Source organism: Desulfacinum hydrothermale DSM 13146 (assembly GCF_900176285.1).
GTDB classification, from domain to species: domain Bacteria; phylum Desulfobacterota; class Syntrophobacteria; order Syntrophobacterales; family DSM-9756; genus Desulfacinum; species Desulfacinum hydrothermale.
The window spans coordinates 1-115,343 of sequence record NZ_FWXF01000002.1 but is presented as its reverse complement, the minus strand read 5'-3'; the positions used below and the strand labels follow the sequence as shown (position 1 = coordinate 115,343).

Annotated in this window: 95 protein-coding genes and 1 pseudogene (1 of these 96 running past the window's edge); 44 read left to right on the top strand and 52 right to left on the bottom strand. The window is 60.1% G+C overall.

Annotated features, from left to right (window positions below; all coding sequences use genetic code 11):
- The 5 genes from B9A12_RS02965 to B9A12_RS02945 all read right to left on the bottom strand — a co-directional run.
- Window positions 1-242 carry the 5' portion of an acyl-CoA carboxylase subunit beta gene (locus B9A12_RS02965; RefSeq protein WP_084056134.1) on the bottom strand. 1,312 nt of this gene lie to the left of the window's left edge, so the window shows 242 of its 1,554 coding nt (coding positions 1-242); its start codon is at window positions 240-242; its stop codon lies beyond the left edge, outside the window.
- A gap of 154 nt (window positions 243-396) precedes the next feature.
- A complete protein-coding gene (locus B9A12_RS02960; RefSeq protein ID WP_084056132.1) occupies window positions 397-1,863 on the bottom strand; it encodes a sigma-54-dependent transcriptional regulator in 1,467 nt (488 codons plus the stop codon).
- 11 nt (window positions 1,864-1,874) lie between these two features.
- Window positions 1,875-3,389 (bottom strand): two-component system sensor histidine kinase NtrB, encoded by a 1,515-nt coding sequence (locus B9A12_RS02955; RefSeq protein WP_084056130.1) that lies wholly within the window; start codon window positions 3,387-3,389, stop codon window positions 1,875-1,877.
- On the bottom strand, window positions 3,386-4,762 hold the full coding sequence (locus tag B9A12_RS02950) for a replication-associated recombination protein A (RefSeq protein ID WP_139796461.1): 1,377 nt from the start codon (window positions 4,760-4,762) through the stop codon (window positions 3,386-3,388). The genes B9A12_RS02955 and B9A12_RS02950 overlap by 4 nt, the downstream gene beginning before the upstream one ends.
- Entirely contained in the window at window positions 4,759-6,120 is a 1,362-nt protein-coding gene (locus B9A12_RS02945; protein WP_170920298.1) for a flavin monoamine oxidase family protein, read from the bottom strand. Before B9A12_RS02945 ends, B9A12_RS02950 begins: the two co-directional genes overlap by 4 nt.
- A 509-nt stretch (window positions 6,121-6,629) precedes the next feature.
- On the opposite strand from B9A12_RS02945, the gene B9A12_RS02940 reads away from it, so the two are divergent.
- A complete protein-coding gene (locus B9A12_RS02940; RefSeq protein WP_084056126.1) occupies window positions 6,630-7,310 on the top strand; it encodes a phosphoribosylanthranilate isomerase in 681 nt (226 codons plus the stop codon).
- 86 nt (window positions 7,311-7,396) lie between these two features.
- On the opposite strand, the gene B9A12_RS02935 is transcribed toward B9A12_RS02940, so the two are convergent.
- From B9A12_RS02935 to B9A12_RS02910, 6 genes are all read right to left on the bottom strand, one after another.
- Window positions 7,397-8,311: a J domain-containing protein gene (locus B9A12_RS02935; protein ID WP_084056124.1), complete on the bottom strand. Its 915-nt coding sequence runs from the start codon at window positions 8,309-8,311 to the stop codon at window positions 7,397-7,399.
- A 122-nt stretch (window positions 8,312-8,433) separates the two neighbouring features.
- Window positions 8,434-9,135: an ABC transporter ATP-binding protein gene (locus B9A12_RS02930; protein ID WP_084056122.1), complete on the bottom strand. Its 702-nt coding sequence runs from the start codon at window positions 9,133-9,135 to the stop codon at window positions 8,434-8,436.
- A complete protein-coding gene (locus tag B9A12_RS02925; RefSeq protein WP_084056120.1) occupies window positions 9,128-9,901 on the bottom strand; it encodes an ABC transporter ATP-binding protein in 774 nt (257 codons plus the stop codon). The genes B9A12_RS02930 and B9A12_RS02925 overlap by 8 nt, the downstream gene beginning before the upstream one ends.
- A gap of 11 nt (window positions 9,902-9,912) precedes the next feature.
- Window positions 9,913-10,953: a branched-chain amino acid ABC transporter permease gene (locus B9A12_RS02920; protein WP_084056118.1), complete on the bottom strand. Its 1,041-nt coding sequence runs from the start codon at window positions 10,951-10,953 to the stop codon at window positions 9,913-9,915.
- Window positions 10,954-10,973: 20 nt separating this feature from the next.
- On the bottom strand, window positions 10,974-11,867 hold the full coding sequence (locus tag B9A12_RS02915) for a branched-chain amino acid ABC transporter permease (protein ID WP_084056116.1): 894 nt from the start codon (window positions 11,865-11,867) through the stop codon (window positions 10,974-10,976).
- A gap of 224 nt (window positions 11,868-12,091) precedes the next feature.
- Entirely contained in the window at window positions 12,092-13,222 is a 1,131-nt protein-coding gene (locus B9A12_RS02910; protein ID WP_084056114.1) for an ABC transporter substrate-binding protein, read from the bottom strand.
- A 514-nt stretch (window positions 13,223-13,736) separates the two neighbouring features.
- Here B9A12_RS02910 and B9A12_RS02905 point away from each other — a divergent pair.
- Together B9A12_RS02905 and B9A12_RS02900 are read left to right on the top strand one after the other, a co-directional pair.
- Window positions 13,737-15,071, top strand: coding sequence for a CoA transferase (locus tag B9A12_RS02905; RefSeq protein ID WP_084056112.1), 1,335 nt, complete (start codon window positions 13,737-13,739; stop codon window positions 15,069-15,071).
- Between the two features lie 40 nt (window positions 15,072-15,111).
- Window positions 15,112-16,536, top strand: coding sequence for a CoA transferase (locus B9A12_RS02900; protein ID WP_245802331.1), 1,425 nt, complete (start codon window positions 15,112-15,114; stop codon window positions 16,534-16,536).
- A gap of 84 nt (window positions 16,537-16,620) precedes the next feature.
- Here B9A12_RS02900 and B9A12_RS02895 read toward each other — a convergent pair whose 3' ends face one another.
- The 5 genes from B9A12_RS02895 to rplM form a co-directional block, all read right to left on the bottom strand.
- Window positions 16,621-17,817 carry a pyridoxal phosphate-dependent aminotransferase gene (locus B9A12_RS02895; RefSeq protein ID WP_084056111.1) on the bottom strand — a complete coding sequence of 399 codons (1,197 nt, stop codon included), beginning with the start codon at window positions 17,815-17,817 and terminating at the stop codon, window positions 16,621-16,623.
- On the bottom strand, window positions 17,814-18,620 hold the full coding sequence (gene truA, locus B9A12_RS02890; protein ID WP_084056110.1) for a tRNA pseudouridine(38-40) synthase TruA: 807 nt from the start codon (window positions 18,618-18,620) through the stop codon (window positions 17,814-17,816). Before truA ends, B9A12_RS02895 begins: the two co-directional genes overlap by 4 nt.
- 42 nt (window positions 18,621-18,662) lie before the next feature.
- Window positions 18,663-19,700, bottom strand: a complete 1,038-nt coding sequence (argC, locus tag B9A12_RS02885; RefSeq protein WP_084056108.1) for an N-acetyl-gamma-glutamyl-phosphate reductase — start codon at window positions 19,698-19,700, stop codon at window positions 18,663-18,665.
- Window positions 19,701-19,954: 254 nt separating this feature from the next.
- Window positions 19,955-20,347, bottom strand: coding sequence for a 30S ribosomal protein S9 (rpsI, locus tag B9A12_RS02880; RefSeq protein WP_084056106.1), 393 nt, complete (start codon window positions 20,345-20,347; stop codon window positions 19,955-19,957).
- Window positions 20,348-20,374: 27 nt separating this feature from the next.
- Window positions 20,375-20,803 (bottom strand): 50S ribosomal protein L13, encoded by a 429-nt coding sequence (rplM, locus tag B9A12_RS02875; protein WP_084056103.1) that lies wholly within the window; start codon window positions 20,801-20,803, stop codon window positions 20,375-20,377.
- A 465-nt stretch (window positions 20,804-21,268) separates the two neighbouring features.
- Between rplM and aroF the strand changes: the two genes are divergently transcribed.
- Window positions 21,269-22,342: a 3-deoxy-7-phosphoheptulonate synthase gene (gene aroF, locus B9A12_RS02870; protein ID WP_084056100.1), complete on the top strand. Its 1,074-nt coding sequence runs from the start codon at window positions 21,269-21,271 to the stop codon at window positions 22,340-22,342.
- 59 nt (window positions 22,343-22,401) lie between these two features.
- On the top strand, window positions 22,402-24,390 hold the full coding sequence (aroB, locus tag B9A12_RS02865) for a 3-dehydroquinate synthase (RefSeq protein WP_170920297.1): 1,989 nt from the start codon (window positions 22,402-22,404) through the stop codon (window positions 24,388-24,390).
- Window positions 24,391-24,511: 121 nt separating this feature from the next.
- Here the strand turns inward: aroB and fabD are convergent, their stop codons facing one another.
- Complete coding sequence (gene fabD, locus B9A12_RS02860; RefSeq protein ID WP_170920296.1) at window positions 24,512-25,438, bottom strand: ACP S-malonyltransferase; 927 nt, start codon at window positions 25,436-25,438, stop codon at window positions 24,512-24,514.
- A gap of 744 nt (window positions 25,439-26,182) precedes the next feature.
- Here fabD and B9A12_RS02855 point away from each other — a divergent pair.
- The 7 genes and pseudogenes from B9A12_RS02855 (at window position 26,183) to B9A12_RS02825 (ending at window position 31,399) form a co-directional block, all read left to right on the top strand.
- Window positions 26,183-26,971, top strand: a complete 789-nt coding sequence (locus tag B9A12_RS02855; protein WP_084056093.1) for a NifB/NifX family molybdenum-iron cluster-binding protein — start codon at window positions 26,183-26,185, stop codon at window positions 26,969-26,971.
- Complete coding sequence (locus tag B9A12_RS02850) at window positions 26,968-27,525, top strand: permease (protein WP_139796458.1); 558 nt, start codon at window positions 26,968-26,970, stop codon at window positions 27,523-27,525. The genes B9A12_RS02855 and B9A12_RS02850 overlap by 4 nt, the downstream gene beginning before the upstream one ends.
- A gap of 720 nt (window positions 27,526-28,245) precedes the next feature.
- Window positions 28,246-29,118: a damage-control phosphatase ARMT1 family protein gene (locus tag B9A12_RS02840; protein WP_084056080.1), complete on the top strand. Its 873-nt coding sequence runs from the start codon at window positions 28,246-28,248 to the stop codon at window positions 29,116-29,118.
- Between the two features lie 315 nt (window positions 29,119-29,433).
- Window positions 29,434-29,664, top strand: coding sequence for a 4Fe-4S binding protein (locus B9A12_RS17935; protein WP_139796457.1), 231 nt, complete (start codon window positions 29,434-29,436; stop codon window positions 29,662-29,664).
- Window positions 29,665-29,725: 61 nt separating this feature from the next.
- A pseudogene (locus B9A12_RS17855) lies at window positions 29,726-29,902 on the top strand (ferredoxin); the annotation flags it as partial.
- A 401-nt stretch (window positions 29,903-30,303) separates the two neighbouring features.
- Window positions 30,304-31,044, top strand: coding sequence for a transposase (locus tag B9A12_RS02830; protein WP_084056075.1), 741 nt, complete (start codon window positions 30,304-30,306; stop codon window positions 31,042-31,044).
- Between the two features lie 40 nt (window positions 31,045-31,084).
- Window positions 31,085-31,399: a hypothetical protein gene (locus B9A12_RS02825; protein ID WP_084056072.1), complete on the top strand. Its 315-nt coding sequence runs from the start codon at window positions 31,085-31,087 to the stop codon at window positions 31,397-31,399.
- 444 nt (window positions 31,400-31,843) lie between these two features.
- Here B9A12_RS02825 and fdhF read toward each other — a convergent pair whose 3' ends face one another.
- The 6 genes from fdhF to B9A12_RS02795 are packed head-to-tail and all read right to left on the bottom strand — an operon-like array spanning window position 31,844 to window position 41,209.
- Window positions 31,844-33,910: a formate dehydrogenase subunit alpha gene (gene fdhF, locus B9A12_RS17490; protein WP_084056070.1), complete on the bottom strand. Its 2,067-nt coding sequence runs from the start codon at window positions 33,908-33,910 to the stop codon at window positions 31,844-31,846.
- 10 nt (window positions 33,911-33,920) lie between these two features.
- Window positions 33,921-34,724: a 4Fe-4S binding protein gene (locus tag B9A12_RS02815; RefSeq protein WP_084056063.1), complete on the bottom strand. Its 804-nt coding sequence runs from the start codon at window positions 34,722-34,724 to the stop codon at window positions 33,921-33,923.
- Window positions 34,696-35,181, bottom strand: coding sequence for a hydrogenase iron-sulfur subunit (locus tag B9A12_RS02810; protein WP_084056059.1), 486 nt, complete (start codon window positions 35,179-35,181; stop codon window positions 34,696-34,698). The genes B9A12_RS02815 and B9A12_RS02810 overlap by 29 nt, the downstream gene beginning before the upstream one ends.
- A 12-nt stretch (window positions 35,182-35,193) precedes the next feature.
- Complete coding sequence (locus B9A12_RS17485; RefSeq protein WP_084056057.1) at window positions 35,194-39,636, bottom strand: FAD-dependent oxidoreductase; 4,443 nt, start codon at window positions 39,634-39,636, stop codon at window positions 35,194-35,196.
- Between the two features lie 14 nt (window positions 39,637-39,650).
- Entirely contained in the window at window positions 39,651-40,322 is a 672-nt protein-coding gene (locus B9A12_RS02800) for a response regulator (protein WP_084056054.1), read from the bottom strand.
- 44 nt (window positions 40,323-40,366) lie between these two features.
- Window positions 40,367-41,209, bottom strand: a complete 843-nt coding sequence (locus B9A12_RS02795; RefSeq protein WP_212636808.1) for a glycine cleavage system protein H — start codon at window positions 41,207-41,209, stop codon at window positions 40,367-40,369.
- A 500-nt stretch (window positions 41,210-41,709) separates the two neighbouring features.
- Between B9A12_RS02795 and B9A12_RS16875 the strand changes: the two genes are divergently transcribed.
- Complete coding sequence (locus tag B9A12_RS16875) at window positions 41,710-41,880, top strand: hypothetical protein (protein WP_170920294.1); 171 nt, start codon at window positions 41,710-41,712, stop codon at window positions 41,878-41,880.
- Between the two features lie 12 nt (window positions 41,881-41,892).
- On the opposite strand, the gene B9A12_RS02790 is transcribed toward B9A12_RS16875, so the two are convergent.
- Genes B9A12_RS02790 through B9A12_RS02780 form a run of 3 tightly spaced genes read right to left on the bottom strand, consistent with a single transcriptional unit; the run spans window position 41,893 to window position 44,650 of the window.
- Window positions 41,893-42,465, bottom strand: coding sequence for a hypothetical protein (locus B9A12_RS02790; RefSeq protein WP_084056049.1), 573 nt, complete (start codon window positions 42,463-42,465; stop codon window positions 41,893-41,895).
- Window positions 42,462-43,841, bottom strand: coding sequence for a sigma-54-dependent transcriptional regulator (locus B9A12_RS02785; protein WP_084056047.1), 1,380 nt, complete (start codon window positions 43,839-43,841; stop codon window positions 42,462-42,464). The genes B9A12_RS02790 and B9A12_RS02785 overlap by 4 nt, the downstream gene beginning before the upstream one ends.
- Window positions 43,842-43,873: 32 nt before the next feature.
- Complete coding sequence (locus B9A12_RS02780) at window positions 43,874-44,650, bottom strand: sensor histidine kinase (RefSeq protein ID WP_170920293.1); 777 nt, start codon at window positions 44,648-44,650, stop codon at window positions 43,874-43,876.
- A 231-nt stretch (window positions 44,651-44,881) separates the two neighbouring features.
- Between B9A12_RS02780 and B9A12_RS02775 the strand changes: the two genes are divergently transcribed.
- The 11 genes from B9A12_RS02775 to B9A12_RS02725 all read left to right on the top strand — a co-directional run bounded on the left by B9A12_RS02775 (window position 44,882) and on the right by B9A12_RS02725 (window position 60,819).
- Window positions 44,882-46,873 carry a cache domain-containing protein gene (locus B9A12_RS02775; protein ID WP_084056041.1) on the top strand — a complete coding sequence of 664 codons (1,992 nt, stop codon included), beginning with the start codon at window positions 44,882-44,884 and terminating at the stop codon, window positions 46,871-46,873.
- On the top strand, window positions 46,866-47,261 hold the full coding sequence (locus tag B9A12_RS02770) for a response regulator (RefSeq protein ID WP_170920292.1): 396 nt from the start codon (window positions 46,866-46,868) through the stop codon (window positions 47,259-47,261). The genes B9A12_RS02775 and B9A12_RS02770 overlap by 8 nt, the downstream gene beginning before the upstream one ends.
- 775 nt (window positions 47,262-48,036) lie before the next feature.
- The gene (locus B9A12_RS02765; protein WP_170920291.1) at window positions 48,037-50,094 is read left to right on the top strand and encodes an acetate--CoA ligase family protein; all 2,058 of its coding nucleotides are present in this window, start codon (window positions 48,037-48,039) and stop codon (window positions 50,092-50,094) included.
- A 137-nt stretch (window positions 50,095-50,231) separates the two neighbouring features.
- Window positions 50,232-51,071, top strand: a complete 840-nt coding sequence (locus B9A12_RS02760) for a sugar phosphate isomerase/epimerase family protein (RefSeq protein WP_084056036.1) — start codon at window positions 50,232-50,234, stop codon at window positions 51,069-51,071.
- Between the two features lie 54 nt (window positions 51,072-51,125).
- Entirely contained in the window at window positions 51,126-52,121 is a 996-nt protein-coding gene (locus B9A12_RS02755) for a TRAP transporter substrate-binding protein (protein WP_084056035.1), read from the top strand.
- 285 nt (window positions 52,122-52,406) lie between these two features.
- Window positions 52,407-52,877 (top strand): TRAP transporter small permease, encoded by a 471-nt coding sequence (locus B9A12_RS02750; RefSeq protein WP_084056033.1) that lies wholly within the window; start codon window positions 52,407-52,409, stop codon window positions 52,875-52,877.
- 13 nt (window positions 52,878-52,890) lie between these two features.
- A complete protein-coding gene (locus tag B9A12_RS02745; RefSeq protein WP_084056031.1) occupies window positions 52,891-54,171 on the top strand; it encodes a TRAP transporter large permease in 1,281 nt (426 codons plus the stop codon).
- A gap of 133 nt (window positions 54,172-54,304) precedes the next feature.
- On the top strand, window positions 54,305-56,428 hold the full coding sequence (locus B9A12_RS02740; protein ID WP_084056028.1) for a PAS domain-containing sensor histidine kinase: 2,124 nt from the start codon (window positions 54,305-54,307) through the stop codon (window positions 56,426-56,428).
- Window positions 56,425-56,823, top strand: coding sequence for a response regulator (locus B9A12_RS02735; RefSeq protein WP_084056026.1), 399 nt, complete (start codon window positions 56,425-56,427; stop codon window positions 56,821-56,823). Before B9A12_RS02740 ends, B9A12_RS02735 begins: the two co-directional genes overlap by 4 nt.
- A gap of 157 nt (window positions 56,824-56,980) precedes the next feature.
- Window positions 56,981-57,424, top strand: a complete 444-nt coding sequence (locus B9A12_RS17930) for a 2Fe-2S iron-sulfur cluster-binding protein (RefSeq protein WP_084056025.1) — start codon at window positions 56,981-56,983, stop codon at window positions 57,422-57,424.
- Window positions 57,310-60,819, top strand: coding sequence for an FAD-dependent oxidoreductase (locus B9A12_RS02725; RefSeq protein ID WP_084056024.1), 3,510 nt, complete (start codon window positions 57,310-57,312; stop codon window positions 60,817-60,819). The genes B9A12_RS17930 and B9A12_RS02725 overlap by 115 nt, the downstream gene beginning before the upstream one ends.
- A gap of 111 nt (window positions 60,820-60,930) precedes the next feature.
- Here the strand turns inward: B9A12_RS02725 and B9A12_RS02720 are convergent, their stop codons facing one another.
- The 3 genes from B9A12_RS02720 to B9A12_RS02710 all read right to left on the bottom strand — a co-directional run bounded on the left by B9A12_RS02720 (window position 60,931) and on the right by B9A12_RS02710 (window position 63,293).
- Entirely contained in the window at window positions 60,931-61,248 is a 318-nt protein-coding gene (locus B9A12_RS02720; RefSeq protein ID WP_084056023.1) for a hypothetical protein, read from the bottom strand.
- A 69-nt stretch (window positions 61,249-61,317) separates the two neighbouring features.
- Window positions 61,318-62,544 carry a SufB/SufD family protein gene (locus B9A12_RS02715; protein WP_084056022.1) on the bottom strand — a complete coding sequence of 409 codons (1,227 nt, stop codon included), beginning with the start codon at window positions 62,542-62,544 and terminating at the stop codon, window positions 61,318-61,320.
- Window positions 62,523-63,293 carry an ABC transporter ATP-binding protein gene (locus B9A12_RS02710; protein ID WP_084056021.1) on the bottom strand — a complete coding sequence of 257 codons (771 nt, stop codon included), beginning with the start codon at window positions 63,291-63,293 and terminating at the stop codon, window positions 62,523-62,525. The genes B9A12_RS02715 and B9A12_RS02710 overlap by 22 nt, the downstream gene beginning before the upstream one ends.
- A gap of 193 nt (window positions 63,294-63,486) precedes the next feature.
- Here B9A12_RS02710 and B9A12_RS02705 point away from each other — a divergent pair, with 193 nt between their 5' ends.
- The gene (locus tag B9A12_RS02705; protein ID WP_084056020.1) at window positions 63,487-65,184 is read left to right on the top strand and encodes a DUF6178 family protein; all 1,698 of its coding nucleotides are present in this window, start codon (window positions 63,487-63,489) and stop codon (window positions 65,182-65,184) included.
- A gap of 387 nt (window positions 65,185-65,571) precedes the next feature.
- Here the strand turns inward: B9A12_RS02705 and mtaB are convergent, their stop codons facing one another.
- From mtaB to B9A12_RS02690, 3 genes are all read right to left on the bottom strand, one after another.
- On the bottom strand, window positions 65,572-66,903 hold the full coding sequence (gene mtaB / locus B9A12_RS02700) for a tRNA (N(6)-L-threonylcarbamoyladenosine(37)-C(2))-methylthiotransferase MtaB (RefSeq protein ID WP_084056019.1): 1,332 nt from the start codon (window positions 66,901-66,903) through the stop codon (window positions 65,572-65,574).
- A 9-nt stretch (window positions 66,904-66,912) separates the two neighbouring features.
- Window positions 66,913-67,995 (bottom strand): tRNA 2-thiouridine(34) synthase MnmA, encoded by a 1,083-nt coding sequence (gene mnmA, locus B9A12_RS02695; protein ID WP_170920288.1) that lies wholly within the window; start codon window positions 67,993-67,995, stop codon window positions 66,913-66,915.
- A 230-nt stretch (window positions 67,996-68,225) separates the two neighbouring features.
- A complete protein-coding gene (locus B9A12_RS02690) occupies window positions 68,226-68,666 on the bottom strand; it encodes an NIL domain-containing protein (RefSeq protein WP_084056017.1) in 441 nt (146 codons plus the stop codon).
- A 117-nt stretch (window positions 68,667-68,783) separates the two neighbouring features.
- Here B9A12_RS02690 and B9A12_RS02685 point away from each other — a divergent pair, with 117 nt between their 5' ends.
- Both B9A12_RS02685 and B9A12_RS02680 read left to right on the top strand, forming a co-directional pair.
- Window positions 68,784-69,896 carry a M24 family metallopeptidase gene (locus B9A12_RS02685; protein ID WP_084056016.1) on the top strand — a complete coding sequence of 371 codons (1,113 nt, stop codon included), beginning with the start codon at window positions 68,784-68,786 and terminating at the stop codon, window positions 69,894-69,896.
- Window positions 69,897-70,172: 276 nt separating this feature from the next.
- Window positions 70,173-70,925: a choice-of-anchor N protein gene (locus tag B9A12_RS02680; protein WP_170920287.1), complete on the top strand. Its 753-nt coding sequence runs from the start codon at window positions 70,173-70,175 to the stop codon at window positions 70,923-70,925.
- A 52-nt stretch (window positions 70,926-70,977) separates the two neighbouring features.
- Here the strand turns inward: B9A12_RS02680 and B9A12_RS02675 are convergent, their stop codons facing one another.
- The 4 genes from B9A12_RS02675 to B9A12_RS02660 all read right to left on the bottom strand — a co-directional run bounded on the left by B9A12_RS02675 (window position 70,978) and on the right by B9A12_RS02660 (window position 73,956).
- Window positions 70,978-72,003, bottom strand: a complete 1,026-nt coding sequence (locus B9A12_RS02675; protein ID WP_084056014.1) for an NAD-dependent epimerase — start codon at window positions 72,001-72,003, stop codon at window positions 70,978-70,980.
- A gap of 208 nt (window positions 72,004-72,211) precedes the next feature.
- Window positions 72,212-72,688, bottom strand: a complete 477-nt coding sequence (locus B9A12_RS02670; RefSeq protein WP_084056013.1) for a universal stress protein — start codon at window positions 72,686-72,688, stop codon at window positions 72,212-72,214.
- Between the two features lie 342 nt (window positions 72,689-73,030).
- The gene (locus B9A12_RS02665; RefSeq protein WP_084056012.1) at window positions 73,031-73,528 is read right to left on the bottom strand and encodes a universal stress protein; all 498 of its coding nucleotides are present in this window, start codon (window positions 73,526-73,528) and stop codon (window positions 73,031-73,033) included.
- 17 nt (window positions 73,529-73,545) lie between these two features.
- Complete coding sequence (locus tag B9A12_RS02660; RefSeq protein WP_084056011.1) at window positions 73,546-73,956, bottom strand: threonyl-tRNA synthetase editing domain-containing protein; 411 nt, start codon at window positions 73,954-73,956, stop codon at window positions 73,546-73,548.
- 751 nt (window positions 73,957-74,707) lie between these two features.
- Here B9A12_RS02660 and hflK point away from each other — a divergent pair.
- The 4 genes from hflK to B9A12_RS02640 are packed head-to-tail and all read left to right on the top strand — an operon-like array spanning window position 74,708 to window position 78,438.
- A complete protein-coding gene (gene hflK / locus B9A12_RS02655) occupies window positions 74,708-75,790 on the top strand; it encodes an FtsH protease activity modulator HflK (protein ID WP_084056010.1) in 1,083 nt (360 codons plus the stop codon).
- On the top strand, window positions 75,787-76,776 hold the full coding sequence (hflC, locus tag B9A12_RS02650) for a protease modulator HflC (RefSeq protein WP_212636807.1): 990 nt from the start codon (window positions 75,787-75,789) through the stop codon (window positions 76,774-76,776). The genes hflK and hflC overlap by 4 nt, the downstream gene beginning before the upstream one ends.
- Before the next feature lie 45 nt (window positions 76,777-76,821).
- Window positions 76,822-78,045, top strand: coding sequence for a glycosyltransferase family 2 protein (locus tag B9A12_RS02645; RefSeq protein WP_084056009.1), 1,224 nt, complete (start codon window positions 76,822-76,824; stop codon window positions 78,043-78,045).
- Between the two features lie 27 nt (window positions 78,046-78,072).
- A complete protein-coding gene (locus B9A12_RS02640; protein ID WP_084056008.1) occupies window positions 78,073-78,438 on the top strand; it encodes a response regulator in 366 nt (121 codons plus the stop codon).
- 250 nt (window positions 78,439-78,688) lie between these two features.
- Here the strand turns inward: B9A12_RS02640 and lptG are convergent, their stop codons facing one another.
- Together lptG and lptF are read right to left on the bottom strand one after the other, a co-directional pair.
- Window positions 78,689-79,765 (bottom strand): LPS export ABC transporter permease LptG, encoded by a 1,077-nt coding sequence (gene lptG / locus B9A12_RS02635; RefSeq protein WP_084056007.1) that lies wholly within the window; start codon window positions 79,763-79,765, stop codon window positions 78,689-78,691.
- Between the two features lie 12 nt (window positions 79,766-79,777).
- Complete coding sequence (lptF, locus tag B9A12_RS02630) at window positions 79,778-80,983, bottom strand: LPS export ABC transporter permease LptF (RefSeq protein ID WP_170920286.1); 1,206 nt, start codon at window positions 80,981-80,983, stop codon at window positions 79,778-79,780.
- 109 nt (window positions 80,984-81,092) lie between these two features.
- Here lptF and B9A12_RS02625 point away from each other — a divergent pair, with 109 nt between their 5' ends.
- The 5 genes from B9A12_RS02625 to nadC all read left to right on the top strand — a co-directional run bounded on the left by B9A12_RS02625 (window position 81,093) and on the right by nadC (window position 88,153).
- Window positions 81,093-82,169: a deoxyguanosinetriphosphate triphosphohydrolase gene (locus tag B9A12_RS02625; protein ID WP_084056005.1), complete on the top strand. Its 1,077-nt coding sequence runs from the start codon at window positions 81,093-81,095 to the stop codon at window positions 82,167-82,169.
- On the top strand, window positions 82,166-83,014 hold the full coding sequence (locus B9A12_RS02620; protein ID WP_084056004.1) for a deoxyribonuclease IV: 849 nt from the start codon (window positions 82,166-82,168) through the stop codon (window positions 83,012-83,014). Before B9A12_RS02625 ends, B9A12_RS02620 begins: the two co-directional genes overlap by 4 nt.
- Window positions 83,015-83,372: 358 nt before the next feature.
- Complete coding sequence (locus tag B9A12_RS02615; RefSeq protein ID WP_084056003.1) at window positions 83,373-84,557, top strand: hypothetical protein; 1,185 nt, start codon at window positions 83,373-83,375, stop codon at window positions 84,555-84,557.
- A gap of 39 nt (window positions 84,558-84,596) precedes the next feature.
- Entirely contained in the window at window positions 84,597-87,278 is a 2,682-nt protein-coding gene (locus B9A12_RS02610) for a valine--tRNA ligase (RefSeq protein ID WP_084056002.1), read from the top strand.
- Between the two features lie 50 nt (window positions 87,279-87,328).
- A complete protein-coding gene (nadC, locus tag B9A12_RS02605) occupies window positions 87,329-88,153 on the top strand; it encodes a carboxylating nicotinate-nucleotide diphosphorylase (protein WP_084056426.1) in 825 nt (274 codons plus the stop codon).
- A 302-nt stretch (window positions 88,154-88,455) separates the two neighbouring features.
- Here the strand turns inward: nadC and B9A12_RS02600 are convergent, their stop codons facing one another.
- From B9A12_RS02600 to B9A12_RS02590, 3 genes are all read right to left on the bottom strand, one after another.
- A complete protein-coding gene (locus tag B9A12_RS02600; RefSeq protein WP_084056001.1) occupies window positions 88,456-89,799 on the bottom strand; it encodes an amidohydrolase family protein in 1,344 nt (447 codons plus the stop codon).
- 3 nt (window positions 89,800-89,802) lie between these two features.
- Window positions 89,803-91,125, bottom strand: coding sequence for an amidohydrolase (locus tag B9A12_RS02595; protein WP_084056000.1), 1,323 nt, complete (start codon window positions 91,123-91,125; stop codon window positions 89,803-89,805).
- A gap of 98 nt (window positions 91,126-91,223) precedes the next feature.
- The gene (locus B9A12_RS02590; RefSeq protein WP_084055999.1) at window positions 91,224-92,051 is read right to left on the bottom strand and encodes a purine-nucleoside phosphorylase; all 828 of its coding nucleotides are present in this window, start codon (window positions 92,049-92,051) and stop codon (window positions 91,224-91,226) included.
- A gap of 175 nt (window positions 92,052-92,226) precedes the next feature.
- Between B9A12_RS02590 and B9A12_RS17740 the strand changes: the two genes are divergently transcribed.
- The 5 genes from B9A12_RS17740 to B9A12_RS02570 all read left to right on the top strand — a co-directional run bounded on the left by B9A12_RS17740 (window position 92,227) and on the right by B9A12_RS02570 (window position 99,612).
- Complete coding sequence (locus B9A12_RS17740; RefSeq protein WP_281247894.1) at window positions 92,227-92,358, top strand: hypothetical protein; 132 nt, start codon at window positions 92,227-92,229, stop codon at window positions 92,356-92,358.
- A 601-nt stretch (window positions 92,359-92,959) separates the two neighbouring features.
- Window positions 92,960-94,186, top strand: a complete 1,227-nt coding sequence (locus B9A12_RS02585) for an inorganic phosphate transporter (RefSeq protein WP_212636806.1) — start codon at window positions 92,960-92,962, stop codon at window positions 94,184-94,186.
- Between the two features lie 14 nt (window positions 94,187-94,200).
- Window positions 94,201-94,872, top strand: a complete 672-nt coding sequence (locus B9A12_RS02580; protein WP_084055998.1) for a TIGR00153 family protein — start codon at window positions 94,201-94,203, stop codon at window positions 94,870-94,872.
- Between the two features lie 22 nt (window positions 94,873-94,894).
- Window positions 94,895-98,743, top strand: a complete 3,849-nt coding sequence (hrpA, locus tag B9A12_RS02575; protein ID WP_084055997.1) for an ATP-dependent RNA helicase HrpA — start codon at window positions 94,895-94,897, stop codon at window positions 98,741-98,743.
- Entirely contained in the window at window positions 98,713-99,612 is a 900-nt protein-coding gene (locus B9A12_RS02570) for an NUDIX hydrolase (RefSeq protein WP_084055996.1), read from the top strand. The genes hrpA and B9A12_RS02570 overlap by 31 nt, the downstream gene beginning before the upstream one ends.
- 385 nt (window positions 99,613-99,997) lie before the next feature.
- On the opposite strand, the gene B9A12_RS02565 is transcribed toward B9A12_RS02570, so the two are convergent.
- The 6 genes from B9A12_RS02565 to B9A12_RS02540 all read right to left on the bottom strand — a co-directional run bounded on the left by B9A12_RS02565 (window position 99,998) and on the right by B9A12_RS02540 (window position 105,976).
- Window positions 99,998-101,791: a hypothetical protein gene (locus B9A12_RS02565; RefSeq protein ID WP_084055995.1), complete on the bottom strand. Its 1,794-nt coding sequence runs from the start codon at window positions 101,789-101,791 to the stop codon at window positions 99,998-100,000.
- A 7-nt stretch (window positions 101,792-101,798) separates the two neighbouring features.
- A complete protein-coding gene (locus B9A12_RS02560; RefSeq protein WP_084055994.1) occupies window positions 101,799-102,548 on the bottom strand; it encodes a hypothetical protein in 750 nt (249 codons plus the stop codon).
- A 118-nt stretch (window positions 102,549-102,666) separates the two neighbouring features.
- On the bottom strand, window positions 102,667-103,758 hold the full coding sequence (locus B9A12_RS02555) for an OmpA family protein (protein WP_170920285.1): 1,092 nt from the start codon (window positions 103,756-103,758) through the stop codon (window positions 102,667-102,669).
- Between the two features lie 230 nt (window positions 103,759-103,988).
- Window positions 103,989-104,864 carry a DUF3786 domain-containing protein gene (locus B9A12_RS02550; RefSeq protein WP_170920284.1) on the bottom strand — a complete coding sequence of 292 codons (876 nt, stop codon included), beginning with the start codon at window positions 104,862-104,864 and terminating at the stop codon, window positions 103,989-103,991.
- A gap of 75 nt (window positions 104,865-104,939) precedes the next feature.
- A complete protein-coding gene (locus B9A12_RS02545) occupies window positions 104,940-105,503 on the bottom strand; it encodes a (Fe-S)-binding protein (protein WP_084055991.1) in 564 nt (187 codons plus the stop codon).
- Window positions 105,500-105,976 carry a DnaJ domain-containing protein gene (locus B9A12_RS02540; protein WP_084055990.1) on the bottom strand — a complete coding sequence of 159 codons (477 nt, stop codon included), beginning with the start codon at window positions 105,974-105,976 and terminating at the stop codon, window positions 105,500-105,502. Before B9A12_RS02540 ends, B9A12_RS02545 begins: the two co-directional genes overlap by 4 nt.
- Before the next feature lie 138 nt (window positions 105,977-106,114).
- Between B9A12_RS02540 and B9A12_RS02535 the strand changes: the two genes are divergently transcribed.
- Window positions 106,115-107,215: an alanine racemase gene (locus B9A12_RS02535; RefSeq protein WP_084056423.1), complete on the top strand. Its 1,101-nt coding sequence runs from the start codon at window positions 106,115-106,117 to the stop codon at window positions 107,213-107,215.
- A 41-nt stretch (window positions 107,216-107,256) separates the two neighbouring features.
- Here B9A12_RS02535 and B9A12_RS02530 read toward each other — a convergent pair whose 3' ends face one another.
- From B9A12_RS02530 to B9A12_RS02510, 5 genes are all read right to left on the bottom strand, one after another.
- Complete coding sequence (locus B9A12_RS02530; protein WP_084055989.1) at window positions 107,257-108,159, bottom strand: 3-methyl-2-oxobutanoate dehydrogenase subunit beta; 903 nt, start codon at window positions 108,157-108,159, stop codon at window positions 107,257-107,259.
- A 23-nt stretch (window positions 108,160-108,182) separates the two neighbouring features.
- Entirely contained in the window at window positions 108,183-109,352 is a 1,170-nt protein-coding gene (porA, locus tag B9A12_RS02525; protein ID WP_084055988.1) for a pyruvate ferredoxin oxidoreductase, read from the bottom strand.
- Between the two features lie 56 nt (window positions 109,353-109,408).
- Entirely contained in the window at window positions 109,409-111,151 is a 1,743-nt protein-coding gene (locus tag B9A12_RS02520) for an FAD-dependent oxidoreductase (protein ID WP_084055987.1), read from the bottom strand.
- Between the two features lie 157 nt (window positions 111,152-111,308).
- Complete coding sequence (locus B9A12_RS02515; protein ID WP_084055986.1) at window positions 111,309-111,887, bottom strand: 2-oxoacid:acceptor oxidoreductase subunit gamma family protein; 579 nt, start codon at window positions 111,885-111,887, stop codon at window positions 111,309-111,311.
- 31 nt (window positions 111,888-111,918) lie between these two features.
- Complete coding sequence (locus tag B9A12_RS02510; protein ID WP_084055985.1) at window positions 111,919-112,521, bottom strand: helix-turn-helix domain-containing protein; 603 nt, start codon at window positions 112,519-112,521, stop codon at window positions 111,919-111,921.
- Window positions 112,522-113,135: 614 nt separating this feature from the next.
- Here B9A12_RS02510 and B9A12_RS02505 point away from each other — a divergent pair.
- Complete coding sequence (locus B9A12_RS02505; protein ID WP_245802328.1) at window positions 113,136-113,819, top strand: transglutaminase-like domain-containing protein; 684 nt, start codon at window positions 113,136-113,138, stop codon at window positions 113,817-113,819.
- Between the two features lie 715 nt (window positions 113,820-114,534).
- The gene (locus B9A12_RS02500) at window positions 114,535-115,293 is read left to right on the top strand and encodes a hypothetical protein (protein ID WP_084055983.1); all 759 of its coding nucleotides are present in this window, start codon (window positions 114,535-114,537) and stop codon (window positions 115,291-115,293) included.
- Window positions 115,294-115,343: the final 50 nt, after the last annotated feature.

Genomic DNA, 115,343 nt, shown 5'->3' with positions numbered 1-115,343 from the left:
TAGCCGGTGATGACACCGTCGGCCGGGATGTCCATCTTGTCCAAGCCGAACAGGGTCCCCCGGTGTTTGACGAAGATATCCAATTCCCGAAAGGTTCCGGGATCGAAGAAATATTCGATACGCTCGCGAGCCGTCATCTTTCCGCGATCGTGCTGCTTGGCCACGGCCTTCTCGCCGCCCATCTGCTTGATCTTCGCTTCCCGTTCTCGCAGCTCCTTGATCTTGTCCGCCACCGTCTGCATGATCGATTCTCCTATTGATTGGTGTCCGTTGGAGGGGTTCCGGGCCACAGCTTCCAGGGAATCTCCGCGCAATTCTATAGGGTCGCCGGGTGATGTCAAGCGCTTTGCCTTTGAGTTCGGAGGGATATGCGGTGGAGGGCGCCTGCGGTGTGCTTCAGGTGTTTTCGGGCAGTACGTATCGACAGCCCCGCCCTTTACCGACGCGCACCACGACTCCCAGGTCCAGCATCTCTGTCAGTTCCCTCAAGGCCTGGCGCTCCGAGATCTCGTTCAGTTTGGAATAGTCCCGGTTGGTGATAAAACCTTGGACGCGGATCACGTCCAGGGCCCGCAACTGCCGGTCCCGATGGGCACTGGGCGGCAGGAGGTCTTCCAGAAGGGCGCCCCGCCGTTCCCCCTGATTCGAAGGCCGTTGGACTGCCGGGCGTTCTTCCTCTTGTGCTTCCCCGGGGCCGAGACGGACTTCCGGCGGAAGATCCTGGACCCCGATGGCATCGCCCGAACACAAAATCACGGCCCGCTCCACCACGTTTTCCAGTTCCCGCACGTTTCCCGGCCAGGAATAGTCCAGCAGAACCCGGAGGGCATCGGACGACACGGACAGGTTTTCCCGGCCCATCTCCCGGGCGTACTTGGTGAGAAAATGCTTGATGAGCAAGGGAATGTCTTCCTTGCGCTCCCTCAGAGGCGGGAGCAGGATATGGACCACGTTCAGACGGAAATAGAGGTCGGAGCGGAACCGGCCTGCCGCCACTTCTTCTTTAAGGTTGCGGTTGGAGGCGGCCACAACGCGCACATCCACCTGGAGGGTTTCGGACCCACCCACCCGCTCGAAGGCCATCTCCTGGAGAGCTCTAAGGAGTTTGACCTGAAGCGGTGGGGACATTTCACTGATTTCATCCAGAAAGAGGGTACCTCCGTGGGCCATCTCGAAGCGCCCCTTGCGAAGACTCACCGCCCCGCTGAAAGCGCCCCTTTCATGTCCGAACAGCTCGCTTTCCAATAGATTCTCCGGCAAAGCACCACAGTTGACTGAAATGAACGCCGCGTCCTTGCGGGGGCTGTTGTAGTGGATGGCCCTTGCGATCAACTCCTTTCCCGTCCCCGACTCCCCCGTGACCAGAACCGTGGCTTTTGTGGGGGCCACCTTTTCGATCAACTCATAGATGCTCTGCATGGAAGCGCTCTTTCCAATGATATTGTGGAAGTGGTAGCGTTCCTGGAGCTTGGCGCTCAATTCCCGATTTTCCCTGATCAGACGGTAGTGCTCGCAGGCCTTGCCGATGATGATCTTGAGCTCTTCGTTTTCAAAGGGTTTCATGATGTAGTCGAAGGCACCCTTCTTCATGGCCTCCACGGCCTTTTCCACTGTCCCGTAGGCCGTCATCATCACCACGGGAATGTCGGGATTGAGCGCGCGGATTCGCTCCAGCACTTCCATCCCGTCCATGCCGGGCATCTTCATGTCGGTGACCACCACATCCAGATCGTTGCTTCGGAAAAGATCCAGGCCGGCGGTCCCGTCCTGGGCCGTCAAAACGGAGTGCCCTTCTTCCTGGAGAAGGTCTTCCAGGATGAAGAGATAATTCTTTTCGTCATCGATGATGAGCACGTTTCCCATGACGATCTCTTTTACTCCCTTTCTTCCGCCTTGGGTTGATGCAGCGGCAGCCGAACCACCGCCACCGTGCCGCCCCGGCTCCCGGGCTCCAGGGCCACCGAGCCGTGGTGGCTCTGGATAATGGTCTGGACGATGGGAAGCCCCAGCCCCGTGCCCCTTTCGCGGGTGGTGAAGAAGGGATTGAAGATCTTGTGGCGGATCTCCTCGGGAATACCGGCCCCTGAGTCTTCGATGCGGACTTCCAGCCAGGGACCGCTGCGTCCGTCCAGCATGACCAGGGAGGTGCTCACGCGCAGTGTGCCGCCTCCGTTCATGGCCTGGATGGCGTTGGAAAAGAGGTTCAGAAAGGCCCGGTAGAGCAGATTGGGATCCGATTCCAGGGTGTAGTCCCCCGTTCTATAATCGCGTTCCACCTCAATCCCCCGCCGCTGACATTCGGCCTGCAACACTTCCAGGTTTCGATCCAGGAGATCCTCCACGCGGCATTCACTGGGCTGCAGGGTTTTGGGCCGGGCGAAATCCATGAATTCCGTGACGATGTTGTTCAGCCGGGTGGCCTCCTCCACGATGATGGAGGAAAGTTTCTGCTGGCGTTCATCGGCCGCCCTTTTTTCCATCAGTTCGGCCGTGCTGCGGATGATGCCCAGAGGATTCTTGATTTCATGGGAGATGCCGGCGATCATCTCACCCAGGGCCGCCAGTCGTTCCGCCTGATGGAGTTCTTCTTCCAATCTGCGGCGTTCGCGGGCCCGAGCCTCCAGGATCCGTTCGGCCCGGTGCACGATGGTGAGGAGCGCGGCAAAGATCACGCCCACACAGATCATGATGCTGGAGAAGATGATGAGCTGAAATCGGCGGATATTTTCGTAATCCGCCGTCACATCCTGGGTGATCTCGAAGACTCCCAACACCTTGCCCCGTTTCCAGCTCAGGGGCCTTTCCGCCCACATGGGAAAATAGGTTTTGAGCTTTGTGGGTCCCTCGTGCCAGGAGATTCCCAGGATGGACCGATCCCTTCCTTCCATGACCGAAAAGGACTCTCCGCGAAACGCTCGCTCGAAGCGTTCCCCCAACTTCCCCTTGGATCCGATCTGTTCCTGCTCCGTGCTGTAGGTAAGGATCTGCTGGGGATCGTAGATATCCACCCGTTCGATGGCAAACCCATGGATGGTGTTGCGCACCACCTTGTCCAGCAGCTCGTACTGATTCTTACGCCTCAGGCGGATTTTTCCTTCCGCGATGAGGGTGGGGATGGTGAACCAATAAAAGACCTGATGGTTCAGGTTTTCTGCCACCAGAAAGGCGTACTGTTCGCTCTTGGCCAGCAGGATCTTCTTGGCCCGATTGGACAAAAAGCTGGAAAGCAAGGCAGTTGAAACCACGATGACCAACAGGCTGGAGACGGCCACGTGTTTGACCAGACGAAAAGGTTTCGCCCGATCCAGGCGGCGTTTGGCATGCTCTGCCGCCGGTTCCTGGGCCTGGACGTGCATAAGGATGCTGTTTTTCAAACCGTCCTGTCTCAAGAGGATTCCTCGTCATGCCCCGGACGGGCACGCTCTTGTTTCTGCACGGCCTGTCGGCGCTTTTCCAGGTAATCCCGCCACTTGCCTTCCCAGCCTCGTGTGCGCGGCTCATAGAAGACCGTGTGGACCAGCGGGGGTGGAAGGTAAGTCTGCACCACCCAGCCTTCCGGGTAATCGTGAGGATACTTGTAATGGCGTCCGTACCCAAGCTCTTTCAACAGTTGTGTGGGCGCGTTGCGCAGGTGTAGGGGAACGGGCTCCGTCCCCGTGGACTCGGCGACCTTTCGGGCCTTCTTGAGGGCCGTATAGACGCTGTTGCTCTTGGGGGCCAAGGCCACGTAAACGGCCGCCTGGGCGAGCAACAGTTCCCCTTCCGGGCTTCCCAGCACCTGGTAGCCCTGCATGGCGTTGACGGCCTGGACGAGCGCGAAGGGATCGGCAAGTCCCACGTCTTCCGAGGCGGCCACGAGGAGGCGGCGAGCCACGTAAAGCGGATCTTCTCCGGCCGCCAGGATGCGCGCCATCCAGTAAAGGGCCGCGTCCGGATCGCTGCCACGCAGGCTCTTGTGAAACGCTGAGATGAGATTGTAGTGTTCCTCACCGCTCTTATCGTAATGGGCCGGTGGCCGTTCCAGCACGTCCGCCACGGTGGGGGCCGCCACTCGGCGGACTCCATCGGATGCGGGAGGGGTGGTGAGTACGGCCATCTCCAGAAGGTTCAAAAGTACCCGGGCATCCCCGCCGCAAGCCTCCAGGAGGATCTTTTGGGCTTCGGGGGAGAGTTCTGCGCGCAACAGGCCCAGGCCCCGCTCTTGGTCGCAAAGGGCCTGTTCAAGAATGCTTTCCAAGTGGGACGGGTCCAGGGCCTTGAGGGTGAGGACGCGGCACCGGCTCAAAAGCGGGCGGATGACTTCGAAGGACGGATTCTCTGTGGTGGCTCCCAGCAAATAGAAGGTTCCTTTTTCCACGTGGGGCAGCAAAACGTCCTGTTGGGCCTTGTTCAGCCGGTGGATTTCATCCATGAAAAGCCACGTCTTCTTTCGGGTGCGCATCCACATGCGCCGGGCCTCTTCCGCCGCCTCCCGAATCTCCTTGGTACCCGTCATGACGGCGGAAAGGGAGATGAGGTGCGCGTCCGTCTTCTGGGCAATCAGGTGGGCCAGGGTGGTTTTTCCGCATCCCGGCGGGCCCCAAAGGATCAAGGACTGGAAGTGCCCCTTGCCCAGCAGCCGATGCAGGATCTTGCCTTTACCCAGAAGATGTTCTTGGCCCACAAACCGCTCCAGGGTCGTGGGGCGCATGCGCTCGGCCAACGGGGGAAGACCCGTGGTGCTGGGGCTATGCATATCGGGTGTGCGCCTTTCCGGACTCATCTCCACGTTCCCTTTTGAGCCCGCCAGGGGACCAAAGGATCTTGGGGCCTGCGGCAGCAGAAACGCTGGTGGATCTCACGGGCGGCCTTCTCCCCGCTGAGAAGCGCGCCGTGAACCGTTCCATAATGTTCGGGATGCAAGGCTTCTCCGGCGAAAAAGAGGCGTCCCGCAACGGGGCGGGCCAGCTCCAGCCGATCTTCCGGCGCCGAGAGGCCGTTTTCGTACGAATAGCTCCCCTGGGCCCAGGGATCCGAAAGCCAACGGGTGGATCGCCAGGCCACCGGGTGGGGCAGGCGGGTGCCGAACATGACCTGAAGAACCGCGTGCGCCTTTTTGAAGGCCGCCTCTTCCCCACCGGCCGCATCCAGGCGGGCGGCCGCCAGGCCCGAGATATACCCCACCAAGACGGGCGCGTCCACCACGGAAGCCATGTGGGTCCACAGGGCGAAGGCCACGGGCTTCGGTTTCGCGCCCGGAAGCCATCCGAGCCTCTCCATCTTTCGGGGACAAGGAGGCGCGTGCAATCGGATCGCCACCTTGTTGAGAACGGCGTCGGCGCCGTAGCCGATCCGAGCCAAGGCCCGGCGTTTGCAACCGGGCAACTCAGGTGAAAAACATACCTTACCGGAACGGAGGACTCCCAGGGGAAAGGTTACCACGGCCACGTCGGCCCGGAAGTTCCCTGCAGCCGTTTCCACGATGACGACGCCGTCCTGAAAAACCACCTTGCGAACCGCGCAGTTGAGGTGAATGGGCAGACCGGCTGCCATCTCCTGGATCAAGGGGCCATAGCCGGGCGTTGGCACGGCGTTTCCGGTCCATGGGGTCACAAGGACCAGTTCCGAGATCGAAACCTTGTGGGCGGGAGCGCCGTTGATGGCTTCCTGCAAGGTCTTCAGCCAGAGCAGCAGGCTCCGGTCCAACTCCGGCAGGGTATCATCCCGGATCAGGGGATCGAAAAGATCCATGAGTCGTGGCCGCGGGTTTCCACGAGGTCCTTCAAGGGAGGCTCTCCATCGAAGGTGCCCATAGCGCAGAGCGCATCGGGCAAGGCCCTTCATGCCCTTGATCCCCAGACGGAACCCAGAGGCCGCCTTGCCGCGGTGGAAAAAGTGCACACCGCCGCGGGGGAACCGGCGAATGGGGATGTGGGAATGTTGGCACCACGCAACCAGGGGGTTGCCGCGCAGTCCATGAATCCAGGAGGCTCCCAAATCCACGGGAACTCCCAGATCCTGAACGGTCCAGATCCTGCCTCCGATTCGGTTCCGAGCCTCCAGTACCTGCACAGGAAAACCCGTGTCGTGGAGGATCCTGGCGGCGACCAGGCCGGCCATGCCCGCACCGAGAACGATCACGCGGGGCAGACTCCGGCCGCCGTTCGTTCCAGCGTGATGAAATCCCCAGGAGTCTCGGCTTGGATGAGGTCCGGAAACAAAACCTTCGGAGGCGCCTTTTCTTGACACCATCGAGTTCCTTCCCCGCCGTTCCAGATGATCCTTATCCCTTCGCCGCTTCATGAGCCCATGGATCGGCCCAATCATGATATCATGTTGTGTGGGTGGCGGAGAAAGCCCGTCCAACCGGCTCCAGACGCTGAGGTGCGCCCTGCCGGTGCCTCCATGGGGCTCGGAGGTTTTCAGGCCGCCCCCTGCGGGCGCAAGGGATGTTCACGCTCAGGCCGGTGGGACGCGGTGGTATGGCCGTCCCAAACCGCCGGTGCGGCCGGAAAGGAACCAACCTGTTTCCTTTCGTCCAGCTTCTTATCGGATGTTTGGGGGCTGTGACGCAGCCCCGCAGGGCTGTGCTGCGGCAAAGAACCCATGTGCGGCGTTTTCCAACAAGCCCGAAGGGACGGATTGCATCCATGTTGAAAGAGCCAATCGTTCAGGTGGCCGGGATTATCGATGCGCAGGAAGCGCAGGCGCTTTGTGCCGTGGGAATCCGATGGCTGGGATTCCCCCTGCGCCTCGATGTGCATCCGGAGGATCTGTCGGAAGAGGAGGCTCGCCGTGTCATTGCCGCCCTGCCGCCGGAAAGCATGCCGGTTCTCATCACCTACGAACCAGACCCGCGCTCTTTGAAGGAGTTGGCTCTCTTTCTGGGAGTCCGGGCGGTTCAGGTCCACGGCGATCTGGACGTGGATTCCTTGCGGGCTTTCCGCTCGGCGTGCCCGGATCTATTTCTCATCAAGAGCCTGGTGGTGGGCCGGGGCCCCTGGCAGGAACTGCTGAAAACCATGGACCTCATGGCGCCCTTGGTGGATGCTTTCATCACGGACACCTACGACCCCGAAACCGGGGCCTGCGGTGCCACTGGAAAGGTGCACGACTGGTCGTGGAGCGCCCGGATCGTGGCGCGTTCGCCCAAGCCGGTCATCCTGGCGGGGGGACTCCATGGGGAAAACGTGGCGGAAGCTATCCGGGTCGTGCGGCCTGCGGGAGTCGATGCCCATACGGGATTGGAGGGGCCGGACGGGCGAAAGGACATGGAAAAAGTGAAGCGGTTCCATCGGAAGGCCCTGGAAGCTTTTGCCGCTTGGATGTGAACGAAACCATGACCCATGACGGAAGTGGGTCCGGCAGCGCGGCTCGCTTGCCAGGAAGATGGGGGGGCGGGCGCGATGGTGCGTTTTCAGGCCGGCTTGCGTTGCAGCGTCTTGCGGTTGTGCACCGCCTGATGGCGAAGGAGTTGGTCGAGGACGTGTGGACTCAAAAGACCGGCGTCCACGAAAAAATGGCCGATGGGACGCTGCAGGCGCCTTTGCTGGTAGAGCAGCACGCGAAGCTGAAAGGGCGTGATCAATCCGTGGCGGACCAGCACCTGCCCGATTCGATCCCCCGGTGCTTTCCCCCTCAGATAGGCCTCCAGTTCTTCCTGGGAAATCCAGCGCCACCGGGATGCGATCTCACCCAGGCGGGGGCGTTGCCGACGCTGCCACACCAACGCCTCGATGAGCTGATGCCAGGTGATGACCCGTCGAAAGTAGAGAAATTCGCCGAATCGCAGAGGGCGCTGCGGCATGCGAAAAGAAGTGAAGCCGGGACCCGCGGTGGCTCGCCGCGTTCGCTGCCGGGGGGCGGTGGGGGGGGAAGGGGATCTTCGGGGCCGGCGCCTGGGGGTCGGATGAGCGCAGCGGCGGGACTGGACCAACACACGGGAAATGGCGCCCGGGCCATGCTGAGCCAGAAGCCGGTCCAGCAGATCGTAGGCTTCCTTGACCCGCAGGAACGCATCGTGGGCGGAGGGATCCGCTGTGCCAGAAATTTGACGGATCCTGTCGGGGTGGGTGGCCAGGGCCCGATGACGGAAGGCCTTTTTGACGGCGGCGGCGTCGATGCGGCTCAAAAAACCCAAGTCCCCACGCACGTGGGGACCGAAAAGTTCGCTGCACGCTCTGAGGATCTCTTCCCGTGAAGAAATGAGTGTCCTCAAATTGCCCGTCCTCCGACCAGGCCCCTGGAGGCACCGGGTGCTCCCCAGGAGCTCGTCCGTCCACAGGTTTTCGCGGGAAACCGCCCAGCGCTTTTCGGCTACGAAAAGGCGCAAGTGGCTTATCCCTCGGGAGGGGATGCGGGGCCTTCCCTTGGATAGAACGGATCGGGGAAACCCCCGGAGCCCAGTTTGAAGCAATTTTCGCGCCAAAACCAGGTTGTTCCCCCGATTCGGCACTATTCGCCCAGATAGGCCTTGCGGACGCGCTCGTCCTGGAGCAGTTCCTTGCCGGTCCCCTCCAGGGTAATGCGCCCCGTTTCCAGCACGTAGGCGTAATGGGCCACGTGCAGGGCGGCCATGGCGTTTTGTTCCACCAGCAGGACCGTGGTTCCCTGCCGGTTGATGGTGGTGATGGTCTCAAAGACTTCCTCCACCACCAGGGGAGCCAGTCCCAAGGACGGCTCGTCCAATAAGACCAGTTTGGGGTGGCTCATGAGGGCGCGGCCCAAGGCCAGCATCTGCTGCTCACCGCCGCTCAGGGTGCCCGCCAGTTGCTTGCTGCGCTCTTCCAGCCGGGGAAAGAGCGAAAAGACCCATTCCAAGTCGGTCTGGAACTCCTGGGGCGGGCGATTGTAGGCGCCAAGTTCCAGGTTTTCCAAAACCGTGAGATTGCCGAAGACCTTGCGACCTTCCGGGGCAACCCCAATGCCCTGCTGAATCACCTGGTGGGTGCGCAGCGCGGTCAGCTCCGTCCCCTGAAAGACGATGCTGCCTTCCTTGGGTCGGACCAGGCCGGCGATGGATCGCAGCGTGGTGGACTTGCCGGCGCCGTTGGCTCCGATCAGGGTGACGATCTGGCCTTCCTTGACCCGCAGGTCGATGCCTTTCAGCGCATGAATACCGCCGTAGTAGACATGCAGGTTCTTGACTTCAAGCATGTTTGGGTTCTCCTAGATACGCCTTGATCACATCGGGGTTGCTCTGGATTTCCTCCGGGGTGCCTTCCGCGATGCTGATACCGTAATCCAGTACCTTGATCCGCTCGCACAGCCCCATGACAAATTTCATGTCGTGTTCGATGAGGAAGATCGTCAAGGCATGTTTTTGCCGAATCTCGAGAACCAGATCGGCCAGTTCCATGGTCTCCTGAGGGTTCATGCCGGCGGCGGGCTCGTCCAAGAGCAAAAGCTTGGGATAGGTGGCCAAGGCCCGGGCGATTTCCAGGCGTCTTTGTTGCCCGTAGGCCAGGTTGCCGGCCTTCTCGTCCGCCAGGTGGCCCAGGTTGAGCTCCTGCAGGAAACGGTAGGACTCTTGCCGAATACGTCGTTCCTCCTTGCCGTGGGAGGGCAGGCCGAGCATGGCCTTCCAGAAACGGGAGCGGACTTTGTGGTGGAAGGAGACCATCACGTTTTCCAAAACGGTCATGTCCGAAAAGAGGCGGATGTTTTGAAACGTGCGGGCGATGCCTCGCGCAGTGATCTGGTGGACGGACAGGCCGGTGATGTCTTCCCCCTGCCAGAGCACGCGTCCAGACGTGGGGGTCAGAAAGCCGGTGATCATGTTGAAGACCGTGGTTTTGCCGGCTCCGTTGGGGCCGATCAGGCCCACCAATTCCCCCGGCTCGATGGATAGGGAAAAGTCCTTCACGGCGGTGAGGCCGCCGAATTGCATGACCAGGGATTCCAATCGGAAGAAGTCGTTCATGAAAACACCCTTTACTTGGCATTCAATCCCAGTTTGGTGAAGAGCCAATTCCAGGAGAATTCATTGCGTCCCATGATGCCGCGCCGGGCAAAGATGATCACCACCATGAGGATCACACTGAAGAGCACCATGCGCATCCCGGGAATCCCGGGGATGGTGAAGGCGCCAAAATTCATGGGGCTTTCCACCACGCGGAGTGCCTCACCCCCCCAGGCGAAAAGCGCCGCACCGATGACCGCCCCGGTGGTGCTTCCCAGGCCGCCCACCACGATGATGATCAGCAGATTGAAGGTGAGAAAGAAGGTGAAAAGCGTGGGGGAAATGGTGGTGATGAGATGGGCCATGAGGCCCCCCGCCACGCCGCAGAAAAAGGCGCTCACCAGGAAGGCCAACATGAGGTGGCGGAAGGGGTCCACGCCCATGGCCTTGGCGGCGATTTCGTCTTCCCGAATGGCTTTCATGGCCCGCCCGTAGCTGCTGTTGACCAGCTTGGTGATCACGATGATGGTGAAGACCGCGATGCCCCAGGACCACCAAAGGTTGGTGTAGGGCTGCAGGCCTTTCAGTCCCAAGGGGCCGTTGGTCACCCCCTGGAGGGCGTTGCAGAGCACCCGGATCACCTCTCCGAAGCCCAGGGTCACGATGGCCAGGTAGTCGCCGCGGACCCGAAAGACCGGAAAGCTGATGATGAAGGCAAAGATGGTGGCCATGACGCCGCCGGCGATGAGGGAGACGAAAAACGGGGCCTGCAAAACGCTGAAAGGCCAGATGAGTGGCTCAATGATGAAGCTCATCTGCTTTTCCATGGGCGACATGGTGAGCAGGGCCGAGGTGTAGGCACCGATGGTGATGAAAGCGTTGGGCCCCAGGTGCAGGAGGCCGCACATGCCGTTGACCAGATTGTAGCTCACGGCCAGAGTGATGAAGACCGCCATGTTGTTCAGGATGCGGATCTGGTATTCGGTACCGTACTGGTCAAAAAGATAGAGCACGACGGCCAGGAGGCAGAGGGCCGCCAGGTTGCAGTACAGGTTTCGTTTGGAAGTGTCCATATCCTTTCCCTTCCAGGTCATCAGGTCTTGTCGGTGATGGGTTCGCCCATGATGCCCGTGGGCCGGAACAGCAAAACCAGAATCAAAAGGACGAAGGCGAAGGCGTCTCGATATTGGGCCAACTCGGGGAAGAAGGCGACCAGCAGGATTTCGCCCAGCCCCAGGACAAAGCCGCCCACCACGGCGCCGATGATGTCGCCGATGCCGCCCAGAACGGCGGCGATGAACGCCTTCAGGCCCGGAATAACGCCCATGAAGGGATTGACCTGCGGATACTTCAAAGCCCACATGATCCCGCCGGCTGCGGCCAGCGATGAACCCATGAGAAAAGTCAGGGCGATGATGCGGTCCACGTTGATCCCCATGAGGCGGGTGGTTTCAATGTCTTTGGAGGCGGCGCGCATGGCTTTGCCCACCTTGGTGCGGTAGACGATGTAGAGGAGGGCCATGAGGAAGACCAGGGTCATGATGGGGATGTAGATGGTGAGAACCTGGACGCGCACGCCCAGGATCTCGATGACCTTGGCGAAGATCTCCGGCCGGGGGAAGCCCTTGGGAATGCCGCCGATGATCACCAGTGCCAGGTTTTCCAATAGAAACGAGGCGCCGATGGCGGAGATGAGCAGGGAGATGCGCGGTGCATCCCGAAGTGGTTTGTAGGCGACCTTGTCCATCAAGATGCCGATGCAGCCCGTCAGGGCGATGGCCAAGGGAAAACTCAGGTACCACGGCAAGGAGAACATGGTCACGGCGTAGATGGCGGTATAAGACGCCACCATGAGCAGGTCGCCGTGGGCGAAGTTGATGAGTCTTAAAATACCGTAGACCATGGTGTAGCCGATGGCCACGAGAGCGTAAAGGCTCCCGAGGGAAATGCCGTTACTGAGTTGTTGAAAGAAGATGGTTGCGCTCACGGGGCCTTCCTTCCTGCGATACGAGATGTCCCGGTAAAGGAGCTCCCGGGGAGTCGTGAAAGACACCTACCCAGTTGGAAGCGGGAGTTGCAAAAAAGAGCAGGGCGACCCGAGGTCGGCCCTGCTCAAGGGGCTACCGATGTGATCCATGGACAGCGGGTTGCGGGTTTTTCTTCTGAACCGGTCGACCCACGATGTCCATGTCCCCGCCTTGCTCTACGTTCCTACGGGTTGATGGTGGTCACGTAGACGAACTTTCCACCCTCCACCTTGTTGATCACCATGCTCTTGATGGGGTTGCCGTTGTCCTGCATGGTGATGATCCCGGAGACACCGGGGAAATTCTTGAGGCCCACCAAGGCGTCGCGAATCTTGGTGCCGTCCGTAGCACCGGCCTTCTCGATGGCTTTCGCCAGCAGGAAGTAGGCGTCGGCGGCCAGGGCGCCGAAGGCGTCCGCTTCCTTGCCCTTCTTTTCTTCGAAGCGCTTGATGTATTCCTTGGCCAGCTCGGTGCTGGCGGCTTCCTTGTGGAAATGGCCGGTGAAGTACATCTCTTCCACCGCCTTGCCGCCGATCTCGATCAAGGCGTCGGCCTGGGCGCCGTCCCCGGTCAGGATGGGCACGTTGATGCCCAGGTCACGGGCCTGCTTGGCCATGAGGGCGTCTTCCGTGTAGTAGTTGGGGGCATAGATGATGTCGGGCTTGGCGGCCTGTACGGCGGAAAGCTGGGCCGAGAAATCCTGGTCACCCGTCTGGATGTACGTGGTGGAAACCACCTTGCCGCCCAGCTTCACGAATTCCTTGACGAAGAAGTTGCCCAGACCCACACAGTAGTCCTGGGCGATGTCGATGATGACGGCCGCGGTCTTGGCCTTCAGCTGATTGACGGCGAACCGGGCGGCCACTTGACCCTGGAAGGGATCGATGAAGCAGGCACGGAAGGCGTACTTCTTGCCCTGGGTCACCAGCGGGTTGGTGGCCGTGGGACTCACGGAGGGAATCTTGGCTGCTTCGGAGATGGGATTGCCGGCCATGGTGTTGCCGCTGATGGCCTCGCCGATGATGCCCACCACCTTTTCCTTTTCCACCAGGCGGCTCACGGCGTTGGCCGCTTCGATCTTGTCACTCTTGGTATCCACCAAGACCAGGTCGATCTTCTTGCCCAGCACCTCGGGCATCATCTCATGGGCGATCTGGATGCCGTCCCATTCCATCTGGCCGTAGGCGGCCACAGCGCCCGTCATGGGTAGATAGACCCCGATCTTGATGGTGTCCTGGGCCGCGGCGGGTCCCGCCACCGTGGCCAAGGCGAAACCCACAAGAGCCAGAATTGCCAAGAAACTGCGTCGCTGCATGATTCCCTCCTCCTTGCTCCCTGTTTGGTTCAAACTTCAGCCAACCGATACCAACATCCCAAGATCATTACTTGAAACAAACTGTCTTGCTCTCTACTGTAGCGCTTGGTTTCTGTCAACCAAAAAGGCTTTGATCACCCGTTGCCCCAATCCCTCCAGACCCAAGCCATGGCGGAATCGGGCTTGACCGGAAAGGACGGATTTTGGTAGAAGCAAACTCGATTCCATGCCCACCCTTGTTGCACGTGCTACGGAAAGCGATAAACAAGGAAGTGGTCGTTCCCGATCCGTTGCTTTTCCAGCTCACGCATCTTTTGCGAAGATTCTCAACTCCCGTGGTAAGCCCCGTCCCCGTTGGCCTTCTTTTGGCGTGATCCGTGCCGGAGGTGGGTTTTTTCCGCTCCAGGGTGCCGGGAAAGGCACCCCACTCCGTTTCCAACCTTTTTCCCCGTAGCGTGCCCGTTCGGCAGGTCGGGCAGGTGATGTCCATTCCACAACCCAGAGGAGGAGATGTATGGACCAGGAGAAATCCTACCAACAGAGGATGGCGGATCTTTTCGACGTGGGGAATCTATTCGGAAAACCCCAGCCCTTGGAAGGTGTGCGGGTCTTGGAGGTCTGCTACGTGCTGCTGGGGCCTGCGTGCTGTGATTACCTGGCGGAATTCGGTGCCGAGGTGATCAAGTTCGAAGGCCAGAAGGGCGATCAGATGCGGTTTGTGACTCCTTATGCCTTTTTCTGGAACAACATGTCTCCCGGCCTGGAGATCGAAAACCACAACAAGTATTGGGTGGGCATGCACCTGGGCCATCCCAAGGCCAAAGAGCTCTTCCTGGAACTGGTGAAAAAATCCGATGTGGTGGTGGACAACCTCACTCCCGGCCGCATGGCCGAATGGGGTCTGAGCTACAGGGAGCTGAAGGAGGTCAATCCGGGCATCATCCAACTGCATGTGTCGGGTTACGGCAGTTGGGGGCCTTGGACGGGGCGTACCAGCTACGATGCGGTGGCGCAAAGCATGGGCGCGCTTTCGCCCATCACGGGTTTCGAAGACCGGGGGCCCATCAAATCGGGCGTGTGGATCGCCGACTGGATCACGGGGCTCATGTGTGCCGTGGCCATCTTGGGAGCGCTCAACTACCGGGAACGAACGGGGGAAGGGCAATTCATCGACTACATGCAGGTGGAAAACGTCATCCGCTTTTTGGACTGGACCTGGCTCTACACGTACATGACCGGCCAGGATCGGCCGCGGTCCGGCAACCGGGATCTGGCCATCTGTCCTTCCGACCTGTTCGACTGCTGCGACGGATGGGTGGCGGTTTCCGCCTTCGATGATGCGGAGTTCAAGGGCCTGTGCCAGGCCATGGAAAAGCCGGAACTCCACGAGCGCTTTGCCGATCCGCTGGAGCGACTCAAGGACGAAAACGCCCGGGAGCTTCTGAAGATCATCGGTGAATGGACAAAGACCAAGAAGGTGGAAGAGGTGGAAGAGTTGGGAAGCCGCTACGGATTTGCCGCCTCCCGGGTGCTCACCGCCGAAGACGCCTACCATCTGCCCCATTACCGCCAGCGCGGAGCCGTTCAAGAGTACGACGACGCTCTCTATGGACCCATGGTCCAGCATTGTTACCCTCCCCGCATGAGCGAAACGCCCAGCCGGCTGGAATGGAGCTGCCGACCTCTCGGGTTCGACAACGCCTATGTGCTCACCAAACTCTTGGGCCTGCCCCATGAGGAAGTGGAGCGGCTCCAAGCCGACGGGGTGGTCTTTCAGTGGAATCCCGACGTGCCGTCCCATTGCCCGCCGCCTGACTGGGACGGCAAGAGCGGACGGAAGCTGGCTTAGGCACGCCAATGGCCATCTATTGCAGCGGGAGGAATGAAGGATGACGGAAAAGAAGCTGGGACATTCCGCTTACGACGATATGTTCGACGACGACGCCCTGGCCCAAATGCTCAAGGAAGACGAAACCATCGTGGGCCTGGCCATCAACGAGGATTACGCCAAGTGGGCTTACGGGGAAACAAACCCGAAGGATACCTACAAAAAGCCCGAAGCCCTGGATGACATGCTGGTGCTGGACGTGAGCTATGCCAACTTCGGAGCCCTTTTTGCCTCCTCCATCCTGGCGGAACTGGGCGCCGAGGTGATCCGCATCGAGCCCCCGGCCGGGGACCTGGCTCGGAAGATGACGCCCTACGGCATCATGATCCAGGATACCGGGCTGGCCTACATGACGGAGGCACGCAACAAGTTCCACATCACGCTCAACCTGGAGTCATCGGAGGGCCAAGACTATTTCCGCCGGCTGGCCCGGAAAGCGGATGTGGTGATCGAGGCCTTCAAGCCCGGCTACATGGACAGCCTGGGCCTCGGCTATGAACAGCTCAAGGAACTCAACCCCGGTCTCATCTACTGTGCCGTTCACAGTTACGGCCAGTTTGGAGAGGCATCCGAAAAGCACGGAAACCAGCCGGATTACGATCTGCTGGGGCAGGCCAGGGGAGTGATCATGTCCATCACCGGCGAGCCGGACCTGGATCCCGAGGTGCCGCCGGAATACAAGCGACCTGTCAAACAGGGAAACTGGATGGCTTGGTACACGGGCGGCGCCTGGGCTGCGTTCGGCATCCAGGCGGCCATGTTCCACAAGCGGAGAACCGGCCAGGGGCAGTTGGTGGATAGCGCTCCGCCCGAAGGGCTGCTGGCCATCTCCAACTATGTCATGCAGTACTTCCACATGACGGGCAACCTGATGCCTCGGGCGGGAAACTATGATTACGCCGTCTTTCCCTACACGTATGTGAAGTGCAAGGACGGCTACACCTTCATGTCCGGATTTACGGATCCCAATTGGGCCGCCTTGTGCGAGATCATGGATCGGCCGGATCTGCAGCGACAATTCCCCACCATCAAAGAGCGCCTGACTCCGGAAAACCAGCCCACGATCCAGCACGAAATCGAAAAGTTCACGGAGAACTACACTTCGGACGAAATCCTGCAAATGCTCACCGAATATAGTCGCCGGCCGGACAAGAAGGGGACCGTGGTGACGGGTCGGCTGGAAAACCCCACCGACGTGCTCACCCGCGATCACTGGCGGGTGCGGGAAACCTTCATCAAGCGCAAAGACCCGCATTACGGGGAGGTGCTCATTCCCAATTCTTCTCTCAAGGCCATGTCCCGTACCCCGGGTCGTGTGAAGTGGATCTGTCGACCGGTGGGCGGCGACAATGAATTCATTTTCCAGAAATATCTGGGCGTTGGAAAGACCGCGCTGGCGCAGCTCAAAGACAAGGGCGTGGTGTAAGAAACAAGCCGGCCTCGGTGTCTGTACCGAGGCCGGTTTTCTCATGCTTGGTAGGGAAGAAGGGGATTCCTCTCTGGCCGGATCTCAACTCAGGCGGCCCAGTGCCTTTTCCAGCCGGTCAAAGCCTTCTTCCAGTTCTTCCATGGAAAGGGCAAAAGACAGGCGGATGCACCGGTCTTCACCGAACGCCGCCCCGGGAACCACGGCCAGATGGGCCTCTTCCATGAGATAATCCGACAAATCGAGGGACCCTTGGATGGAGCGCTCTCCCGCCTTCTTGCCGTAATAGGCACTCACGTTGGGAAAGACATAAAAGGCGCCGTTGGGATCCGGGCAGGTCACGCCGGGCAGACGCCCCAGGCGTTCCATCACGTACTCCCGCCGGCGGGCAAAAGCCTGACGCATCGTCTGCACGTCCTCTTGGGATCCCCTGAGCGCCGCCACGGCGGCCCACTGGGCCACGGAGCAGGGGTTGCTGGTGGACTGGCTCTGGATCTTACCCGCCGCCTTGATCACATCGGCGTCTCCCAGCAGGTACCCGATGCGCCAACCCGTCATGGCGTAGGTCTTGCTCACCCCGTTCACGATGAAGGTGCGATCCTTGAGGCGCGGCTCCACCATGGCCATATTGGCCCACTGGGCACCCTTGTAGAGCAGGCGGTAATAGATGTCGTCCGAGACGATCACCACCTGCTCGTGATCCAGGAGCACCTGGGCCAGGCCCCGGAGTTCTTCCGGCGTGTAGTGCACGCCGGTGGGGTTGCTGGGGCTGTTCAGGATGAGCATGCGCGTGCGCTCCGTGATGGCTTCCCTCAAAGCCTGCGGTTCCAATTTGAAGGAGGTGCTCATGGGGCAATCCACGATCACCGGTTCCGCTCCCGCCAGGCGCACCATGTCCGGATAGGAGACCCAATAGGGAGCGGGGATGATCACCTGGTCGCCGGGATCCAACACGGCTTGGAACAGGTTGTAGAGGCTGTGTTTGCCGCCGCAGGAGACCAGAACCTCTTCCGGGGAGTAGTCGAGCCCGTAGTCCGCCCGGACCACGTCGATGATCGCTTCTTTGAGCTCAGGAATGCCCTGAACGGCCGTGTAGCGGGTCTGGCCGCGCTGCACGGCCTGAATCGCCGCCTGGCCGATGTGGTGGGGCGTGTCGAAGTCGGGTTCTCCCACGCCGAAGCTGATCACCTTTTTTCCCTGGGCGCGCAATGCCTTGGCCTTGGCGTTGATCGACAAGGTGGCCGATGGCTGCACTTGGCTGACACGCTGCGAAAGTTTCATCTTGTCTCCCTCATTTGGCCTTGGGTGTTGTGCGGATTGGCTTCTGTTCCCCCGTAGTGGACACGAACCAGGTAGAGTCCTCGTGCGGGAGCGGTCATGCCGGCCCGGGAGCGGTCCCGACTGGCCAGGACGCGGGTGAGATCCTGGGGATTCCGCTTGCCTTTTCCCGCCTCCACCAAGGTTCCCACCAGGTTCCGAACCATATGCCGCAAAAATCCGGTGGCTTCAAACCGGAAAACGATGTGTTCCGGATCGGGAAGCCGGATCTGTGCGTCCAGGAGGGTGCGGACGGTGCTGTTGACCGACGAGCGGCTGGCCATGAAGGCCCTGAAATCGTGCTCTCCCAAAAGAACCGGTAGGCAGGCCCGCATGGATTCCACATCCAGCCTTCGGGGGATGTGCCAGGAGTAGTTGCGTTCCAGGGCCGACGGGATCGGACGATTGAGAATCCGGTACTCGTAGACCTTGCTCGTGGCCGAGTAGCAGGCATGAAAGGAGTCCGGCATCTCCTGGGCATCCAGCACCACGATGTCCGAAGGCAACAAACTGTTCAGACCGTTCAGGAAGTCCTCCGGTTCCAGCCGGGTTCTGGCGTAGAAGTTGACCACTTGACCCAGCGCGTGCACCCCCGCATCCGTTCTTCCGGAAGCGCGCACCGAGACCGGCCGGTTCAACATGATTTCCAGACGCGATTCCAGCACTTCCTGGACGGTCAGTGCGCCTTTCTGGCGCTGCCAGCCGTGGTAGTTGGATCCGTCGTATTCCAGAATGAGCTTGAAATTGCGCTTGGTGTGGGGGTCCAAAGCAGTGTCGCTCCTCAAACCGGCTCCCGGGCGATTCCCTGGCTAAGGCATCCAGGGAGCGGCCTCCAGGCCGCACGCTTCGTCGAGTCCCATCATGAGGTTCATGTTGCACACGGCCTGCCCCGAAGCGCCGCGGGTCAGGTTGTCGATGACGGAAACGACCACGATCCGGTCCGTGCGCGGATCCACTTTCCAGGCCAGGTCGCAGTAGTTGGTGCCCCGGACCTGCAGGGTGGACGGAAAACGGCCCGGGGGGCACAGCCGTAGGAATCGTTCGGTCCCGTACAGGTCCCGGTAGGCGGCGTCCACCTCTTCCCCGGTGACCCCGGGCCGCAGCTGGGCATAGACGGTGCTCAGGATCCCACGGGTCATGGGAACCAGATGCGGGGTGAAGCTGATGTGAAGCTGTTCTCCGGCCAGAGCGCTCAATTCCTGCTCGATTTCCGGGGTGTGGCGGTGTTCCGCCACCTTGTAGGCCTTGAAGCCGTCATGCACTTCACAAAAATGGGTGGCAAGGGACAGGCCGCGGCCGGCCCCGCTGACGCCTGACTTGGAGTCGGCAATGATGGTGCGCGGATCCACCAGGCGCCGCTTCACAAGAGGCGCGGCGGCGAGAAGGATGCTCGTGGGATAGCAGCCCGGATTGCCCACCAGGCGCGCACGGGCGATGGCATCCCGGTAGAGCTCGGGCAGACCGTAGACCGTTTCGGAAAGCAGATCCGGAGCGGTGTGCTCCTGGTACCAGGCCTCATAAACGCGAGGGTCCCGAAAGCGGAAGTCCGCGCTGAGATCCACCACCTTGACGCCCCGGGAAAGCAGATCGGGGACGATGCCCATGGCCGCCTGATGGGGCAGCGCGGTGAAGACCAGATCGGCTTCGGCGGTCAGGACTTCCGCCGTGGTGTTCTGAAAGATCAAAGGACAATGACCGCGCAGCGCCGGATAGACATCCGCCACCGCCTGGCCGGTGTGGGCCCTGGATGTGACCGTGGTGACCGTCACCTGGGGATGGCGGCTGAGGATGCGAAGGAGCTCGAAGCCTGTGTAACCCGAGGCGCCCGCAATGGCCACTCGCACCATGGTTGTCCCCCTTTGGCTGTAGGGTGATAGGTTGGGATCGATCCCTCAGACAAGCATCCGGCCCGTGCGCGACCGGAAAGGTTGCAGTCCGTCATGGGTGATGGGTGATGGGGAAAGACGAGTGACCTTCCTAGCACGCACGTCCCACGCCCATCTTTACAGTAAAGAGCAGGGGCCGGCGCCGTCGGCGCGGGCCCCTGCTCAGGTCTTTCAGTCCAAACAGAGAATTAAAACAGAAGGGTCGGACAACCAGCCTAGCGCTTGGAGTATTGGAATCGGGCGCGGGCGCCGCGCTGGCCGTACTTCTTGCGCTCCTTGACACGGGAATCGCGCGTGATGAACCCGGCGCGCTTCAAGACCTCCCGAAATTCGGGATTCAGCTCGATCAAGGCCTTGGAAATGCCGTGCTTGATGGCACCCGCCTGGCCGGAGATCCCTCCCCCGTGGACGTTTACGAAGATGTCCACCTTGCCGTGCGTGCCGGTCAGCATGAGGGGCTGGTGAACCACCATCTTGCTGGTTTCCCGATCCATGTATTCGTCAAGGGGCTTCTTGTTGACGATGACGCGCCCCGCGCCGGGCTGAATCCAGACCCGAGCCACGGCCGACTTGCGCTTACCGGTTGCATAGAAACGTTGTTCCGCCATGTTCTCACTCCTTCGAACTCGCGTCTTCTAAAGAACCACCTTTTCGGGCTGCTGAGCCTCGTGGGGATGTTCGGTGCCTTTGTAAACCTTGAGCTTCTTCAGCAGTTTGCGCCCGAGGCGGTTCTTGGGAAGCATGCCCTTGACGGCGTATTCAATGAGGCGTTCCGGATGGTCCTGATTGAGTTTTTTGGCCGTGGTGGCCTTCAGACCGCCCACGTAGCCCGAATGGCGGTAGTAGACCTTCTGATCCCACTTGCGCCCGGTCAGCCGAACCTTGTCGGCATTGATGACCACGACGAAGTCACCCGTGTCCACGTGGGGCGTGAAAGTGGGCAGGTGCTTGCCGCGGAGGCGCATGGCGATCTTACTGGCCAAGCGGCCCAGCACCTGGCCCTCAGCATCCACTACGATCCATTTTCTCCCATCGGCATCAAACTTGGCACTGATCGTCTTCATAATAGAATATCTCCATTCCGGTCCGTCAGGTCTCAAACTCGAAGCACAGTCCTATAGGAGATCCCCCCGGTGTTGTCAAGGAAAACTTCCTCAGCGGTGAAGGGGAACGGAGGGATATTTTTTCGAAATTTATCTTGACCTGTGTGATGCCCGTCTCCTATAAAACGGGTAACGGATCAAAATCAAGCGAGGAAAACGGCATGCGTCGATTTTTTACCGGCTTTTACTTTTATTACGGTGGGTATTACGCCCCTCCCGGGGTTGCTCCGCCACCGTGCTGAGCCGGTCGTTTTGCCAGCACCAAGGCCGTGGGCCAACCCCGAGAGCCCACGGCCTTTTCTTTTCGGGGACCCGAAGGCCGTGGGCGGGAGCTCACGGCCTTTTTTATTGAGGCACGGGCAGGGCAGCGGGATCTTGCCCGAACGGAACACAACCCGGGTTCCCGTTTGCGAAGGAGGAGTGGGGATGATTGTCGTCATGAAACCGGATCACACGCAGGAAGAGCTTCGGGACCTTTTGGCGCGCATCGAAAAGATGGGGCTGCGCACCCATGTGTCCAAGGGAGAGCGGCGCACCATCATCGGGGTGATCGGAGACCGGGCGCTCATCCAGGAGGTGCCGTTTACGAGCTTTTCCGGGGTGGAAGCCGCCCATCCCATTCTGCAGCCCTACAAGCTGGTGAGTCGGGAATTCAAGGAGGAGGACACGGTTGTTCGCATCGGCGATCACGTGGAATTGGGTGGAAAGGCAATCCCCATCATCGCCGGCCCCTGTGCCGTGGAAGGCCGCGAGGTGCTGGATGAGATCGCCGATGCGCTCCATGGCCTGGGAGTGCCCATGCTGCGCGGCGGGGCCTTCAAGCCCCGGACCTCGCCCTACAGCTTCCAGGGCCTGGGCGAACTGGCCCTCAAGTACATGAGTGATGTGCGGGAGCGCACCGGCATGCCCATCGTGACGGAAGTCATGGACCCACGGGATCTGCTTCTGGTCCACAAGTATGCGGATGTGTTGCAGATCGGTACCCGGAACATGCAAAATTTCCGGCTTCTTACGGAAGTGGGGCAGGTGGACAAACCCGTCATCCTCAAGCGGGGCATGTCGGCGACCATCAAGGAATTTCTCATGTCCGCCGAATACATTGTCAGCCACGGCAACGAGAAGGTGATCCTGTGCGAACGCGGCATTCGGACCTTTGAGTCGGAGACCCGCAACACCCTGGACCTGAGTGCCGTGCCCCTGCTCAAAAAGCTCACCCACCTTCCCGTGATCGTGGATCCCAGTCACGCCCTGGGGCGGACCGATCTGATCCCCGCCATGTCCTGTGCGGCGGTGGCGGCCGGCGCCGATGGGCTCATGTTGGAAGTGCACGTGCGGCCCCAGGAGGCCCTGAGCGATGGGGCCCAGTCCCTGACGCCACAAGCCATGGCGGATCTGCTGCAAAAGCTGGAGCCCGTGGCCAGGGCGGTGGGGCGCTCCATTTTGCGAACCGACGGCGACTCCACCCGAAACCGGTCCAAGGCCGTGGGCGAAGAGGCCTGAAGGTGGGTTGACGGATGGTAAAGGCAACAGAAAACGGATTGAAGAGCGACGGAGGGAACATGCAGGATACCTGCTCCGACTTTAGCGGTTGGCTGGACCCGCCCACGGTCGGCATCATCGGCGGCCTGGGCGCCATGGGAAGGGTCTTTTACCGTTTTTTTGCTTCCCGCGGCATGCCCGTGCTCATCTCGGACCAGAACACTTCCTTGAGCAACCAGGACCTCATCGACCGGAGCGATGTGGTCCTGGTCAGTGTGCCGCTGCACCGGGCCGTGGAGATTCTTGAGGAGCTTTGTCCCTGCTTCCGTCCCAGGCAGCTCGTGCTGGATATCTGCTCTCTCAAAGTGGAGCCCATGAGGGCCCTGGATCGATCGGCGGCGTGGTTCGTGGGGCTGCATCCCATGTACGGCCCCTATGTGTCCGATTTCCACGGCCAGACCATGATCGCCTGCCGGGGACGGGTGCCGGACGCCGTGTGGGATTGGCTCTGGAGCCTTTTTGAAGGAGCGGGTCTCAAGATCCATGAGTGCACACCGGAAGAGCACGACCGCATGATGACCGTCATCCAGCTCATTCCCCACATGGCCACCGTGGTCTTGGGTCACTGCCTGCGCACCCTGGATGTTCCCGTGCAGGAGAGCCTGCGCTACACCAGTCCCATCTATCGGCTGGAGTTGGATCTGATTGGGCGGCTTTTTGCTCAGGATCCCCAGCTTTACGCCGCCATAAGCATGAAGAATCCCTTCCGAAAGGAGGCTCTGGAGGCCTTTCAAAGCGCCTTCGAGCGGAGCCTTGCTCTGGTTCGGCAAGGCAACTGGCATGAATTCATTGAAGATTTCCGCCGAACCAGTGATTACCTGGGCGGTTTCTGCGCCCAGGCCTTGCAAGAGACCAATCGGCTTCTCACCTGGCATCAGAACAACAACAGCCCGGAACGAAGCGGCAAGGCGCCGTCTCCAACGGCGAAGAAAGAAGGAAGCCCAGCACCGGAAATCCTTCCGGGAGTGAGCGTGGGGAGGGGCTTGGGCCGGTCCCTGAGCGGCAGGCTTCGGGAACGGTTTCCTAAGCGCCGTCCGGTGATCTTCGTGGATCGGCGCGTGGCGGATCGGTGGCGGGAACACATCCAGCCCAAGAAGGCGGAGATCCCATGGATCGAGTGGGACGCCACGGAGGCCAACAAGCGCCTGGCTCAGGTGGAAAAACTGGCGCGAAAGGCACTGGCCGTAGGAGCCGATCGAAGGAGCGTCTTCGTGGCCGTGGGCGGTGGGGTGACCGGGGATGTGATCGGGTTTTTGGCGTCCGTCTTCATGCGGGGTGTTCCCGTGGTCCAGGTACCCACCACTTTGCTGGCCCAAGTGGACAGCTGCCTGGGCGGCAAGACCGGGGTGGATCTGGACGAGGGGAAGAACCTGGTGGGAACCTTCCATCATCCCACGGAAGTGCTGGTGGATCCCGATTTCTTGGCGACGCTGCCGGAGTGTCAGTGGCAGAACGGCCTGGCGGAGGTCATCAAATATGGCTTTCTCGAGGGGGGACGGCTGATGGAGATCCTGTCGGCCATGGGTCCCGGTCCGACTGTGGACTACCCGCTCCCCGCCCGAGAGACCGAAGACATCATTAAGGAAAGCCTGCGGATCAAGCACCGATACGTGGCCGCGGACGAAAAGGACCATGGGTTGCGCCAGTTTCTGAACCTGGGCCACACCACGGGCCATGCCCTGGAAGCGCTCAGTGGCTACAGCCTGGCCCACGGACATGCGGTGGGCCTGGGAATTCGGGTGGCCCTGCGGATCGGCGTGCTTCTCGGAGCAACGGATCCGGCGCTGGAAAAGACAGCCGAGGATCTTCTGAAGGCCTTCGGGCTGCCCCGGACCACCCCTTTGGCGGCCGATGTCCACCAGGTCCTCACGGCCATGCGCCACGACAAGAAAAAGGGGGCCGGGGGCCTGGTCTGGGTGATCCCAAGGCGGATCGGCCAGGTGGAGCGATTCCGCTCCGTTTCGGATGCCGTGGTTTTGGAAGCCCTGGAGGCGATCTGCCCTGAGTGACGAGGAAGGGGAGCGGACCGGCCTTTTGGTTCGAAAGGATGTGTCTTGCGGGGCGTGTCGGGGCCCGCTGGTTCCTGGTGCGAAGTCTTCTTCGCCCCCGGGTCGCGCATCGGCTCTCTTTTCAGGTGGTTTGGGTGGCCTGAAGAAAGGTGGTCAAGGAGGCGGTATCTTCCACGTTGTGGACCACGGCCTTCCGGTCGATCCGGCGCATCAGCCCGCGCAGCACCTTCTTGGGCCCCACTTCCACGAAATGGTCGTACCCATTGGCCAGGAACCATTCCATGGACTGCTTCCACAAAACGGAACCACAGATCTGGTTCACCAGCTTGTCGGGGGCCTCGGCCGCGCTTGCCAGAGGCCGGGCGTCCACATTGTTCACCACGGGTAGGCGGGGTTCCGAGAAGCGAGCCCTTCGTACGTGCGGCTCGAAGCGATTCCGGGCCGATTCCATGCACCGGCTGTGCCAGGGGCCGCTCACATTCAGTTTGATGCACCTCTTGGCGCCCGCTTCACTGCTGGCTTTGACCGCCCGATCCACCGCCTCCACCGGGCCCGTGATGATGATCTGATCGGCGCAGTTGATATTGGCCACCTCCACATCGCACAGGCGGCACACGTCTTCCACTTTTTCCGCGTCCAGGTCCATGACGGCCGCCATGGCGCCGGGTTGTTCCAGGGAGGCCTCGTGCATGTACCGGCCCCGGTGAAGGACCAGGGTGAGCGTGTCTTCCAGGTTGAGCACGCCTGCGGCGAAGAGGGCGCTGTATTCACCCAGACTGTGGCCCGCGGCGGCGGATGGATGGATCTCGTGGAGACCCAGCACCGTCAGGCAGGCGATGTTGACCAGGGTGATGGCGGGCTGCACATTCTGTGTCTGGACGAGCACCTCTTCGGGACCTTCAAAGCAGAGCTTCTTCATGTCCATGTGAAGAAGATCGCTTGCCTTTTCAAAGAGTTCCCGCACTTCGGCATACTGGTCGTAGAAATCCTTGCCCATGCCCACGTACTGGGAACCCTGTCCGGGAAAGAGAAAAACCCATTTCTTCATGGTATCGTCGTCCTCTCTCGATAAGGTTGTCCGCATCAAGTTTGGGCCGCTTTTATAGGGGCTCCCCTCCTTTGTCAAGGAGACGTACAAGTCCTCACGGCGAGCTTTTCCAGTGTTGTCGGATGAGGCCTGGGTTGCGGGGGGGGCGCCAGGTATCGGCCGAAGTGGTGACCATGGGGGGGCATGGAGAAGGTTACGGCAAGGTCCGGGTGGTCCCCGGTAGAAGGTGCTCGGGTCCCACCGGGCGGATCCTTGCTCATGGCGATAACGGCAGGGAAAACTCCGCTCTGCCTACGGGTTCCCTGTGTTTCTTCTGCCCATGCCCGATGGGGCAAGCGCAGCAATGGTCACTGTTCGGTATGCCGCTTACGGCTGTCTCGGCTTCGGAAGGCAAACTCAGTGGCACGAACACCGAGAGCATGGCGTGGCTTCTTTTTCAACGAAGATCTTGATCCCGCGGAGATTCACACCGGCGTCTTTGCCGGATTCACAGGCATCGCAGGATCTTCGTTCTTGAGAACATACTCTTGCAGAAAGGCCCAATTTGCACCCTTAAAAGACGCAATTCAATCTTCGCCGAGGATCGGAAGACAAAGCGCAAGTAGTCGCTACAGGCTCTGCTTGATCAGAGATTTTACAGCAAATTTTGGACTTGACCCGGTGCATTCTCACTGGTAGAAAATTCTGTTGGAGTCTTAGAGGAAGAAAAATGTTTATGTATATTTTTCCATTGGAGCATTCCGAATGAAAATAGCAATAGTATCCGATGGCCGAAGTTTGGACGCACAGGTCGGTGACAAATTGGCACTTTCATCTTATGTGCTTGTGGTTGACTTGGATACCATGAAACTTGAGGTGGTTCCTTTATTATCCAGCGGTGGCGGAGCAGCCGCAGCCATTAAAGTGATTTCAATAGCTCTCCAGAAGGGTGCGATGGCTGTACTTGGTGGGTACATTTCACCAAGGGTTTCCAGCCCTCTCATGGAACATGGCATAGAGGTCGTTACTGGAGTCACCGGACAAGTATGCGATGCAGTGGATTCCTATAAGAAAGGGAAATTTAGTAAATCTTTTTCTGGAGAAAAAGCGGGTATAAGAACGGGAAAAGATGAACAAAATTTCGTTCAGGTATTAAAAAAGACTGCAAAACAGTTTTCGTCAATTTTTCCCATGCTGGCAGGAGTCGTTTTTCTGATCGGACTCTTCCATGCATTTGTTCACAAAAGGCTTCTTTTTTCCATTTTCTCTGGCAAGCCTCTTCACGATACCGTACTGGGGGCTTTTGGAGGGAGCGTATTTGCCGGAAATCCCATAAATAGTTATGTTATTGGAGATACACTCCTCAAAATGGGTGTAAGCCCATATGCGGTTTCTGCCCTGATTGTTACCTGGGTAACAGTTGGTCTGGTGCAACTCCCTGCGGAAATAGGATCTCTTGGCCCCAGGTTTGCCCTGGTGAGAAATGGGACTGCGTTCCTGGCTTCAATAATCATCGCCTTTCTAACCGTTTATCTTGTCAGGATTTTGTCATGAGAAAACGATCAGATTCCCGTGGAGGGAAAAAGGCAACAGGATGGGAAAGGAAGCTTCGTTTGTGGGGCTTTCTGCTTGTTGTGTTTGTCGCTTACGGTGTCTTGTTTTTTGTTTTCCCTCATCGTACATTTGTGGCCTTCAAGGCGAGTATTAACATTTTCCTTCAAATTATTTTACCCCTGGTAATAGCATTTGCAATTATGTTTACTATTAATTTTTTTGTAGGCCCAGTGCAAATGGCTCGATATTTGGGCAAGAATGCCGGAATCAAGGGGCTTTTCCTATCTTCTATAGCAGGAATTCTCTCTATGGGGCCTATCTATGCCTGGTACCCGCTACTTAAGAGCCTTGGTGAAAGAGGGGCATCGGATTTCTATCTCGCGAACTTCCTTTCGTGCCGTACCGTGAAACCTTTCTTGTTGCCTGTGATGATATATTATTTTGGATGGGTTTTTACTATCATATTAAATGTCTTAATCCTCGCGGGAGCGCCCTTTACTGCTTTTGTTACGAATATAGCATCTCAAGATAAAAAGAAGCGAGAACCAATATAAACCAGCATGGCTGGACCAGATTATGCGCAGCCATCCACAACGATGAAAATATGGATTATGCCTTTTCCGAAAAGGGGGTGTATTTTCACGGTGAACCAGCATGGCTGGAACAAATGCTCAATAGCCACCCTCGTCCATGAAAGTACGGATTGTACCTTTTATGATTCTCAAGAGTGTATTTTTACGGTAAAGAGATACTGGAAATGTCAATGTGTATTGCATAGTGAAAGAACATTGATAACAGGCGTATGAGTATGAGTGGAAGTAGTAAGATTTGCGCTTTGATAGGGAATTATGAAGGAGGTAAAGAGAATGCCAAGAAGAGATGGAACAGGACCAAGAAGTCAAGGTGGAGGTCAAGGCCGAAAAGGAGGTTTCGCAGCAGGTCCGGGTGGTTTTTGTGTATGTCCCAATTGTGGTGAAAAGGTGCCCCATCAATGGGGGAATCCCTGTTATGAACAGAAGTGTCCGAAGTGCGGAACGACCATGACTCGGGAGTAGAAAGGTTTTTGGTGTTTTTTCTCCCGTTTTCGCCATCCCCGTGAAAGTGATAACCGATCTCCGCCAGGCGGGAATCCAGGGAAGTCAACTAGTTCTGAATCCCGTCTGTGCTGAAGTTAGGCTTTTAGAGACTATTTATGAGATCATCAGAAATCGGGCTTTTAAGAAAGTTAAGCCCATGACCGAAATAATCTGATCTGTTTAATTGGATTCTGGATAATGAAAACATACCTTGATTGTTTTCCCTGTTTCTTAGAGCAAGCCCTCCGGGCAGGGAGAATAGCGACTGATGATGAAAAGAAAATAAAAAAGGTCTTGGATGAAGTGGGGATGATGCTTAAGGAGATCCCCCTTGAAAGCACTCCACCAGAAAGTGGAAGGTTAATCTATCATAAAGTTGCTGAAATCACGGGGAACTTAGATCCTTATAAAGAGATTAAAAGACAAAGTACCCAAAATGCCCTGTCGTTGTATCCTTTTTTGAAAGAACAGGTTGAAAAATCTGAGGACAGACTTCTGGCAGCAATCAGAATTGCCATTGCCGGAAACGTAATAGACTTTGGCGCAAATTGGGACTTTGATGTAGAAGAAGAGACAAAGGAAGCTCTTAACAGGGATTTTGCCATATGTGATTATGACAGATTCAAATGCAGGTTGAATAAGGCTCATGAGGTCTTATATATCGGGGATAATGCCGGGGAATGTGTCTTTGATAGAATCCTGATAGAAGAAATGAAAAAACAGGTAATATTCGTGGTGAGGGGAGTATCAATTATAAATGATGCCACATATGAGGACGCTGTAGAGGCAGGTATTGATCAGGTTGCATCAATAGTATCTTCCGGTACGGACGCACCTGGAACCATTCTTAAAATATGCAGTGAGGAATTTAGAGAAATTTATCATAAATCTAACTTTATAATAAGCAAAGGTCAGGGAAACTATGAAGCACTTTCCAATGAGAGACGTCCTATATTTTTCTTATTGAAGAGCAAGTGTAGGGTTATTGCTGATGATATTGGTGTTGCCAAAGGTGATATCATATTAAAAGCAATAGAGAACGATACCAGTTCGAATAATTTTCCATTATAGCGAGCAGTAGCTCCGGCCATGAGTAGACAAGAGTGTGATTGCCAGGGTGTTGATAATATGGACGAAAGATTTTTATTCAATGGTGGTTTTTTTGAACAAGCAAAGACACTCAGCAAAACTCAGCTCGTTTTCAGAAAACCGACGTATTTACCGTGAAAATACAACCCCAAATGCCCATAAATATTCAACCTGCATTTTCATCCCCGAGGGTGGCTACGGAGCATTTGGTCCAGCCATGCTGGTTTATGCATCTGAATCGCAAGCTGTCAAAGCCGTGCTTCTATTAATAGCTAGAAATAGAAGGGTCAAGCGTCCATGCAGTCAAAAAAATCATTTGCTTTAGTGGATTATAATATATGTAATCCAGCCAAGTGTAGCCCCGATGAAGGTATTTGCGCAGCAGTGAAGGCGTGTATCCACAAGGTTATCAAGCAAATAGACGGGCCTTTTGAACAACCTATTGTATTCCAGGATATGTGCCAGGGATGTTGGGACTGTGTTGAAGCTTGCCAGCTGGATGCTATTGAGATGAAGCATATTAACTAGAAACTTGGATCTAAAATAAAAGCGTTTCCACAGAAAAAGGAGGGAAAAGACAATGTAGAAAGTTGAGGTGGATATCGAAAAATGCATAGGTTGTGAAGAATGTGTGGAGGTATGTCCTGTTGAAGTATATGAGATTCAGGATGAAAAATCCGTACCTGTAAACGAGGAAGACTGCCTGGGATGTGAGAGTTGTATAGAAGTATGTGAACAAGAAGCAATTACTTTCACAGCAATCTAAACTGCCACTACCCCCGGGCTTATAAGAGGAACAGCTAAGGCACCTCCAGCTTCCACCTTTCGAGTCCGGGGGTGCCTTTCCCCAAGGCCCTTTTGTGCGCAAGTAGACCAGATGGTGTGGTCTGCCTATTAATGAGGCCACAAGAAACAGCGCGTCTAGAGTAAACCAGCATGGCTGGAGCAAACGCCCCGCAGCCACCCTCGTGAATGAAAATAAGGGTTGTGCTTTTTCTTATTCCCGCGGTTGTATTTTCACGGTAAACAGTTTCAAGAAGGCTTCTATCCTTAATCCGTGAACTTGCACCTATGCATAAGACTATCTTGTGGCGGATATCCCATTGAATTTACATCTCATTTATGCTATAAGACCTCCTGTCACATTTTCACCCGGCAGGTGCACTCATGAAGAAAATTGAGATCGTACAATCTTCGATGGCTTTCTACAGCGGGCAGGCTGGCTTGGCCCTTGTGGGGAATCTGATCAACGGGTACACGAGCCTGTGCGAGCAGTTGGAAAAGCAAGTTCCAGGGCGTCCAATGATCTCGCACGCAGATGTGGTCAAGACCTACTTGGGGCTTCTGTGTCTGGGTAAGAGTGACTTTGAAGCCGCTGCGGGCGTTTCCGGCGATGACTGGTTCAAAGAGGCTCTGGACATTCAGAAGGTTCCTTCGCAAGAAACCATGCGGCAACGTTTGGACAAGCACGCGAACGTTTTCGAACGTCTTGCCGGCGCAAGTAGCGCAGAACTGCTTGAGAAGACCCAGGTTCCCGTGACAGCTCTTTCCACGGGGCACGTACCTTTGGACCTGGATGTTTTCTGCCTGGGCAATTCCGACACAAAGAAAGAAGGAGTTTCGCGGACGTACCAGGACTACGACGGATATGCACCGATCGGGGCCTACCTTGGCCAGGAGGGATGGTGTGTGGGCCTGGAGCTTCGCCCTGGTTCTCAACATTCTCAGAGCGGATTTATTGACTTTTTGCGCAAGATGTTGCGGCATGCCCGCAAGGTTTGTCATCTTTCGGCCGATAATGGTCCAGTGGATGTCAGCCAAACTGGTCCACGGATTTTCGGCCAAGGTGGTCCGGTCGTTGTCGGCCGAAGTGGTCCAGAGAGGTGCTGGTGCGGTTCCTCCAAATAGTGCATAGTTTCCTCTCACCTACATGTGAGAGGAGCAGCCTATGGGCAAGCGGAGGAAAACGAACGTGGATATCCGGGAACTGTTGCACCGAATTCAGAAACGAGAAAGCGACCGTGCGATTGCACGGCAACTGAAGATGAACCGAAAGACGGTGGCCCACTATCGGAGGTGGGCGGAAAAACAAGGACTTTTGGGAAAGGAGTTGCCCTCGGTGGGAGAGCTGAGCGAGTTGCTTGAGGAAACGTTCGCAAACTCCAAGCTCCTCAGAGTTGTTCCTCCGTCGAGCCTTTTCGACAAGTGGTGGAACGCCTACGCGGGCAAAAGCTGGAGGTTGCCGCCATTTATCAGCGGCTAAGGGAACGGGGATACCGGGGGAGCCTTTCCTCGGTTTATCGGTTTGTTCGCTCCCTGGAGCCCCATGAGCCGGATTCGAGGCACTGATGCCCCCCAGGGGTTCGCCTGCAAAGATAGAACGGCCAGGGGTTGGTCGCCGTGGACGGCTCGGTGAGTCACATCGCGGGTGTCCCGCCCTTGTGGCCTTCCATTCGCACACGTTGCGGTCTGCTAGGCATTCCCTGAGGATGCACTTTGCCTCTCGCACTGGAGGGCGTTCCCCGGCGGGGCATGGTAGGGGATCACAACACGGAAACCAAACCAGAAAGGAGGCGGGGCCTCCGGGGTCCAAAGTTCTCACCCCGGTTGCCCCGCTGACCGATGGGGGCCTTTTCGCCTCCCTGTCAGTGTCAAGTGAGACGCGGATCTATCCAACAAGGGCCCGCGTGAAAGGCCGGGAGGGATCCTACACCGACCGCTCCTGTGCCGTTTCTCCCCCCATGATCTTTTCAATGGCGGCGGCACACGCCTTGTATTCCGGAATCTTGGCCACCGGATCCGCCGCCGGGTTGGTCAGGATGTTGGCGGCAGCTTCCTGGAAGTGGAAAGGCATGAAAAGCATGCCCGGACGAACACGATTGGTGACACGGGCTTCCAATGCCACGGCACCCCGTCGGGTGGAGACGCGGACCTGATCACCATCTTCAATGGACAGGGTTTGAGCGTCTTTCGGGTGGATTTCCACATAGGCGGTGTGCTGTTCCCGGTCCAGGTGGGTGGAGGCGCGGGTCATGGTGCCCGTGTGGTAGTGAGCGAACATGCGGCCCGTGCTCAGGATGAAAGGATAGGCGTCGTCGGGACATTCCGCCGGTTCCTTATGCGCCACTGGATGAAAAATGCCACGGCCCCTGGCGAAGGATCCCACGTGGAGAATGGGAGTTCCGGGATCGTCTTCTGTACGACACGGCCACTGGAGTCCGTCGATGCCCAGGCGGGCATAGGTCATGCCGGCATAGGAAGGCGTCACTCGGCGGATCTCTTCAAAGATATCTTCGGGTTTCTCAAAGTTTTGGGGCGCTCCCAGCGCGTCGGCAAGCCGGCACAGGATGCGCCAGTCTTCCAGGGCTTCTCCGGGAGGATCCACCGCCTTTCGCACTCGAAGGCACCGTCGTTCCGTATTGGTGAAAGTGCCGTCCTTTTCGGCCACGGCGGAGGCGGCGAAGACCACGTCCGCTTTTTGGGCCGTGGGGGTCGCGAAGATGTCCTGGACGATCAGAAGGTCCAGCTTTTCCAGAGCGCTGTCCAGATGGCGCAGATGCGGCTCGCTTCCGCGGGGGTTTTCCCCGATCACGTACAAGGCGCGGATCCGGCCTTCCTGCATGCCTTGGATCATTTCCGGGATGGTCTTTCCCATCTGCCCCGGTGGTCTCGTTCCCCAGACCTCTTCGAAGCGGCTTCGCACCTGTTCATCGCCCACGGGCTGGTAGCCTGGCAGCACGTTGGGCAACCCACCCATGTCGCAGGCTCCTTGCACGTTGTTTTGCCCCCGCAGGGGATTGACGCCGCCGCCTGGGATTCCCACGTTGCCACAGAGCATGGCCAAGTTGGCGCACGCCTTGACATTGTCCACGCCGGTGGTGTGTTGGGTGATGCCCATGGCGTAATAGATGGCCGCCGGAGAGCGCGTCGCATAGATTTCGGCCATGCGGACCAGATCCTCCACGGCCACTCCCGTGATTTGGGCCACCCGTTCCGGCGGGTAGTTTTGCAAGACCCTTTCAAAGCTCGAAAAGCCTTCCGTCCGCTGGCGGATGTAGTCTTGGTCGTGCCAGTTATTTCGCACGATCAGGTGCATTAGGCCGCACAAGAGCGCCACGTCCGTTCCGGGCCTGTGGCGGACGGCGACCGTGGCGAAACGCGCCAGCTGAATGTGGCGCGGATCCGCCACAATCAAGGCGGCTCCGCGTTCCACCGCCCTCAAGATCCGCTTGGCGATCATGGGATGGGTTTCCGTGGTGTTGGATCCGATGACGAAAAGGCATTCGGACCGATCCATGTCCGCCAGGGAGTTGGTCATGGCTCCACTGCCGAATGAGGCGACAAGACCTGCCACCGTGGGCGAGTGTCAGAGGCGAGCGCAGTGATCCACGTTGTTGGTGCCGATCACGGTGCGGGCCAGCTTCTGGGCCAGATAGTTTTCTTCATTGGTGATTTTAGCTGATGTGAGCACGCCTACGCTGTCCGGGCCGTGCTCTTCCACGACGGTCCGAAGCCGCGAGGCGGCCTCCTGAATCGCCTCATCCCAGGAGACGGGCTGAAGCTGCCCGTTTCGCCGAATCATGGGGTTTCGGAGCCGCTTGGGGCTGGTGATGTGTTCATGGAGGTTCCAGCCCTTGATGCACAGGCTTCCTTCATTGACCGGGTGTGTCTTGATGGGATAGGTCCCCACAAGGGTCCCGTCGATCACGGAAAAGAGAACCCCGCAGCCGGTCCCGCAATACGAGCATACGGAGGGTACAAGCCGACAATCCATGGTTTTTCTCCTAATCGTCCAAAGATGAGAGCTCCAGCGGTGAAAATTCTCCCAGCACGTTGAACGGGGACTGGTCCTTCGTCTGACCGACTCGATAGCCGAAACGATCGGTCACAATCCCATTCACCTTGCGATAAAGCAGCCGCAGCGGAATCCCCACGGGACAGGCTTCTTCGCACAGTCCGCAATCCACGCATCGTCCGGCCATGTGGACGGCTCGAATCAGGTGGAAGAGCGGCACTTCCGGGGGAACCACCCCCTTGTCCATCAAATCCTCGTGTTCCAGCCCGCAGTCCTTGCAAAAGCAGACGGGGCATATGTCTCGGCATCCGTAGCATTTGATGCACTTTTGAAATTCATAGAGCCAGCGCCGAAGGCGCTCTTCGGCCGGCAAGACGCGGCAGTCGTCCGGATCGCCTGTCGAGGGCATGCCATTGCTTTTCCGAACAGGCCCTGTTTCGGGTTCTTGGAGATAGCTGCAGAACGCCTTGTCTTTGGCGTCCGAAGGACAGCACGACATGGTCAGAACGCGGATTCGGTCCATGTCGATCTGATTCCAGGCAGCGAGCACCCGGACAGATCGCTGGGTGCAGTCGCGGGCCATGAGGCCGATGCGCACGGCCGGATCTTTTTGCAGCATCTGATGAGCGATCTTTTCCAGGGGGTAGCGGGCGAGGCTCTCCGTCAACTGTTCCACTTCTTCCAGCCGTTCCTTGGAGAAACAGTGGGGGATGGGATGGCCATCCACCAGACGATAGCCCAAAAATAGATCGATGCGGCCCGATTCAAGCCACGTTCGCACAATGTCCTTCATCGTCTGCTCCGTTCCAGATCGCCTTGGGGGTCTTCAATAAAGCCGGGATGGGATTGGGCCCTAACGCGCGGATCTTTTCCGTGAAGCGCCTTATGACGTCCACGAACTTTTGGGCTTCCGCCGAAGAAATCCATTCCAGGTGCAGGCGTCCCTCCAGACCGAACCAGTTGAGCAGGTCCTCCATGAAGGCCACTCTCTTGATGGTCATGTAGTTTCCCTTGATGTAATGACAATCTCCGATGTGGCAGCCCCCAATGAAGACGCCGTCCGCTCCGCTCTGAAAAGCCCGAAGGATATGATGCGGTGAGATGGTGGCCGAGCACATCACCCGAATGGGGCGGATGTTTTGAGGATATGGGAGCCGGCTGACGCCTGCCAGGTCCGCGGCTCCATAGGTACACCAGTTGCACATGAAGGCGACGATCTTGGGTTCGAATGGCTTGGTGTCCACGTGCATCCTCCTGTATCGTCAGGCTAAGGCGGTCTTAATGACCGCGTAGAGTTGCTGGTTTGTGAATCCTTTGAGCGCAATCGCCTCAGATGGGCAGACCGCCGCACACGCGCCGCACCCTTTGCACAGCGCGGGGTTGATCCGGGCCGCACGCATTTCTTCGTCGAACCCGATGGCACCAAAGGGGCACACGTTCACACAGCCCATGCATCCCGAACAGCGCGATGCATCCACCACTGAAACCACTCCGCCGACCCGGATGGCGCGGGAGGCCAGGACGGTCATGGCCCGGGATGCGGCGGCCTTGGCCTGAGCGATGCTTTCTTCCAGCGGTTTGGGATAGTGGGCCAGACCACAGACGAACACCCCTTCCGTGGCGAAGTCCACGGGACGAAGTTTCTGGTGAGCCTCCAGGAACCAGCCGTCGCTGTCCATGGGCACCTTGAATAGCTGGGCCAGGGCGTTATTGTGGTGGGAAACGATGGCGCTCGCCAGGCACACCACGTCGGCTTCCAACGCCAAGTCTCGCTCCAGGATTGGTTCGCGGAAGGTAACGGCGACCCGTTCTGGGCCGGGGGTTACCCGGGGGGGAGATCCGGGGCTGTAGCGTATGAAGACAATCCCCTGCGCCCGAGCTTCCCGATAGAGCGCTTCACGTTCCCCGTAGGTGCGGATGTCGCGATAGAGCACGTAGATGTCCGCGTCGGGATTCCGCTTCCGGCACTCCAGTGCGCTCACCATGGTGTGGGTACAGCACACCTTGGAACAATAGGCACGGGTGCTGTCCCGGGAACCCACGCACTGAATGAAAACGATCGTTCGGGCCGTGGCGACCACCTGATCGTTGCTCTTCAAATGCTCGTCCAGTTCCAGGTGCGTCATGACCGCCCGGTGGGCACCGTAGCCGTAGATGTCCGGCTTCCATTCCTTGGCTCCGGTGGCGATGATCGTGACCCCATGGTCGACCTCGTGGCGTGTCTCACCGCACGCCAGGCACGTGTGGAAGTTGCCCACAAAGCCTTCCACGGATTGGATCTCCGTTTCCAGGTGGACCGTGACCAGCGGATGGTTTGTCACCTGCCCGACAAGCTCGTTGAGGGCATCGGCCACATCGTCTCCGGCAGCCGTCTTGTGGAGTCGGTTGGCCTGTCCGCCCAGTTGCTTCGATTTCTCCACGAGGACCACGGGGTACCCGTGACGAGCCAAGGAAAGGGCGGCCGTCATACCGGCCACGCCGCCACCCACCACCAGCGCTTTCTTGCTCACCGGCAGGGAGGTCTGTTCCAAGGGTTCCAGCAGCAGGGCCTTAGCCACGGCCATGCGCACCATGTCCTTGGCCTTGCGCGTTGCCCCGTCCGGATCGTCGCCATGCACCCAGGCGTCCAGGTTGCGGATGTTGGCCATCTCCAGCAGGTACGGGTTCAACCCGGCTGCGCTCAGGGTCTCCTGAAAGAGCGGCTCATGGGTTCGAGGGCTGCATGCGGCAATGACAACACGATTGAGTTTTTCCCGGCCGATGATCTCGGCCATCTTTTCCTGAGTATCCTGCGAGCAGGAAAAGAGGTTCTCCTGGGCATAGACCACACCGGGAAGCTCCTTGGCATAGGCCACCACCTCGGGGACGCGAACCACACCACCGATGTTGATACCGCAGTTGCAGATGAAAACCCCGATTCGTGGTTTTTCACCGGTGACATCCCTCGGAGCGGGCAATTCCACGGTGCGGGTACGACTGTAGCGCGCGTCGCAAAGGGCTTCGGTGGCGGCACAGGCGGCCGCGCTCGCCTCCATGACCGATTGAGGGATGTCCTTAGGACCGGACAGTGCCCCGCAGACATATACACCCGGTCGCGATGTGCTGACCGGAGCAAAGATTCGCGTTTGGGCAAAACGGCCCGGTGAAAGGGAAATCCCGAGACGTTCGGCCAGTCGCACCGTTTCTTCGGAGGATTCCAGCCCGGTTGACAGCACCACCAGGTCGTAGTCCTCTTCCCGCATCCGGCCGTCGCCGTCCACATACCGCAGGCGCAGGTCGTCCGATCCGGCCACCGGTTCCACGGAATGGATGCGCGACCGAACGAAGCGAACCCCGCTGGCCTTGGCCTTTTCGTAGTAGCGTTCGAAGTCCTTCCCGTAGGTCCGCATGTCCATGAAGAAGATGGTCGTTTCCAACGGATACGGGCTGTGTTCCCGAGCAATCACGGCTTCCTTCACTGCGTACATACAACAAACTGCCGAGCAATAGCCGTTGTCGCAATGGTGCATGTCGCGCGATCCGACGCACTGGAGCCAGGCAATGCGGCGCGGTTCCTTATGGTCGGAGGGACGCACCAGATGACCCTGAAACGGACCTGTGGCCGAAAGGATCCGTTCGAACTCCAGGGCCGTGATCACATTGGGGTGATCCGCATAGGCGTAGGTGTCGTAGCGCGACGGATCCACAGACCGGAAACCCGGCGCCAGAATGACGCTGCCCACCTCCAGGCGGACCTCTTGGGGCCGCTCATCGTGACGGACGGCTTCAGCTCGACACGCCTCGACGCACGCCAAACATTCGCAGCATCCCATGCAGTTGAGACACTTTTTTGCTTCGCTTCTCGCCTGCATTTCGGACAAGCCCAGGTTCACCTCCCGGAAATTGGTGATCCGTTCGGATGGATCCCGTCGGGGCATCGTCGCCCGAGGCCTCGGCGTTTCGTTTTCCGGGATGGGCATGAAATGCCGGCGAAGGGGTTCCAGGCTTTCCCGATCGGCTCGAAGGTCTTCGCCGTCCACGTAGCGCCGGATCGATTCGGCGGCTTCCCTTCCGGCGGCCACAGCGCCGATGGCCACCCATGGGCCGCTGCAGACCTCTCCGCCGGCGAATACGCCCGGGCGCGGCGTCTCAAAGGTCACGGGGTCCACCTGAAGGGTGGCGAAACGCTCAGTGGGAAGGCTTTCCGCTTCAGACAGACCGGCCGTATCCGGCGTGCGGCCCAAGGCGGCGATAATGAGCGGGGCTTCGATGAAAATGTCGCTTCCCGCCTCGGGAACGGGACGTCGGCGTCCGCTTGTGTCCGCTTCCTTGAGCGTCGTGCGCACACATCTCAGACCCCGTGCCTGTCCCGATTCTTCCACGACCTCCACGGGAGAAACCCTTGTCAGCACACGAACGCCTTCTTCCACGGCTTCCCGGTAGTTTTCCGGTCGAGCCGGGAGTTGATCCAGGTCACGCGAGTAGATGACGATCACCTCCTCGGCTCCTAACCGCCGAGCGGACCGGGCGGCGTAGAAGGCCGTGTCGTCGCCTCCCACCACCGCGACCTTGGTCGGCACCTCGTCCAGAGTGCCTTGCTGGACCCTCCTGAGGAAGTCGACTCCCTGCATCACCCCGTTGGCGTCTTCGCCGGGAATCTGCAGCGGTATGCCCTTGGGCGCTCCCGTGGCGACGAAAACGGCCGCATACCCCTGGGCCAAAAGGCCGTCGATGGTGACGTCACGGCCCAGAGCTGTTCTGCAACGCATCTCCACGCCCAGTCTTTTCAAGAAACCGACTTCCCTATCCAGGACGTCCTTGGGCAGGACGTAGTCGGGAATGACATACCGCAGCATGCCGCCCACTTCCTCTTCGGCTTCGAAAATGGTGACGGAAAATCCATGCCGGGCAAGAAAGTAGGCCGCCGAGAGCCCCGCAGGCCCTCCTCCCACCACCGCCACCTTCTGGTTCCTCTTGGGACCGGTGGTGACGTGCAGATCGGAAAGGTCCACCGTGTCGGCGATGAAACGTTTGAGGTCGCAGATGGCGATGGGCTCATCCACATCTTTTCGCCGACATGCGCTTTCGCAGGGATGGGGGCATATCCGGGAAATGACTCCGGGAAAGGGCAGGGTGCGGTAGATGACCTCCAAGGCTTCCTTGTAGCGGCCTATGGCGGTCAGGGCCACGTAGGCGTGGGCGTTCACCATGCCGGGACAGGCGCTGGTGCACGGCGATCGATCCAGTTTTTCAATGGCGTAGGCGCCCGGTATGGCTTGGGCGTAGTGTTTGTGGATGGCCTTGTGGGTGCCCAGGCCCTGTTCGAAACGATCCGGCAGGGATACGGGACAGACCTGAGCGCAGTCCCCGCAGCCGGTGCACCGTTCCACATCCACATAACGGGGCTGTGTGCGCACGGTGGCGGTAAAGGCGCCTTCTTCGCCTTCCAGGTGAAGTAGTTCGGATGACGTGTGGAGCTCAATGTTGACGTGCCGGCCGACCTCGACCAGTTTGGGTGAGAGAATTCACATGGAGCAGTCGTTGGTCGGGAAGGTCTTGTCCAGCTGGGCCATAGCTCCACCGATGGCCGGTTCCTTTTCCACCAGATGAACCAAATAGCCGGAGTTGGCCAGGTCGAGAGACGCCTGAATCCCGGCGATACCCCCCCCGACAACCAAGACCGTTCCCTCGGTCTTGGCGGTGCCGTGCATCTTTTCAGTTTTCATCGGGTAGTCCTCGCTTACCAGATTTCTGCGCCGAGACGAGTCATGAGCCAGTTGTAATGATGGGTGTCCAAGAAGCCGAGTTGCTCCTGAAGCCAGTGCAGGTCCCCCGTGACAAGAGCGTATCTTTCCGCTGCATTCAACTCGTAGCCGTCTAGAGCACGGGACTGCCCGTAGAGCAGCGCGGCGTTGAAGTCCGGATCTTGGACCGCCCTTTCCAGAACGCGCAGGATCGCATCCCGATGAACCAGCGTCTCCTCCTGTGCATCCATACCCGGGGTGCTTTGCCGAACGGCTTGGGTGGCTTGTGCCGCGGGAAGGTCCCTTCGCCCGAGGACCGCTTGTACTGCGCCCAGGAGCTGTTCGGGGTCGAACGGCTTTTCGATGTAGTCGGCCGCGCCGAGCCTCATGGCTTCCACCGCGGACTGAACGGAACCGTAACCGGTGATCATCAGCACCGGTACATGGGGCTTGGAGGATTTGATGTCCCGCAGCACGTCCATGCCATCGATTTCCGGCATCATGATATCGGTCAGGATCACGTCGTAGTTGTCCCGGAGCGCCTTTTCCAGGCCTTCCCGGCTGTTCAGGGAGACGTCCACTTTGAAATTCCCCTCAGCCAAAATCGCTGATACGGAATCACAGACGACCTTTTCATCATCAATCACAAGAGCGCTTACAATTGACATGGTGAACCTCCTTCAAATAAGCCCACTTCAATGGGCGGCTGCGTTCAGGTCCGTAAAAAGGCGCTTTGAAGATCTTTCCAGGAAACACCGGTGCAGTGGCCAACCACGTCGTTCACGGCGCCGCCGTCCGGGTAGGTTGGCGCGCCGGGATTCAACAGCTGCAGAAGCATTTCATGTTCTTGTTGGATCCAACCCAGAACCCCGTCGCCGTCCTTGAGTGTCTTGGCGTCTTTTCTCACGTTGTCCGGCTCTACCACCATGAGCCAACCATCGCCGTAGGGATCCCTTCTCGCGGCAAAAGGCTTCTCGGCGGCTCGGGTATTGAGCGCTCGGACCGTTCCAGTGATCGGGGCCAAAACGTCCGCCTGGTCGCTTCCCCGCCGAAACTGGAAGCCCGCATGCGAAGCGCGGAGACTTTCGCCGGTCAACGGCAGGTTGAAACAATCCGGCGTTCCAAAAACGCGGTAGGCGAAATCGTCCAGGCCGACCCGCACCCGGCCTCCATCTTCCACGCGAACCCACGTGTGGCCCACGTGGTAGAAACGATCCAAGGCCACGGCGTAGCCTTCCACCCCCTCCACACTCCCGGTGGGCGCCGGCACCGCCACTTCTAAGGCATCTTCAAGCATCTGATCGTAGGGACAGCGAAAGCACTCGTAGTTGTAAGGGCACAACCTCCATGTGCTGCGCCCGCTCAAGGTGTGTCGGCATCGACGCTGCCCCCACGTTTTCTCTTGCATCCGCTGAGGCCACAGGATCCTTTCCGTCCGAGTCTCTCCCGCAGGATCCCTGTTGGTATTGGAGGACGACTGGGCTTTTCGAGCCATGGCCTTGTCGAAGGCGCACGAATGGCAATCGTAGTGGTTGTTGCAATACTTTCGAGCCACCAGGCCGGCATCCATCCAAATGCACGGTCTTTTTTCTGCTGTTGTCTGTCTGGCCGTCCCCATCGTAGCTTCCTCCCTGTGGGTGTCTTCGGCGTTGTGGTTTGTTGCGTCGCCCCTTGGGCAGAGCAATGAACGTGCCGAACAGGAAATGAATGCGTATCCAATGGAAATAGAAGGCATTATCGGTTTAGTGGTGGACCCTTCGTGAGATGCTGCGAAGGAGCCCGTGTGTGGTAAAAGGCAACGGATGGGGCCGGGTGGCGGCGCAACAGCCCCGAGAATCGGCGTGTGCCCAAGAAGTGGTAAAAAGCCACAGGGTGTGAAAAAATCCTTCCTTTCGACGACGGACGGGAATTGGGAGGATCGGGTCTGGGCAGTGGGAAGATCGTTCCCGGCCCGACGGACGGTACCGAGGAACGGGGGGGACGGAAAGACGCTTGTGATTCGGCAGGTGGTTTCGTAGCATAGGCGGGGTATTTCTGGATAAGGAGGAGGAAGGGATGGGTCAATGCGCCCGATGTGGAAAAGAGACAACGGAACGCTACTGCGAACGGTGCCGCTCCGAGATGTTGTTTGATGACGGCTCGGGGGGACTTCCCGATTGCTTCGATTGGGCCGCCGGAAGACGGGAGACTCTCGAGGCGTCGTCCGACGATGAGGACTCGCCCTGACGGGGGAGGGCGTCAATCGGGGGAGGACAGGTGTTTTGCGAGGCTTTCTTGGAGCAGCTGTGCGCAAGCGGGGCAGAAGGAGGGACGTCTTGTATCGATTTCTTCCAGGGTGAGGCACAGCCGCATGGCGCACAGGGGATCCAGGCAGTGGTGCAGCCCGAAACAGTGCCCCATTTCGTGGACGGCCTCCTTGGTCAGGCGATCCACCACGAGGCGGCGTCGTTCCCGGTGGAGGCCTTCCGGCGGTAGCAATGGGTGACAGGAAATCACGGCACAACGTCCTCCCAGCTGGGCTTCTCCGAAGACGTGGGAAAAGATGGGGCTGAAAAGTCTCATCGCCGTAACGGCCAGAACCTTCACGGGGCCCGAGGGAGCCTTATCTTCCAGCAGGGTGAGGATGCGGCGGGAATTGTACTGGGTTCGGGCGGAATCAAACCCTTCCGGGGGCAGGGGCCACGGGCTCATCTGCCGGGTTTCCATGCGGAAGGTGTGCACAAGGGTTCGAGCCACGGCCTCCAGGTGTTTCGGGTCCACATGGCCCAAGGGGATCAGGGCCATCCAGGGATGGGACGATGGCCTTTTCATGAGAGGGTCTTGGTCTTTCGAAAGCCGTATCGTTTCATCTTTTTGTGCAGCGTGGTCCGATCGATTTCCAGGGCCCGGGCGGTCTTGGACACGTTCCAGTCGAACCGGTCCAGCATCTTCAGGATGTGACGTTTTTCCACTTCTTTGAGGCTGGTGGGTTCGGACTCTTCGTGCTGGCTCAAATCCTCCGCCGAGATTGCGGCCTCCATCTGAAAGGGCAAATGCCCCGGCTGGATGGCCGGTCCGCTGTGGATGACCACGGCTCTTTCGATGACGTTTTCCAATTCCCGGATGTTGCCGGGCCAGTCGTAGCGGATCAGCCGCTCCATGGCCTGCGGGCTGATGCGGTCGAAGATCTTGTTACATTCCAGGCTGTATTTGCGCATGAAATGGGCGGCCAGCAAGGGGATATCCTCTTTTCTTTCCCGCAGGGGAGGTACATGGAGGGTGACCACGTTGAGCCGATAATAGAGGTCGCTTCGAAAGAGGCCCATCTCCACGGCTTTGGGAAGGTTGCGATTGGTGGCCGAAATGACCCTCACATCGACGTCAATGCGCTCCGTACCTCCCAGTCGAGTCAACTCCCTTTCCTGGAGCACTCGGAGGAGTTTTACCTGGGTTCTACGGTTGATTTCGCCCACCTCGTCCAGAAAGAGGGTTCCACCGTCGGCCAGTTCGAAGCGGCCCTTTTTCATCTTGTTCGCACCGGTGAAGGCTCCCTTTTCGTAGCCGAACAGTTCGCTTTCAAGGAGGCTTTCGGGCAAGGCCGCACAGCTGACGGGCACAAACGGATTATGACGCCGCAGACTTCTGGCGTGAATGGCCCGAGCCACCAGTTCCTTGCCTGTTCCCGTCTCGCCCGTGATCAGCACGGTGGCGTTTGTTTCGGCCACGCGGCGGATCATTTCGAAGATCCGTTGCATGGTGGCGCTCTTGCCTATTAGGTTTTCCAGGGTGAACCGATCCGGGAAGCGTTCCGGGATTTTCGGTTCCCCCGATAGAGATCGGCGTTGCTGAACAACGGTGCGAAGCATCCGGGTGAGCTGTTCCACGTCGAGGGGCTTGACCACATAGTCGTAGGCCCCTTCCTTCATGGCCGATACGGAACTTTCGATGGAGGCAAATCCCGTCATGATGATGACGACGGTCTGGGGGGCGATCTTCTTGATCTGGCGCAGCACCTCAATCCCGTCACCGTCGGGGATGCGCAGGTCCAAGAGCACGATGTCCCAGCTTTGGTCCTGGAAGGCTTGGATGGCTGAGGATGCGTCCGCCGCCGTGTCGACGACGTAGTTTTCCTCTTTGAGCCAGTTGCTCAGGGACAAGCGAACCAGCTCGTCGTCATCCACCACGAGAATACGCGCATTTGCGGCCATGTTTCCTCCATGATCCTCGTACGGGTGTGGTCTTAACGAGTTCCGGAAGGGCCGGCCTTCACTTCTGGCAGTAGGATAGCCATTCGAGTGCCGCCGGCCTCGCAGCGCTCTATGCGAAGATGGCCTCCGTGCTGCTCGATGATGGTGCGGGCGAAAAAGAGTCCCAGCCCCAGCCCTTTTCCATTTTCCGGCTGCTTGGTGCTGAAGAAAGGTTCAAACACGGCATCGGCGTGTTCGGGGGGAATGCCGGGACCGGTGTCGGTTACCGCCACGCCTATCCATCGGCCTTCTTGGGCTTGCAGGGGTTCAATGGTGAGGGTTCCGCCGTGGGGCATGGCGTCCAGGGCGTTTTCGATCACGTAGTTGAGGGCATCGCGGATCCGATCTGGGCAGGCGTAGACGAGACAAGGCTCATTGTGTTCCCGAATGAGGATGCGGATGTTTTCGGCCCTTCTGGTTTCCACCAGGTTTCGCGCCGCCTCGATTGCTGTCTGCAAGGGGTCCAGGATCCGGATCCGCACGGGGCCTCGGTGGGAAAATCGAAGGAAGGCTTTAGCCAACTGGGCGCTTCGATCAGCGGCCCTTTCCAGGTGGGCCGTGTCCTGTCGAATGTCTTCGATGCGGTGGGCCGGAAACGGGTCCTGGCACACCAGGCGAGAGAGAATCTTGGAAAAAGTTACCACGCCGGTGAGAGCGTTGTTGATTTCATGGGCTATTTTTCTCACCGACGCGTGGGCATTGCCCAGACGGCATGCCAAGTCGTAGGCTTTCTGGTCCACAGGGGCGTTGAATTCGCTCGTCATCGTCATCTCTTCCTGCATGAGGTGTGTTTTTCCGCAATAGACGACACATGCTAACACTTAATGGTTTTTCGGAAAACCGGGTTTCTGGTATGACAGCGCTCGGTAGCCGAGAAGCGTAACGGGCGGGAGGGAGTGCAGGGTGCCAGAAAGCCCCCAGGCCATCCGATCCATGGGACTGTGCGCTTCTTTCAGTGGGGAACTGGAGAGTCTAGACGTGATTCTTGCCTGGAGAGGCCGATGAATATGGATATTACCAAGAGGCTTCCTTTCTACAATACGACACGAACCAAACTGATCGCCAGCTTTCTGGGGTTTTCCTTTCTCATCGGCGGTGTTCCTTTTCTGGTTGGCGGGCGGCTTCTCTACAACACTTTCTTGCAGGAAGCCAAAACCCGTATCATCCAGGACCTGAATGCAGCTAGGCAGATCTACGATGACTGGTCGGAACACGTGGCGGTGGCCCTCACCGTGGCCGCCCATGGAGACGATTTTCGCAAAGCCTTGACCTCCGGAGACGCGGCCGCGCTCCATTCCATCGTACGCCATGTGGCGGATGCCGGAAGGCTTGACCTGGTCGGGGTCGTGGGCGGCGACGGGCGCACCCTGGCCGTTTCGGTGGATGATGTGGGGGGGACGCTGGCTGGGCTTGAGCCCATTGCGGCTGCGCAGATGTCCATGCGTTCGCATCGTGTGGTCAAGGGAACCATGGTTCTTCCCCGGTCCTATCTGGCCCGCCTGGATCCGGATCTGGTGGATCGGGCCCGCATCCCGGTGCGAAATCCAGATGGGTCTCCCAAGGGGGATCAGCGCGTAGAAGACGCCATGACCCTTTCGGCCGCGGTTCCAGTGATGGAGGGAAATCGATTGGTCGGGGTGCTTTTCGGCCTTAAGATCCTCAACAAGAGTCCGGACATTGTGGACACGGTGCGCGACACCCTGTTTCGAGACGAGACCTACCAAGGCAAAAAGGCAGGGACGGCCACCATCTTCTACAAAGACATCCGCATCGCCACAAACGTGATGGACCAAAACGGTGCGCGGGCCATCGGCACGCGCGTTTCCCCGGAGGTGGCGGAGCAGGTGCTGGGAAAAGGGCTGCGATGGCGCAATCCCGCTTTCGTGGTCAACGACTGGTACATCACGTGCTACGAACCTATCGTGGATCTTTTGGGGAATCGAGTGGGGATGCTCTATGTGGGTGTCTTGGAAAAGCCCTACGCCGACGTTCGTAATCGGGCCCTTCTCCTTTTTGCTGTCTTGAGTGGGGTGGGAATGATCGCGGCCATTGGTCTGGGGTATTTTCTGGAATGGAAGATCATGCTGCCCATCTACCGGCTGAGCCATGCGGCCGTGGAAGTTTCCAAAGGAAATCTGAATCCCAAGTTGGGCTTCATGGCGGGGGGAGAAATCGGTATCCTTCAGAAGACGTTTATGGATATGCTTCAGGCCATTCGAGAGAGAGAATGGCGGCAGAGGGAGGAGACGGAAACGAAGCTCCTGATGGCCCAAAGGCTGGCCAGCGTGGGGCGACTTGCTGCGGGGGTGGCGCATGAGGTGAACAACCCCCTCACGGGAGTGCTCACCTTCGCGCACATGTTGCTCCGCCGGGAGGATCTGGGCGAGGATGTGCGGGAGCAGCTCAAGGTGATCGTGGACGCCACCGAAAGGGTGCGTCGGATTGTCAGGGGCTTGTTGGATTTTTCCCGGCAGACGCGGCTGAAGACCCAGCCCACGGACATCAATGCAATGGTTCGCCAGACCCTGCCACTTGTGGCGAATCAGGCCCTGATCAAGGGGATTGCCCTGGAATTCCGGGAAGGGGCGAACCTGCCCAAGGTGAGCGTGGATGCAGAGCAGTTAAAGAGCGTTCTGCTGAACCTGGTCATCAATGCCTTGGATGCCACGGATCCGGGAGGGTCCATTACGGTTAAGAGTCGGCTGGCGCTCTCGGCCACCAAGGAAGGGGACAGTCGCCGGGGTGTGGAAATCGCCGTCGAGGATACCGGCTGTGGCGTACCGCCGGAAGATTTAGAAAAGGTGTTCGAGCCTTTTTTCACCACGAAGGAAGTGGGCAAAGGGACAGGTTTGGGCTTGGCTGTGGCCTATGGAATCGTGGCCCGGCATGGGGGCATGATGCGGGTACGCAGTGAGCTCGGCCAAGGAACGGAGTTCACCATTTGGTTGCCATTGGGTGATGATGACAATGACTGGAAAGATTCTCGTGGTTGATGATGATCCTTTCGTACTCGGAAGTTGCCGGGTAGTCTTCGATGCGGAAGGAATGGAAGCGGTGCTGGCGGCCAGCGCTCAGGATGCCTTTTCGTTGATCGAGAAAGAGCGCTATGATCTGGCGCTGGTGGACGTGAAGATGCCCGGGATGGACGGCATGGAGTTTTTACGGCGGGTGCGGCGAAGGCCGGAGCCTTTTCCCGTGATCCTGATGACTGGCTACGCCACGCAAGACACGCTGGACGCCGCCGCCAAAGAAGGGGCCGCCTTGGTATTGCCCAAACCCTTCACCCCTGACGAGCTCCTGAACGCCGTGCAGGGGGTACTGCCCCCTGCCGGGCAGGCGACTTCGCACGGTCCTCCAAAGGGTGGGGACCTGACGGACTAAGCGAGCGGCCCGTGCGATCTGGAATGGCACGGGATGCCCGGTAGCATTCCTGCCTGCGCTAGCGGACTCAGGCACCTTGTGCTCGCCTCTCCTGATCCACACCAGGCACATGACGGGCGGCCCGTCCGTTGAGGCCCACTCCGCCAATGCGGCCCAGTTCCAAAGAGAGCGGTCCCGGCGGCTTGTCCGAAAAGGTGCTTCTGCAAACGAGACATCTCTTCGTACGCTTTCTGTAGGGGCGATCCGGCGGGTCAGACCCCTTTCGAGCTGCAAAGCCTGTTCACTCTCATGCTGGCAGGACGCGTCGTCATGGCCGTCCCAAACCGCTCGGTCCGCATGAAAACGAACCAAGTTGTCCGTATCCGACAGCTTCCTTGCGCGATCGTCTCTGACGGCCTGACGGTGATGCACGTATCGCCGCCGATCCTCTGACTTCTGATCCCAATTCCATGATTCTTTTCTTGCCGAAGCCGACGAGAGGCAGTCGCTCCTTCCAGTCTTTGCTTCCCAGGAGCTTCAGATCCTTGTGGCGCTTCCTCATCCTTTCCCCGAGACCCAGCAGTTCCAAGCGATCGACCAGGGAAGCTCCGCTCCAGGGTGTCAGCCCGGTCTTTGCCAGATGACTGCAAACAATGTCCTTTCTTTTCCGTTCTCATATAAAACTTCACGCTGGCTGGAAGTTGTGGCAAGTTTTGGAAAACTGAATGGGCGGTCGGACGAGAAGCCCTCAAGGGGATCGCCTTGGAATCGGAGTTCGGTAAGACGGAGGGGACGGATGGATCTCTTTTTCGATGCAGCGAGTGTGGCCGTTATCGGGGTTTCCAGTTCACCGACAAATCTGGGCAGAGCCATTGTCTATAGCTTGATGCAGTTTCAGTACCAGGGGCTGATCCATCTGGTGGGGCCCAAGGGAGGGGTCTTTCTGGGCCACAAGATTTATCCGAGTATCCTGGATGTGCCCGATCCCGTGGATCTGGCGGCCGTTTTGGTGCCGGCACGGGCGGTGCCGGAGGTGATCCGCCAATGTGGGCAGAAGGGTGTCAAGCGGGTGGTGGTGGAATCGGCGGGATTCCGTGAGCTGGGGGACGACCGTCGGGGATTGGAGCAGGAGATTCAGGCCGCCTTGTCCCAATACGGGATGCGCATGATCGGCCCCAACTGCATCGGCGTGATCAACCGGCACACGGGGTTGGCCGTCCCCTTCATGCCCATGCGCCCGGAAACGGATCCCGGTTCGGTGGGGATCGTCTCCCAAAGCGGTGGGGTGGGGGCCATGGCGATCAACAACTGTGCCGCCGAAAACCTGGGGTTTTCCAAGTTTGCCAGCATCGGCAATAAACTGGATGTGGACGAGAACGATGTCCTGGACTACCTGGTACAAGACGATCAGACCCGCGTTGTCTTTGCCTACCTGGAAGGCATCGCCGATGGGCGCCGACTCATGGAGATTGCCGCGTCATCCGCCAAACCGATTGTGGTGCACAAGTCCAACCGGGGCGGTTCGGGATCCATCATCGCCAGGTCCCATTCGGCCTCGCTTGCCGCCGACGATGCGGTGGTGGATGCCGCATTGCGTCAAAGCGGCATTTTGCGGGTTTGGGACCAAACCGAAGCCCTTCGCGCCATCAAGGGATTTTCACTGCCTCCCATGAAGGGTGCGCGCTTGGCGGTCATCTCCCGGTCCGGAGGACATGCGGTGATGGCGGCGGATGCGGCCGATGAACTGGGCTTTGTGCTTCCTCCCTTTCCCAAGGAGCTGGTCGAGGCGGCGGAGCGCCATGCCCGTGCGGGGGTGATCCAGTTCCACAACCCCATGGATCTGGGCGATGTGTTCGATCTGGAGCTTTACAAGGCCCTGGTGGCGGAAAGCATTCAACGGGAAGACGTGGACGGCGTTCTTTTCATCCTCAACTATCAGGGGATCTTTGACGCCGATCCCTGCCGAAAGCTCATCCCGGAACTGGGGCGGATCATGCACAAAGCCGGCAAGCCCATCGCCGTGTGCGTCTTCACCATGCACGAAGAGCTGGCCTTGAACAAGAGGGCGGCGGGCTTCCCCATTTTTGAGGACCCCCGGGATGCGCTACAGGCCTTGGCCTGGAATCGGGACCACAAAAGAGGCCCCGTGGAAGTGTTTGCTGCCGAGCCGCCGGAAGGGGTCCGCCGAAAAGAGGCCGAACGCCTTCTGAAGACAGCCGAAGCCGGCCCGGCCGCGCCGGATCTTCTGGCGCAATTGCTGGAATGCTACGGCATCCCCGTGGTGCCCTGGGCCGTGGCGTCGGGGGAGGACGAGGCGGTGGAAGCGGCCCGCCGGTTGGGATTTCCGGTGGCGCTCAAGACGGCCAATCCGCAGGTGGTGCATAAGAGCGACCAGGGTGCGGTGATCTTGAGTCTGAGCACGGAAGAGGAGGTGGGCCGGGCCTATGGGCGATTGAAAGAGTTGGGCCCCCGTGTTCTGGTCCAGAAAATGGCCCAGCCGGGCCTGGAATGGCTGGTGGGAGGCCGCCGGGACGATGCCTTCGGCCCTGTGGTGGTCACCGGCTTGGGGGGCATCTACGTGGAGGTCTTCCGGGAGACGGCCCTGCGGGTGGGGCCCGTGACGGCGGAGCAGGCGCGGGCCATGCTGAAAGAATGCCGGGGATCGGCCCTGCTGCGAGGCGCCAGGGGACGAGCGGTACTGGATGAAGAATCACTGGCGGATTGCGTGGCCAGGCTTTCCTGGATGCTCCACGACCTGCCGGCCATCACCGAACTGGATCTCAATCCCGTTTGCGTGTATGAGAAGGGGGTAACGGCGCTGGACTGGAGAGCAACCATCGGAGAAAAGGCTTAGAGGAGTCTCCTCTTTGCGCTTGTGGAGCACATACCATGACGACCTGGCCCCCGACGCCGTGGCTCGGACGATCTACCTGACGACGAACCGCCTGATCCAAACGTCCGGGCGACCAACACTGTTGATGGGAGAAGACCATGGAATTTGCTTATAGTGCGGCTTCCTTCAGACTTCGGAGCCTTCGGGAAGCGGTGAATGCCATCGCCGAGGGCGGTTTCCGTGCCGTGGAACTGTTGGCGGACCGCCCCCACTTGTTTCCTCAAGACTTTCAGGCGTCTCGGATCGATGAACTGTCCCAGTGCCTGGAAGATCGCAAGATGAAGGTGGTGAATCTCAACGCCTGTTCCGTGAGTGCCCTGGGTGACGGCGTGCGTCCTGCCTGGATTGAAGAAGACTGGAAGCAAAGGGAGTTGCGGATCCGCTACACTCTGGACAGCCTCCGGCTGGCGGCGGCCCTGGGGATACCCAGCGTGACCACCAACGGCGGCGGCCCGATTCCCGAGTCCATGAACGAGAAGGAAGCCTGGCGGCTGTTTGTGGCCAACATGCATCGCGTGCTTCCCTTGGCCGTCAAACTGAAAGTTCGGCTATTGGTTCAATGTGAGCCGGAAAGCCTGATCCGGTCCAGTACGCAGCTCAAGAAGCTCATGGAAGAACTGAGCGACTTGGATGCCCTGGGGGTGGATTTCGATCCGGTGCACGCCTGGTGCGAGGGAGAAGATCCCTGTGAGGCGTTCGAGAGGCTTCGGGAACACGTGGTTCATATCCATCTGTCCGATGGGGGCGAGGACCGCAAGCACCGACACCTTCCGTTGGGAGAAGGAGCCATGGATGTTGTCCGGTTCTTGCGGTGTGTCCAAGAGACGGGCTACAGCGGAGCCGTCACGGTTCACGTTTCTTCGGCGGAGCGGGAGGCCGCGGAGGTGGTGGAAGCGGCCGTCTCGTACCTCAGGCAGTGGGGGTTTTGGCGTGACTAGCCGTACCTGCCGGAACCCCTGAAACGGTGCTTTTTCAGGGAAAAGGAGTGGAGCATGAAGATCTGGGCGAAGCGGCTGGTGCTCTTGTGTGTGGGATTGTTGGTCTTCGGACTGCCCCAGGCCTGGGCGGGATCGACCATCAAGCTGGGCGTGGTGACCAAGCCGGGATCGGCTCAAAACGTCTGCGCAGAAAAGTTCAAGGAGCTCCTGGAGGCGCGCTCTGATTACCAGGTCAAGATCTACCACAGCGCCTCCCTGGGAACCGAAACCCAGATTCTTCAGCAAATCCAAATGAACACGGTCCAGATGGGCGTGATCACGGCCGGCCCCTTCGACGTGTTTGTTCCGGAAGTGCGCGTGATCAACTACCCGTTTCTTTTCGCCAATGCCCAGGAGGTGGACCAGATTCTGGACGGTCCGGCCGGCCGGAAGCTGCTCAAGGCCCTGGAAAAGGCCCGGTTCAAGGGACTTGCCTTTTCTGAAAACGGCTTCCGCCATCTGACCAACAATGTGCGACCGGTCCACACGGTGGACGATGTGAAGGGGATCAAGATTCGCGTGATGGAATCGGCGCTCCACAAGGAACTCTGGCGGCTGCTGGGCGCCAACCCCACTCCCATGGGCTGGCCCATCTACACGGAGCTGCAACAAGGTACCATCGACGCCCAGGAAAACCCGCTCTGGGTCATCTGGACCTACAAGCTCTACGAGGTCCAAAAATACCTCTCCCTCACAGGGCACGTCTATTCGGCCCACATCGACGTGGCCAACCTGGATTGGTTCAACGGACTTCCGCCCAAGGATCGGGAGCTGATCCAGCGGTGCATGCAGGAAGCCGCCGTTTATCAGCGAAAATGGAATCGGGACAACGAGGCGGATTTCTTAAGCAAGCTCAAGGCCGCCGGCATGGTCGTGGATGAACATCCGGATCTGGCCACTTTCCGAGCCAAGGTGGCGGACATCCGGAATCTGGACATCTACAGCGGAAAGGACATCCAGGCCATGCTGCAGACCTTCATGGAGGCGGTGAGTCACATCCGGGGTCAGTAGGCGCTTGAGGTCCCTCTCTTTTGCCCCTTCCGACGCTTGGGGGGTCCAAGGCGTTGGGCAAAGCCAAGGAACCCCCTTCCGTTGCGTCTTCCGATGGGAAGGAGCATGGGTTCGGAACGTGACGGCGCAAGAGGGCCGGCGGCACGAGGGGATGGGGACGGGCGCCGTGCCGTGCCATCTCCACACAGGTTCAAGGCGGATCTTGGCATGTGCCGCGGGGTCCCTCGATTCCCTGTGGCTGCCGCCGAGGGCTTCCGATCTCTTTCACCACAACGGGTGTGACCGATGCAATGGGTGTTTTGGTTGAGTGAGCGCCTCAACGGCCTCGTGGAAGGCTCCCTTTTTGTCTTCGGGTTTTCCATGGCCATCATCACCGGCGTTCAGGTCTTCTGCCGATATGTGCTGAACCACTCTCTGTTCTGGTCGGAGGAGGTGGGACGCATGCTGCTGGTGTGGATCACCTTCCTGGGCGCCACGGCGGCCTACAAACGAAAGGCCCACGTGGGGATCGATCTGGTGGTCCGCCGGCTTCCGCCTCCAGCGGAAAAGGCGGCGGAACTGGTGGTGCTGGCCCTTTCTCTCATCTTCTTTTTCGTGCTGGTCTTCTATGGCATCCAATTCATGGGTTTCATCGCGGGTCAGAAGACGGCGGCTTTGGGTATTCCCATGGGGCTTGCCTATGCGGTCATTCCCCTGAGCGGCTTGATCTTCAGTGTCCACGCCTTGAGTCAGTTGCTCCAAGCCGTGAGAAAGTGAGTCACCTGGGATCATGATGGCAGTCCTTCTTTTTGGCATCATGGCGTTGCTCTTTGCGTTGAACACGCCCATCGCACTGGCCATCGGCCTGGGGTCTCTGGCCGCCCTGATGGTCCACGGGGGCTTCCCGCTCATGATGGTCATCCAGCGCCTCTATGCGGGGGTGGACTCCTTTCCGCTCATGGCCGTCCCTCTCTTCATGATCGCCGGAGCCCTGATGGAGGTGGGAGGGATCTCGCGGCGTGTGGTCTCCTTGGCGGAAGCCCTGGTGGGCTGGCTCCCAGGAGGGCTGGCGGCGGTTTCCGTGGTCTCCGCCATGTTTTTCGCCGGCATCAGCGGCTCGGCCGCCGCCGACACGGCGGCGGTGGGAACCATTCTCATCCCGTCCATGATCCGGCGTGGCTACGACAAGGGCTTTGCCGGCGCGGTGCAGGCGGCGGGCGGATCCATCGGGGTGATCATCCCGCCCAGCATCCCCATGATCATCTTCGGCTTTCTCACCGGGGCAAGCATTGGTAAGCTGTTTGCGGCGGGGATTTTGCCGGGGTTTCTCATGGGAGCGAGCCTGATCGCAGTGTCCACCATCGTCTCCATCCGCCGGCGTTACGGTACGATGGAAGGCTTTTCCGCATCCCGGTTGTTGCGCCGTTTATGGGACGCCAAATGGGCCTTGGGGGCTCCCGTGATCATTTTGGGCGGCATTTTGGGCGGTGTCTTCACGGCCACGGAATCGGCCGCCGTGGCCACCCTTTATGCTCTGTTTGTGGGCCTTTTCATCCATCGCCAGTTGCGCTGGCGGGATCTGCCCTCGCTTTTCATTCGATCCACCCTCACCTCCAGCCTCATCTTGTTCATCATCGCCGCCGCCTCCATCTTCAGTTGGTTCATGGCCATCGAAGACATCCCCGCTCAGTTGGCGAAGACGCTCCTTTCCGTCACCACCAATCCCGTGGCCCTGTTGATTCTCCTGAACCTGGTGCTGCTGGTGGCGGGGACCTTTGTGGAAACCACCGCGTCCTTGATCCTTCTGGTGCCGGTGCTGATGCCCCTGCTGCCCAGCCTGGGCATTGATTTGATCCAGCTGGGGGCCATCGTGGTGGTGAACCTGGCCATCGGCATGTTGACGCCCCCGTTGGGGATCTGCCTGATCGTGTCCTGCACCATTGCCGACTGCCGCCTGGAATCGTTGGTGCAAAAAATCGTGCCCTTCCTTGTGATTCTCTTGGTGGACCTTGTCCTCATCACCTTCTGGTCTCCCTTGACCTTATGGATTCCCCGGCTCCTGTTCGACTGACGCCTGCCGGGAAAAGGACCATGACAGGATCGGGCCTTTGTGATAAATTTTCCGTAACCACATGTTTCCGTAACCACATGCACATCATTTGCAACTTCCCACAAGCCGGCAAACCCCTGACGATGGGGGGGGAATGGAATTTCTGGAACGGCTCAGGTTGAAAACGTCCATCAGCGTGGTCTCCCTGTCTCTCATCTTTTTCGTGGTGGCGGCCGCCTGGCTGGGTATTCGCACGGCCATCCTTCCCGCGCTGGATACGGCCGTAAAGGAAGATCTCATGGATCTGGGCCGCCTCTTGGATCGCTGGGCGGCGGAAAAGCGTTGGTGGGGGGCGAGGTCGGGCCGGGAACTGGAAAACCGCCTGGGCTTCTACCCGGGTTACCGATATGTGACCGTTGAAACCCAGGCCGGGCGTCCCTTCTTCAGGGCCGGCGATGTTCCTGCACGGGACGCAATCAAGTGGCGTTTGCAAGATCGAAGAGGCCCGGTCGTGCTTCGGCGCTGCACGGATTGTGGGCGGGACCTTTTTGAAGTGGTGGTGACTCCAGATTCCCCAGAAAGCTCGGCCCACGGAATGATTCTCCGGGTGGGGGTTGAAGCCGGGCTCATGTGGCCCATGAGACAGAAGCTTTTTTTGACCCTCGCTTCCGTCACGGCCCTGATCCTGGTGGTGGGTTTTTTCGTCAGCCGATGGTTCACCGATCGGATCACCCGGCCGGTTCGGGAGCTTCTGGCCATGACGGATCTTATGGCGCGCGGAAGGCTTCAGGAAGTGATCGAGCGCGGGGAGCCCATGCCCGCCTGCAAAAAGAGACTGGAGCCCTCCACGTGGGCTCGGACGCTGCCCACCGACGCGGGAACGTGCCCCCATCTGGTGGACGATGCGGGCGCCGTGGTCGGGGGACGGTGGCCGTGGGAGGGATTTTCACTGTTTCCAATCAGGAGGCAAAACGATGCGGAGTCCGGTCTCAGCGAAGTGTGCCGGGAATGCCCCGTTCTGGAGAAGGCGGGAGCCAATGAACTGACGCGCCTGATCCTCAGCTTCCGGTTCATGGCTGCAGAACTTCGCGCTTATCAGGAAAGGCTCCGCCGGCGTTATGAATTCGAGGAAAGGCTCCTGGAAGCGTGCCCGGACGGAATCATGGCAAGCGATCACCAGGGCACGATCATCCTCTACAACAAAGGGGCGGAGCGGCTCTTGGGCTATACGGCGACGGAAGCCGTCTACGGCCTCAATGCCGGGGACATCTACCCGGAAGACGGAGCCCGGCGCGTCAAGGCCGCCCTGTTGAGCGACGAATACGGCGGACCGGGCGTTCTGGTGGATTACACCACGGAGGTGCTCACCAAGGAAGGTCGGCGCGTCCCCATTCGACTTTCCGCCACCCGCTTGGAAGAGGATGGCGGCAGGTTCAGCATCGTGGGCTATTTCCATGACCTGAGCGAGATCAAGGCGCACATGAACGCGCTGGTCGCCGCCAACCGGGAACTGAACTCGGCCAACCGGGAGCTGGAACGGCTGAACCGGTACTACCTGGAAATGATCAGCTTTGTCACCCATGAACTCAAATCGCCCATCGCCAATGGATACATGAGCGCCAATGCCCTTCGCCAGGAGATCTTCGGCCCTCTGGTGCCGGAACAGAAGGCCATGGTGGACGCCATCTGTGCCAACCTGGAACAGTCCATGGAGATGATCCGGCACTACCTGGACCTGTCGCGCATCGAAAAGGACGAGTTTCCCGTCCATCCTAAGTCCGTGCGGCTGGATGAGGAGATCGTGCAGCCGGTGCTCCAGGGGCTGGAACCAGCCATTCGGCAAAAGGGCATGGAGGTGGAAAAGAACATGCCGACGGATCTTTCCTGGGCCTTGGACCCCGAGCTTTTTCGGGGGGTTCTCACCAACCTGTTGAGCAATGCCGTCAAATATGGTGAAAATCAAGGGAAGGTACGCGTTTCGGCCTTTGAGACGGCCCACGGCCGGCTTCGGCTGGAAGTGTGGAACAGCGGCCCGGGGCTGAGTGCCGAGGATCAAAGCAAGCTCTTTCGAAGGTTCCAGCGGCTGCCCTCCGCACGCCGGTCCGCCACGCGCGGCACGGGCCTGGGGCTGTTCATCGCAAAAACCATCGTGGAACGCCACGGAGGCAGGATTTGGGTTGAAAGCTCCAAAGGAGAGGGAGTGAATTTCATCGTGGAGGTGCCTTCCGGGGTCAATCAAGGCCCGGATGCGCCACGGCACGGGGAGGGAGTGGAATGAGTGGAAAGCGCATTCTGATCATCGACGACGATCCCAGTTTCCTGGAGATTACCGGGGCTATTTTGAAGCGGTTCGGCTATGAGGTGTTGACCGCCGGCAACACCCAGGACGGCTTGAAGCTCCTTGAAGAAAGCCGACCGGATCTGCTGGTGCTGGACATCATGATGGCCACGGTGGACGAAGGGCTCCAATTCGCCGTGCAGCTGCGCCAGAAGGAGACGTTTCACAAGCTGCCCATCATCATCGTTTCGGCACAGCCCGAAACGGAAAAGGGCTACGCCCGGAGCGTGGAAGACGATCTGGACTGGATCGCGGCGGACATCTTCATGGAAAAACCGGTGGACCCCCAGGCCCTGCGCCATAACATCGACTTGCTCCTGAAACGACAAGAATAACGAACAGTCCTTGTTCCGGTTCGCCTGAACTTCCTGTTCACCGCGCCCGTTGTTGATCCGGCCCCATTCCCCCGCCTTTTCGATTCTCCTTTCAAACGCCCGCACCGGCGGTAGGTGCCGCCCGACGAGTCAGGACGACAAGCGCCGCAACGGGTCCATGCCGTCGCGGTTCATCACTGTCTCCAAACGGTTTTCAGGCCTGGTCGTGACGACCAAGGATGGCAAGGATCTAGGGTCATGGGTGATGGAACATGAGACATGGACGATCGGGGACGCGCCCGTTGCGCCCTCGGGCTCCCATTGCCCGCCACTCATTAAGGAATACACGGATCACGGATTACGGTGTGCGACTTTCATAACCTCGGTGCGGAGGACGGCTATGTCGAAGACGGTGACGGTCACAATCGATGGGCGGACGATACAGGCTCCCCAAGGGAGCACCATCCTGGAGGTGGCACGACGTGAAGGGATCCATGTGCCCACCCTGTGCTACACCCATCTGCTGCCCCCCTGGAAAACTGCAGGCTGTGCGTGGTGGCGGTGGAAGGCGAAAAGCAATACAAGGCCGCGTGCAGCACGCCCGTTTCAGATGGCATGGTGATCCGCACGACGGGCCCGGAGCTGCTCCAAACCCGCAAGCTGCTCCTGGAACTCCTGCTCGACACCCATTACGGCGATTGCGTGGCTCCCTGTTCGCTCACCTGCCCGGCCAACGTGGATATTCAGGGCTATCTGGCCCTGATTCGACACGGCGAGTACCTGGAAGCGGTCAAACTCATCAAGGAAAAGATCCCCATGCCGGCCAGCATCGGCCGGGTGTGTCCTCATCCGTGCGAAGGCGCCTGTAGGCGTCACCTGGTGGATGAACCCGTCAACATCAACCACTGCAAGCGGTTTGTGGCCGATTTCGAGATGAAGACGGGCCGGCGGGTGCTGCCGGAAGTGCCGGAAAGCACGGGACATCATGTGGCCATCGTGGGAGGAGGCCCTGCGGGGCTGAGCGCCGCCTACTACCTGCGCTCCATGGGGCACGGTGTGACCATCTTCGAGGCCCGTGACAAGCTGGGCGGGATGCTCCGCTACGGGATCCCCGAGTATCGACTCCCCAAGAAGATCCTGGACTGGGAGATCCAGGGGATCCTGAGCCTGGGAGTGAGTGTGCGCACGGGTGTCACGTGGGGGCGGGACTTCACGTTGGATGATCTGAAAAAGGAAGGCTACGGGGCCATCTTCTTGGCCATCGGAGCCTGGGCCAGCCGCAAACTGGGCATCGTGGGAGAAGATTTGCAAGGAGTGGAAAGCGGTGTGGAGTTTCTGGAAAACATCGCGGCTGGAAAGTCCGTCCGGGTGGGGAAGAGGGTGGCGGTGATCGGCGGCGGCAACGTGGCCATCGATGCCGCTCGATCCGCCCTGCGTTTGGGAGCCGAAAAGGTCACCATCCTCTACCGAAGGTCCCGCAAGGAAATGCCGGCAAGTCATGAGGAAATCGAGGAGGCCGAAGCCGAGGGAGTGGAGATTCATCTTTTGGCGGCTCCCACCCGGATCCTGGGTGATGGCAAGCAAGTGGCCCATCTGGAGTTCATTCGCATGGAGTTGGGAGAGCCGGACGCCAGCGGGCGGCGCCGACCCGTTCCCATCGAAGGGTCGGAAACCCTCATGGACGTGGATCAGGTGATCAGCGCCATCGGTCAATATCCCATGGTCCTGAGCCAAGAACAGGATCCCGGCATGGAGGGCATTCCCATCACCCGATGGAGCACCATCGGCGGCGATCCTCGCAGCATGCACACGGGCCGGGAGATGATCTTCGTGGGAGGGGATCTGTTCCGGGGTCCCATGACAGTGGTGGCGGCCCTGGCCGACGGTCGCAAGGCGGCCTATTCCCTCAACCGCTTCTTCCAGGTGGGGGAAGTGCAGCCGGAACCGCTCCATTTCAACATCAGCAAGGGCGACCTGGAGTCCATCGACAAGGCGCCTTTCGAGATCTACAAGGTGCTACCCCGGGAACGAATGCCGGAAATGGAGCCGGCCAAGCGCCTAGGCGGTTTTGCGGAAGTGGAACTGGGCTTCGATGAAGCCCAGGCCCAACGGGAGGCGCAGCGGTGCCTGGCGTGCGGCTGCAGCGCCGCCTTCGACTGTCGCCTTCGGGAACTCATGAACGAGTTCCAGGTGGATTGGAGGGAGCAGCCCTCCAAGAAGATCCATTTCCAGCGGGTAGCGGCCATCGATACCCATCCAACCATCGCTTTGGACCCCAACAAGTGCATCCGGTGCGAACGGTGCGCCGTGGCCTGTCGCATTTTCCAGTGCAGCGACGCCATCGATTTCAAGGACTGGCCCCGTTTCACCGACAAGTGCGTCTCCTGCGGTCTGTGCGTGGATTTGTGCCCCACCGGGGCCTTGATGGAAAAACGTCAGGGAAGGGCGGTGGAGCGCCTCCATTGGCAGTCCGTACCCAGCCACTGTGTCCAGTGCGGATGCGGGTGCGAAGTGGACCTGAAGGTCAAGGGGGGGCGGCTGGTGTGGATCGCGGACGGCCGGGATGTGCCTCCCAACCATGCCTCCACCTGTTCCCGGGGACGTTTTCGGGCCTACGACGACCAGTGGAAGGAACGGAGGGTGTTGCGACCCCTGGTTCGGGAAAACGGAACGCTCAAAGAGGCGAGTTGGGGAAAGGCGGTGGACCGCGTTGTGCAAGGACTTCGGGCCATCGCGGAAAAGTACGGGCCGGAAAGTGTGGGCGCATTGGCCTCCTTTAGTGGAAGTTGCGAGGGGCTTTATCTCCTGCAGAAATGGATGCGCCTGGGCCTGAAGACCCCCCACATCGACTTTCCCGAAAGAGGGGCGGTGGAAGCTCTGGTGCGGGCCGTCCACCTGGCAGGGGAAGGCTTCGCTCTGTTGGCTCCCCTGGCTTCGCTGGCACGGGCTCCGAGGATTCTTAGCATCGGCGAAGCGTTTCAAACGGCCCCGGTTCTCGGCACCTTCGTGCGTCGGGCCGTTGGAAACCGCGGCGCCTCGCTCATTTGCTTGGGGCCCCCAAACGCCTCGGGGCCGCAAGGCGCAACGGACCCGCTGGAGGTGGAACCCAGTCAGTGGCCCGCTTTTCTCTCGGTACTGGCCGCCCGGCTGATGGAGAAAAAAGGCGTCCCGCCCGATTCGGATCGCCTTGGAAAGCTAGAGCAAGAGGTGATGCGAACGGCGGATGCCTGGTCGGTTCCCACGTCCCTAAAAGACAGGCTGGAGGCCTTGTGCGAAAGACTGGCGGCGGAGCCGGGGTGGGCCATGGTGGTGGACGCCGCGGCCTTGAACCGCCTGCCCGAAAGGGGCCGCATCGCCGCCTTCCAGTCCTTGGCGGCCCTGGCAGTGGGTACGCAAGGGGAAGGGCAGAGCGAGGGAGCGGGGATCTATCCTGCCTTGGCAGGGGCCAATTCCCTGGGGGCTCTCCTGGTGGGGGCGGCCCCGGCCATGCTTCCCGGATGGATATCGCTGGACGATGCGGCGGCTGTGGCAAAGGTGGCCGGAGTGTGGGAGGCCGGGGATCTTCCCGCAAGACCTTCCGTGGGAACGATGGAGGCACTGGCCCAGGGCCGGCTCAAGGGCCTTTTCGTGCAGGAAAGTCGGCATCTGGCCGCTTCGGGAAGCCCGGCCATGGAGGCGCTCCAAGGGGTGGAATTTCTGGTGGCTCAGGAAAACGTGGCGGGTCCCGCCCTGGAATGGGCCGATGTGGTGCTCCCCCTGGCGGCTTTCGGCGAGCAGCGAGGGAGCATCGTGAACCAAGAAGGGCGGTTTCTGGAACTGGCGGCCGCGTTGGAGGCCGGAGGCGAGAGCCTGCCCGATTGGGAGGCGTTGGCGCGGATCATGGCCGCCGACGGCACCCCGTTTCCACAGAGCTTGGAGGCCGTCTATGCCGAATGGAAAGAGCTGCTGCCCGGCTGCGGCTCTCGGGATTGGCTCTCCCTGGTCCGGGAAAAGGCCCGATTGAATGATGTGTGCTGATATGGAGACGACCCGCCGCAGGGGGTGGATCGTCTTCCAGGTTATGGATTGGGGTGTGGCGGGAGCGGCATCTAGAGCCTGCCCGTACGCCGTTTCCGGATCACGGTCCCTTTAGGGTGTGTCCAGGCGGCCCAGGGGACGGGTGAAGGTGTAGGCGAAGGGCTCGGCGATGAGCCGACGGCTCACGTCCTTGTCGGAATGGGACATGGCGGCGAAGGGGATGGCCAGAACGCTTCCCGCAAATCCCACCGCGCACGCCGCAATCCCCAGGGGGCGCATGATCAGAAGATCCGCCAGGATCCACTCCCCTTGGGGCGTCTGGTCCTCCTGGGACCACGTGGCTGCGCCGTCACCGGCCCAGGCCGTTGCTGCGGGAATGGAGCCAAGGATCAAAGCGACGAGGATCAGCACCGACACGAAACGTCTCATGGTTCGCCTCCCCTTCGATGGTTCCACCCAGGACCGGGAGCCTGGAGCGGCTCCCGGCACCGATTCCCACTACATGACGTCCTTGTCACTTTCTTCCACCGCCCGGTCGATTTCCGCCTTGAGCTGCGGCGGAAGGCCGGGGATGTCCACGCTCAGAAAGCCTCGCACGATGGTGGCCACCGCGTCGTCTTCACTGAGACCCCGGGACATGAGGTAAGCGATCTCTTCCTGAGCGATCTTGCCCACGGCGGCTTCATGGCTCATCTCCACCCCGTCCACATGGCCTTCCAGTTCCGGGATGGCGTGGATGATGCCTCCGTTCAGGATGAGCCCCTTGCATTCCAGATGGGCCTTGATTTCCGGTACTTCCCCGATCAGGTGGCCGCGGGCCACGATCTTACCGCCGTTGGAAATGGTGCGGGCCACAATCTCCGCACGAGACCCGGGCTTCTTGAGATAAATCCGGCCGCCCAGGTCGTGTTCCGACCCCGGGCTTCCCACGATGATGCTGTAGTAACGGGCCACGGCGTTTTCCCCCACCAGATGGGTGGTGGGGTACATCTGCAGGCTCCGAACGGGCTTCATGCAAATGTAGTTGTTGAGAAAGAGCCCCCCTTCTTCCACCTGGGCCACCGACCGGGGGCGAATGTCCATGTCCTCGGCCCAGTTGTGGATCATGGTGAAGCTCAGCTTGGCGTTCTTCTTGACGAAGAACTCGGAAACCCCCAGGTGGGCTCCCCGCTTCATGTGCGGCGAGGTGGAGCAGCCCGTGATGACGTGCAGTTCCGAGCCCTCCTCGGCGATGATGATGTTGTGCACGTTTTGCTGGAGGTTGTTCTTGTCCATGTAGAGGCAGGCCTGGACGGGATAGACGGTCTTGGCGCCCGGGAGCGCTCGGATGACGTAACCGTCGTGTAGATCTAGCTCCGCCGCCGCCGTGTACTTGTCCGCATCCACGGCCACCAGCTTCCAGTAGTAGTCCCAGATCCAGTCGTACTGTTCCAGGGCCTTCTTGATGGGGATGACCTCAATGCCGTTCTGTTTCACGTCACAGTGAACGACGGCGGTGTCCTTTTGAATGTAGGTGCCGACGCGTTCCTGCTCGGTGATGTCGATTCCGGCCATGACCAACCGCTCCTTTTCCAGGGACGGTAAGGAAAGGAGCTCGTCGTGATCGATGTAGCGATGTTCCACGGGAGCCTTGTCGTACTGGCTCAGATCCAGGTCGGGCCCGATGGCGGCCGGCTTATCCTTGGCCTTGAGGGCTTTCTCTTTCAGTTGTTCGCGATTGCGCATCGTACGCACTCCTCGTATCCCATTTCGCTGATGCACCGCAGGATGTCCCGGGGGTTGTCGGCGCAGCTCAGAACGCCATTGTAGAGCACCTGACCCTTGTCCGCCGTGAGGTATTCCAGGATGTGCCCTGTGTGGGTGATGATGAGCCCCATCTTGGTACGTTCACGCTTTAGCTGAAGCATGGACTTGAGGTCGGTGGGGGAGCATTCCTTTTGGAGCAGCTTGGCGATGGTGTTGCCCACCAGGGCGATGTTTTCCAAGTCCACGCCGGATTCCGGCTCGTCGAAGAGCATGAGATCCGGGTTCTGAGCCAGGAGCTGCAAGAGTTCGGAGCGCTTGATCTCTCCTCCGGAAAAGCCGGAGTTCACGTCACGATCCAGGAAATCCACAAAGTCCACCTGCCGGGCCAGGGCCTCGGGGTCCACATCGTCCCCGTTGCCCGCACAGATCTTGACCATCTGGCGGGTCTTCAGACCGTGGATGGTGGGCGGCCTCTGATAGGCCATGCCGATGCCCAGCTGGGCGCGTTCATTGATCGGCATGTGAGTGATGTCCACGCCTTTGAAGGTGATCTTGCCTGCCGTGACCTTATATTGGGGGTATCCCATGATGGTCATGAGCAGGGAGGTCTTACCGGATCCATTGGGGCCGAAAAGGATGTGCGTCTCGCCCGGTTTGATTTCCAGGTCGATGTGCTTGAGAATCTGCTTTCCGGCCAACTCCACTTGGAGGTCCTCAATCACGAGCATACGGTTACTCCTCTGCATTGGCCTTGGTTGCGGCAATCACGCCTTATCGTCGCACACCGTAAACATTCGGCGCGGTCGGTGCAAGACCAAAGTGCTTACCCGACGGCCTTGACTTGGACGAAGAGGCTGACTAAGACTACACATCCTTTGGGCCTTGGCCCGACCCAGTCCCATGCCACCCAAGAAGGAAACCATGGATCAACGCATCGTCGATTTGGAAACCAAGCGTCTGGAAAAGCTCCCACCCCGGGAGGTGGGCCCCTATTTGATGACCCTTCCGGCCAAAAAGCGGATGGAAACCATCCTCGCCCGTGCCGATGCCCAGGCGGTGGTGGCTGCCCTGCCGGAACAGGACTTTTACCTGACCCTGAAGGAGATCGGGCCCGAGGACGCTCTGCCCCTGTTGGAACTGGCCCGGGTGGACCAGATCAATCACGTTTTTGACCTGGAGATGTGGCGCAAGGATCGGATCGTCCCCGGCCCCGCCATCCAATGGTTGGATCGTCTCTATCGAGCCAGTGGGCGGAAGCTGCTGGCCTGGCTTTATCATGCGGACTTTGAGTTCCTGGTCAGCCTTTTCAAGAAATGGCTTCGTGTGGTGCAGGTTCCGGAGGATAAGGATCTCACGGAGGCCCTGGATGGGCTTCCCAAGAACACCCTGGACGATCAATACTTTTGGGAAGCCCGCTACCCGCAACACGAGGACCTGCTTCGCAACATCCTGAACTTCTTGTTCGAAACCCACCACGGGTTTTATAAGGAGCTCATGGACCACCTCATCTGGGCCCTGGATGCGGAGGTGGAGGAGGAAGCCTACCGTTTTCACAGGGGTCGACTGGAAGATCGGGCCATTCCGGACTATTACGATGCGCTGGAGATCTACAAGGCCCTGGATCCCGGCGACCTCACCCACGACAAGCTGCTCCTGGAACGAGACGGCGAAGACGCGGTGAATCCCCCGGCGTTCGCCCTGGTGGCCGTGCCGGAAGGGGCGCTTCTTTGGCGGGCCCTGGCAGGTGTGGAGCACCCCCGCGTGGTGGAAACTCTCCAACTGGAGATGGCCTCCTTGGCCAACAAGGTGGTGGTGGCCGACGCCGTGTCTCCGGAGGACGTGGAAGACCTTCACGAGGCGGCTGGCAAGGCCGCGGCCATGGTCAATCTGGGCCTGGAACTCATCACGGCGGGGGATGTGACCCTGGCCCGATCGGCCTTGGAGCAGATCTATCTGGAGCATCTTTTTCGGCTGGGACACGGCAAAGTGGCGGAGGTGCAGCGGAGCCTTCGGCGCATTGTCAAGGGTGGATGGCTGTCCCGCTGGCCTTCGGGGCTCACCATCCTGGATTGGCCGTGGTCGGAACGCGTGGAAGGACTCCTGGAAAAGACCGCCAAGGTCACCCGTTTGCAGGGGAAGGAGCGCCCGCGGCTGGTTCCATCTTTTATTCAGGATCGCGGAGATCTCCGGGACGCCGCGCATTGGGTCCGGGTGGTGGCCGCCTTGGCTCCGGTTTTCGAATCGCTCCAAGCCGATACATCCCAACTTGCCGAAAGCCTCTGGGCCGAGGCCCAGGTGCGCATTCTGGAAGAGGTGACCCTGGGAAGTCTTCTGTTTACCGCAGCGGCTTGGAACCTTCTGGGGCAATCCCGGCGGGTGGAGCCGCTGCCGGTGGAGCGGTGGCCGGAAATCTTTTCCGCGGCCGATCCGGAATCCGTCGCCGAAAGCCTGCAAGGGTTTGTGGATACCTGCGTCGAGGGGGACAAACGGCGGCGTCTGGTCTGGGAGTATGTCCAGGACCTGGTGGATCGCTACGATGAAGAAACCCGGGCCTTTCGGGGATCCGATCCCCCCGATCTCCGCCTCATGCCGTTCTTCCTCTTCAGGCCTCCCCGGTAGATCCCAGGGGGGTGCTTCCACGAGTCAGCCGGCACCGCCGTTGGCGCCACAAGGCAAAACCCACTTTTCCGCCGTTGCTCCCGGATCTCATCCGGTTGCAGTCTATCGATGGGCGCCGGGGCGCAGGTGCTTCAATCTTTCGCATATTCCCCGGAAGAGGCTCAGTCCGTGGCCAGAACACAGGAGAGCTTCCGGGAAGGATGGCTCACGGTGTGCCCGGGAGATTTTCCGAGAACGCCCAGGTTGCTCCTATCTTGTACGGACGGAAGGTTGGGACGATCAGGCGGGCTCGTGCCGCCGCCCTAACTTGGCGGGAGTAGGCGTGGGTTCGGAACTTGCCCCTAAAAAACTCCAAAACCATCGAATAACACCGTGGAATGGCATTTGTCAAAAAGGCCCGAAAGGCCGAGCGGCCATTGTCAGGCAGCTTCCCAGGAGCCCTTGGGGCGTTTGTTTTTCCACTTGAACCGCTACGATCTGGCCCGCCGCCACGGGGCTATCCGCCGGCAAGACCACGTGGAGATAGTTTTCCGACGTGCCGGACCACAGGCCTTCCTGCGTACGGGTTTCCACAAGCACCTCCAGCCGGCGGCCCACAAAGCGCTGCTCAAAGGCCCGCTTCTTTTTCCTCGCCAGATCGCGCAGTGCCTTCGCCCGCTCCTTCAGTTCCGGTCCCACCACTCGGCCGGGCAGTTCCGCCGCCGGGGTTCCGGGCCTGGGTGAAAAGGGAAAGACGTGCAGGTAGGTGAGGGGAAGATTTTGGATGAGTTCGTAGGTGTTTTGAAACTGCCTGGGCGTTTCTCCCGGAAAGCCCACGATCACATCGGCTCCCAGGGCGGCCGAAGGAAAACGCTGGTGGAGACCCTGGATCGTCTCGGCGTATTGTTGAGGTGTGTAGGGTCGTCCCATGGCCGCCAGGATCTCCTGGTCACCGCTTTGCAAGGGAATGTGGAAATGGGGGCAAATCCAGGGAAGCGTTTCCAGGACCTGGAAAAGTTCGGGGGTCACTTCCCTGGATTCCAGGGAACTCAAGCGAACCCGCTGCGGCCGCTGGCTCCGGTCCAATGCGCGGAGCAGTTCGTGGAAGTCGGACGGGGGCTCCAGATCCCGGCCCCATTGGCCCAGATGGATGCCGGTGAGGACCACTTCCCGGTAGCCGGCGCGTTGGAACCGCTCCATCTGTTCCGCCACGAACGTTGCGGGATAACTGCGGCTTCGGCCCCGGCTGTAGGGCACCACACAATAGGTGCAAAAGGCGTTGCATCCGTCCTGCACCTTGAGGAAGGCGCGGCTGCGCTCGCCCAGCATGCGGGAAATCGGCATGGGTTCCAGACATCCGTAGGATCGGGAATCGCTCACAGCTATCACGGGATTTTGCACATCCGCCGGTTTCTCCAGCCAATTCCACAGGCGGAACTTTTCCTGGCTTCCGATGATATGGGTGGCCAGCTGGTCCCGGGCGAGCCTTTCCCAGTCCACCTGGGCATCGCAGCCCAGCACGGCGATCAGCGCCCGGGGGTTGAGGCGTCGGGCACGGCGCAGCAATTGCCGGGTTTGATAGGCGGCTTTGGAAGTGACGGCGCAGCTGTGCACCACATAAAGGTCCGCTTCTTCCTGGAAAGAGACCACCTGGTGGGCCCGGTCCAAAAAGCCTTGCAGGAAGGCGGAACTTTCGTACTGATTCACCTTGCAACCCAGGGTTTCCAGAGCAATCTTCATGGTCGTCTACTAATCCTCTCGATCCCCAATCGTTCCGCCTCCCAGCAGAAGATCGTCGTCGTAGAAGACCGCCGCCTGCCCCGGGGTGACGGCCCTTTGGGGTGTGTCGAAACGGACGCGCACTTCTGTCGCCGAAAGCGGGACCAGGCGGGCGGGAGCCGGCGCGTGCTGGTTCCGGACGCGCACCAGGGCCTTTCGGGGGGACGCGATGGGGGCGATGGACACCCAGTTGACCCGGCGCACCAGGGCCTCTTGGCACAGGAGTTCGTCGGCGCGGCCCACCCAAACGGCGTTGCGGGCCGGATCCAGCCGGGTCACGTACCAGGGGGCGGTGGAAGGAAGATTCAATCCTCGCCGCTGCCCCACGGTATAGCAAAAAAGGCCCTTGTGCCGGCCCAAAACCTCTCCGTTGGGACCCAGGATAGGGCCCCCCGCGGGCGGCGCTTGGTCGCCCAGCCGGTCAAGCAGAAACTGCCGGTAGTCGCCGGAAGGGATGAAGCAGATCTCCTGGCTCTCCTCGGCAAGGATATCCGCAAAGCCTTCCCGAACGGTCCAAGCGTGGGTGGCCGCCTTGGTTTCATCGGCCAGGGGAAAGAGGGCGTGTTCCAGCTGTTGCTGAGTCAACCCGTAGAGGAAATAGGATTGGTCCTTGGTGGAATCCGAAGAGCGTCTCAGGCCGAAACGCCCGCCACATTGGAGCGGATCGAGCTTGCGCACATAATGGCCGGTGGCCAAACACTCGGCTCCCAACCGGCGGGCCGTTTCCAGGAGCTTGCCGAACTTGATGGACGGATTGCAAAGGACGCAGGGATTGGGCGTGCGACCCCGACCATAAGCCTCCACAAAGGGCCGGATCACCCTTCGCTCGAAGTCGTCGCTCAGGTCCACCACTCGAAGCGGAATGCCCAGGCGCCGGGCCAGCTCGACCACCACCGCGGGAGCTTCGGCCGGGCGTGGAGCGCCTTCCATGTTGGGTTCCGTGGGCGGCAGAAGGCGCATGTGCAGGGCGAAGACGCGGTGGCCGGCCTTCTTGAGCATCCAGGCGGCGCGGAGGCTGTCGGCTCCACCGCTGAGGGCGACGGCAATGATCATAGGGCTTTTGGTTCTTTTCCTCGCGGCTTTCAGGCTCCGGGCGGGACGTGCCGGCCAAGGACCCTTCCCTTGGTGATCGCAGGGCTTTGGGCCTTGGGAAAGGGCCATCGGAGCCCCAAAACGTGGCAGATGGTCCCCCATGGGCCCATGGGATGTGCGGCGACTCTTTCGCAACCCTAAAGGGCCGCCCTGGCAAAAGGGGGCTCAGCCCAGCCTTTTCGGGCAGCGACCTAGGCCAACTCTTCCTCCAACTCCACCGCCTTGTCGAACATGACGATCATGGCCCGTGCCGGACACGTCTTCACGCACAGCTCGCAGGCGCTGCAGCGTTCCGATTCGAAGACAACCTCCATCTCCGGGCGCTCGATGTGCAGCGCCCCTGTGGGACAGACCGCCGTGCAGGCCCCGCACTGATAGCATTTTTCATCGTCGCGGCGGATCCCCTGGCCGATGGACTCTACTTTGACTCCGATGTCCTTGAGATACTTCAGGCCCCTTTCATAGTCCTTTCGGTTTCCGCGCAGTTCCATTACCATGAGGCCTTCTTTGCGCGGGAAGATGTGGGCCTTCAAGATGTTGAAGGACAAGTTGTAGTTGCGCACCAGGTTGGTGACGATGGGCTTGTCCACCACCTCCTTGGGGAACCGTAAAACGAGCATACGTGCAAGCATGGCTTCATCCTCTTGCGGCCCTGGGACATCCCAGGGCGGCTGGTATGAAATTGTCCGTGTCGGTTCTGCTTAACGGACGGGCAGGGCCCTGTCAAGTTGGGACGAAGGAGAGCGGTGATGGTTGATCCTTTCGGCAAGAGGCTGGCGGCGGTTCGCGACAAGATGCAACAGATGGAGCTGGACGGTTTCTTGGTATCGGTTCCGGAAAACCGGTACTACCTGAGCGGGTTCGAAGCGGGGGACATGCAGCTCACGGAGAGTTCGGGTTTTCTCGTGATCGGCCTGGATCGGCAGGCGCTTCTCACCGATTTCCGCTACCAGGAGGAGGCGTCCCATCAGGCTCCCGGCTACGAGCTGCTGATCTATAAGGAAGGCTGGGAACAGGTGCTTTCGGAGGTCTTTGGCGATTTTGGCATCCATCGACTGGGGGTGGAGGGCCATCACCTGACGCACAAACGTTTCCTGGAAGTTCGGCAGACCCTTCAGAAGCTCCGAGGGGAACGGGGGGACGTGGTGGTCTTGGACGGGCTGGTGGAAGAGCTGCGCATGGTCAAGGATTCCACCGAATTGGATCGGCTCCGAGCGGCCGTGTCTCTTACCGAAGAGGTCTTCGATCGCGTGTGGCAAAGCCTCAGGCCCGGAGTCTCCGAGAAGCAGGTGGCCTGGGAGATCGAGGCGGGGATACGCGAAGCCGGGGCCGAAGCCGTCTCCTTTCCTCCCATCGTGGGCAGCGGGCCCAACGGAGCTCTTCCGCACGCGGTTCCCACCGATCGAAAGGTGGAAGCGGACGATGCCGTGGTGCTGGACGTGGGGGCGCGCCTGCGCCTCTACTGTTCCGACATGACCCGCACCTGGATCGGGCCCCGCGCGCCGCAAAAGATCCGGGAAATCTACAGAATCGTGCGAGAAGCCCAGCTGGCTGCCATGGAAGCGATCCGACCCAGGATCGATTCCCACCAGGTGGACCAGATCGCCCGGAACATCATCCAAAGGGCCGGTTATGGCGAAGCCTTCGGCCATGGCTTGGGCCACGGTGTGGGCCTGGCCGTGCACGAAAAGCCCGGCTATGGAAAGAAAAATTCCGTCGTCCTGCAGGAAAACATGGTGCTCACTGTGGAACCGGGAATCTATCTGCCGGGCCTGGGCGGTGTGCGCCTGGAAAACATGGTCCGGGTGACCGGTTCGGGGTGCGAATCCTTGAGCCGAAACGCTTGGTTCCTGAAGGAATGATCAGGGTGTTCCCTTTCCGTTCGTCCAGAGCTCTCTAGAAAAAATGCGGAATGCGACCCACCCATGGGGAAGCTGCCTGTGCAAAGGACCACCACCGTCTGCAATTTATTATCACAGATTGTGGAAAACCATTGCACAGTTCCGCCGGCCACCGGCGATCGGTCCTTGGCCGGGATCGGCGGTGTTGCTGGAAGGCCAAGGTCTCCTTCCTTTTTGGCGCGAAAATTGCCCATTACACACGCACAAACCCGATTGTCATCAAGGAAAGGAAGGTCCATGGCGCGTGGATGGGTGATGTGGATGGTGTTTGTCTGGTTGGCGGCCGCGGCGTATCCGGCGGGAGCCGTTCCCAGTTTGCAGATCTACATTCGGGGAGCCACCTACGATGCCGCAACAGAGACATGGGTGATCCAATCCCTGGAATACGATCTCTGGGTGGTGGGCGCTAACCAAGATATCCATGATGTGAAAGCGGCCTTTGCCGCTCCAACGGATGAGGACGGATCCATCCAGGTAACCTGGCTCAAGGGTGAAACCCAATGGAGCGGTTATCTGGACGACGGGTCTTCAGTATCTCGAGGTCCCGACGACAGCGACCGGCTCACTGAAGGGGCCAATGGAGGAGATCATACCGCCGATGCCTATTTTTTCAAAGATGATGGCCAACCGGCCATGGGAGACGGGGGCTTGGTTCCTCCGCACGGGGTTTTCCCCACCTCCTACTATGAATATTACATCGGCGATTTTGGCACCGGGGAAGAGGTTCTAAACTACATACCGGGCGACGAAGAGGGTGGCAAGGCTTCGGGTGAGATCAAAAAATTTCATGTCCTGGTGACGGGCTACAGTTGGGTGGACATTGTGGCCTACGATCACGTGGTGAAATCCAAGAATAAGATCCATTCCTTCTTCACCCCGTTTTCTCACGACGGTGGATCCGGTGGAGTCCCGGTTCCCGAACCCGTGAGTCTGGTCTTGATGGGCTTGGGTCTGAGCGTCGGGGCGGCCGTCGTGCGAAGGCGGCGGTGACGGGCCAAGAAGCGAGAGGAAAGAAGAAACCCGCGCATGGGCGCGGGTTTTTTTATGCCTTGAAGTAGTCCCGGTACCAGTCCACGAAGCGCTGGATCCCTTCCCGGATGGGCGTGACGGGCTTGAAGCCGAAGTCGCGTGTGAGATCTTCCACGTCCGCATAGGTGGCCGGAACGTCGCCGGGCTGGATGGGTAAGAGCTCCTTTCTCGCCTCCTTTCCCAGGCACTCCTCCAGGGTTCGGATGAATTCCATGAGTTCCACCGGCTGGTTGTTTCCGATGTTGTACACCCGGTAGGGCGCGTAGCTGGTGCCGGGGTCGGGGGCGTCTCCGGACCAGGCCGGGTCGGGTTCGGGGGGCTTTTGCATCACTCGATAGACGCCTTCGATGATGTCGTCGATGTAGGTGAAGTCCCGTTGCATCTTACCGTAGTTGAAGACCTGGATGGGCTCGTCGTTCAGGATGGCCCGGGTAAAGAGGAAGAGGGCCATGTCGGGCCTTCCCCAGGGGCCGTACACGGTGAAGAAGCGAAGCCCGGTACAGGGCAGGCCGTAGAGGTGCGCGTAGGTGTGTGCCATGAGTTCATTGGCCTTCTTGGTGGCCGCATAGAGGGAGACGGGGTGGTCCACATTGTGGTGGACGGAAAAGGGCATGCGCGTATTGGCGCCGTAGACGGAACTGGACGAGGCGAAAACCAGGTGTTTCACTCCGTGGTGGCGGCATCCTTCCAGGATATGCATGAAGCCGGTGAGGTTGCTGTCCACGTAGGCATAAGGGTTCACCAGGGAGTAGCGCACACCCGCCTGGGCCGCCAGATGCACCACCGCCGAAAAGTCGTACCGGTCGAAGAGCGATTCCATGGCCGGGCGGTCTTCCAGGTCGATGCGATGGAAGGTAAAGCCGTCCAGATCTTCCAAGAGCTTCAGTCGGTCCCACTTGATCCGCACGTCGTAGTAGTCGTTCACGTTGTCCAGCCCCACCACGGCATAGCCTTCTGTGAGAAGACGCCTGGACAGGTGAAAACCGATGAATCCGGCTGCGCCGGTCACAAGGAGGGGCTGGGAGGTATCCAGTACCATGGTGTCAGTCCTTTCTGGGTGGGAGTGAGTCCAATCAGCGAACGTCACGATGTGGGCGCCGGTGCCCAAACGGCCCGGTTTTAGCGCCTCCCGGGCGATAATGGGGTTTGAATCGCGGGGGCGTCAAGGCGAAAAAGGCATGGGACATGCGGCCGTGCTGCGGGGCTCGGGCGCCTCGGGCGCGGTTTGCAGGCTTTCCCGGCGGTTTTCATCCGTTTTGTGCGGGAGTCTGCTGGAGTCGAACCGTTAGAACGGAGCAGGGGGCCTTACGAACCACCCGGTCTGCGGTGCTGCCGAAGAGCACGTGGGCCAGGCCCGTGAGGCCGTGGGAACCGGTTACCAGCAGATCCACGTTGTTCTTTTGGGCGAAAGCCACGATCTCCGAAGCCGGGTAGCCGGAAAGAAGGTGGATCTCGTAGGGTTGCTTTTCTTCGAGCTGGGCCACGTAGCGTTCCATGATGGCGGAACGGGCCGCCTCGGTGGCCTTTTCCACAAAGTGGGCGTCCGTTTCCAACGGCACGTACATTTCCCGAATGGGAGCCGTCGAATAGGTGACCATCACGTGCACCAGGTGGAGCACGGCGCCATAGCGCCATGCCAGGTCCTTGGCCGCCACAAAGGCCTGGTCGGCGTTTTCACTGAAGTCCGTGCAGTAGGCGATGTGTCGGTAAAGGGAAGATCCCATGGCTGTCTCCTATCAGTAGGCTGTCCAAAAACACTGGGCATGAACACATTGGTGGCTACGAAGGGAATGGAAACTTCCCGGCATCTTGAGCCGGAGAGCCCTTTTCGGCCCGGCTTCTGGGAGCCTGTCCAGAAAACGCCCAGGTTGCTCCCTTGTTGTACGGGTTGAAGCGTGGGGCTACCAGCCGGAGCCGTGCTGCTGGCCTGGCCATGCCGCCGTGGGGCGGGTTCCGAGCCCGCCCCTACCAGGCTGTCTGAGCATTCAAAAAACACTACGGGGCCGGTGTAATTTCAACTGGTCTGAAAGCCCCAAAAGGCCGAAAGGCCATTGTGGGACAAGCTTCTAGACCTCTTCGCTGTCCACCACCCACACAGTCCTCCCTTTGGCACGACCCGTCACGGATTTGGACACGCTGCCCAAAAAGAGCTCCTTGACGCGCGACAGGCCCCGGCGGCCCATGGCGATGGTCGAACATTGAAGGGTCTCGGCCCGACTGACGATGACGGAGGCCACCTCCTGGGACTCCACGGCGAAGTGTTCCTCGATTTGTTCGTCCGCGAATCCTCCGCTCACCAAGAGGTCCCGGGCCTTGTGGAACATCTCGCGCATGTGCTTCTCTGCCTCGGGCTGCCAGAAGTAGCCGCTCAGATGGGGGCGTTCTTCCTGCAGATCCTCCATACGGCGCGTCTCTTCCTTGCTCAGCAGGTTCTGGGAAATGGCTGGGAGGACGTGGAAGAGAAGAATCCGTACGTGGCCGGCTCCCCGGAGGACCCGGTTGATGTAATGAATCGTCTTGAGGGATCCGGGGCGATCGTCCAGGGCCACAAGGATCCTTTCCATCGCGGGACTCCTTCTTCTCAGATCTCTTTGAAAACCTTTGCCAGAGAATCTCCGGCCACGTGGATTTTCCACTCGTTCAGGTATCCAAACGGGGTTTCCATCACCTGGAACCCAGTTCGAGAGAGGCGCCCAATGACCTGGGCCACCATCTGCTGAGTCGTTTGTGGATCGGCCTTGGTGGCGGCCAGGTGATTGAAGGAATGGAGCACGACGGCTTGCGTGTCGAATTTTCGAGCCAGCCACTTGATGTTTTTGACCCATTTGACCACGACCTTGTCTTGGCGATCCTCGTCGTGAGCTTCCGCATGGTAGAAGACCACCACCGCATCACGACACTGGGCTTCTTCTTCCCGATCCGGAACGTGGTCCAGGCTCTTCTGATGGGTTCGGTACCAAAAGTGGGGTGCATAGAACAGGAGCAGTTTCATGGGCCGTCCTTTTGTGCGAGAAGGGTGGGGCAAGAGCCGGACCATCACTGGTCATATACACCCGAAGACCCGGCGGAGGCAACAAGGAGGGGAGGATTGGTTCCCTTGTCCAAGACCCGGCTTTTCTTGACATCCACCGAGGGCACCGATAGGATTTCCGCGTCATAGGGTCTTTGGGAAGGCCGTTGAACCACGAGGTGCGCGGATCCCGCAGGAAGGCAAGAGCGAGGCCCGGCGCTTGGCTTGAAACGCAGAGGGGGTGTTGTGCGAATCCGCGTCTTTACCATCCGAGTTCTTCTCGGTGTTTTTTTTGCCTTGTTCCTGGCTAGGTTTTTCTTCCCCCAGGCGCCTCCCGCCATGATCGGGATTTTGGCGATTCTCCTGATCTTTTCCGCCTATGTACTGGAAGCCCTAAAAAAGAAAGGGGAGTAGGCACTTTCCAGGTGCGGCGGTTCACAACCAGTGGGATGGAGGTTTCCAGTCGGTTGCCGTGAGACAAGAACGCCATCGGTTCCTGTGGGCGGCCTCGGCCGCGTTCCGGTTCGCCAGTGAGCCGGCCTTTGCACAAAAAAGCCCTTGCATGGGGGAACTTACAGCCCGGTTGGATGGCGCCCAGACGGGCTGTGTCGATCGTTTGAGAGCCATCAGGAGGTGTAGACGGGGGAGTCTCCGACCGTTACGCACCGCTGGCGTAATTGACGGGTGACGACGATTTCATGCGTTCGTTGTTGTTCAAGGGAGAGGAGTGGTTATGGATTGGGAACGACCGCCACACAGAGGGCAGGGGCCCGGAAATGTGCCGGATTTGGAACAGGTGTTGACTCGGCTGAAGGACCGCTTTCAATTCCCCTGGCTCAAAGGCAGTCCCTTCTGGCCGCTGGCTTTGATCGTCCTGGTCGCCGTTGCGGCCTTCAATTCCTACTACACCGTGGAACCCCAGGAGACTGCCGTGGTGCAGCGCTTCGGTCGGTTTGTGCGAACCGAAGGGCCGGGTCTCCACTTCAAGATCCCACTGGGGGTGGAAAGGGTCACCAAGGTGCTCACGGGGCGGGTGCTCCAGCGTGAATACGGGTACCGGACCGTGGCGCCCGGTGTGCGGTCGCGGTTTTCGGAAAAAGGCTTCGAAGAAGAATCCCGCATGCTGAGCGGCGACCTGAACGTGGTGGATATCCAGTGGACCGTTCAGTACAAGGTCCGGGATCCCGCCAAATATCTGTTCCGCTTGAAAGATGTGGAAGAGACTCTGGACGATATTTCGGAATCGGTGGTGCGCCGCATCGTGGGCAACCGCTATGCCGACGAGGTGCTCACGGTGGGCCGGGCGTCCATCGCTGGGATGGCCCGCCAAGAGATCCAGCAGATCATGGACACCTACCACACGGGCCTCCAGATCATCACGGTGAAGCTGCAGAACGCCAATCCGCCCGAGCCGGTGAAGGCGGCCTTCAACGAGGTGAACGAAGCCCGTCAGGAAAAGGAGCGCATGATCAACGAGGCGGAACAGGTCTATAACCAGCGCATTCCAAAGGCTCGGGGGCAGGCGCGCCAGACCATCACCCAGGCGGAAGGCTATGCCACCGAAAGAGTGAATCGCGCCCGGGGTGAGGTGGCCCGGTTCCAAGACATCCTGGCCGAATATCGGAAGGCCCCGGATGTGACCCGTCGGCGCATGTATCTGGAGGCCATGGCGGAATTCGCCCAAAAGGCGGGCCGCCTGCTCATCTTGGATACGGAAAAATCGGGCGTGCTGCCGCTACTCAACCTGAACGACCTGGTGCCTGGAGCGGGGAATGCTTCGGCCACGCCTTTCGCCGGCGGGGAGGTGAAGAAATGATGCCCAAAGGTGTTCGACTGATCGTGGTGGCGCTCTTTGTCATTGGAGCCGTCGCCTCCAGTTCGCTCTTCGTGGTCACGGAAACGGAGCAGGTGGTCATTACCCAACTGGGAAGGCCCGTGGGCGAGCCCATCACCCAGGCGGGGCTCCACTTCAAACTGCCTCTCATCCAGAAGGCCAACTTCTTTGAAAAGCGGGTGCTCAAGTGGGATGGGAGTCCCAACCAAATCCCCACTCGGGACAAAAAGTACATATGGGTGGACACCACGGCCCGCTGGCACATCAAGGATCCGCTGCTCTTCCTGCAGAGCGTGGGCACCGTCTCCACGGCCATGAGCCGGTTGGACGGCATCATCGATTCGGTGGTCCGCGACCACGTGTCCAACAACAATCTGGTGGAACTGGTGCGCAGTGAGGGCTGGGAGCAGGCCCGTGACAAGCTCATGGAAGCCGGCCTGGGGGATTACCAATTGTTGCTGAGCACCGCCACTGAAAGCGATAAGGACATGTCCCCCGTGCTCAAAAAGGGCCGGGAGAAGATCACCCGAGAGATGTTGGCCGATGCGGCCCGGCTGGTACCCGAATTCGGTATCGAGCTTTTGGACATCCGGATCAAGCGGATCAACTATGTTCAGTCGGTGCAGCGGAAGGTCTTTGACCGCATGATTTCCGAGCGCAAGCGGATCGCAGCACAGTACCGCTCGGAAGGCGAAGGCGAGAAGGCCGCCATTCTGGGCAAGATGGACCGGGAACTGGCAAGGATTCAGTCGGAAGCCTATCGCAAGGCCCAAGAGATCCGGGGTAAGGCCGACGCCGAAGCCACGCGCATCTATGCGGAGGTCTTCGGGCAGGATCCGGAATTCTACCAGTTTTACAAGACCCTGGACTTCTATCGAAAATACGACAATCCGAACAGCCTCTTTCTGATGGGAAGCGATGCCGACCTGTTTCGCTACCTGAAGAGGATGGAAGGAGCCGATCGCTGATCGTGAGGCGCCGGCCGAGGGCCTTTGGAGGCAGGAGATCCACGGATGATCCACTTGGAAGAAAATCCCCAAAACGTGACAGAGGCGGAACTGGTTGTCGCCTTCCCCACCTTCGATGAGGCGGCTTCCATCGGGCGGGCCGTGGAGATCGTGGGGCAGGGCTTGCAGGAGGCCTTTCCAGACCGACAGGCGGTGATCATCAACTGCGACAATCATTCCCTGGATGGAACCCGGGACGCCTTTTTACAGGCGGCCACCCCTGTTCCCCGGATCTATCTGTCCACCGAGCCTTCCCAGCGAGGCAAAGGGGCCAACCTGCGCATGCTGTTTCAAAAGGTTCTCGACCTGAAGGCTGAGGTCGTGGTGGTGCTTGAAGCGGACATCTCCAATCTGAGCCCCTCCTGGGTACGCCTATTCGCTGAACCGATCCAGAAAGGCGCCGCCTATGTGACCCCTTTTTACATGCGCCATAAATACGAAAACACCCTTACCTCCTGCCTGGTCTATCCCATGTCTCGATGCCTCTATGGACGGCGGGTGCGCCAGCTGGACGCTGGCGACTGTGCCTTTCGCGGGGATCTGGCCGCCACCTTCCTGGATGCGCCGGCCTGGGGCGACGCGGTGGAGGCCACCGGGATCGATGTGTGGATGGGCACGGTGGCCCTGGTCTCGAGGGTCCCCGTGTGGCAGACCTTTATAGGCATGCCGAAAGAACACCGCATGAAGGACCCTTTCGCTCAACTGAGCGTCCGGTTCCGGCAGGCGGTGACCACCCTGTTTGATCTTATGGGGGCTTACGAAGACTTTTGGCGTCGGGTCAAGTGGAGCAAGCCCACAGCGCTCTTCAACCTGGACGGGCAAGAGGTGGAAAGCCCCCCCATCGTGGAGGTGAACACGAGCCGGCTGCACCAGAGGTTCCACGAGGGCTTCCAGGAATTCGAAGGCCTGTGGCGGGAGGTGTTCGATCCCATGGTCTTCAACAAGCTCGATGAGATTCGTTCCATGAGCTTCGAACAGTTCACCTTTCCCACCCACACCTGGGCGACGCTGCTCTTCGATGCGGCTGCAGCCTATCGGAGGATGGGCGAGGATGGCGAAGCCAGGTCGGCCTTGGTGGATTCACTTCTGCCCCTGTATCTGGGAAAAGTCGTCTCGTATGTGAAACGCACCGAGCGAATGTCCATCCAGCAGGCGGAAGAGCATGTGGAGGGCATGTGCGCCGTTTTCGAGGAAAGCAAGCCTTACTTGCTGGAAAAGTGGCCTCACTGATGCTGGAGCCGGCAAAGGAGGAGGATCATGGCGAAAATACTGGTCGTTGACGATGAAGAACACATCCGCTTGCTCTATTCCGAGGAACTGCGGGAAGCCGGCTATGAGGTGATCACTGCAGACAGTGGGTACAAGCTGCTGGAGCGAATAGAAGAGGAAAAGCCGGATCTGGTGATCCTGGACATCAAGATGGTGGACTACGACGGGCTGGATCTCCTTCAGGACATACGTGGGCGCTTTTACGATCTTCCGGTGATTCTGGCCACGGCCTATGACACTTTCAAAGAAGACGCCAAGTCCATCGCTGCGGACTACTATGTGGTGAAAAGCTTTGACCTGACGGAGCTGAAAAAAAAGATCGCCATGGCCCTGGAAACCCACCTGCCGGAATGATCGCCCATCCGTGTTCCAGGGACTTGGTACTCTGTTGCTTTGAGAGCGCGCCCGGGAGGGGATGGAGGGCAAGGTGGTCCCTGCAAAACCGGAGGCCAAGATCCCAACACCTTATCGACGCAGGCTTCCGCGGAAGCCGCGCCTGAGACGGGCGGGAACGGCCGTTGACCCACGGGGTGGGTTGTGCCTTTTCGCCCCCGCTCCGCCGGATTCATGACGCACCGCTTGTCACCTCTGGTTTTCGATGTCCCTACTGCGGTGCTTTGAACCACAAGGTGCCTCCGAGAAGGGCAAAGACAACGTTGGCCGCCCACACCCCTACCACCGGATGGATGAGCTCTGCGTGGGCCATGGACACCCCCACCTGCAAGACCACCAGATAAAGAAAGGTGAGCAGGAGTCCGAGGGCGATGCCCAGGGCTACGCCTCCGCGGTGGCCCAGGTGCAGGCTGATGCTCAGCCCCAGTATGGCCAGGACCAAGGAGGTGCAGGCGATGGCCAGGCGCGAATGGAGCTCGGTCACGTAGGTCGTGGCGTTGTAGCCTTCCTCTTCGATCCGGCGCGCGAACCGATACAGATCCAACCAGTTCAGCTCCTCCGGGAGCGCCTTGGCCGCCTGGAAGTCCTGCGGGCGTTCTTTAAGATGGAGTTCCAAAACGTCAAAGCTTTGTTGAGACGCTCGCCGGTCCTTGAATTCGGTGAGCGCCCCCTGGCGGGCCTGCCAGCCCCGGCCCGTCCAGGATATGGTCCGGGCGTCCAGCCTCCGCTCCAAACGAAAGTCTTCACTCAAAAAGTAGAGAGTGGCGCCCTGGAAGACGGCCCGCTTGGGGTCGTAGACCCGCGCTTGCCACAGGACGCCATCCCCGCGATACCACACGTTTTGATGGGTCCAGCCCATGCGGGAGGCCGTCTTGGCGATCCGTTCCTGCCAGATCCGGACGGCCTGCCGGTTCAGGGGGCGCCCTGCGGTTTCACCCAGGCCGAAGGTGGCGGCGCTGAGAACCAGGGCCGTCACCACCACCGGACCCGCATAGACCCAGGCGTTCAAGCCGGCGGCCCGCAAGGCGATGATTTCACGGTTTCGCTGCAAGAGCCCCAGTCCAATCAGGGCAGCCAGAAGCGTGGCGATGGGGATCCCCTGGGAGACAATGAGGGGGGTCTTGCAGGCGAAGTAGAGGAGAGCGTCCTGCCATGAAGCGTTCTTTTCGATGATGTCATCGAACTTTTCGAAAAAGTCGATGACCAGGTAGATGCCCACGAAGCCGAAAAGGGCGACGCTGAAGACGGCAAGAAAGTGGCGCACGATGTAACGGGTGATGATCTTCATGACGGAGCAATCCTACTTTCCCGCACTGTGATCCGGGCTTTCGCTCTTTTTTTTCGGAAGCGAGCAGGTTTTCAACCACCGGGCGCACACCGGCTGCAACTTGTTCCACCAGGAAACGACAGCGAAGGGGGTTTCATCCTGGGCTTTCTTCCACAGGTAGAAAGCCAAGGAGGCGGAGGCCAGATTGGGAAGCCAAATGCCCAGGGCGGGCCAAAGAATCCCTTCTTCCCCCAGAGCTTTGCCCGCGGATAAGACCACATAGTAGGCCAGGAAGATGGCGATGCCCAAAGTGATCCCGCTCATACGATGGCCGCTTTGGAAGAGAGCCCCCAGGGGGGCGGCGACAAATCCCAGAAAAAGGCAGGCGAAGGGCAGGGCCAGCCGCTTGTGGTATTCCAGCGTGTAGGGGGTGCCGCGGGACGATTGCATGGCACGGCGGAGCTGGGCCATGGTCATTGCGCCCTTATCCTGCTTCCCGGCGCTCCCCGGGTTCAGCAATTCGTCCAGGCTCAGCACCAGGTCATAAGACCCGAATCGGATGGTCTGACTGGCCTTCAAATCGTTGCCCACTCGGCTGATGGTGCCGTTTTCGATGCGAAAGACGAGGGCGTTGTGGGCCTTGGCGTCCAGAAGCCGGGCGCTTTGCGCCACGATGGTCGCCCGTGTTTGAGGATTGCGCGTGTCATGGATGAAGACGCCCTGAATCTCCCGGGTCTTGGGGTCTACCCGGTCGAAGAAAAAGACCATGTCGGGCACTATATCGATGAATCGACCTTCCTTGAGCAGCGCCGGCACGACCGCATGGCTCAGGGTGCGCAAGGTCTCTTTCAGTTGCCGGGTGGAGGTTGGCACCAGGGACAACGACGTGTAAAAAGACAGGGCGGTGGTCAAAAGGACCACGGTGGCCACCGCAGGCCACAGCTGGCGGAACGCCACGCCGGCGCTTCGAATGGCCACCAGCTCGTTGTCCGCCGTGAGCCGAAGGAATCCCAGAAGGATGCCGATGAGCGTAGCCATGGGCAGGGCGTACAGGGCCATCTTGGGCAGAGCCAGCCCGATGACCCGGACCAGGTCCAGCCATGTGACCGATCCGGAGAAGAGGTAGGTGGTCAATTGCATCATGCGGCCCGCCAGCAGGATGAGCAGCAGCCCGGAAAAGCAGATGAACGCCGGGACCAGCTGCTCCAGGATGAGATAGCGGTACAAGATGCGACCCATGGCGGACAATCCTTCCTTTCTGGTTGAAACGATGACTGAGGACCCCGGGTGAGGACTTCGGGGCTTCAGCGGAACCTCTTCCATTACCCAATGGACGAAGGGAGGGTCAATGCTGAAAAGTGAAAATCCACTCCGCAGCGGCTTCCAGACCCTGCGGGACTGGCTGGAGGAGCGGGAGTTCCTTTTTCTGGCCGAACAGGCTCAGAAGAGCCGGGAAAGCCGCGGCCGCCGCCGCCAAGATCCCGAATGTCCCCTGCGAACCGCCTTCCAGAGGGACCGGGACCGGATTGTCCACAGCAAGGCCTTCCGTCGGCTCAAGCACAAGACGCAGGTCTTTCTGTCCCCCACGGGAGATCATTACCGCACGCGGCTGACCCACACCCTGGAGGTGTCTCAGATCGCCCGGACCATCGGCCGGGCCCTGGCCTTGAACGAAGATCTCATCGAAGCCATCGCCTTGGGCCATGACCTGGGCCACACCCCCTTCGGCCACGGGGGGGAACGAGTGCTCAACCAGATCCATCCCGGGGGATTTCGCCACCACGAACAGAGCCTGCGCGTGGTGGATCGGCTGGAAAAGGACGGGCGGGGCCTCAACCTGACCTTCGAGGTGCGCGACGGCATCCTCAAGCATTCCAAGGGCAAAAACCATCCCGTCCTGGTGGATGCCGGCAAGGGTCCGGTGACCCTGGAGGGGCAGATCGTGCGGGTGGCGGACATCGTGGCCTACCTGAATCACGATTTGGACGACGCCATCCGGGCCGGGGTGCTGCGTTTGGAGGACATACCGGAATCCATTCGGTGCGGGCTGGGTGCGACCCATGCCCAGAGAATCCACGCCATGGTGGAAGACACCATCCAGGCGAGCCTGGCGTGCGGGCTCCGTGAAATCCGCATGGGGCCGGCCATGCGGGATTTGGTGGACAGCCTGCGGGCCTTTCTCTTCGAAAAGGTCTATGAAACGGAACCCATCCGAAGAGAATTCGAACGGGCCCGGAAGATCATCGAGGACCTCTACGCCGCGCTGCTTCGGGATACGGATCTGTTCCACCGGGAAATCGGAGATCGGGACTGCCAGGAATCCCGGGAACGTCAGGTCTGCGATCATATTGCGGGGATGACGGACCGTTACGCCCTGGAGCTCTACAAGAACCTCTTTCTTCCCCGTCCGTGGATGAAGCTATGATGCGCATCGGCTTTCACCTGTCCATCTCCGGGGGGCTCCCGGCGGCGGTGGATGCCGCCGAACGCCTGGGATGCCGGGCGGTTCAGATCTTTGTGCGAAACCCCCGTCAATGGAAAAACCGTCATCTGGACGACGGGGAGATCCAGGCTTTTCGCAGGCGTCGCCGCCAAGCCGCCCTGTGGCCGGTGGTGGTGCATCTGTCCTATCTTCCCAATTTGGCCGGGCACGACGAGAGGATCCGGGAAAAGTCGCTGCGGGCCCTGAAGGAAGAATGGCGGCTGGCGCGGCATATCGGTGCGGACTATCTGGTGGTCCATTGCGGCCATCACCACGGGCTGGGCCTGGATAAAGGCCACGAGCGGGTGGCGGAAGCCCTGGCGTGGGTACTCACCGAAAATGAAGGCAACCACGGCCCGACCCGGATTCTCTTGGAGAATGCGGCGGGGCAGGGAACGGAAGTGGGATCTTCGTTGGGGGAACTTCGCCGCATCCGAGATCTGCTGGGCCCTTTGTCCGTGCATGTCGGCTATTGCGTGGACACGGCCCATGCCGCTGCCGCCGGCTACCGGTTTCGAACCCGGGAGGAACTGGAGCGCTTCGTGGCGGAGCTGGACGCCATTTTGGGGCTCCACCGAGTGGCGCTGTGGCATCTCAACGACTCCAAAGTGCCGGTGGGAAAACGCGTGGACCGTCACTGGCACGTGGGATGCGGCGCCATCGGCCGAGAGGCCTTCCGCCGCTTCGTGCACCATCCCAGGCTGAAATCCATCCCCGCCATCATGGAAACGCCCAAAAAGGGCGATCAAGACGATCTGGAGAACCTGGCACGCGTCCTGAGTCTGTGAGACATGCGAACCGTGATGCGTGAAGTCCAATCGGCAAATCGCAAACGGTGAGTTGTGAACTGCAAAGCAGGATCAGACAACCGACCTTCGAGAACTAAAGACGGAAAACTCCGACGCCTGTGCTGACGGTGGCGCGCCGGGGCTCCGGGTGGGGAGCGGGCGCAGAGGGAAGGTCGGGGTTATCCGCTTGACACAAAAATTTTTCACGTGCTAACGCTACCTTGCGCATCTTCCCTTCCCCATGGATCCTCACTCCGCGTCGGTGGAAACATCTGGTGGAGCCCCGAAGGGGCGGGGCCTGCAGGGGGAGGCGTTGGCACCGTGCGGTAACCGCATACTTGAGCCGGGAGGACAGCCCATGAGCGACAAGAAGAAGCCGGACGAAAAGGATATCCCTCAAACGGAGGAAAACCAGGAAGAGGCAGGGCGAGACCTTTTCGAGGGCTTTGACAAGCTGGACGAGTTGGATGACGAGGAGATCATCGAGCTGGACGAGGTGGTGGAGGAGGGCGATGCGCCCTTGGAGCCGCTACCCGACTTGGATGACGGCCTCCCGGATCTCGAGGACATGGACCTGGACGAAAGCCTGGATAAGTCGCTCTTCGAAGAGGATTTGGAAACGGTGGAATTGGCGCCTGGGGAAGAGGAAGCCGCCCCTGCCGCCGCTCCGGAAGGAGCTCCGGACGAAGCACCGGCGGACGAGGTGGATCTGGACGCTCTGTTCGATTCTGTAGGCGAGACCTCGCAGGAACCGGAACCGGCGCCGGAGGCCCCCCCGGCACGGGACTTGGAAGCGGAACCCGCCGCCGAAGAGGGGACTGAAGCGGTCCCGGCGGAAGAGGAACTGGGCCGGTTGAATTCTGAGGATCTGGGCCAGTTGGAATCTTTGGTAAAGGAAGCGGAGCCTCCGGCGGATCAGCCGGATGCGGAAAGGATATCCCAGGAGACCTCCGCGGAAGAGACGGAGGCGCTTGAGGAGGCCCTCTCGGAAGGTGAAGTCCCGGAAGCGCTCAGCGAGGACGAAGAGGCCTTTTTCCAGGAACTGGAAAAGGCCGCGGAGCTGGACTTCAAGGGAGATGAAAAGGCTCTTCCCCAAGAACCTCGGCCGGAATCGGAGGAGCCTTCGGAGCCCGTTTCGGATGGTGTCCCGGAGGCAATGGAGCTTCCTTCGACGGAGGAACCCGGCCTGGAAGTGGATACCGATCTGGATCTGGGGGAGGCGGCCTCCGTGGCCGCTGCCGCACGGACGGCCGATGCGTTGGCCCCAGTGGAATCTCCGACCGAGAACCGGCACGCTGAGGCGCCTGCCCGGGAGCCTTCGGCGGAATCCACCGAACAAGAGGACAACGCGGCCATTTTGCGCCCGATCCTGGAAATCATGGAACGACGGCTCCAGCGGCGGCTGGAGGAACATCTGGATGCGCAGTTGGAAAAGCAGCTTGAGAAAACGGTCCAGGAAATGTTACGAGAGCAACTTCCCCGCATCGTCCGGCAGGTGTTGCGGGATGAAATCGAACGGCTCACCAAGAACCTCACTCTGTGATGGTACAGCGGAATGAATCGGTTGGGAGGAAGAGCGTCCATGGACAAAGGCCAGTTGCCGAAAGCCTACGAGTTCCACGATGTGGAGGCCCGTATCTACTCTTTCTGGGAAGAAACCGGGTGTTTTCGGGCCGATGAGCAGTCGAAAAAGCCCGCTTTCAGCATCGTCATCCCGCCGCCCAATGTGACGGGGCAGTTGCACATGGGCCATGCGCTGAACAACACCCTGCAGGACATCCTGTGCCGCTATAAACGTCTCAAGGGCTTTGAAGTGCTCTGGGTGCCGGGGACGGACCATGCCGGAATCGCCACCCAGAACGTGGTGGAGCGGCAACTGGCGCAACAGGGCCTGAGCCGTTACGACCTGGGGCGCGAAAAATTTGTGGAAAAGGTCTGGGAGTGGAAGGCGCAGTACGGCGGATACATCATCAAGCAGCTCAAGCGCCTGGGGGCCTCCTGCGACTGGTCCCGGGAACGCTTCACCATGGACGAAGGGCTTTCGCGGGCGGTGCGGATCGTTTTCGTCAAGCTCTATGAAGAGGGTCTCATCTACCGCGGCACGCGCATGATCAACTGGTGCCCCCGCTGCCGCACGGCCCTGGCCAACATCGAAGTGGAGGGCGAAGAGATTCCGGGCCGGCTCTACCACATCCGCTACCCTCTGGCGGACGGAAGCGGGGAACTGGTGGTGGCCACCACCCGACCGGAAACCATGTTGGGCGACACGGCCGTGGCGGTCCATCCGGAAGATCCGCGCTATCGGGATGCGGTGGGCAAAAAGGTGATCCTTCCCCTCATGAACCGACCCATTCCGGTGATCGCGGACGCTTACGTGGATCGGGAATTCGGCACAGGCGCCTTGAAGGTCACTCCCGGCCATGACTTCAACGACTTCGACCTGGGGGTCAAGCACAACCTGGAACTCATCCAGGTGATCGGAGAGGACGGGGTCATGACCCAGGAGGCCGGTGCCTACGCCGGGATGGACCGCTACGAATGCCGCAAGCGGGTGGTGGCGGACCTGGAAGCGGCCGGTTTTCTGGTCAAGATCGAAGACCACGTGCACCGCGTGGGCCACTGCTACCGGTGCAAGAACGTGGTGGAACCCATGCAGTCTCTGCAGTGGTTCGTGAGCACCCGTCCCTTGGCCGAACGGGCCATGGAGGCCGTTCGGGACGGGCGCACCCGGATCGTTCCGGAAAAGTGGGAAAAGGACTATTTCCAGTGGCTCGAAAACATCGAGGACTGGTGCGTGAGTCGCCAGATCTGGTGGGGACACCGCATCCCCGCCTGGTACTGTGCCGACTGCGGGGAAGTGACCGTGGCCGTGGAGGATCCGGACCGTTGCGGCGCCTGCGGCTCCCCGAACCTTAGCCAGGAAGAGGACGTGCTGGACACCTGGTTCAGTTCGGCCCTGTGGCCCTTTTCCACCATGGGATGGCCGGAAAAGACACCGGAACTGGACAAGTTCTACCCCACCTCCGTTCTGGTCACCGGCTTCGACATCCTCTTCTTCTGGGTGGCCCGCATGATGATGATGGGGCTTCACTTCATGAAGGACGTGCCGTTCCGCGACGTGTATGTGCACGCCCTGGTTCGAGACGCTCAGGGTCAGAAGATGAGCAAGTCCAAGGGGAACGTGATCGACCCCATCATCATGATGGACAAGTACGGTACGGACGCCTTGCGATTCACGCTCACCGCCTTTGCGGTCCAGGGCCGGGATGTGAAGCTTTCTGAAGAACGGATCGAAGGCTATCGCCACTTCGTCAACAAGATCTGGAACGCCACGCGCCTGGTCCTGATGAACGTGGAAGGTGCTTCGCTCCTGGATGAGATTCCCCAAAAGCCCGATCGCCTGGCCCATCGGTGGATCCTCAGTCGCTTCCAGAAGGTGGTGCAAGAGGTGGAGGAAGCGCTGGAAAACTACCATTTCAACCAATACGCCCAGAGCCTCTACCAGTTCTTCTGGCATGAGTACTGCGACTGGTATCTCGAGATGATCAAGCCGGATCTCTACGGCGATGATCCAAAGGCCAGGCTCCTGGCCCAGACCATCTCCGTGTACCTGCTCCGCAATGTTCTGCTCATGCTCCATCCCGTCATGCCCTTTGTGACCGAGGAGCTGTGGCAGAAGCTTCCGGGAACCCAAGGAAGCATCATGCAGGCGGCGTTCCCGGCGGTGGAAATGGGGCGGATCGATGCCCAAGCCGAAGGAGAAATGGGGCTGCTCACGGGCGTGATCGGCTCCATCCGAAACATACGGGGCGAGATGAATATCTCTCCCGCCGCCCGGGTGGAGGTGGTTTGCCTGTGTGCCTCCGAAAAGGACAAGGCTTTGCTGGAAGCCAACGATCGCACCGTGGTGGACCTGGCCCGCCTGAAGGGCCTGAAGGTGGCCCTGCACGGGGAGACGGCCAAGCCCCGGCTGGCGGCCGGAGCAGTTGTTTCCGGCGTGGAGGTCTACGTCCTTTTGGAAGACGTGCTGGATTTCGAAGGCGAAGCGGCCCGCCTCCAAAAAGAGATCGGCAAGCTGGAAAAAGAGCTTGCTGGAACCAGCCGAAAGCTTTCCAACGAGGATTTCCTGAGCCGGGCTCCCGGCCACGTGGTGGAAAAGGAACGGGAGAAGGCACAGAGGCTGGGAGAAAAGCTGGAAAAGATCCGCCACCACTGGCAGCGGGTTGAAGAGCTGCGACGCAACGCGGCCCAATCGGCCGGTTAGGGTACCCTGCGGTGCACCTTCATGGCGACGAAAGGTCTTCTGCCGTGTTCCTGACTGTGGATGAGAGACTGCGGCTGGCCCTCCAGGAAGATGTGGGGTCCGGCGACGTGACCACCTCGGCCACGGTTCCGGAAGACCGCGTGGGGCAAGCGCGCGCGGTGCTTCGGGAGCCCTGTGTCCTTTCCGGACTGGAGGTCTTTGAACGCGTCTTCAACCTGGTGGATCGGGCCCTGGAAATCCAAAGCCCCTACAGGGACGGGAATCAGGCGGATGCGCAAGCGGTGGTGGCTGTGGTCCGGGGAAGGCTTGCTTCCATCCTCACGGGGGAACGGACCGCCCTCAACCTGCTTCAGCGCCTTTGCGGCATCGCCACCCTGACCCATCGGCTGGTCCAGGCGGTGGCCGGCACTCCGTGCCGCATCCTGGATACGAGAAAGACCACGCCCTTGTGGCGCGATCTGGAAAAAAAGGCCGTGCACCACGGTGGCGGCAAGAACCATCGTTTCGGCCTCTTCGACGGCATCCTCATCAAGGACAATCACGTGGCGGCCGCGGGCGGGGTGCGGGCCGCCATCCAACGGGCGCGACAGGCCGCTCCCCACACCCTCCGCGTGGAGGTGGAAGTGGACAGCCTGGAGCAGCTCCAAGAAGCCTTGGATGCCCGCGCCGATGTGATCATGCTCGACAACTTCTCTGTGGATCAGGTGCGCCGTGGCGTGGAATTGGCCGCCGGAAGGGCCCTTCTGGAGGTTTCCGGCGGCGTGACGCTGGAGACCGTGCGGGCCTACGCGGAAACGGGCGTGGATTTTATCAGTGTGGGCGCTCTCACCCATTCCGCTCCGGCCATCGACATCAGCCTGGAAGTCTCCGCCTGACACCAGGAGCCTGTCTCACGATGGCCTCTCGGCCTTTTGGGGCATTCTCACCAGTTGAAATTCCACCGGCCCCGGGGTGCTTTTTTTAAGTTCTCGGACCGCCTTGTACGGGCGGGTTCCAAACCCGCCCCGACTGCTGAAACGCCAGGCCGGCAGCACGGGCCTGCCTGGTCGTCCCAACCTTCCGTCCGCACAAGAAGGGAGCGACCGGGCCGCTCCCGGACATACTCCGAGACACCAGCACGATCCGATCCGCTGAACGCGCCCGGGATCAGAAGAGTCGGAACACCGATCATCCAATTTCAACGTCCGCAGGAACGGACGGTCACGGCGACGCTTTCGGCTTCACAAAGGAGCTGAGGCACGTCCAGGGTGAGGAGCCGTCCGTCCTGAACCACCCGCCGTCCGTCCACCCATACGTGGTTCACATCGGAGGATCGGGCTGCGTAGACAATGTGGGAGACGGGGTCGTAGAGCGGTGTAAGGTGCGGCCGGTCAATGCGAAGGGCGATCAGGTCCGCCCTTTTCCCAGGTTCCAGACTTCCCACCGCATGGGACAGACCCAGGGCCCGGGCGCCGTCCAGCGTGGCCATCCGGAGAACCTGGCGGGCCGGACAGACCGTGGGATCGTTGGCCGTGGCCTTGTGGAGCTTGGCCGTGAGGGCCATCTCCGAAAAGAGGTCCAGATCGTTGTTGCTGGCGCAGCCATCGGTACCGAGTCCCACCGGAACGCCCACCTGGATCAAGGCCGGCACGGGAGCCACTCCGGAAGCGAGCTTGAGGTTGCTTTCCACGTTGTGGGAGAGGCAAGCTCCCCTTTCCGCCAGGAGCGCGATTTCGTCTGGGTCCAGCCAGACGCCGTGGGCGCACAGGGTCATGGGGTCCAACAGGCCCAGGTGGTCCAGATGGAAGACAGGCCGCCTGCCGTAGCGTGTTTCGATCTCTTCCACCTCCCATTGGGTTTCGGAGACATGGATCTGGAACAGGAGGCCTTGGCGCCGACAAAGGTCCTTGACCCACTGCAAAGTCTCCGGGCCGCAGGTGTAAGGGGCGTGGCAGAAGAGGGACGGGCGGAGCCGGGGCGGCCAGCTTCGGGCGGCGTCCAGAAAGGCTTCCACCCGCTGGCGTGCCCGGGATGGGTCCTTGAGATCGGGCGAGGGAAAGTCGAGCACGCCCTGCCCCAGCACGGCCCGGATGCCGGCCCGAGCGGCGGCCCGGGCGGCTGCTTCCTCGAAGAAATAGCCGTCGCAGAAGGTGGTCGTCCCGCCGAGGATCATCTCCGCGCAGGCCAGCACCGTTCCCAGTTCCACGAACGCATCGTCCGCATGGCGGGCTTCCGCGGGAAAGATCACCTCCTGGAGCCACGTCTTAAGGGGTAGATCGTCTCCGATTCCGCGAAAGAGGGTCATGGCCGCATGGACGTGTGTGTTGATGAGTCCGGGCATCACCAGGTGGCCGGACATGGGGAGCGTCTCGCGGGCCCGGTAGCGCGCTTCCAGATCGCGCTGGGATCCCGCGGCCACGACGGTTCCGCCGTCCACGGCCACGGCCCCCTGTTTCACAACGGTCATGCCCGGATCGCAGATAAGAAGCCAATCGATCTCGGTGAGAAGAAGGTCAACGGTCGTGAGATCCTTTGTCCTCATGGGTCATCGAACCTTTTCGGCGATGGTGCGCACGTGCGCGCAGATCCTTTCCACATCCAGGGTGAGCAGCTGCCGGTCTTCCATGACCACTCGGCCGGCGATCACCGAATGGCGCACATCGGAGGCCTGGGCGGCATAAACCAGATGGCTTACGGGATCATAGACGGGAGTGAGATGCGGCTTGCGGAAGTCCACCACGATGAGGTCCGCCGGCGCGCCCGCCTGGATTCGGCCCAGGCCGTCCCCGAAGCCCAAGGCTCGGGCGCCGCAGGCAGTGGCCATGTTTAGCACGGTTCGGGCGTCCAACACGGTGGGATCCTGAGCCGCCGCCTTGTGGATCTTGGCGCACACGTCCATCTCGGCCAGAAGGTCCAGGTTGTTGTTGCTGGCGCAGCCGTCGGTGCCGAGTGCCACGTTCACGCCCCGCTCCAGGAGGGCCGGAACGGGGGCGATACCGGAAGTGAGCTTCAGGTTGCTTTCCGGGTTGTGGACCACATGCACGCCGTGACGCGCCAGAAGGTCCATGTCGTCTTCATCCACCGCCACGCAGTGATCCGCGATCACCCGATCGCTCAACACCCCCAGCTCCGCCAGGTGTGCCACGGGCCTCTTTCCGTAGCGCCGGAGGATCTCCTCCACTTCGGCCTGGTTTTCGCTCAGGTGGATCACCATGGGGACGCCGTGGCTTTCGGCCATGTGGAAGCAGGCGCGGATGAGATCCGGCGAACAGGTGTAGGGAGCATGGGGCTCCACGGCGATTCGCACCAGGGGATGGTCCTTCCATTCCGCGATGAGATCTTGGGTGAAGCGAAGTCCGTTTTCCAGCGGGCCGTAGTGGGGGGAAGGAAAGTCGTAGAGGACTTCGCCCACCAGCGCCCGCATGCCCGCTTCGTCGGCCGCCTGAGCCACTTTGTGCTCAAAGAGGTACATGTCGCAAAAGCAGGTGGTGCCGGAAAGGATCATCTCCGCGCAGGCGAGAAGCGTGCCCCAATAGACCCAGTCCTCCGTGAGTTTCTTTTCTGCCGGAAAGATGTGGTGCTGCAGCCAGTCCATGAGGGGCAGGTCGTCGGCCAAGCCCCGAAAGAGGGTCATGGCGGCGTGGGTGTGGGCGTTGACCAGTCCGGGAAGGACCACGCATCCTTCGGCGTCCAAAACCTTGTGCGGGCGGGTGCGGGCCAAGAGATCGGCCGTGTCTCCCACATCCAGGATGACACCGTCGGACACGGCCACGGCGCCTTGCCGGATCCGGCGGTCCTGGGAATCCAAGGTGAGGACCTTTCCGTTGACGATCAGAAGATCGCAGGGAATCGGTTGCGCGTGTTTCATGGGCATGTATCCGTAATCAGCGATCCGTTGAGGTGTTCGAGGGATGGGGAAGGGGTTGAGAGAAATCCTCCCCACTTGCCGCCTGTGCCCTCGGCCCGTCACAGGCCGGGGAGAATCCGTTCCAGAAGACGCATGAGCTTGGGACCGGCGGCGGAAGCCGTCGCGATCACCTTTTCCAGGGGTACCGGTTCATAGCAGTCCGGGCGGTTGACGTTGGAGATGACCGAGATGCCCAGAACATCCAGGCCGGCGTGCACTGCGGCGATCACTTCCATGACCGTGGACATGCCCACGGCATCCGCACCCAGAGCCCGCAGCATGCGGGTCTCCGCCGCCGTTTCCATGCTGGGGCCCAGCACGCCCACGTAGACCCCTTCGCGCAGGAGCACGCCCTGGGCCAGGGCTTCGCGCCGGGCCAGGGCCTGAAGGCGTCGGCTGTAGGGCTCGGTCATGTCCGGGAAGCGTGGGCCGATCTCATCGAAGTTGGGGCCCACCAGAGGATTTCTGCCGGTGAAGTTGATGTGATCGGTAATGAGCATGAGGTCCCCGGGTTCGAAAAGGGGATTGAGACCACCGGCCGCATTGGAGATCACCAGGGTTTGGACGCCCAGGCGCGCCAGCAGCCGCACTGGAAAGGAGATTTCCAAAGGGCTGTAGCCTTCGTAAAGGTGGAATCGACCTTGGAGGGCGAGGATGTCCCGGCCGGCCCAGCGACCCCACAGGTAGCGGCCTTCATGGCTGGCCACTGTGGACACGGGGTGATGGGGGATGGCGTGGTAAGGAAGTTCCCCGGCCATTTCCATGGCTTCGGCCACGCCGCCCAGACCGGTTCCCAGCACGATGGCCAGGGAGGGCCGAAAGGGCAGGGCGTGGGAGACAGCACGGTGAGCCTCTTCCAGGTGAGTCCGAAATGTGTTCGCATCCATGGGGGAACACCTCTTCTTGGTGATGCGTGGTGAGTGGTATTACCCTCGTGACCGAGCAAAGTATTCTGGGGGCCCCGGTTCTGACAGAGCCGGCTTGTCCCGCCGGGATCCGGATGGTACGGTGATCTCGCTTTCCAGGCTGCATCACGGCCCGCGCATTGCCTGAGGAGATTCCATGACTCTACCTCCGCCTCCGGACAATCAACCCGCGCATGAAAACCTGGTGGCCTTGGTGCGCCGGGTTCTGCGCGAGGAGCCCGATCCGCCCATTTCCCAACCGATTGCTGCCATTCGTGCCGTCAAATGAACGGCGTTCCAAGGAGCCTGTCCGCCAACGGCCTTTTAGCCTTTTTGTGGATTTTAATTGGTTGAAACTCCACTATTCCCTGGGGTCTTTTTGAGCCTTGTCGGGGCGGGTTCGGAACCTGCCCCTACTCAAAGAACAGTCCGACCGCACGGGCCCGCAGGGAGCAATCTGAGCGTTCTCGGGCAATCTGCAGGGAACCGTTCGGCATGGCGCGGGTCGATGGCGTGGAGGAAGAACTGAAGGCCCTGCGCCAGATCGAGGGGGCCGGTTCGAGACCATGGTCAGAAGGATCGTTATCCTTCAATGGATCACGGGAATCGGGTTTTCCTTTCTGGCCGTCCTCATGGGACCGCTCGAATTCTAGCCTTCCTTCGCGCCTCCACATTCCGCCCAGGAAAAGCAGAAAGCTCCGATCATCTCGTGCCGATTCCCACACGGCTCGGCGGCTCAATCATCCAAAAAGACAACGGGCAAGAATTGACATAGAAGCTCCTTTTTGTAAAGATCCGCTGGCCTTTCAAGGCCGTTGAAGCAGCTCGGACCGGGCAGGGAGAGGTCGGTCGTTTCCTCGGGTATTTTCTTCTTGATCGCGAGGTGTTCTGTGGCGGATATCATCCTGATCATCGGCTTTCTGGCGGGGGCCTACATGGCTTGGAACATCGGTGCCAACGATGTGGCCAACGGCATGGCCTCCGCTGTGGGGGCCAAGGCCATCACCTTGCGCCAGGCGGTCTTTATCGGCGGCATCCTGGATTTTGTTGGCGCGGCCTTTATCGGCTCCCACGTCACCACCACTATTCGAAAGAACATCCTGGACGCGTCGGCCATCACCAGCGATCCCAACATCATGATGCTGGGGCTGTTGGCGGCACTGCTGGCAGCGGCCTTCTGGGTCTTCTTTTCCACCTGGAGCCAGTTTCCCGTTTCCACCACCCACTCCATCGTGGGGGCTCTTCTGGGCTTTGGCATCGTGGCCGGGGGCTTGAACGCCGTGCACTGGGGCAAGGTGGTGGCCATCGTCATCAGTTGGATACTGTCGCCCATCTTTGCCGGCTTTCTGGCCTGTGTGATCTTCATTTTTATTCGCAAGATGATTTTCAAACGGCGCAACGCTTTTGTGCGGGCGCTCGTTTGGTCGCCCCTTTTCGGTGGCGTAACGGTCTTTATCGTGGTCATGTCTTTCCTGCTCAAAACCCCGCTGGGCAAGGCCTTGGATCTGGGGCTTTCCCGATCCATGCTGCTGGCCGCCGCCCTGGGCACGGGGTTGGGCTTTGCGGCCAAGAAATGGTTGGGGCGCACCATCCGCAAAATCGACGAGGAGGGAGTGGAAGAGATCTTCAGGCGCTTTCAAGTCTTCACCTCCTGCTACGTGGCCTTGGCCCATGGAGCCAACGATGTGGCCAATGCCATCGGGCCCTTGGCCGGTATCTATGCCATTTACACCATGCATACCGTCTCACCCAAGGCGCCCGTACCCTGGTTCCTTCTGGTGGCGGGCGGTCTATTCATTGCCATCGGCGTTTTCACGTGGGGCTATCGCGTCATCGAGACGGTGGGATCCAAGATCACCACCCTCACCAATACCCGCGGGTTCGCGGTGGACTTTGGAACGGCCACTTCCGTATTGGTGGCTTCCAAGATGGGCCTTCCCGTTTCCACCACCCACGCAGCGGTGGGCGCTGTGATCGGTGTGGGGCTGGCGGGTGGTCTTTCCGCCGTTGATTTCAAGGTGGTGGGCAAGATCGTGGTCTACTGGGTGATCACTCTTCCTTTGGCCGCGATCCCGACTATGCTAATATTCAAGTTGCTTACATTTGTCTTTCTATAGGCACAAGGAGATGGATGATGCGGTCTGCGCTTCTCGGTATTTTTAGAAAGTCCCCCTTCGAAGGGCTGCTGCGCCATGCGGAGCTCATTCGGGAGGCCGGCCCCTTGTTCAAGATGGCCGTCCTGGCCTACCTGGACGAAAGTTTCGAGGATTTCGAAAAGTACCACAACAAGGTCATCGTGGTGGAAAGCGAGGGGGACACGGTCAAGCGGAACATCCGCGGCCACCTGCCCAAGGGGATCCTCATGCCCGTGGACAAATTTCAGCTTCTCTGGTACCTGCGCGAACAGGACAAGATCCTGGATTCCACCCAGGACGCCCTGCACTGGCTGTCCTACCGAAACACGCAGATTCCCGATGAATATGTGGACGATCTGCTGCTCATGGTGGAAAAGATCACCAACGTGCTCAAATCCATCCATCCCCTGGTGCTGGCGGCGGAGAGCTATTTTCAGAGCTTTTCCGAAAATCACCGGGCCATGGTGAAGAGCGCCATCAAGCAGATTCGTGAATACGAATTCGAGTCGGACCAGGTGGAACGAAAACTCCTGTCGGACTTCTTCAATTATCCCTTCGACAATCCCACGACTGCCTTCCACCTGGTGCGCCTGGTGGAATACATGGGCGACATCTCCAATCACGCCCAGAACGCAGGGGACATGATGCGGGCCATGATCGCCCGATAGGAGAGGGGCCCGAAGCCATCCCATGAGCCGTCACGACCGTGCAGACCGACCGACCCGGCGGGGGAAGCCTTCCCGAGGCTTCCCCCGCCGTCGTCCGAAGCTCCGCCCCGAGGAGATCCCGCCGCTTCGGTATCCGGACGAACTGCCCATCAGCCAGAAAAAAGACGAGATCGTCCAGGCCATCCGAGAGAACCCCGTGGTGGTGGTGACCGGCGATACGGGCTCGGGCAAGAGCACCCAACTGCCCAAGATGTGCCTGGAAGCGGGCTGCGGTCGGCGCGGTCTCATCGGATCCACCCAACCGCGGCGGGTTGCCGCCGTGACCCTTTCCCGTCGGGTGGCCGAAGAAATGAACGTTCCGCTGGGCGGTTTCGTGGGCTACAAGATCCGCTTCCAGGAAAGAGTGTCCGCCGCCACCCGGATCAAGTTCATGACCGACGGGATCCTGCTGGCCGAAGCCCAGTCGGACAAGTTTTTCAAGGCTTACGACACTCTCATTATTGACGAAGCCCACGAGCGGAGCCTGAACATCGACTTCCTGCTGGGGCTCCTTCGCCGCGTGCTTGCCCGCCGCCGGGACCTCAAGGTGGTGATCACCTCGGCCACCATCGATCCCGAAAGCTTTTCCCGGGCCTTCCATGGGGCGCCCATCATCCACGTGTCCGGAAGGACCTATCCGGTGCGGGTCGTCTACCGGCCGGCGTCGGAAGATACGGACGGCGAAAGCACCTACGTGGATGAAGCAGTGAAGACGGTCTGCGAGATGCGCCGGGAAGGTGCCCGCGGCGACGTGCTGGTCTTCATGCCCACGGAAAGTGACATTCGGGAAACCGTGGCGCGCCTGGAGGAGCAGAGGTTTCCCCACACGGTGGTGCTTCCGCTTTTCGGACGGCTCGCCGGATCGGACCAGGAGCGGGTCTTTCGCCCCCTTTCCCAGGACAAGATCGTGGTGGCCACCAACGTGGCGGAAACGTCCGTGACCATCCCGGGCATTCGGTACGTGGTGGACACGGGCCTGGCACGTCTGGCCATGTACAATCCGCGGAGCCGCACCCAGGGGCTTCCCATCGTGCCCATTTCCCGGGCCAGTGCGGACCAGCGTAAAGGCCGCTGCGGCCGGGTGGGCCCCGGTGTGTGCCTGCGCCTCTATTCGGAAGAAGACTACCTGAACCGTGCGGAATTCACGCCTCCGGAAATCCAGCGGTCCAACCTGGCGGAGGTGATCCTCAAGATGCTGGCCGGACGGCTGGGAGACATCCGCACCTTTCCCTTCCTGGATCCCCCAGCGCCTTCCGCCGTAAAAGACGGCTACGCCGTTTTGCAGGAGCTGGGGGCCGTGGACGCCCGAAGGCATCTCACCGCCTTGGGCCGCCAGATGGCCCGCTTTCCTCTGGATCCGCGCCTTTCCCGCATGCTCATCCAGGCCCAAAAGGAAGGGGCGGTGGAGGAGATGATCGTTTTGTGCGCGGCCCTGAGCATCCAGGATCCGCGGGAACGGCCCCTGGAACAGGAAGCCCAGGCGGACCAGGCCCATGCCCGCTTTAAGGACCGAAGAAGCGACTTTCTCACCCTCCTCAACATCTGGAAGGCCTATCATCAGAAGTGGAAGGAGGCGGGATCCCAAAACCAGCTTCGAAAGTTCTGCCGGGAACATTTCTTGTCCTACCGGCGCATGCGCGAATGGGTGAACGTGGCGGAGGAAATCCGAGGCATCCTGGAAGAAGCGGTCGATCTTCACGCGCCGGCAAAGGACCGGGCTCCGGCTTCCTACGAGGCGATCCACCGGTGCGTGGTGAGCGGTTATCTGAGCCACGTGGCCATGAAAAAGGAAAAGAACATCTATCAGGGAACCAAAGGCCGCCGGCTCATGATCTTCCCCGGCTCCGCCCTGTTCAACAAGGGGGGTGAATGGATCGTGGCGGCGGAAATCGTGCAGACCAGCCGCCTGTTCGCCCGCACCACGGCCGTGATCGACCCCGCCTGGCTGGAGGATCTGGGCCGGCATCTGGTGAAGCGCCGGGCCTTTGAACCCCACTGGGAAAAGCGACGCGGGCAGGTGGTGGCCTATGAGCGGGTGACCTTGTTCGGCCTTCCCATCGTGGATCGGCGCAAGGTGGACTACGCACGATACGATCCGGAAGACGCCCGGCGCCTCTTCATCCGGTCCGCCCTGGTGGAAGGAGAGACCGTCAAGCCCTACGCATTTTTGGAACACAACCGGAAGCTCCGCCAGGAGCTGGAGCGTATGGAAGAAAAGCTCCGCCGACGGGAACTGGTGGTGGACGACGAAGCGGTTTTCGCCTTCTACGACCGGCGTCTGCCCCAGGTGGCGGACATCCGGACTTTCGAAAGGTGGCTGAAGGACCAGGGAAGCGACGCGCCGCTTCGCATGACGGAAGAAGACCTGCTGCAGGCAGCGCCCAACTGGGAGGCGCTGGAACACTTTCCCGATTCCTTTGCCGCCGGCGATGTGCGGCTGCCGTTGAGCTATGCCTTCTGCCCGGGGGAGGAGGAAGACGGGGTGACGGCCACGGTGCCCATCCACGTCTTGCCTCGGCTGGATCCGGAACCCTTTCAATGGCTGGTTCCCGGGCTCCTTGCTGATAAGATCCTCCATCTGCTCCGATCCCTTCCCAAGCACTACCGGCGCCGGATCGTTCCCATCCCGGAAACGGCCCAGCGGGTGATGCAGGAACTGATCTACGGGGAAGGTGACTTCTACGTGGCGCTCAGCGCCGCTCTGGAACGGGCCGCTGGGGTGCAGGTGCCCGTGGCGGAATGGGACCGCCGGGGCCTGCCGGAGCATCTGAAGATGCGGTTTCGTGTGGTGGATGCTCAGGAAAAGGTGATCCAGACCGGCCGGGATCTGCTGGAACTGCAGGCCACGGCCGTGGGGTCCCATCAGGACGCGGTGTGGCGAAAGGCCCGCAGGCAGTGGGAGCGTGAAGGACTCACCGCCTGGGATTTTGGAAGCCTTCCGCAGCGGATCGAGCTGGGCCGGGACGCCTTCGGCGTCATGCGCTGCGCCTACCCTGGCCTTGCCGCCGAAGGAAACACCGTGGCCGTGCGCCTCTATGCCGACCCCCAGGAAGCCATGCTGGCCACCCGGGACGGCCTGCTGGTCCTATACCAGTGGACCTTCGCCCCCGTGCTCAAAACTCTCCGCAAGGAATGGATCTTCCCCGTTCCGGCAAGAACCCGGCCGGGAATGACGCCGCTGCCGCTGGCCACCTGCACCTTCCTGGGCGATTTGAAGGAAGCCGAACGGCGCCTGCATCTCTATATCTTGAGAGAACTCTTCGACCTGCACGATCCCCAGCTGCCGGACGAAGACAAGTACCGGCGAACCGTGCGCGAACTTCCAGCACGCATTGGGCCGCGGTCCCGCGAATTGTGGCAAGAGGTGCTGGAGGTCGTCCGGGAGCGCTACCAGGTGACATCGGTGCTCCAAAAGTATCGGGAGCGAAGCCGGGGCAACCCGCCGGCGCTGGCCCGGCTGGACGCCGTGGCCCGTGAGGTGCAACAGCTGGTGCCTCCGGACTTTCTCGTTTGCTACCGCCGGGAGCAGATGGGTCGGCTTCCCCGGTACCTCAAGGGGCTCGGGATCCGCGCGGAACGGGCCTACGTGGCTCCGGAAAAGGACGTCCAGAAGTGGCGGGGGGTGGAGCCTTACCAGGCGCGCTACGAGGAGGCGCTGGCGGCCGTGGGGCCCGATACCTCTCGGGAGGTGCTCTGCTTTCTTGACGAATTCCGGTGGATGTTGGAAGAATACAAGTTGAGTCTTTTTGCGCCGGAGATCAAAACCCGATTTCCCATCTCCGCCAAGAGGTTGAAAGCCAAATGGGCCGAGCTGCCCACATTGAAAGTTTAAGTGCGCCGTCCGATCCGGGCCCCCAGGCCTGGTGGGAGGACTTGCTGGATCATCCGGAAGAGCTGCAAGTCCACATCCAGGAGCGGCTCGCTTCCATTCTGGAAGAAAGACCGCCGGGCGCTGCCGTCTGCAGCGATGCCCATGCGTCTTCCAGCGTGCTGCTCCTTTTGGGATGCGGTCTGTCGGAAACCGGGTGTCGGCAGGAAGGGTGCATCATCCTCAACCGCCGCTCGCGGCTGGTGCGGCAGGCGGGCGACCTGTGCTGCCCGGGAGGCGCGGTGGAAAAGGGCCTGGACTCGGTGCTGGGGCGCCTGTTCACGCTCCGGCCCTTCGCTTTGGGCCAATGGCCATACTGGAAAAGCCTGAAAAAGCGCTGCCCCGGGAAGGCTCATCTCACCGCCGTGCATCTGGCCACCTGCCTACGGGAAAGCTGGGAGGAGATGCGCCTGAATCCCTTCAAGGTGCGCTTTCTGGGACCCCTGCCACCCGAGCGACTGCGGCTCTTTACCAAGGTGATCCATCCACTGGTGGGCTGGATCGAAGGAACGCATCGCTTCGTTCCCAACAGGGAAGTGGAGCGTATTGTGTCGATCCCGCTCAGGAAATTGCTGGATCCCGAAAACTACTACCGCTACCGCCTCTACGTGGATCCGGACGTGGCGGGCCACGTCGATCCCACTCCCCGGGACTTCAGCTGCTTTCTCCACCAGGACGGCGCCAAGGTGGAAGTGCTCTGGGGAGCCACCTTCCGCATCGTGACCCTCTTTCTGGAAAGGGTCTTCGACTTTTCTCCGCCCGATGTGTCCCAGCGACCCTTCGTGCCGGGTCTTCTCAACCACACCTATCTGAACGGCACACGCACCCGGTAGGCCCCGACGCGGTCTTCACCGGTCCAGCTCCGCAGCTCGATCTCCAGGAAAGAGACCTGGTGAAAACTGACCCCCGCGGGCCCTTGTGACCCTGATCATGACAGGAACCGTTGCCGCCGTGGTCTTTCCCGGATTAACGATCGGAGCTTTTGGCTTTCCGAAGGACCGCTGTGAACAAAGGATGGAGTAGATAATCCTTTTTAGAGGAGTCCCTCTAGAGAGCGTTCTATGTGGTGAGTCGCTGGGCCGATTGATCTCGGCCGGAGTCCGCGGCTCAACTCGATCCCGGATGGGAGAATCATCCGTGGTGCCGTTCTACCGAGGTTTCGCTCCAAACGCCAATCCGGGGTGTCCTGGGACGACAGTCTGCCGTGGATGCTGCACATCAATCGACGGGTACCAGCTGCCACCCCGCGGGAGTAATGGCCACTCTTGCCTTAAGATGAAAGGGGCCTGAATATTTAACGGGAATAGGGTAGCGGATCCGGACGATACCGTCGGTAAACGTTCCATCCATTCTGCTACCGTAATTGTTTCGAGCAAAACGCGGTGACCGGCCCTTCAGTGAGGCTGGCGGCTGGGCCATCCATCCCCACGCCCAGCCGTCCAATTGGATGATCTTATTTGCAAATTGCCCTGGGTTTCTTTCGATCTTTTCCAGTAAAGAGGAGTGAGGTTCCCCATGGTCCGGTTCTGGTGCGGCCATGGAAGCGGCATTGGCATAGACGTAAAGGTGATCGAAGTCGGAAACGATCAGCGTATTTCCCGCCATGGCGGCATCGACCACCGTGGATCCCTTCGGGCAAATGTCCTGCTGTGCCCGCAAAGTGTCGGAGGCGATGATGCGTAGGCAGAGCCGCTGTCTTCGCAGATAATTTTGCTTGTAGGTTACCATCCCTTTTCCGGGAACAAACGCCACGATAAAACGATCGTCAGGAGTAAGAAAGAAAAGGCCGGCTCTGCTCCGGCTTTCACCTGTGCTCATGGTCGATCTGGCACGTTCGGTATCGAAACGGGTCAAAATGCGCCCTTCAAGATAAAAGACGTAGCGGTCATTGCGGGTGAAGCGTGCTTGCCCAAGGGACAGCAGCGTTCTCCCAAGCCGGGGCTTGATCGTGCCCAAACGCTTTTTGGCCTTGAAATCCCATAGCTCGCCGATTCCAGTGAATACCCATGGATGCCGGTGGGCAAAAGCCAGGACGTGGCTGTTGGTTGTGAGCTTGAGGAGCGTCTGGCCTGTTAGGATATCGCACAGATCAAACATCCCCTGGGTGTAGAAGGCGACAATCGGTTCGGTGGGAGCTGGTATAAAGTTTGGATAACGCACTTTCTTGCCAAAAATCAGCCCCGATCCTGATGCCGTCAGCCGGAAGTGGTGCTTGGTCACCTGCCGATTCTTCAGGTGGATAAATCTCACCTCTCGTTTGCTCAAGTCATTCATATCCGCGTAGCAATCAAATGCCAGCATGTTGGCCCCTGGCACGAACGCCACCCGCTCGGCCAGATTGGCGAAGATCCAGGAGTAGGTTCGGGTTTTTGATCTCAGATCGATGAGCGAAATTTCCCCAAGTGGATGCAAACGGCCGTTTTCATCCTCAAAGCTCATATCGGTCAAGACGGCAGCCATCCAGCCGCTTGGCGAGATATCTATGGACACTACCGGAGCGTTCATCCCCAGAGGTACCTTGGCGACCCCGCCCCAAGGATCGACCATGATCACCCCGGTTTCGCCCACGCTGCCTACCGGATCCCGCGTGGCCTCAGCGTGGGCCTTGGCATAGGACAAAGACCCTTTCATAAGAAAGGGTACAGCCTCTTTAATGAGCGAAGACGGGGTCAAGGACCTGACCCATGGTGGCGCTTCTTTTCTTACATCTTGACCACTCTGTTCTCCAGCGTCGCGCATTGCCTTTTCAAAATTGCCCCAGTTCCCGTACCCATTCCTCACGGCTTCATCTATGATCGCATGGATCCGTCTCTTTTCCTCATCGATCTCTTGGGCAGTGGGGGTGATCTTGCTCATATACCCAAAGAGAGCGCATTCCTTGGACGTGGCCGCCGGCGTGAAATAAAAAGCTCCAGGCTCTTTATGGGAGGCAAAAAGCTCAAAAACGTTCGCCCGGCAAAGCGAAGGAATTAGCAGGAGGCCTGCAGTTACGAAAAAAAGGGTCTTTTTCATTGGATGTTTACCTCTTTGCCGGACCTCGCAACGGACTTGCCGGAAATACAATGGGCTGAGCCTCGGCTGCCATCTTCCTTGAGATTTTGGCTCTTGCACCGGAGAATCCAAAGTCCATAAGCGGGGCGGCGCCCGTGGTACCATCCGAATGTTTGACTTTTATCCAGCCAAACGGAACATCCGGGCTACAGTACAGCTTGGCCCCGTTTTCTTGCGATCTTATGACCGTTGCCTTCACTTTCTTACCCGACGCCAGGACGAAGGTGGTCTCTCGTATCTCCGGGACTTCATCACAGTTCGGGGGACTGAGGATCGTGCCCTCTTCAAGGATCGTACTCCAACGATTTCCACTCATTCTCATGTAGGTCTCCAAAATGCGCTTGGAGATGTAAGATGCCCGGTGTCCCATCAGGATATAGGCTTCCATGGGCTCCAGGGTCCAAAAACGAAGAGTTTCCCCTTGATATGGAATGTCTTTGGGTGTGAGTTGGTACCAGATCTGTCCTGTGGGGCCGCCGGTGAACTCAATCACATGAAGCTTCATGCCCGTTCTCGGTGAAACCTGCTGCCCCAAGTAAACAGCCTTGATATTGGACGCGTATTGTGCCCATGCGCCGGGAGGAAGTTGTCTGAAACTCTTGGCCACTATCTGGTTCTGGAGAGCCCACAACCTGCGAGCTACTTCCAAGCAATGGTCGGCTGAGTACGCGGGAGTCAGGAAAAAAAGGATGATGAACAGGACAACGCCTTTTTTCATGGTCAACCCCCTGCCATGGACCAGTTCTGATGGCGGCCCAGCTCGTGGGGCGTCTTGGCCACACGGATTCCATGGGACAAAGAAGAGCTTTCTGTCCTCAATGGACTTCAACCGCTGGTTACTTCAGAAGTTTTATCTCGACTCGTCGGTTCTTGGCCCGGCCGGCCTCCGTCTTGTTATCCGCGATGGGCTCCGCCTCCCCCTTTCCTTCGATTTGGAATTTGTCCGCATCGATTTTTTCGCAGTACATCAGGAAGTCGGCTACCGATTGTGCTCGCTGCAAGGAGAGTCTCAGATTGTAGGCTTCGCTTCCGGTATCGTCAGTGTAGCCCGTAACGAGAATGATCCGGAAGGGGTTTTCCCGAATGACGTCTGCCACGACACTCAGTGCCTCCTTCGCCTCCGGCTTGAGAGTGAATTTGTTGAGATCAAAAAGGACCCGTTCGGGTACCGTCAGCTTCATGCCCTTTTCAGTTTTTTCGACGCCGATGCCAATTTTTTCAGGCGTGGGTTTTGACTCCTTATGCGTATATTGGGCCGCTTTCCAGTTGCTCAGCAACATTCCGTAAGCATTAGTATCTTCTACAAACATGAACTCAAACCCACTGATATGCTCATTGGGTGTCAATTTGTCGAAGGGCACAGAAACAGTCCTCTTTCCATCGACATAAATTCGAAATTGGCCTCTTCTTACCTGAATAGCGATATGGGTTTTCTTCTTGTGAGCCGCTTTGATTCGGGTTACCTCGCCGATGCCTTCCAGTTTGACTGCACAAGTATTGTAAAATCCCTGGATTTCCACGTCATATGGCACCTTGGCCTTGTCCCAGGCTGGGCCGCGACTCTCCAGAAGGCGCAGGATGAACTTGGGCCCGATGGCACCGCCAATATCTTGGTATTCAAGCAAATCAAAATCGATGGAGAAATTGTCACGGCCCAAATCCACCTTTTTGTATAAGCGCATGTCATTGTCGGTACTGGGCGCCACCCAAATCTGATCTTCGTACTTGACGCACTCTACCGCGCCTGTGATCTTTTCAAATCCGGAGGGTATCTCTCCTACAGGACATTGGCTGAAGTCATCCTGAGCAAGGATCTGATCGCCGGGCTCAAAGGTAGCGTATTTTGTTTTTCCGGTCACAAGGTCTCCGGCAAATGCCATGTTGTAAACAAAAAGAAGCGTGTAGATGAGAGTCAGAAGCGCCTTCATGTTCTTCCTCCATCTCCGTAAAGGATTCCCTACTGATGTTGCGATCCCATTTCCCTCAGTTGCGGCTCCGAGAGGCATACATTACAGTTATAATTAAGAGACGTTCAACGAGTCAACTGTATAGGTATGGAAGGATGAGTAGATCTGGATGCTTTTGGGGGTAGGCGACGGTTTTTGCGTTGGGCCCGGTGCGGCTGGCCATAATCCTGCGAGAGCCTACTACCCCAGAACTACTCGCCGTCGAGGGCGGCGGCGCGGAGCTGACGGCAAAAGAGGTTTGCCAGGGCCCAGATGGTGTCCAGGGATTCCAGTTGGCGGGAGATGGAGGGGTCGAAGCGCAGGCCGAGGGACGCCTGGAACTCGTCGTCTCCCGCCCAAAAGACCGCTTGGATGGGAATGCGGGGAAGCACCCAGAATCGGTAGGCCGCATCGCCCGCATCCACGGGCGTCCCGCCCATGATCTCGGCCGCCTCGCAGAAGCGGTCCAGGTCGTGGTCCAGGCTTCGCAGGACCCAGGGCAGGGGAAAGGCGTGGGGGCCCGCGAAGAATTGCAGGCCTCCCGGGATCTCTTTTTCGCTGATCCATCGGCCTTCCAGGGGCTCCGGCCGGGCTTCCAGAAGATAGTGCAGAACAACCAGGCCGGTCTGAAAGTCCAATTTGCTGGAAGGAAGCTCTTCCAGCACGGACAGGGTTTCGTCCTGGGGGCGGCAGGCATAGGCGCCGTTCAAAAAGGGGATCCGGTAGGCGTTCCGGTCCTCCATCCACTGGACCTGGGCGCGACGGCACACCTCCTTCGGGTCCTCCTTTTTCAGACGCTCCCACAGGAGTGGGTCCAGCTTCTCCAGGCTCTGGTAGGGGCCTCGGGATTGGAAGGTCTCCAGCAGGGGGGCGATCACGGCTCGGGCGCGCGTGATCTCTTGGGCCGGGACCAGGATTTGCCCCCAGCCACGCTGCGGCACGAAAAGACCGTCGTAGGCGGTCTCTTCGAAGGAGCGCAGCAGGACCGGAATGCCTTCCTTTTCCAGCGCGTCACTGAGAAGATCCGCTTCGAAACGGTTGGCCAAAGTGTGGCAGAGCATCCAGCGCTTCGGGTTTTCTGTGGCCATGGAGCAACCTCCGTAATCCCTCATCGGCGGGCCGTGGTGTGGGCGTCGGGGCGCTTGCCGTTTGGGGTGAGCGTTTCATGCTTCGGCGGGAAAGCCCTGTGCCGCCAGTTCTTCCATAAAGGCGAGGGTCTCCGGGGCTTCCCGGGGGACTTCCGGACAGGCGCCGAAAGGGACCTGGCGGCGGAAGACCCGGGCCGCGAAGGCCATGCAGGTGAGGTCCCCGCAGGCGCCGCAGTTGGTTTTGGGTAGCCGGCGGTAGATGTCCATGACGGTGAGCGATACCTGCCGGCGCTCCACCGGTTGGATGGCGTCCTTTCGCCGTTTCACATCCCGGATCCGTGCCATGTACCTTTCGCACCAGCTTTCAGCGTCTTCCAGACCCGTCACGTCGGTGATGGTGATTCGATCGCCGTAGATGGCCACGATGTGGCCCTCGTCCATGAGGTTGATGACCCCGGTTCCGTGCGCGTAAGAACAAGCGGGAAGAACCGCCGCCAGATAAGGAAGCAGCTCGTCGATGGATTGGTGCAGGCCCATGACCACGTTGTAATGGTCCGACTGGGGCATGCACTCGATGTTGACCAGCTGAAAGGTGTAGTCTTCCCGCTCATGGATCCCACCCAGGCATGTTTCACTCATACTCGTCCGTCCTTTCTTTGCTTGGCAAGGGTGTTGTAAGCCCACTGGATCTCCTTAAATTTCTTGTGGGCCAATTGCTGGAATTCCTCGCCCAGGTGACTCACCTTGTCCGGGTGATACCGGTTGGCCATGGAATGGTAGGCCTTTCTAATGGTGTCCCAATCCGCATCCGGGGTCACTCCCAGGATGTCATGGGGGTCCGGGGGCCCGGAAGACGATGGCCGCGAAGTGCCCGTTCCTTGCGATCGGGAATCTCCAGCCGATCCGCTCTGCCCACTGGAAGCGCCTGCGCCCGATCGGGATCGGGTGGTGCGTTCCCACGGAGCGCCCTTTCTGAAAAAGAGGTAGTAAACGGCTGCCAGCAGGAGGAGATCGTCGGTCCAGCCGGGTCCGATGAAGGTATCGGGGAACAGATCCGTCGGCACGATGAGGTACAAGAGCCAGGCGATCAGGGGCCAATAGCGTCCCAACATGGTGGTCTCCGCGAACCGTAAACCGTGATCTGCGAACCGGAACCCGCGCGCCGACAAAAGGGTTCACGTCGGCGGCCATTCATTGTAGCCTAGGAGCCCTTGGAAGAAAATGCCCGCAACGGAAGACGAGGGAAGCCCATGGTGAAGCTGGACCGGATCCAACGACCGGAACTGATCCTGGACGAAGCCAAGGTGCGCCGAAACATCGAGGCCATGGCCCAAAAGGCTGAAAAATGCGGGGTGCGGTTCCGCCCCCATTTCAAGACGCACCAATCCCGGGAGATCGGGCGCTGGTTTCGGGAGGTGGGGGTGACGGCCATCACCGTATCGTCTCTCACCATGGCCCGCTACTTTGCCGACGACGGATGGGACGACGTCACGGTGGCCTTCCCCGTGAACCTGCGGGAAATGGCCGCCATCGACGACCTGGCGAGCCGCATCCGGCTCCATCTCCTGGCGGTCCACCCGGAAACGGTGGAGGCGCTCGAGCGGGATCTTCGCCACCCCGTGGGCCTCTTCATCAAGGTGGATTGTGGCTATCATCGAACGGGGGTACTGCCGGAAGATACGGCCACCTGGGAACGGTTCGTGGAAGTGCTGCAAGGAAGCCGGCAAGTGGCCTTTCGGGGGATCCTGACCCATGCGGGCCACAGCTACAAGGCCCGTGGGGCGGATGAGATCGTGGCCGTGCACCGACAGGCCCTCAAGGCCATGGCCCGGGCCAAAGAGGTGCTGGCCTCTCTCTATCCGGACCTGCAGGTTTCCGTGGGCGACACACCTTCCTGTTCGGTGGCGGAAGACTTTCCCGGCGTGGATGAGATCCGCCCCGGGGCCTTCGTCTTCTACGACCTCATGCAGCACCGTATAGGCGCCTGCGCCATGGAAGACGTGGCCATGGTGGCCGCCTGCCCGGTGGTGGCCCGTCATCCGCAGCGCCGGGAGCTGGTCCTGTACGGAGGCGCCGTGCATCTATCCAAGGATGGAGTGGAAGGGCCCGACGGCGCTCCCGTCTACGGCTGGGTGTCGGCCTGGGGAGAAGACGGCTGGGAGCTGCCCACGGGCTGCTGTCGGGTGATCGCCCTTTCCCAGGAACACGGCATCGTTCGAGTGTGTCCGGAACATTGGGATCGTTTCCGGGTGGGGGACCTGGCGGCCGTCACGCCCGTCCATTGCTGCCTCACGGCCAACCTGCTGGGCGCCTATCGCACCCTGGACGGGCGGGTGATCACCAGGCTATAGACGCACCCGATCCCACCCGTCCGGGGTCCCCCATCCCAGCATCAGGCCACGGTGCCGGCGGCGCTCATGGCAACGCCCGCCTTTCGAAGCAGGAGCTCCCAGTCCTCGTTGACCATCTCCTGGATCTGCTCCAGGTCGTCGTCGGTCAGGTGCTTGAAGCGGCCCTGCAGCTTGAAGTATTCCCGCACCAGGTAGCCTTTGGGCATGTAGTTGATGGTGTAGCGCACTCCGTTTTCCACCTCGTAGAGCGGGAAGATGTTGGTCTGCACCGCCATACGGGCAATCTTGATGGACATCTCGGAAGGAATGCGCCAGCCCGTGGGACAGGACGCGTAGATGTGCAGGAACCGGGATCCCTTGATGCTCTTGGCCTTTTGGACCTTGCGAACCAGATCCTCGGGAAAGGCGATGCTGGCCGTGGCCGCATAGGGGATGCGGTGGGCCACCAGCGCTTCCACAATGTTCTTCTTTCGGAGCCGCTTCCATTCCTGGCCGGGCGTGGTGGTGGTCCAGGCGCCGTAGGGTGTGGAGGAACTGCGCTGGACGCCCGTATTCATGTAGGCTTCGTTGTCGTAGCACACATAGATGAAGTCTTCGTTCCGCTCCACGGCACCGCTCAGGGCCTGAAAGCCGATGTCGAAGGTGCCTCCGTCCCCGGCCCAGGTCACCACAGTGGTTTCGGTGTCGCCCTTGGTGTCCAGAGCGGCTCGGAGACCGCTGGCCACGGCGCCGCCCGTCTCAAAGGCCGTATGCAACACGGGCACCTTCAGGGTGGACTGGGGGTAAGGGCCGGCGATGATGGACCAACAGCAGGCGGGGATCACCATCATGGTCTTTTCCCCCAGCGCCTTCAAAAGAAAGCGCATGGCAATGGCCGCGCCGCAGCCCGGGCAGCCCACGTGCCCGGAACACATGTAGTCTCGATCCAAAACGTTCAGTTCCATGGCTTCACCTCGTTGCGGCCGCCTCAGGCGGCGGGAGCCGGTTGATGGAGCCCGATCCAGATGCTTTCCGCCTCCGGATGGGCGCTGGTCTTGGTCCTCCAGTAAATGTCTTCAATGACATCGGTGGTCACGTCCCGACCGCCCAGCCCCGCCACGTACCCGAAGACCAGGGGGCGTCGCGCCAGGTTGCACAGGGCCGACCGAATCTCCTGGGCGAAGATGCCGCCGGCTCCGAAGGAAAAATTGCGATCGATCACGGCCAGCTTCTTGGCATGGGCCGTGTGGATTCGCAGGGCTTCGAAGGGGAAGGGCCGAAAGGCCTTCATCTTGACAAGCCCCACCTTTTCTCCCTTTTCCCGCAGCTGGCGGAGCACCAGGCGGCTGGTGCTGGTTATGGTGCCCGATGTCACCAAGATAATATCGGCATCGTCACAGTGCACGGCCTCCACGGCCCCGTAGCGCCGGCCGAAGAGCCTTTCGTAGTCGTCCTCGATGGCGTCCAGCACGTCCAAGGCCGATTCCATGGCGTCCTGCATGCTGCGGCGCATCTCCATGTAGGCGTTGGGCGGCGCCAGCTGGTTGAAGGCCGCCGGGTTTTCCGTATCCAGGCAGAAGGCGGGCTGGAATGGGGGCAGGAAACGGTCCGCCTCCTCCGGCTCCGGAATGTCCACGGGCTCATAGGTGTGGGACAGGAAAAAGGCGTCCAGCACCACCATGACCGGCAGATGGACCGTTTCCGCCAGGCGGAAGGCCTGGAGAGTGGTGTCCAGGGCTTCCTGAGCGTCTTCGCAGTAGAGCTGGATCCAGCCCGTGTCCCGCTGCGCCAGGCTGTCGGTCTGTTCCGTCCAAATGTTCCATCCGGGTGCCAGCGCGCGGTTGACTTCCGCCATGACGATGGGCAGTCGGGCTCCGGCCGCCCAGTGGAGCAGTTCGTGCATGAGCGCCAGTCCCTGGGATGAGGTGGCCGTAAAGGTACGCACCCCTGCCGAGGCGGCCCCGATGAGGGCGGCCATGGCCGAATGTTCGCTTTCCACCCTCAAAAATCGGGCGTTCAGGGTGCCGTCGGAACAGTATTCGGAAAGCAATTCCACGATATGTGTCTGGGGCGTGATCGGATAGGCCGAAATCACGTCCACGCGAGCCAGCCGCACCGCTTCCGATACGGCATGACTTCCTTCCACCACCTTTTTCATCTTCGTCCTCCTGTGGATCCCGTCGCCTCTTCAACGGCCGTCTTGGCGATCCATCCTCATTCCAAGGCCATGGCGTTGCGGGGGCATTCCACCACGCACACACCGCATCCCTTGCAGTAATCGTAGTCGATGCGGCGCCCTTGGGGATTGTCGTCCCGGCACACGGCCAGGTCGGGGCAGAAGAGCCGGCAATTGTCGCACTGGTTGCAGACGCCGCAGTTGAAGCAGCGTTCCGCCTCCCGGATGGCCAGGGCAGCGGAGATCTTGAGATCGATTTCGGAAAAGTCTCGGACCCGCTCTTCCTTGAGAAGGCGCGGCTGGGCCAGGCGCGGCGCGTAGAGAAAATAGTCCGTGTTGATCTCCTGAAACACCACCACGTGGGGGTTGCGCCGGCACCGGTCCCCTCCCAGGTACATCTCCATGGAAAGGGACGGTCCCGGTCCCACCCGGCATTGGGAGATCCGGGATTCCACGGCGTCCCAGCCCTGCTGGCAGTAGGTGTCCAGGGCCATGGCGGCTTCCTTGCCGGAAGCCACGGCGTGCGTGACGGACTTTTCCAAGGCCGCCAGATCCCCGCCGTAGACCACCAGCGGCCCGCCATGAAGCTCAACCAGGGCGGTGTTGGCCAGCCGAAGCGTCCGTGCATCCCCTTCGGGGGGCTGCATCCAGGATTCTTCCGGTGCGTTTCCGATGGCCTTGAAGACCTTGGAGACCACCAATTCCTGGGTTTGACCCGCCGCGGGCCGGACCTGGGCGCGCGGCCCCTCTTGGGAGGCCACTGCCATCCTTTGAAGCACCAGGCGGTAGCCGTCCGGGTGGGGCGTGATCTCCAGGGGCGTCCACAGCTCCATGAGTTCCACCCCTTCCTCCAGGGCCATGGCGATTTCGTGTTCGAAAGCGGGCATATCCTGGCGCCGTCGTCGGTAGACGATCACAGGCTTCGCTCCAAGCCGCAAGGCACATCGGGATACGTCCACGGCCGTGTTGCCGCCTCCGAGGACGGCCACCCGGCCCGAAAGGTCCGGGAGATTGCCCGCGCGAACCTGTTCCAGGAACGGCAACCCTTCCGCCACTCCGTCCAGATCTTCCCCCGGGATGCCTAGATCCACGTTGCGATGGTGGCCGCAGCCGATGAAAACCGCCTGGTAGCGGTCGCGCGCTTGGCGCAGGAAATCGGCGGACACCCGGTGGTTGCAGTGGATCTCCACGCCCAAGGAACGGATCCGATCGATTTCCCATTCCAGGACGTGGACCGGGAGCCGATAGGGCGGGATACCCCAGCGCAGGACCCCTCCCGGCTCGCCCATGGATTCGAAGACGTCGCACGTGTAGCCCAGCCGTGCCAGGAAGTAGGCGGCTGCCAGACCGCTGGGGCCGGAGCCCACCACGGCGATGCGCGGGCCCTGAACGGGACGGCGTGCGATGTCCGCCTGCAGGTCGTATCGCATGGCGGTGTCGGCCACAAAGCGTTCCAGGGTGTGGATGGCGATGGGATCGTCGAATTCCCCTCGATTGCAAGCCCGTTCGCACGGATGAAAGCAGACTCGGCCGCACACGGCCGGAAAGGGATTCTCCTGAAGGATGGTTTCCCAGGCCTCCTTAAAGAGCCCTTGGGCCACCAGCATTTCCACCCGGGCAATGTCTTCTCCGGCGGGGCAGGCGGCGCTGCACGGCGCCGTCTTTTCGTCGTAGCGAGGCTTCAAGAATCGCCAGGACCCCGTCTTGTTGGATTCGGTGGTCGTGGAAGACCGTGGTATGAGCGGTGGGGAAACGGTTTGGGAGATCGCTTGCTGTGTCATGGATAACCTCGTTTGCCGTGATCCGTAACTGGTCAGGTGCGGGGCCCGATGCGTTGGGGAAATCCCCCAATCCCTTCGGAAAGAGAGCGAAGGCGGCGGTGGCTCTGGCCTCCTGCACTTCCTCGCTCCCGGCTCCTCACACCTGGATGGCAACACCTCACGCGCTGGCCGCCTCGGCCACGGGGCCCAGCAGCACCACGCTTTCGTAGGCCTCGCGGGCGGCCGCCATGTTGGCGTCCGGTTTGGTTGGGACCTCCTCCCGGATCGCTTCCGTGACGGTCTCCAAGGGTGGTTCGCCCAAAACGCGGGCGAAGGCGCCCATCATGGCCGTGTTCACAATGGGATGGGTGCGGGTGCCCAGCCGATGTGCGATGGCGATTCGGGTGGCGTCCACGTGGGCCAGCTTGTAAGTGGCGAAAGCCCGCAGGTCGGTGGGAGGTTCCGGTGCGTTGATGAGGATCCAGCCTCCAGGCTTGAGCCCCCGTGTGATGTCCACTCCTTCCAGCAGCGTGGGGTCCAGCACCACCACATGGTCCGGGGTGTAAACGTTGGTGCGCATGAGGATCTTGGTCTTGTCCAGACGTAGATAGGCTTCCACCGGAGCGCCGCGCCGTTCCACCCCAAACAGCGGAAAGCTTTGGACATAATATCCCGCCTGGAAAAAGGCCTTGGCCATGAGGATGGAGGCCACCACGGTCCCCTGGCCGCCTCGTCCGTGAAATCTCACCTCGATCATGATCTGTGTCCTCTCCTTGTGGAACCCCTACTTAGGGCCTGCTCCAGACCACTACCACCGCCTTGGCCGGTGCGTCCCCGATGCACCGGAAGCTATGGCTGATATCCGAATCGAAATAAATGCTGTCGCCGGGTTCCAGGACCTCCACTCGATCCACCGTGCGAAACTCCAGGCGCCCTTCCATGAGGTACAAGAACTCCTCGCCTTCGTGGCTCACGAAGACCATCTCCGCGGTGTCCATGACAGGAAACTCTACCAGAAAAGGCTCCATGTGCTTTTCCGGCTTCTTGTTTTCCAGTGTCTCGTAGATGTAGGTCACTTCGCCTTCCCGGTGATGAGGACGTCGCTCCAGCCGGGTGCGCTCGCTCTTTCGCGTGATGGAAATCTTCTGGCCGGTGAGCTCGTCCTGGAAAAAGTAGGCCAATCCCACGTTAAAGGCCTTGGCCAGCTTGAGTAGGGTGGCCACCGGGGGCACCACCATCTCGGCCTCGATCTGATCCAACAGCTCCTTTTCAAGGCCTGTCTTGGCCGCCAGGTCCTGGACCGTGTATCGAAATTTCTGGCGAAGATCGCGGACCTTGGCGCCCAGGTTCAGCGCTTGAACTTCTCGGCTCACATCGTCGGTGTGCTGCATGGGCTAACCTCCTTCGCGATGGGTGGCATCAGGCCGCCTTGGGGCAAGGCGAACCGGGTTGAAACGAACGGTGCGGGGAAAGCTCCGTCCAGGGGGTTCCTGTGGAGGCTCTGCGGTCGTTCGGCATGCGGCACGGGCTGAGAGGGGAGGAGAGCGACACGGAATCGCGTGAACGGTCACGGTGAGCTGTCCGTGCCCGGACATCTTAGCGCGCCGGCGGTTTGGTTAAAACAAAAAATGTTTTGCTGTGTCAATGACTCCGGCCGCCTTCCGATGCTAACACCGGAAGAACGGTATGAAAAGGCATGGGAGGACGGGTTTGCGGGAGCGCTCCGAAAGGAACGCAAGGGCGGGGCCGGATCCCGGCCCTTAACCTTTCAGATTCCGTATGGTTCACGCATAGATGCCAGGATGCCGAGCTTTTCCAGCGGTTTCGCTGGGCCCGGAAACGTAACGGCCGTCACCCATTGGCTGCAGTTGGTTCGGGTCTTGGATCGTGCTAAAACGCAATGCAGTTTGAGTCCCATGGGTTGTTGGTCAAATCGGCTGCTGGTTTTCCAAAATGGTGGGGCGGGAAGCGGGTGGCCGAGAATCCTGAAGCGATGGAGCAGACGATGGATGAGTATCTTGCGCCGACGGGCATACTGGACTGGGAGCATCCGCGGGTGCTTGATTTTGCACGGGAAGCGGTGGGCGGTGCCGTGGATCCCGTGGAAAAGGCCGTACGGCTCTACCGCGCCGTGCGGGATCGGATCTGGTACGATCCCTATTCGCCCTTTTATCTACCCGAACACTACCGGGCCAGTGAAGTGATCCGACGGGGCCGGAGCTTTTGTATTCCCAAGGCGGCCCTTCTTTGTGCGCTGGCCAGGTCTCAGGGCATTCCCGCCCGCATCGGTTTCGCCACCGTGAAAAACCATCTGGCCACCCGCCAGCTGCTGGACTACCTGGGATCCAATGTCTTCGTCTATCACGGCTATACGGCTCTTTTCCTGGAGGGCCGCTGGGTCAAGGCCACTCCCGCTTTCAATAGGGAGCTGTGCCTACGGCACGGCACGGATCCTCTGGAATTCGATGGTCGAAGTGATTCCCTGCTGCATCCCTACAACAAGGACCGGGAAAAGTTCATGGAATACCTGGCCTATCACGGAGAGTACGCCGATGTGCCCGTGCAGGCCATTGTGGAGGCGTGGCGGGAGGCCTACGGATCGCAGAGGATTCAGGGCTGGATCCAGGAGCTGGAAAGGGGCGGGGAATCTTCCGGTCGGCTCTTCGAAAAAGAAGACGTGGTCTCCTGAAGTCCCTACCCGGTGGATTGCCCGCTTTTTTTACCGTTGCCCTGTTGCAGGTCCTTCAGAGTGCGAAAGAGCCGCCTGCCCGGCAAGTGCCCAAAAGGAAGGACCGTACGTTTTCTCCCAGAACGCCGTGGTTACAGCCGTCTTCCAGAGCGGTGAAGCAGCCGATCTGGAGTCCAGATCACCTTGCGAAACGACATCCGGGCGGGCCCCGAAAGAGGTGTTTCGCTACGTAAGGCGTCTCGCCGCTTTCATTGTCCATGTGTCCTTCAAGGGATTGGGCGGGGATTCGGGCTGTGGGATCGTGCCGTCATGGGTTGGAGCTGTGCCGTGGGGCCGGCTCCAGAAGCCTTTGCGACAATGGCCTTTCCGCCTTTCGGGAGATTTCCAATTGCTTGAAATTCCACTGTGCCCAGGGGCTCTTTGGGAGCCTTGTAGGGCTGGGTTTGCAACCTGCCCCTATCTCCCGCAAGACAAGGTACGTGGCGCGGGCGCGTCGGGTGCCCAACTCCCAGAAGGGGTGGATGTTTTTTCGGGCAAACACGACCCGCAGGAAACGCCTTGTCAAATGGCCGGGTCCCCCCTGGGCTACGGTGAAGAGCCCAGGGGTGAGAAAAAAAGGGGGGGCGGGCGAAACATGACTTGGTCCGACGGGCAAAAGACACTATAAGCACAGGGCTCGGCGTACAAGCGATGCAACGAACCGAAGGAGACGAAGATGGAAAAATCAGAAAAATTGGCGGGCCTGACGCTGTTGGACCCCTGGGACTGGCCGGAGGATACCCCGGAGCTCCTCGTGGATGCGCTGACTGACAAGAGCGCAGATCGCGAGAGCCGGCTCATGGCCTGCGAAATGGCCGGGGACCTGGTGGTCATGAGTGACGACATGGCGGAGAGGCTTCTGGGTGTGGCGACGGACGAGACGGACGACGAGGAGGTTCGCGGCATGGCCGCCGTGGCGCTGGGAGCCGCCTTGGAGTATGTGGACGTGGAAGGCTTCGAGGAGCCGGAAGCGTCTCCGATCAGCGAGGCCCTGTTCGACAAGATCCAGGAGACGCTGCACCGGCTTTACCTGGATCCCAAGCTGCCCAAGCTGGTGCGGCGCCGCGTGTTGGAAGCCTCGGTGCGTGCTCCCCAGGACTGGCACGAGGAGGAGGTGGCGTCCGCCTACGCCTCCAAGGATCCGGACTGGCGCCTGACGGCGGTTTTTTGCATGCGGTGGGTGAGCGGATTCCACAAGCAGATCCTGGAGGCCCTGAGATCCGACGATGACAACCTTCGCTATGAAGCACTGAACGCCGCCGGCATGTGGGGTCTGTCCGAGGCGGCTCCGGTCATCGAAATGATCCTTCACCGCTGGAAGGACAAAGATCTGTCCGTGGTGGCGGCCGCCGTGGATGCCGCGCCGTTCGTGATGCGGGACGAGGCGGCCGATCTGCTGCAACCCATCCGTGACGAGTGTGGGGAGGCAGATTAGATGAGAAAATTAGGAAAGTGGTCTGGACATCGAAATGTGAAGCGATCTCG

What these genes read in the sequence shown, in the direction of transcription:
- B9A12_RS02740 (WP_084056028.1), top strand. Translation starts at nt 54,305, where the DNA reads ATGGAATTTCTGGAACGGCTCAGGTTGAAAACGTCCATCAGCGTGGTC.
- mtaB (WP_084056019.1), bottom strand. Translation starts at nt 66,903, where the DNA reads ATGAAGATTGCTCTGGAAACCCTGGGTTGCAAGGTGAATCAGTACGAA.
- B9A12_RS02900 (WP_245802331.1), top strand. Translation starts at nt 15,112, where the DNA reads ATGACGGAAAAGAAGCTGGGACATTCCGCTTACGACGATATGTTCGAC.
- rpsI (WP_084056106.1), bottom strand. Translation starts at nt 20,347, where the DNA reads ATGGCGGAACAACGTTTCTATGCAACCGGTAAGCGCAAGTCGGCCGTG.
- B9A12_RS02840 (WP_084056080.1), top strand. Translation starts at nt 28,246, where the DNA reads ATGAAAACATACCTTGATTGTTTTCCCTGTTTCTTAGAGCAAGCCCTC.
- B9A12_RS02790 (WP_084056049.1), bottom strand. Translation starts at nt 42,465, where the DNA reads ATGAAAAGGCCATCGTCCCATCCCTGGATGGCCCTGATCCCCTTGGGC.
- B9A12_RS02760 (WP_084056036.1), top strand. Translation starts at nt 50,232, where the DNA reads ATGGAATTTGCTTATAGTGCGGCTTCCTTCAGACTTCGGAGCCTTCGG.
- B9A12_RS02690 (WP_084056017.1), bottom strand. Translation starts at nt 68,666, where the DNA reads ATGCTTGCACGTATGCTCGTTTTACGGTTCCCCAAGGAGGTGGTGGAC.
- B9A12_RS02925 (WP_084056120.1), bottom strand. Translation starts at nt 9,901, where the DNA reads ATGAACGACTTCTTCCGATTGGAATCCCTGGTCATGCAATTCGGCGGC.
- porA (WP_084055988.1), bottom strand. Translation starts at nt 109,352, where the DNA reads ATGAAAAAGGTGGTGGAAGGAAGTCATGCCGTATCGGAAGCGGTGCGG.
- B9A12_RS02665 (WP_084056012.1), bottom strand. Translation starts at nt 73,528, where the DNA reads ATGGAAAGGATCCTTGTGGCCCTGGACGATCGCCCCGGATCCCTCAAG.
- B9A12_RS02545 (WP_084055991.1), bottom strand. Translation starts at nt 105,503, where the DNA reads ATGAGTGAAACATGCCTGGGTGGGATCCATGAGCGGGAAGACTACACC.
- B9A12_RS17935 (WP_139796457.1), top strand. Translation starts at nt 29,434, where the DNA reads ATGCAGTCAAAAAAATCATTTGCTTTAGTGGATTATAATATATGTAAT.
- fabD (WP_170920296.1), bottom strand. Translation starts at nt 25,438, where the DNA reads ATGAAGAAATGGGTTTTTCTCTTTCCCGGACAGGGTTCCCAGTACGTG.
- aroF (WP_084056100.1), top strand. Translation starts at nt 21,269, where the DNA reads ATGATTGTCGTCATGAAACCGGATCACACGCAGGAAGAGCTTCGGGAC.
- B9A12_RS02550 (WP_170920284.1), bottom strand. Translation starts at nt 104,864, where the DNA reads ATGGCCACAGAAAACCCGAAGCGCTGGATGCTCTGCCACACTTTGGCC.
- B9A12_RS02560 (WP_084055994.1), bottom strand. Translation starts at nt 102,548, where the DNA reads ATGAAAAAAGGCGTTGTCCTGTTCATCATCCTTTTTTTCCTGACTCCC.
- B9A12_RS02620 (WP_084056004.1), top strand. Translation starts at nt 82,166, where the DNA reads ATGATGCGCATCGGCTTTCACCTGTCCATCTCCGGGGGGCTCCCGGCG.
- hflC (WP_212636807.1), top strand. Translation starts at nt 75,787, where the DNA reads ATGATGCCCAAAGGTGTTCGACTGATCGTGGTGGCGCTCTTTGTCATT.
- B9A12_RS02940 (WP_084056126.1), top strand. Translation starts at nt 6,630, where the DNA reads ATGTTGAAAGAGCCAATCGTTCAGGTGGCCGGGATTATCGATGCGCAG.
- B9A12_RS02765 (WP_170920291.1), top strand. Translation starts at nt 48,037, where the DNA reads ATGGATCTCTTTTTCGATGCAGCGAGTGTGGCCGTTATCGGGGTTTCC.
- B9A12_RS02715 (WP_084056022.1), bottom strand. Translation starts at nt 62,544, where the DNA reads ATGCGCAATCGCGAACAACTGAAAGAGAAAGCCCTCAAGGCCAAGGAT.
- B9A12_RS02675 (WP_084056014.1), bottom strand. Translation starts at nt 72,003, where the DNA reads ATGGTACTGGATACCTCCCAGCCCCTCCTTGTGACCGGCGCAGCCGGA.
- B9A12_RS02755 (WP_084056035.1), top strand. Translation starts at nt 51,126, where the DNA reads ATGAAGATCTGGGCGAAGCGGCTGGTGCTCTTGTGTGTGGGATTGTTG.
- B9A12_RS02600 (WP_084056001.1), bottom strand. Translation starts at nt 89,799, where the DNA reads ATGAGGACAAAGGATCTCACGACCGTTGACCTTCTTCTCACCGAGATC.
- B9A12_RS02800 (WP_084056054.1), bottom strand. Translation starts at nt 40,322, where the DNA reads ATGTCAATTGTAAGCGCTCTTGTGATTGATGATGAAAAGGTCGTCTGT.
- hrpA (WP_084055997.1), top strand. Translation starts at nt 94,895, where the DNA reads ATGAGCCGTCACGACCGTGCAGACCGACCGACCCGGCGGGGGAAGCCT.
- B9A12_RS02785 (WP_084056047.1), bottom strand. Translation starts at nt 43,841, where the DNA reads ATGGCCGCAAATGCGCGTATTCTCGTGGTGGATGACGACGAGCTGGTT.
- B9A12_RS02905 (WP_084056112.1), top strand. Translation starts at nt 13,737, where the DNA reads ATGGACCAGGAGAAATCCTACCAACAGAGGATGGCGGATCTTTTCGAC.
- B9A12_RS02810 (WP_084056059.1), bottom strand. Translation starts at nt 35,181, where the DNA reads ATGCACGTGGACACCAAGCCATTCGAACCCAAGATCGTCGCCTTCATG.
- B9A12_RS02505 (WP_245802328.1), top strand. Translation starts at nt 113,136, where the DNA reads ATGGATGAGTATCTTGCGCCGACGGGCATACTGGACTGGGAGCATCCG.
- hflK (WP_084056010.1), top strand. Translation starts at nt 74,708, where the DNA reads ATGGATTGGGAACGACCGCCACACAGAGGGCAGGGGCCCGGAAATGTG.
- B9A12_RS02590 (WP_084055999.1), bottom strand. Translation starts at nt 92,051, where the DNA reads ATGGATGCGAACACATTTCGGACTCACCTGGAAGAGGCTCACCGTGCT.
- B9A12_RS02720 (WP_084056023.1), bottom strand. Translation starts at nt 61,248, where the DNA reads ATGAGACGTTTCGTGTCGGTGCTGATCCTCGTCGCTTTGATCCTTGGC.
- B9A12_RS02960 (WP_084056132.1), bottom strand. Translation starts at nt 1,863, where the DNA reads ATGGGAAACGTGCTCATCATCGATGACGAAAAGAATTATCTCTTCATC.
- B9A12_RS02855 (WP_084056093.1), top strand. Translation starts at nt 26,183, where the DNA reads ATGAAAATAGCAATAGTATCCGATGGCCGAAGTTTGGACGCACAGGTC.
- B9A12_RS02895 (WP_084056111.1), bottom strand. Translation starts at nt 17,817, where the DNA reads ATGAAACTTTCGCAGCGTGTCAGCCAAGTGCAGCCATCGGCCACCTTG.
- B9A12_RS16875 (WP_170920294.1), top strand. Translation starts at nt 41,710, where the DNA reads ATGGGTCAATGCGCCCGATGTGGAAAAGAGACAACGGAACGCTACTGC.
- B9A12_RS02685 (WP_084056016.1), top strand. Translation starts at nt 68,784, where the DNA reads ATGGTTGATCCTTTCGGCAAGAGGCTGGCGGCGGTTCGCGACAAGATG.
- B9A12_RS02850 (WP_139796458.1), top strand. Translation starts at nt 26,968, where the DNA reads ATGAGAAAACGATCAGATTCCCGTGGAGGGAAAAAGGCAACAGGATGG.
- B9A12_RS02535 (WP_084056423.1), top strand. Translation starts at nt 106,115, where the DNA reads ATGGTGAAGCTGGACCGGATCCAACGACCGGAACTGATCCTGGACGAA.
- B9A12_RS02825 (WP_084056072.1), top strand. Translation starts at nt 31,085, where the DNA reads ATGGGCAAGCGGAGGAAAACGAACGTGGATATCCGGGAACTGTTGCAC.
- B9A12_RS02830 (WP_084056075.1), top strand. Translation starts at nt 30,304, where the DNA reads ATGAAGAAAATTGAGATCGTACAATCTTCGATGGCTTTCTACAGCGGG.
- B9A12_RS02920 (WP_084056118.1), bottom strand. Translation starts at nt 10,953, where the DNA reads ATGGACACTTCCAAACGAAACCTGTACTGCAACCTGGCGGCCCTCTGC.
- B9A12_RS02580 (WP_084055998.1), top strand. Translation starts at nt 94,201, where the DNA reads ATGATGCGGTCTGCGCTTCTCGGTATTTTTAGAAAGTCCCCCTTCGAA.
- B9A12_RS02745 (WP_084056031.1), top strand. Translation starts at nt 52,891, where the DNA reads ATGATGGCAGTCCTTCTTTTTGGCATCATGGCGTTGCTCTTTGCGTTG.
- mnmA (WP_170920288.1), bottom strand. Translation starts at nt 67,995, where the DNA reads ATGATCATTGCCGTCGCCCTCAGCGGTGGAGCCGACAGCCTCCGCGCC.
- lptG (WP_084056007.1), bottom strand. Translation starts at nt 79,765, where the DNA reads ATGAAGATCATCACCCGTTACATCGTGCGCCACTTTCTTGCCGTCTTC.
- B9A12_RS17740 (WP_281247894.1), top strand. Translation starts at nt 92,227, where the DNA reads ATGACTCTACCTCCGCCTCCGGACAATCAACCCGCGCATGAAAACCTG.
- B9A12_RS02500 (WP_084055983.1), top strand. Translation starts at nt 114,535, where the DNA reads ATGGAAAAATCAGAAAAATTGGCGGGCCTGACGCTGTTGGACCCCTGG.
- B9A12_RS02645 (WP_084056009.1), top strand. Translation starts at nt 76,822, where the DNA reads ATGATCCACTTGGAAGAAAATCCCCAAAACGTGACAGAGGCGGAACTG.
- B9A12_RS02540 (WP_084055990.1), bottom strand. Translation starts at nt 105,976, where the DNA reads ATGTTGGGACGCTATTGGCCCCTGATCGCCTGGCTCTTGTACCTCATC.
- B9A12_RS02530 (WP_084055989.1), bottom strand. Translation starts at nt 108,159, where the DNA reads ATGGAACTGAACGTTTTGGATCGAGACTACATGTGTTCCGGGCACGTG.
- argC (WP_084056108.1), bottom strand. Translation starts at nt 19,700, where the DNA reads ATGGTGCGAGTGGCCATTGCGGGCGCCTCGGGTTACACAGGCTTCGAG.
- B9A12_RS02595 (WP_084056000.1), bottom strand. Translation starts at nt 91,125, where the DNA reads ATGAAACACGCGCAACCGATTCCCTGCGATCTTCTGATCGTCAACGGA.
- B9A12_RS02640 (WP_084056008.1), top strand. Translation starts at nt 78,073, where the DNA reads ATGGCGAAAATACTGGTCGTTGACGATGAAGAACACATCCGCTTGCTC.
- B9A12_RS02705 (WP_084056020.1), top strand. Translation starts at nt 63,487, where the DNA reads ATGGATCAACGCATCGTCGATTTGGAAACCAAGCGTCTGGAAAAGCTC.
- B9A12_RS02555 (WP_170920285.1), bottom strand. Translation starts at nt 103,758, where the DNA reads ATGAAGGCGCTTCTGACTCTCATCTACACGCTTCTTTTTGTTTACAAC.
- B9A12_RS02910 (WP_084056114.1), bottom strand. Translation starts at nt 13,222, where the DNA reads ATGCAGCGACGCAGTTTCTTGGCAATTCTGGCTCTTGTGGGTTTCGCC.
- B9A12_RS02565 (WP_084055995.1), bottom strand. Translation starts at nt 101,791, where the DNA reads ATGAAAAAGACCCTTTTTTTCGTAACTGCAGGCCTCCTGCTAATTCCT.
- B9A12_RS02570 (WP_084055996.1), top strand. Translation starts at nt 98,713, where the DNA reads ATGGGCCGAGCTGCCCACATTGAAAGTTTAAGTGCGCCGTCCGATCCG.
- rplM (WP_084056103.1), bottom strand. Translation starts at nt 20,803, where the DNA reads ATGAAGACGATCAGTGCCAAGTTTGATGCCGATGGGAGAAAATGGATC.
- B9A12_RS02815 (WP_084056063.1), bottom strand. Translation starts at nt 34,724, where the DNA reads ATGAAGGACATTGTGCGAACGTGGCTTGAATCGGGCCGCATCGATCTA.
- B9A12_RS17930 (WP_084056025.1), top strand. Translation starts at nt 56,981, where the DNA reads ATGCCGTCGCGGTTCATCACTGTCTCCAAACGGTTTTCAGGCCTGGTC.
- aroB (WP_170920297.1), top strand. Translation starts at nt 22,402, where the DNA reads ATGCAGGATACCTGCTCCGACTTTAGCGGTTGGCTGGACCCGCCCACG.
- B9A12_RS02610 (WP_084056002.1), top strand. Translation starts at nt 84,597, where the DNA reads ATGGACAAAGGCCAGTTGCCGAAAGCCTACGAGTTCCACGATGTGGAG.
- B9A12_RS02670 (WP_084056013.1), bottom strand. Translation starts at nt 72,688, where the DNA reads ATGGGATCTTCCCTTTACCGACACATCGCCTACTGCACGGACTTCAGT.
- B9A12_RS02735 (WP_084056026.1), top strand. Translation starts at nt 56,425, where the DNA reads ATGAGTGGAAAGCGCATTCTGATCATCGACGACGATCCCAGTTTCCTG.
- B9A12_RS02660 (WP_084056011.1), bottom strand. Translation starts at nt 73,956, where the DNA reads ATGAAACTGCTCCTGTTCTATGCACCCCACTTTTGGTACCGAACCCAT.
- B9A12_RS02515 (WP_084055986.1), bottom strand. Translation starts at nt 111,887, where the DNA reads ATGATCGAGGTGAGATTTCACGGACGAGGCGGCCAGGGGACCGTGGTG.
- B9A12_RS02510 (WP_084055985.1), bottom strand. Translation starts at nt 112,521, where the DNA reads ATGCAGCACACCGACGATGTGAGCCGAGAAGTTCAAGCGCTGAACCTG.
- B9A12_RS02750 (WP_084056033.1), top strand. Translation starts at nt 52,407, where the DNA reads ATGCAATGGGTGTTTTGGTTGAGTGAGCGCCTCAACGGCCTCGTGGAA.
- B9A12_RS02775 (WP_084056041.1), top strand. Translation starts at nt 44,882, where the DNA reads ATGAATATGGATATTACCAAGAGGCTTCCTTTCTACAATACGACACGA.
- B9A12_RS02710 (WP_084056021.1), bottom strand. Translation starts at nt 63,293, where the DNA reads ATGCTCGTGATTGAGGACCTCCAAGTGGAGTTGGCCGGAAAGCAGATT.
- B9A12_RS02930 (WP_084056122.1), bottom strand. Translation starts at nt 9,135, where the DNA reads ATGCTTGAAGTCAAGAACCTGCATGTCTACTACGGCGGTATTCATGCG.
- B9A12_RS02625 (WP_084056005.1), top strand. Translation starts at nt 81,093, where the DNA reads ATGCTGAAAAGTGAAAATCCACTCCGCAGCGGCTTCCAGACCCTGCGG.
- lptF (WP_170920286.1), bottom strand. Translation starts at nt 80,983, where the DNA reads ATGGGTCGCATCTTGTACCGCTATCTCATCCTGGAGCAGCTGGTCCCG.
- B9A12_RS02950 (WP_139796461.1), bottom strand. Translation starts at nt 4,762, where the DNA reads ATGAGTCCGGAAAGGCGCACACCCGATATGCATAGCCCCAGCACCACG.
- B9A12_RS02680 (WP_170920287.1), top strand. Translation starts at nt 70,173, where the DNA reads ATGGCGCGTGGATGGGTGATGTGGATGGTGTTTGTCTGGTTGGCGGCC.
- B9A12_RS02615 (WP_084056003.1), top strand. Translation starts at nt 83,373, where the DNA reads ATGAGCGACAAGAAGAAGCCGGACGAAAAGGATATCCCTCAAACGGAG.
- B9A12_RS02520 (WP_084055987.1), bottom strand. Translation starts at nt 111,151, where the DNA reads ATGACACAGCAAGCGATCTCCCAAACCGTTTCCCCACCGCTCATACCA.
- B9A12_RS02780 (WP_170920293.1), bottom strand. Translation starts at nt 44,650, where the DNA reads ATGACGATGACGAGCGAATTCAACGCCCCTGTGGACCAGAAAGCCTAC.